Here is a 114557-nt window from a genome sequence, read left to right on the forward strand (position 1 = left end):
CGAAGCCGGAGGCCATCGGATCCAGGGCGTTCCTCCGACGGAAAGGCGAGGCCGGGTGCACACCAGCACGGTGACCGTCGCGGTCGTCGATCCCGAGAGTGCCCGGGAAGTTTCGATTTCCGACCATGAACTGAAGATCACCTGGTTTTCAGGGACCGGCAAGGGCGGGCAGCACCGGAACAAGCATCAGAACTCCTGCCGCGTTGTCCATATCCTCACCGGGTTTTCAGAAACACGCCAGAGCCGCGAGAAGGACGCAAACCTTCGCGATGCGGTCGGGGCGCTGAAGAAGCGCGTTGCCGCCGCGCTCGAAGCCCAGGATCACGACGTCCGATCAGCCCTCAGGCGTGAACAGATCGGCAGCGGCATGCGTGGCGACAAGACGGTGACCATCCGCTTCCAGGACGACACGGCCAAGCATCACGTCACCGGTAAATCGATCTCGGCTTCCCGCTATATGCGGGGCGAGATGGACGAACTCTGGTCCTGATCATCGTTGATCAAGGCCTGTCCCGAATCGGTGCAGCCGTCCAAACGAAAACCGCTCGCCGAGATGGCTCGGCGAGCGGCAAAATGCAGATGACCCTCGCGGCCGTGCCGAAGCCTTACATCTGTTCCAGCAGAGCCTCGGCGCTCGACTTGTCGGCCTGGCCGGGCGATTCCTCGATGTTGAGCTGCTTCACCACGCCGTCTTCGACCAGCATGGAATAGCGCTTGGAACGTACACCGAGGCCGGCGACGGACAGGTCGATGTCGAGGCCGAGTGCCTTGGTGAATTCGCCGTTGCCGTCCGACAGGAACAGGATCTTGCCCTCCGCGTCGCTCGACTTTTCCCAAGCGCCCATCACGAAGATGTCGTTCACCGCGACGACGGCGAGCGTGTCTACGCCCTTGGCGCGGAACTCGTCATTATGGGTGATGAAGCCGGGCAGATGGTTCATCGAGCATGTGGGCGTGAACGCGCCGGGCACGCCGAAGAGGACCACGGTCTTGCCGGAAAAGATGTCCTCGGTGGAGAGGTCGGCAGGGCCATCCTCGGTCTTGGTCTTCACGGTTGCGTTGGGGATCTTGTCCCCGATGGCGATGGTCATGGGCCTTCGTTCCCTAAAATCGAATGAAGCGTGACGCGCTTGCGCAAAGCGAGCCCCTGGCGCGTCGTCCCGCGAGCATGACGCGATTTGGCGCCTTGGCGACCATTGTCCAGACGCGGAGCGAGACGGATGGCTCGCGACCAGGGAAAGACGCCACGTACCAAAGCCCTCGCCAGCAGGATTGGACACCTCTGTCTTGGTGCGTGACGGCTAGCGCGGAGTGGAACCTGCCGAGACGGGAACCTCGGTCATTTCGACAGCGGACGCGCCAGCCGTAACGACGACATCCACCGCGGCGGGCGCGCCCTTGGTCTTTCGAGGCCGGCTGACGATCGGCACGTCGAAGATCTGGCGTCCGGCCTCCGTGCGAGGTTCTCCGGGCTCATCGAAATACCAGCCGCCGGGCGCCGTGACGAAGACATCCGTCGCGATGCCGGCGGCTTCGCCGGAGGGAGCGGCGATCGAGACCGTCAGGGCGTCGCCGTCCGGATGCGCGGCGACCGAAAAGGTCTCGGCGTTCGGGACCCGCGTCTCCGGCAGGGCGGCGAAGGCGATCTCGACGGCCTTGGCGCTCTCACCGGTCGTCAGCCCGGCTTCCAGCGAGGCCGACACGGGAATGCAGATTTCCTCGCACACCCCCAGGAAGATCGAGGCTTCGACGGTGCCCAGCGTTTCGCCGTCCTTGGGTTCGAGGGTGAAGGCGAAGGCGACAGGCTCCTTGTAGCCGTTGGCGCGGGTCAGGTCCTCGCCGAAGCGATGGGGGGCCGGATAGCGGATGCGCGCTTGCTCAAGCCCGGATGTGGGCGACAGATCGATCGTCGGCGGGATGCCGGATGCGCCCGGATCGATCCAGTAGGTCTTCCAGCCGGGGGCGAGATCGACAAGCAGCGCGCCGCGCACCGAGCCGTCGGCTTTCGCCGGCTCGCGCAGAAGGCGCAGGGTCACTTCGTCCGAGGAATAGACGGTGCCCGCCGTTTCGGCGAGGCTTTCGTCCGGACAAAGCACAGCCAGGGCGAAGGCCGCAGCCATCAGCGCCGGCGACGTTGCCATGGAGAGGTTACGGCGCGCCATACACAATGATCTCCGCTATTTCCATCCTGCGAATTGGATTCGCAGGGATATTTCCCAGCGACGTGACAATTCTGCTCTGGTCATTGCACGATGTCGATGCCACCTTCTCGTGAGCAGTGACGATGAATGTGGTGTGCATGCAGATTGGACGATGGTGCAGACAAGGCGGTGGAGCGACATGAAGCTTGATATCGATCTCGATTCCGTCGAAGGCGACGTGGCCCACTCTCTGGAGGGGCATTTCCTGATCGCGATGCCGGGCATCAGCGACGAACCGTTCGCACGCACGGTCATCTATGTCTGCGCCCACTCGCCGAATGGGGCCATGGGTTTCATCATCAACAAGTCGCAGCCGATGAGCTTCCCGGCGCTTCTGACGCAGCTCGACATCGTCGAAAGCGAGAGCGACATCCGCCTGCCGTCCGGCGGGCGCGAGGTTTCGGTCTGCGTCGGCGGACCGGTAGAGAAGGGCCGGGGCTTCGTCCTGCATTCCGACGATTACGATTCCGAATCGACGGTCCAGGTGGCCGACAACATTTCGCTGACGCCCACCGTGGATATTCTCAGAGCGATTTCAGAGGGTATCGGGCCGCGCACGGCGATCATGGCCCTCGGCTATTCGGGCTGGGCGCCCGGCCAGTTGGAGAGCGAGATCGCCGCCAATGGCTGGCTCACCTGCAAGGCCGATCTGGGCATCGTCTTCGACACCGATCTCGACAACAAATATGATCGCGCTTTGCGCCTTTTGGGGATCGAACCGGCCTTTCTGGCCGGCGAAGCCGGACACGCCTGACATCGCCGTCGCCAGCCGGCGAGCCGCGCCGTGTCTATCTGTCAGGCGGCCGCGCTCGTCAGGAAGGCTTCTTCGGCAAGCGGGATCGCAGGGGGCGTGCCGACCGTGATCCAGATGCCGTCGAGGCGCACGCCGAACAGACGCTCCCGCTCGATCGCACTGTCGAAGATCCGGTTGAGCGAGAATCTCTCCGGCTCCATTCCGGCAAACAGTTCCGGCTTCACGATCGCCGCGCCGGCGTAGATGTAGGGCGACATGTCGCGTTCCTCGACGCGGGTGAGCCGGCCTTCCACATCCATCACGAAGTCGCCGCGCCCGTCATAGCCGGTCGCTTGCCGCATCTCGGCGATGAGGAGGGAGAGGTCCATCCGCTCCGGCCGCCACAGTTCGGCGAGAAGGTCGAGATTGTCCCGATAGCCATCGATCCAGAACGTATCGGAATTGATGACGTAGAACGGGTCGTCACCCAGCATCGGGAGCGCCTTGACGATGCCCCCGCCGGAATCGAGCAGCCCGTCGGTCTCGTCGGAAATGACGATTTCCATGTCCTTGCGCTTGCGCAGGTGGGCCTTCATCAGATCGGCGAGATAGTGGACGTTGACGACGACGGTCTCGACGCCGTTGCGGGCCAGAGCGTCGAGGCCGTAGTCGATCAATGCCTTGCCGCGGATCTCGATCAGCGGCTTGGGAATGGTCGAGGTGATCGGGCGCATGCGCTTGCCGAGGCCGGCGGCGAGCATCATGGCGGTCTTGGGCTTGGACCGCTTGTTGTTGTTCATGGGCGTCATGGTCTGCCTGTCGTTCATGAGGGCCGGTCGAGCCTTCGCTCCTCGACGATCCCCCAACTCGCATAAAGGTGGCGCAACGCCGAGAGCGAGGGGTGGCCGAGGCTGCGGGTCAGATAGCCCTTAATCCGCGGTATGTGACGGAGATATTGCGGCTTGCCGTCCCGTTCGAGAAGTCGGACGAAAATTCCGAGAATTTTCGAAGCCCGCTGGGCAGCCATGATCGCATAGTCACGCTCGAAACCGAAATCGTTGAAGTCGGGGTCTGCTTCGCGGCGGGCGCGAACGTAAGCGGCAGTCAGGGTCGCTTCCAGTTCCGGGGAGACGTCGACCCGGGCGTCCTGGGCGAGCGATGCGACGTCGTAGGCAGAGGGACCCAGCAAGGCGTCCTGAAAATCGATGAGGCCGATCTTGAGCAGGCCGTCGGCCTCGGGACGGAAAATGACGTTCGGCGAATGGAAGTCGCGCAGCACGAGGCTGATTTCTGCGTCTTCCAGCTCGGCGAAGAGCGCCTGCCAGCATTCGTGGAAGAGGGTGCGTTCGTCGGCCGTGGCCTGCCGCTTCAGCGCGTGCGGCAGATACCAGTCGACGAGCAGCGCAACTTCGATCTCCATCGCCTGTCGGTCGTAGTGGGGCAGGCGGTGGATCACGCTGTCCGAAATCGGCAGTTCCGATGGCCAGGCGACGCCGTGGAGATCGGCGATGCAGGCGATCGCGGCTTCGTAGCGATCTGGAATCGGCTGACGGTTCGCATCGATGATCTGACCGTCACCGAGATTCTCGATCAGGAGAAGGCCAGCGTCGAGATCGGCGCGGTGAATCGCCGGTGCCGCAAAACCGGCCTTCGACAGCGCTTGCGCCACGGCGACGAAGGGCGTCACGTCTTCGGCGAGATGGGCAATCCGGCTATAGGGCAGGCCGTCCTTGATCGGCGGCCCGTCCGGCCGTCTGGGGGCGTCCATCAAGACAAGCGTCGTTCCGTCAGCTTCGACCGTTTCATAGCGGCGGGCCGAGGCATCGCCGAAGAAGCGCAGGCGCGGGGCTTCCGCCAGACCGGCATCCGCCAGGAAACTGCGGATGGCAAGCGTGCGTGCGACACGCTCTGCCGCCTCCTCTACGGTCGAGATCGTAACGTGCCGCCCACCCCCGGGCGAGAGGGCGAGTTCCACGGCGATGGTTGCAGCTTCCAGCACCGCCGACGCCCGGTCGGGCCATTCGACGAGCACGGGCCCGGTCTCGCGGGCTTCCGCAAAGCCGATCTCCTCCAGTTCGTCCTCGGAGGCGATGCGATAGAGATCGAAGTGCGCGATGGGCGGCTCGGTCTCGTAAGGCTGAACGAGCGTGTAGGTCGGGGAGGGGACCTCGAGGTCCGTGTCTTTCGCGAGAGTGCGGATCAGAGCGCGGGCGAGGGTGGACTTGCCGGCGCCGAGATCGCCTGAGAGGGCGACGACGTCGCCTGGCTGCAGGATCAGGGAAAGATCGGCACCCAGCCGCTCCGTGGCCGCGCTGTCGGCCAGGTCTTGCTCGGCGACGGTGACCCATCCCGCCTGGCGGGCTCCTGCCCCGATGGAACGGTGGGCTGAGCCTGCTGGCGTGCCTTGTGCTGATCCTCTGCCGGCGCCGCTCATTCGGCGGCGTCCTCATACCGGCCGGCGATGCGTTTCGTCTGCTCCGGCGGCATTGATTCCAGGGGGAAATGGCAGCGCACGGCCGTGCCCTTGCCCGGCATCGAGCTGACTTCCACCGAGCCCTGATGGAGTTCGACGAAACTCTTGACGATCGAGAGGCCGAGACCCGCCCCGGACTGGCGCCCGCCACTGGGATTGGCCTCGAAGCGCTCGAACATGCGGTCGATCTGGTCGCTTGGGATGCCCGGGCCGGCATCGGCGACTTCGAAGGTAAGCATGCCGTCGTGGCGCCAGCCGCGCAGCGAAACCTCGGACCCCGCCGGGGCGAAATTGGCGGCATTGGAAAGAAGGTTGAAGAGGACCTGCGTGAGCCTGTGAGCGTCGGCAAGGAAGCGCTCTCCGGCCTCCCGCACGTCGACCTTCAGATGCACATCCGCGCTTTCCATGCGATCCCGCACCCCATCGACCGCCTGCTCCACGGTCTTGGCGATATCCACTTCGGAGAGGTCGAGCTCCATGATTCCCGCGTCGACCGTGGCGAGATCGAGAATGTCGTTGACGATCGTGAGAAGGGTCGAGGTTGAAGATGAGATGTAGTCGAGATATTCGCTCTGCCGCTCGTTGAGCGGCCCCGTCTCGGCCGAGCGCAGAAGGGCGGAGAATCCGATGATGTTGGTGAGCGGCGAACGCAGTTCGTAGTTCACGTGCTGGACGAAGTCGTTCTTGAGCTGGTTCGCCTGCTCCAGAGCGTCGTTGCGCTCGCGCAGCATGAGTTCGGCGGCGCGCGCTTCGGAGATGTTGGAGAAGGAGAGCATCGTCTGCCCATTGGGCAGCGGGACGATGCCGTAATTGAAGATGCGTCCGTCGGTGAGCGTGATCTCGCCGGTCTGGGTGTCGCGACCGGTGTCCTCGAAAGCCGTGACGGCTTCGCTGAAGAGCTGCCAGCCAGTGCTGCCGCTGCCGTCGTTCGGGCCGGAGAGGCTCTTGGCCTCGGCGATCTCCACATCCGCGGTCTCCGGCAGTGTCTGGATTCGCGGGGAGGTGAAGAGGTAGGCCGGGTCGAAGCCCCACATTTCGGCGAAGGTCGGATTGGAAAGCCGCAGGCGTCCGTCGCTGCCGAACACGGCGACCGCTTCGCTGAGATAGTCGATCGTCTCGCGCTGCAGGCGCACCGTCGCCTTGACCTGGCTTTCGAGCTCCAGCTTCTCGGTGATGTCCTCGAAGACCCAGGTGGCGCCACCGCGGGGCTGGGGCGCGGCAATGACGCGCAGCGTCCGTCCGTCGGCCAGATGCCACATGGATTCGGTGGGCTCGGTGGCGCGGTAGGCGGCGAGATCCTGTTCGAGCATCTCGCTTCGATTGAGCTTCTCGATCGGCAGGATGCCCTTGGTCCTCAGATGATCGAGCAGCGCCACGTGGTCCGGCTCGGTTTCCAGATAGGCGTTGGTCAGATCGAACAGCCGCTGGAAGGCGGCGTTGTAATAGGTGAGGCGGGTCTTCTCGTCGAAGCGGGCGACCGCCGTGGTCAGCTGATCCAGCGTCTCGGACTGGCTCTCGATCGTCTGATGCAGTTCCATACGGACCTGCTCGGTCTCCGTGACGTCGATGGCGAGACCGGCCGAACCAAGCGGCCCCGTCGCCTCGACGACGTCGAAATTGCGCCGATCCGCCTCGACCACGGTGGAGATCTTGTCTTTGAAGGTGTTGCCTGCAGCCAGATCCTTGGCGATGCGCAGTCGGTCCTGTTCGCTCAGGAACTCGGCCTGCTGGTCGATCGTCTCGGCAACCGAAGTCGCATCCACCGAAGCGACATAGGCGCTGTTGACCCAGGCAAGCCGGCCATTCCTGTCGCGCAGCCAGATCGGCAGCGGCGCCTGGTCGAAAAGCGCCTGCATGGTCTCGATCGTCGCCTGGGCGCGGTTGCGTGCGCTCTTCAGGTCGCTCAGCTCCTTGGCGAGCCCTTCGAGCATGGTGAAACGCACGATCGCCAGCCCGCCGAGCGTCTTGCCGCTCACCTCGATGACGCGTTCCTCATCGAGATCGAAGGAGAAGCGGAAAGTCGCCGCGCTCTCACGCAGGAGCCTGATGCTTTGCTCCAGCCGCGCTGCCGCTTCGGCGGGCATCCAGTCGGCGAAGACGAGAAAACGCTCCGCCTCGCCGGGGACGGCGGGCAGGGAGCTGAGACCTCCCAGGAGCTCGGGAACGTCAGAGCCGGAATAGATGAGGAGCCGTTCTTCGCCGGTCAGAAGGAGTGCGGTGCGGGCCTCGGCCTCGACGCGCGCCTTATGGAGTTCTGCGGTGAGTTCCTCGTTCTCGGCGGCCATCGCCGCGCGTTGGCGCAGCATGAAGGTCGCCGCCAGCATGGCCGTGCCGACGACGAACGCCAGCGCCGAGAGATAGAGGATGTCGATCTCGGAAAGGAACACGCCGGGGCTGTCGGCGAGGCCCGTTTCCTGGGCAAGGGCAGACCCCGGCAGCGTTGAAGCGAGAAGGCCTGCAAGCATTGCCCGTGCGGACCGGAAGCGTCCGTCGGCACTGCCTGTGTTTTCACTCCTCGCCTTCGGTTTCCTCGAATCCGTCAGCGCGCCCACGACGCTTTCGCGCCGAGGCCGAATGTCTTTCGACATGTGCGCATGCCCCCGTCTTTGCCGCTTTCGAGACAGAACTCACGCATCTCGATCTGACGCTCGGCCGCATCCGAACGCCACGATTCGGCCATATTAGCGCCTCGGGAGTCGGGCGCAATGCATAAGATTTGACTAAAAGATAAAGAAAAAAAGCTGCCGGGGCTTGTGCCCCGACAGCTTTTGTGTCGGCTCGCTGCTTCGCCTGAGGCTTAGTAGCGGTAATGTTCAGGCTTGTAAGGGCCTTGCGGCGTGACGCCGATATAGGAAGCCTGTTCTTCGGTCAGTTCCGAAAGCCTTGCGCCGAGCTTGCCGAGATGCAGACGAGCAACTTTCTCGTCCAAATGCTTCGGCAGCACATAGACCTTGTTCTCATACTGTTCGCCCTTGGTGAACAGCTCGATCTGGGCCAGCGTCTGGTTGGTGAACGAGGCCGACATCACGAAGCTCGGATGGCCGGTGCCATTGCCGAGATTGAGCAGGCGACCTTCCGAGAGCAGCAGCATGCGATTGCCCTTCGGAAACTCCACCATGTCGACCTGCGGCTTGATGTTCGTCCACTTGAGGTTCTTCAGGGCGTCGACCTGAATCTCGTTGTCGAAGTGGCCGATATTGCCGACGATCGCCATGTCCTTCATCTCGCGCATGTGCTCGATGCGGATGACGTCCTTGTTGCCGGTCGTGGTGATGAAGATGTCGGCCGAGGACACGACGTCTTCGAGCTGGACGACCTCGAAGCCGTCCATCGTCGCCTGGAGGGCGCAGATCGGATCGACCTCGGTGACCTTGACGCGGGCACCTGCACCCTGGAGCGAGGCGGCCGAGCCCTTGCCGACGTCGCCATAGCCGCAGACGACGGCGACCTTGCCGGCCATCATCACGTCGGTGCCGCGGCGGATGCCGTCGACCAGCGATTCCTTGCAGCCATACTTGTTGTCGAACTTGGACTTGGTGACCGAGTCGTTGACGTTGATCGCCGGGAAGGGCAGGAGGCCCTTCTTCTGCAACTGGTAGAGACGGTTGACGCCGGTGGTGGTCTCTTCCGTCACGCCCTTGATGGCATCCCGCTGCTTGGCGAAGAAGCCCGGAGTCTCGTCCATGCGCTTCTTGATCTGGGCGAAGAGGATGCGCTCCTCGTCATTGCCCGGATTCGACAGGACGTCCTCGCCGGCTTCGGCGCGCGCGCCGAGCAGGATGTACATGGTGGCGTCACCACCATCGTCGAGGATCATGTTGGAGGGCTGGCCGTCCGCCCACTGGAAGATCTTGTCGGTGTAGGTCCAGTACTCCTCCAGGGTCTCGCCCTTGACGGCGAAGACCGGCGTGCCGCCGGCAGCGATCGCGGCCGCGGCGTGGTCCTGGGTCGAGAAGATGTTGCAGGACGCCCAGCGGACTTCGGCCCCGAGAGCGACGAGCGTCTCGATCAGGACAGCGGTCTGGATCGTCATGTGGAGCGAGCCGGTGATGCGCGCGCCCTTGAGGGGCTTGTCCGTGCCGAACTCCTCGCGGCAGGCCATCAGGCCCGGCATCTCCGTCTCGGCGATGTCGATTTCCTTGCGGCCGTAATCGGCAAGCGAGATGTCCTTGACGACGTAGTCGTTGTGTTCGCTCATGTGTTCAAAATCCGTTGTCGATACGTGGTGATTGCACGATGCCCACCGGGCGGTGAGCCCGGCTATCCGGCGCCGCTTTAGCAGCCCGAGCCGCGTTGGACAAGAGGACATAAACATTTGCTTATGTCTTGATCGGTTTTTCGACCATTGGTTTCGCCGGATCGCCGGTCTAGTCTTTTCCGTAACGTCACGAGTCGAGGAGGAAGCCGCCAATGTTCAGAAGTTTCGGCGGAAAACCGGTTCTCGGCGCCGTCATGGCCGCTGTCCTGGTCACCGGTGCCCAGGCCCAGCAGGCGGAGCCGTCCAGGGCGCCGATGACCGCGCAGCAGGGCGGCGTTTCCGAACTGATCCTTCCCTATTCTCCCTATGTGTTCGACCTCGCCGTGGCGTCAGCGAGAAGCGTCGCCGAGATCACCTATCGCGGCCGACGCTTCGATCCGGTGACACGTGCGCTCGTCGTGACGGGGCTCGAAGTCCGGCGCGGACCGGTGCATTTCAGAATAGGCCAGATGCGCGTCGGCGCGGAGCGCACGATCCTCGACGACGTGGTCATCGACACGCGCCGGGTGCCGCTCGAGCCCGAGGTGCGGCAGGTTCTTCAGCGTCTCGACCGGGAAATTGTGAACGGGGACGTCGCAATCGGCATCGACGCCAACGGACCTGCGGCCGACTACGTGATTCAGGCGACGGCCAATCTCGAGGGTATCGGTGCACTCGATCTTGATGCCGATCTCCGCGGCTTTCACATTCTTGTGCCGATCGACGAATTCGACGAGGGCATGCGCGACGAGCCGTTTGCCCGCAGGCGCGGTGACGAGCCGGAGGTCGTCGGCCGGATTGCGTCGGCGAGTCTCGGCTTCACCGACGCCGGACTGACTTCGGCGCTCTACGAGGTCCTCGGCGGGGCCCAGGGCTTGAGCCCCGAGGCCGCACGGAACACGGCGTCGGCCTTGGCCGGGATCGCAGTCGCCAGCATCTTCAAGGATATGCCCGGCGGCAGCACGCCGGAACTGAACGAAGCCGCGCGGCGGTGGTCGGCCGGGATTCAGGCCTTTCTGCGCGAGCCGGGCCGCATCGCGGTCTCCCTGCGTCCGGCCGAGCCCTTCGATATCGCCCGTCTCACCGACGGTATCGTCGAGGCGGCGGATATCGTCGCGCTCAATCCCTCGGTGGTCGAAGGCGTTCCGGCGGGTGTGCGGCTGCTCGATCCGGGCGTTCTGATGCCGAAGCCGGACGCACCGCTTTCGCAGCTGCTCGCCATCGCCGATACGCTGATCGCCGGGCGCGGCACGCCCCAGAATGTCGAGCGTGCGGTGGCGCTGGTGATGCCGGCCGCGATCGACGGCAACCGCGCGGCCGTCGGCCTGCTTGCCAAGGCGATCGCCATCGACCCGCATGTCAGCGTGCCGCAGGATCGCCTGCGCGCTGCCTATGTGGCGCTCGATCTCGCCACGGCGGAGGGACTTCCGAATGCCGCCGAAAGCCGCCTGGCGATCGGCCGGCGCCTCAGCCCCAGCGAAATCGTCGGTGCCGAAGACGAAGCCGTGGCGATCTGGCGCAAGACACCGATCGGCACACAGCAGCGCCAGGCCGAAGTGGAGGCGTTTCGCAATCGCGACTGGAAGGTCATCCGGCGTCTCGCCTACGCCTATTATGAAGGCGTGGACATGCCGCGCAACATCATGCGCGCCTATGGCTGGGCCTCGATCGCGGCGGCGGGGGGTGACCAGATCGCAGCGGCGTTCCGGGACGAGCTGACGCGGGCGGCCGGTAGCGGCCGCCTCGTGCTGCCGCTGGACCGGGCGCGGGAGGCCACGAACGATCTCTGGGCGATCATCGTCGAGGAGGGTCCCGACAGGGGGACAGGGAGTTCGGAGGCTCCGGCCGAGGCAGAGCCGGCTGAAGGGAATGCGGCAACGGATGCGCCGGATGCCGCAGCAGCGGGGCCGGCAGCTGGGGTGCCACCCATTCCGGATGCTCCATCATCGGCGGACGCGACCGTGTCGCAACCAGCCGAGGACGAGCGAAGCGCATTGACCGAGGGGCAACCGACCGGCCCGGCGCCGCAGCCCGTTCAGCCGGAGACCGTGCAGTAGGCGCCTGACGGGGCGGGCGCGCTTTCGCAATGGCGGGATCGCCTTGACCCAACGCCATTCCGGCATTATAGCGGGCGCTTCATTGGGCGTGGTTTGTCCGCGCCTCGCGTCGCCCATTCCTGAAACCGACTGAACAAGAAGACGGCCCGCGCCCTCGCGGCACGAGAGCTGGTCTGACGAACGGAGACAAAATGTTCGCAGTCATCAAGACCGGAGGCAAGCAGTACCGCGTTGCCGCCGATGATCAATTCACGATCGAACGCGTTGCTGGCGAAGCCGGCGATCTGGTCACCTTCAACGAAGTGCTGATGGTCGGCTCGACGATCGGCGCGCCCTTCGTCAATGGCGCAAGCGTCGCAGCCGAGATCGTCGAACAGACCCGCGGCAAGAAGGTCATTTCCTTCAAGAAGCGCCGCCGCCAGAACTCGAAGCGCACCCGCGGTCATCGCCAGGACCTGACGCTGATCCGCATTTCGGAGATCCTGACCGACGGCAAGTCGCCTTCCGGCAAGGCGAAGGCCGCCAAGCCGCAGAAGGAAGAGCGCGCCGAGGCGGCGGTTGCTGCGGAATCGGACGCGGACGTGACCGAGGTCGTGGTGAAGCCGATGTTCGAATCCCCGGAAGGGGCCAAGGACAAGCTGACCACGCTCAAGGGTGTCGGTCCGGTTGCCGAGAAGCAGCTGAACGAGCAGGGTATCACCACCTTCGCGCAGATCGCTGCCTTCACCGACGCCGATATCGAGAAGATCGACGCGGCAATGCCGTTCAGCGCCGCCCAGATCACCGACTGGCGCGAACAGTGCAAGGCGCTCGCGAGCAACTGAGACAGGAATTGACGGGCCGGCCCGGCCGGACCCGATGCCTTCAGGCAAGGCAAGGAGATTGAACGATGGCACATAAGAAAGCTGGCGGTTCCTCGCGCAACGGTCGCGATTCGGAGTCGAAACGTCTTGGCGTGAAGAAGTTCGGCGGCGAAGCCGTGATCGCGGGCAACATCCTTGTGCGCCAGCGCGGTACGCGCTGGCATCCGGGCGCCAATGTCGGCCTCGGCAAGGATCATACGCTTTTCGCCAAGGCCGAAGGCACGGTCGCCTTCCAGAAGAAGGCCAATGGCCGAACCTACGTGAACATTATGCCGAAAGCCGAAGCCGCCGAATGACCGGAGCTTCCGAGCGCCGGCGTTCCAAGGACCCGGCGCTCGAAAGTCCAGACGGCATCGCCTGAGGAACGAGCAAAGGGGAGATGGATCGCCGTCTCCCCTTTTCGTTTGCCAAGAGAGGACGATGCCATGACCGAGGATATGACCGAACGGCCGGGACTGACCGCGCCGGCCAAGCGGACCATGGTCGGCCCGCGTGTGAGGCTGAGGCCTCCGTCGATCGACGACGCCCCGACCATCGCCAAGCTCCTCGGCGACTACGACATCGCCCGCATGCTGTCCCGCGTGCCCTGGCCATACACCCTCGCGGACGCCGAATACTTCATCCGCGAGCATGGCGACGAGACCGTCTTTGCCATCTGCCTCAAGAAGAGCGATACGCTCGTGGGCCTCTGCGGTCTGCAGACCTGTGACGGCCCGGGCAAGAAGGGCGAGCTCGGCTTCTGGATCGGCCGGCCCTACTGGGGCAACGGCTATGCGACGGAAGCGGCTCATGCGGCGATCGACTATGGCTTCACCGCGCTCGGACTCGACGAGATCGAGGTGAGCTGCCGGGTGATCAATGAAGCCTCGCGCCGGGTCATCTGGAAATGCGGCTTCCACTTCCGCGGCAATGGCATGACCGACACGGTCGCGGCCGGCCGGGTGGCAAGCGAGCACTTCAGCCTCGACAAGAGCTGCTGGAAGTCGCTGAAGGCCTGGGGTGGGGTATGAGCGACGGCCGAATTGAGCCGTTCTCCCCCCTTGTGGGGGAGATGCCGGCAGGCAGAGGGGGGTGCCGCCGCGGCGCCGGGGGATCGGGGCGAGCGCGGCAGGCGTTTTTTCTGATGGTGTTCCTCGCAGTTTTTCTCGGCGTCCTCCCCGCAAGGGCCGCAGACATCGCTCAATCCACGCGCGCCGCATCGGTAGAGGCAGCGTTCTCCCTTTTCGATTTTTTCGACGGCAAAGCGACGTCCACGGGCACGATCACGACGGCGATCTTCTGGACGGAGGAATTCACCGCCATTTTCCGAGGCCGCGTCGACGGGCGTACCCTATCTCTCGAAGAACGCTTTCATTTCGACGATGGCGATCGTCTGCAGCGTTGGGCCTTGGAGAGAGTCGCGCCGCAACGCTATCGCGGCACCGTCACCACGGAACTCGGTGACGGCCGCATGGCCGGGCCGGTGCCCGTGAAGGGGGAACGCTTTGCACAAGGCGTCGTCCTTGCCTATGACGGTTACGCGCCGGGCGGCGGCGAGACGTTGCTCGGGTTTCGCCATGTCATGCGGTCGCAGGACGATGGCATGGTCGAAAACCGCGTGACGATCTCCAAATTCGGGCTGCCGATCGCGACGTCCGATGTGATCTTCCGAAGACCCGGCGCGGCGGGCCCGCGCTGAGCGGGCCAAGAAATTTTCGTGCCGGGCTGCGGCCAGCGAACGGCACCGCGACAAGAATTGAACGGGAAAGCCATGAAATTCCTCGATCAGGCGAAGGTCTATATCCGCTCCGGCGACGGCGGAGCCGGATCGGTCTCGTTCAGGCGTGAGAAATATATCGAGTTCGGGGGACCCGACGGCGGTGACGGCGGGCGCGGGGGCGACGTCTGGATCGAGGCGGTGGCGGGGCTCAACACGCTGATCGACTATCGCTACCAGCAGCATTTCAAGGCCAAGACCGGCATGCACGGCATGGGCCGCAACCGCAATGGCGCCAAGGGCGCCGACGTGGTGCTGAAGGTTCCCGAGGGGACGCAAGTCTATGCCGAGGACAACGAGACGCTGATCTGCGATCTTACGGAGGTCGGCGAGAAATACAGGATCGCGGCAGGCGGAAATGGCGGCTTCGGCAATGCCTATTTCAAATCCTCGGTCAATCAGGCGCCCCGTCATGCCAATCCTGGCCTTCCGGGCGAGGAGCTGACGATCTGGCTGCGGCTGAAGCTGATCGCCGACGCCGGTCTGGTGGGCCTCCCCAATGCCGGCAAGTCGACCTTTCTCGCGACCGTCACCCGCGCGCGACCGAAGATCGCCGACTATCCCTTCACCACGCTTTATCCCGGCCTCGGCGTTGCCAAGATCGACGAGCGGGAGTTCGTCATCGCGGACATCCCCGGCCTGATCGAGGGTGCCCATGAGGGCGTCGGCATCGGCGACCGCTTCCTCGGCCATGTGGAGCGCACATCGATCCTGCTCCACCTCGTCTCGGCGATGGAAGAGGATGTGGCCCAGGCCTACCGCACCGTGCGCCGCGAGCTCGACGCCTATGGTCATGGCCTCGTCGACAAGCCCGAAATCGTCGCGCTCTCCAAGGTCGACACGCTTACCGGCGAGGACCGCGCGGCGAAACTTGCCGAACTCGCCGAGGCCGCTGGAAAGCAGCCGCTGGAACTTTCGGCCGTCAGCGGCGAGGGGATGACGGAGGCGCTTCGCGGGCTGGCTGCCGAGATCGACCGGCTTGCACCTCGACGAAGCGAAGCTGAAGACGGTGAGGCGGTCAAGGCCGAGGGAGAGGGCCAATGAGCAATTTCCTGAGCGGCCACAATCGGATCGTCATCAAGATCGGCTCCTCGCTTCTCATCGATCGCGAGCGCGGGGTGAAGCGCACCTGGCTGGAATCGCTCGGCGAGGACATCGTCCGGCTGAAGGAGGAGGGGCGTCAGGTCATGATCGTCTCCTCCGGCGCGATCGCCATGGGGCGCAAGCTCCTGAAGATGCCGCGCGGGCCCCTCAAGCTGGAGGACAGCCAGGCCTCGGCCGCCGTTGGCCAGATCGCCCTTTCCCGTATCTATTCGGAAATTTTCGGCCGGCAGGGATACGAGGTGGGTCAGGTGCTCCTGACCATCGGCGATACCGAGGAACGCCGCCGCTATCTCAACGCCCGCGCCACCATCATGACGCTTCTCGATCTCGGCGCCGTGCCGGTGATCAACGAGAACGACACGGTGGCGACCAACGAAATCCGCTATGGCGACAACGACCGACTGGCCGCCCGCGTGGCGACCATGGTCGATGCCGATCTGCTGGTCCTTCTCTCCGACGTCGACGGCCTCTACACCGCACCGCCGCTGGAAGATCCGAACGCCGAGCACGTGCCGCTGGTGGAAACGATCACGCCGGCCATCGAGAAGATGGCCGGCGCGGCAGGCTCGGAACTTTCGCGTGGCGGCATGAAGACCAAGATCGACGCCGGGAAGATCGCGACCGAATCGGGCACCGCGATGATCATCACGGCGGGGCAGCGGCTTTATCCCCTGAGCGCCATCGAAAAGGGCGAACGCGCGACCTTGTTCCAGGCGAGCGGGACGCCCCGCAGCGCGCGCAAGCGCTGGATCGCGGGCCATCTCAATCCTCCCGGCCGGCTCGGAGTCGACGACGGCGCGCTCAAGGCGCTGCGCGAGGGCAAGAGCCTGCTGCCGGCCGGCATCGTCTCGGTCGAAGGGGAATTTTCCCGGGGCGACCCCGTGCTGATCACCCGCTATGACGGCATGGAAGTCGGCCGGGGCATCGTCGCCTATGATTCCGAGGATGCCGTGCGCATTGCCGGATTGCGCTCCTCGGCGGTCAACGAAGCGCTCGGCTACGAGGCGCGCGCGGCCATGGTGCATCGCGACGATCTCGTTCTGGCGGTGGCGCTGGAAGTGGCATGCCAGGAAGCTGACGCCGCCGAGTAGGACATCGCCGATCGCAAGCGCTGCGAAATGCAGGGGCGCGATGGGCAAGGAAATGGAGTTGAACATGGACACGATGGCCACCGAAGACACCGGTTCCCTCGTCGAAGTCATGGCGGAGATCGGCAAACGCGCCCGGGCGGCTTCGCGCCAGTTGGCGCTGGCCTCGACCGAGGCGAAGAACGCTGCGCTGATCGCCATGGCCGATGCGCTGAACGAGGCGATCCCGACGATCCTCGCCGAGAACGAGAAGGACGTGGCGCGAGCCCAGGAACAGGGCATGACCGCAGCTTTCATCGACCGGCTGACGCTGAATGCAGTGCGCATCGTCGCCATGTCCGAGGGCCTGCGGGCGATCGCCGAACTGCCCGATCCCGTCGGACAAACGATCGCCGCCTGGGACCGTCCGAATGGCCTGTCGATCGAGCGCGTGCGCACGCCGCTGGGCGTGATCGGTGTGATCTACGAGAGCCGCCCGAACGTCACCGCCGATGCGGGCGCACTGTGCCTCAAGGCCGGCAATGCCGTGATCCTGCGCGGTGGTTCGGATTCCAAGCATTCCTCCGCCGCGATCCATGCCGCGCTGGTCGAAGGCCTGAAGGCGGCCGGCCTGCCCGAGGATGCGATCCAGATCGTTCCGACGGCCGACCGCGCCGCCGTTGGCGAGATGCTCAAAGGTCTGTCCGGAAATATCGACGTCATCGTGCCGCGCGGGGGGCGCTCCCTGGTGGGGCGCGTGCAGGACGAGGCGCGCGTACCGGTCTTTGCACATCTGGAAGGGATCTGCCACATCTATGTCGACCGCTCGGCCGATCTCGAAATGGCGATCCAGGTGGTCGTGAACTCGAAGATGCGGCGCACCGGCATCTGCGGCGCGGCCGAGACTCTGCTCGTCGATCGAGCGGTGGCCGAGACCCATCTGGTGCCCGTTCTCGAAGCCCTGAAGGCCGCGGGCTGCGCGATCCGGGCGACGGACGAGGTGCGCCGCCTCTACGCGGAGGCCGAGCCGGCCGAGGACAGCGATTTCGACACGGAATATCTCGACGCGATCATCTCGGTCGCGCTAGTCGATGGTGTCGACGGCGCTATCGCGCATGTCGAGCGCCATTCCTCCCACCATACCGAGGCGATCGTCGCCGAGGATCCGGCGGCGGTGGAAGCCTTCTTCGCCGGCATCGATTCGGCGATCCTGTTGCACAATGCCTCGACCCAGTTCGCCGATGGCGGCGAGTTCGGCATGGGCGCGGAGATCGGCATCGCCACCGGCAAGATGCACGCCCGCGGACCGGTCGGCGTCGAGCAGTTGACGAGCTTCAACTATCGTGTCCGCGGCCATGGTCAGACGCGGCCGTGAGTCTCATCCTGACCTGCCGGGCGGGATGAACTGAGAGGTGCACACCCCGCCCTTCGTCATACCCCCCGGCAATGCCGGGATGACCGTCGGCCTTTTGGGTGGATCCTTCAATCCGCCCCATGCTGGCCATCGCCTCGTCGCGGATACGGCGCTGCGGCGGCTCGGCCTTCATCGCGTCTGGTGGGTCGTGACGCCTGGCAATCCGCTCAAGGATCATGGGCCCCTGCGCCCGCTGGAAGAGCGGATCGCGGCAGTTCGCGAACTTGCGCCGCCGGCGCATTTCGACGTGACGGCCTTCGAGGCCGTGCATCAGATCCGCTATACGGCCGACACGCTCGCCCTGGTGCGGCAGCGCCGTCCCGGCTTGAAGATCGTCTGGGTCATGGGCGCGGACAGCATGGCGAGCTTCCACAGATGGCAGCACTGGCGCGAAATCGCCGACACCGTGCCGATCGCGGTGGTCGATCGGCCTGGTGCGACGCTCAAGGCGTTGGCCTCGCCCTTCGCTCGCCGCTATGCCGCCGCGCGGCTTCCGGAGGAGCAGGCAGCGAGGATCGCTCACCGGAGGGCGCCGGCCTGGGTGTTCCTTTTCAGCCAGAAGAACCAGCTTTCTTCCAGCTTGCTGCGCGATACTTGGCCCGTCCCGTCTTGAAACGGACACGGAACACTGCCTACATTCATGGAACCGCGATCATCGTGATGCGCGGCTTGTTGCCCCGAAGAAAGGGAAAACGACACTGAGACCAGCGGCTGAAGCGAAGGGAGTCCCAGAGACATCGCCTTCTGAAGCGCCTGCAACCGAAGCGACGGCTGGCAGGACCGCACTCGACCTCGTCATTCGCAGTCTGGAAGACTCCAAGGGCGAGGACATCGTCTCCATCGACATGAGCGGCAAATCCGCGCTTGCGGATTACATGGTCGTCGTATCGGGGCGGTCGAACCGCCACGTCATGGCGATCTCCGATCACCTGCTGCGTGACCTCAAGGATGTTGGCATCAAGAACGCCAAGGTCGAGGGTCTGACGCATGGCGATTGGGTGCTGATCGATACTGGCGACGTCATCGTTCATGTCTTCCGCCCGGAAATCCGCAGCTTCTACAATATCGAGAAGATGTGGACGGTGGGCGATATCGGAGACGCGACGGTCCATTGACCGGCGGTTTGCAGGGGAAGGCTGACCACCGGCTTCCGCGGGAGGCCGGAGAGTGAAGCTTGCTGTCGCCGCGGTCGGGCGCATGAAGCAGGGCCCGGAGCGGGATCTTGTCGAGCGCTATCTCGACCGGTTGAAAAGAGCCGGCGCCGGGGTCGGGCTCGACTGGCAGGGCCTTCGCGAGACGGTGGAATCGCGGTTCGATTCGGTGGCTGCACGGCGGCGTGACGAAGCTGGGCGGCTTCTCGACGGGACGCCCGATGGCGCCGTTCGCATCGTCTTCGACGAGCGCGGCAAGACCATATCATCCGAAGACTTCGCCGGCCTGGTTGGCCGCTATCGCGACGACGGCCGCGACCTCGTCTGTTTCATCGGCGGGCCCGATGGCCATGATCCCGCCTTCACGGACGCAGCCGATCACGTCCTCTCATTCGGCAAGATGACCTTTCCCCACCAGCTTGCCCGCCTGATCCTCGCCGAACAGCTCTATCGTGCCGCGACGATCCTCGCCGGCCATCCCTATCATCGCAGCTGAAGAACCGTCTCGCCTGTCGGTGAGGCGCCGCACGTTGCGATTTCTGCGGCCTCGATGCGCCGGCAATCCCAGCGCGCGAGGAAAGCCGCGGCCGCCCAGGCGGCGAGGGTGACGGCCATGCCGAGGAGCGCGTCGGCGAAATAGTGCCATCCGAGATGAACCGAGCCGATGACGATGACGCCTGCGAAGAAGGCGAGCGCGTGGCCGAGGCGCCGGTCGATGCGGTATCCGGCCAGCATGAAAAGGAAGGCCGAGGCGACATGCATGCTGGGCATCGCCGAAATTCCGCTGATCGCGCCCGCGCCATTCGAATAGGCGGACCACAGCGCTTCCTGCGTGTCGAGCGCCCAGATCGGCCAGGTCTCGGCAATGGCGTTGAGCGCCGTCATCTGCGGCTCGAAGTCCGGACCGAGGCCTAGTCTCGCGAAATAGACGGGCCCGGCCGAGGAGAAGACCGCGGCGAGCAGGTTGCCACCGACGGCCCAGACCAGAAAATAGGCATAGAGAAACTGCAGCCGAAATCGTCTGTCATTGGCGACGAAGGCGATCCAGAGCACCAGGATGTAGAGGACGAAGAACCAGGCATTGTAGAAGAGGTTCAGGACGAAGGTCGCAAATCCGCTACCGAAAACGGCGAAGCTGAGCTTCCAGGGCGGAACGCCGAAGAACATCCAGTTGTCCAGGTCGCGAAAGGCAATGTCCCAGGAAAAGGGATTGAGGCTGGGGATCGCGTCCTTCAATGTGCTGAAGGACAGCATGAAGACCGTGAAGATCGCGAGGAAGACGAGGCCGCCGGCGAGGCGCCTGGCCTCCGTGACATAGGCGATCGACTGGTTGAGAAGATGCCGCGTCGGACTTGTCCGGGGTGCGGTTCGCCGTAGCCGGACAAGCTGCAGAGCGACCATGGCCGGCACGAATACGGCCAGGACCATCGTGGCCAGGAGACCTGCCTTCGCGGCCATGGTGAAATTCACCGACCGGCCGACGGCCTCTGCGACGATGGCGGCCGTGGCGGCATAAATCGCGACGAAGAGCGCCAGCCCCAGATGCTCGCGCAGCGCACCGCCCAGCAAGGCACCAAGCCGCCTCGGCTTCGATCCGTTGGATCGTTCTGCCATCGTGGTCCTCGATGGTTGACTGTCGTGCGACGATCCTGGTGCAAAAACGTGTGGTTTGTGTTGACGGAAAAGTGGTCTCCTGCCCACCTAGATGGTTCAAGGGGACAAAGCGATCGTCATCGGTGGCGGCGGGCTCGAATGGTTGATGGATTGTTAACGGGCTGATTCTATCCTGCAGGGAGCCGAGAGCGGACAGAACCAAAACGGGGCAGGGATATCGTGGGGCGAGAGGCCGGCCACATCAGCAGGAAAGAGGCGAGGGCGGAGAGATCCGGTCACTGCTTCGGCTTGCGGGGCATGATGGCGTGGCTCGCGATTTTCTCGATCGTCTTCGGCGCATGGCCTGCGACCGCCACATCCGAGATCGCGACTGATCCCATGGCCGTCGGTGCCATCGCGCCTCTGTCTTCGAAGAGCCTGGAGAAGGAGCGCGAGAAGACCTCGCAGGAACTCGCCGATCTGGCCTCCCGCATCGAACTGTCCCAGGAGACCATCCGCGATCTGGAACAGGAGATCGCCGCGATCGCAGCCGACCGCAACGAACTCGACGAGGCGTTGCGTCAGTCCACTGCCGAGCAGCGCAAGATCAGCGACGAACTTGCCTCGACCGAAGACCGGATCGCGGGGCTCGCCAGGGAAGAGAGTGGGATCAAAGATTCGCTGGTCGAGCGGCGCGATCTTCTGGCCGAGGTCCTTGCCGCCCTGGAGCGCATGGGCCGCAAACCGCCACCGGCCTTGCTCGTGCGTCCACGTGACGCGCTCGGTGCGGTGCGCAGCGCCATCCTGCTCGGCGCGGTGGTTCCGAAGATCCGCGAGGAGACAGAGCGGCTCGTGGCGGATCTCGAGCGATTGTCCACGGTTCGCGAGACGATCCTCGCCGAGAAGGAGCGCTTTGCCGAGCAGCTCATGCGCCACCGCCGGGAGGAAGCGCGTCTTGCCCGGCTCTTCGACGAGAAGCAGCGCCTTCAGGCCGAGCGCAGCGAAAGGCGACAGGCGGAGATCGCGCGTGCCGCTGATCTCGCCAAACAGGCGGACGATCTCCAGGAACTGATCGACACGCTGCAGGCCGATGCCGACGCCGCCCGCGAACGCGAGGAGGCCGCGCGACGCGAAGCCGAAAGGCGGGCTGCCGAAGCCCGCGAAGCGGCGGCGAAGCGCCTCGCCGAACAGGCAGCGGCGCGGGAGCGCCTGGCTTTGCGGCGTCTTGAGGAAGGCGAGAGCCGAACGGCGACCGGCCGCTCGGGACGCGTTACACCCGACGCGGCACCGGGCACGGAGGACGGGGAGGCCACCCCGCAGGACGACGGCGACACCCGCATCGCCGAGGTGCCGGAGGAGGCGCCTGACGCAACCGTGCCGAGCGCGCCCGACGCAGCGCCGGCGGTGGCGGAGAGCGAGCCGCAGGGCGGGGCGCCGGCAGCGGATGAGGAGACGGTCGAAATGGCCTCGCTCGAGCCGGATAATTCGCCCGAACCCAGCTACGACATTGCCGCGCTCAGGAACAAGACCGCGTTACTGGCACCTGCTGCCCCATTTTCGACACTCAAGGGACGTTTGTCGAAACCCGTGCTGGGACGACAAATCATTGGATTCGGAGAGACCGACGACATCGGGCGGGTGACGACAGGATCCTCCTTCGCCACGCGCGCCGGGGACGTTGTGGTGGCTCCGGCGGATGGTCGTGTGCTCTATGCGGGGGCATTCCGCTCATATGGTCAACTCTTGATCCTGGACGCCGGGGATGGCTATCATGTCGTATTGGCCGGCATGGAGCGGATCGACGTTGAGAGTGGCCAGTTCGTTTCGGCAGGAGAGCCCGTAGCTCTCATGGGAGCGCGACGTCTGGCGAGCGTTCAGATGGCGGAATTCGGCGCCAGCGAACCTGCTCTCTACGTCGAGTTCCGCAAGGATGGAAAACCGGTTGATCCTCAGCCATGGTGGATGGCCGAACCCTCTGGAAGGACGAGGAATGATTCGTAAGCTTTCGATACTGTTCGCCGGCGCGCTGATGGGGGCCACGGCGATGACCGTGGTCAGTCAGAACCCCGGCGTGGCAAACGCGGCCGGCTCGGAAACCTATCGACAGCTTGCGATCTTTGGCGATGTGTTCGAGCGCGTGCGCGCTCAGTATGTCGAGGAGCCCGACGATCAGCAGCTGGTCGAGACGGCGATCAACGGCATGCTGACTTCGCTCGATCCGCATTCGAGCTACATGAATGCCAAGGAAGCGGCAGACATGCGGACGGAGACCCGCGGTCAGTTCGGCGGCCTCGGCATCGAAGTCACGATGGAAGACGAACTCGTCAAGGTGGTCTCGCCTTTCGAAGGCACCCCGGCCGACAAGGCGGGCGTCTTGGCCGGTGACCTGATCGCCGAAATCGATGGCGAGCAGGTTCGCGGCTTGACCCTCGGCGAAGCGGTCGAGCGCATGAAGGGCGACATCGGCACCGATGTGGAGCTGACGATCATCCGCGAAGGCGCCAAGAAGCCGATCCGGCTGACGCTGACGCGTGACGAGATCCGCGTGCCGTCCGTGCGCCATACGGTCGAGGAAGACGTCGGCTATCTCAAGGTGCTCAAGTTCAACGAGCAGACGACGGTCGGCCTCGAGGACGCGATCGAGGACATCAAGGAACAGGTCGGCGAAGAGAATCTGAAGGGCTACGTCCTGGATCTGCGCCGCAACCCTGGCGGTCTCCTCGACGAGGCGGTGTCGGTTTCCGACGCCTTCCTCGAGAGCGGCGAGATCGTTTCGACGCGCGGTCGCAACTCCGACGAGACCCGGCGCTACAACGCCCGCGCCGGCGACGACATCGACGGCAAGCCGCTGGTGGTCCTCGTCAATGGCGGCTCGGCCTCGGCTTCCGAGATCGTGGCCGGTGCGCTGCAGGATCAGCGCCGCGCCACGGTGGTCGGATCTCGGTCCTTCGGCAAGGGTTCGGTGCAGACCATCATCCCGCTCGGCCAGAACGGCGCGCTTCGCCTCACCACGGCGCTCTACTACACGCCGTCGGGCCGCTCGATCCAGGGCCGTGGCATCGATCCGGACATCGCGGTCGAGCAGCCGCTGCCGCAGGAAATCCGCGAGCAGATGGGCCTCGACGAGGATGACGATCTGGTGCGCGGCGAGTCGTCACTGCGCGGCCATATCACCGGCCAGGAAGAGACCGACGAGGGCTCCGGCTCGCTGGACTACGTGCCGTCGGAGAAGGCGGAGGATCTGCAGCTCCAGTACGCTCTCGATCTCCTGCGCGGCGTGAAGACCAACGCCATGTTCCCGCCGAAGCGCGAGGCGAACGCCGCGAACTGATCGATCGGCCGGCCTATCCGGTCGCTCAAACCGAAATCGAAGCCCGGTCGCATCGCGCGGCCGGGCTTTTTTGCTGGGAGCCGCCATCTGGCGAGCCACAGGAAAGCTTGTCCGGCTAACTCTGAGGCATGTCACTCCAAGGCGAACTCCACCGTCCCCTCGGGCTCGATCTCCCCGCCCGGCCCAGGCGCCGCCCGAAACCGCGGCTCTCCGCGATCGCGCTTGTTGCGGCGGCTGGCGTCGCCGTGAGCGGTTCCCTCGCGCTCTCGCTCTATGGGGAGCCGGAGCGACGCTTTGTCGACATGCTTGCCGCTCCCCCGGAGAAGGTGGAGCCGACGGTCTTCACGACCGCCGCGTCGCCGCACGTCGAGACCAGAGCGCCCGCCAAGGCGCCGGCGCCCACCATCATCACCCCGGGCACGATGTCGTCCGGTCCGGTGACCTTCCGGGTCGAAGAGCCCGTCTCCTTCCGTCAGTCGCCAATGGTCGCCCATCTTCCCGAGAGCGATCTGATCGAAGAGACGGAATACGGACCGCTGCCGGTGCGCGCCGCCGACGGCCGCCGGCCATTCGACGTCTATGCCGGGGCCTGGAGCGGTCGGCCGGCGACGCGCGTCGCCATCGTCGTTGGCGGAATGGGCATCAGCCAGACGAGCAGCATGGAGGCGGTGGAACGGCTTCCGGCGGGTGTCACGCTCGGTTTCTCGCCACAGGGCAACAGTCTGTCACGATGGATGGAGGCGGCTCGCCGCGGCGGCCACGAACTGCTGCTGCAGGTTCCGCTGGAGCCAACCGGCTATCCCTCGGTCGATCCCGGCGAGAATACGGTGACGGTCGCGGAAGCCGCTGCCGGTGATTTCTCGAAGCTCTATGCCTCGCTCAGCGCGATCACCAACTATGTCGGTGTCATGAACTATATGGGCGGCCGGTTCACCGGCGACGCCGCCGCGATGGAGCGCCTGATCGCAGAGCTCTCGCAGCGCGGGCTGATGTATCTCGACGACGGTTCCTCGGCGCGCTCCGTCGCCAACGACGCAGCGACGCTCGGCGGCGTTCCGGGCGCCAAGGCGGATGTCATGCTGGACATGAACCGCGACGCAGCTTCGATCGCCAGCGCGCTCGACACGTTGGAGAAGGTCGCCCGAGCACAGGGCTCGGCGATCGGCGTCGCCTCGGCCTTCGACCAGTCCATCGAATCGATTGCCGCCTGGATTCCGGAGGCGGAACGGCGTGGCATCGAGATCGTGCCGGTTTCGGCCGTCGCCTATGATCCGGAGGCCCGCTGAGGGCTTCAGGGGAGAGGGTCAGATGCTGGACGGCGATGCTCAGAAGGGCAGGCCGACATAGTTCTCGGCCAGTGCCGTCTGGGCCGCGCGGGAACTTGCCAGGAAATCGAACTCCGCTTCCTGGATCCGCTGGCCGAAACCGCCGTCATCCTCGAAGCGGTGGATCATCGACGTAAACCACCAGGAAAAGCGCTCCGCTTTCCACACCCTGGCGAGCGCGTCCTCGGAATAGCGGTCGAGCAGCCCGGAATCGCGCTCCTGATAGTGGGCGACAAGGCCTCGCGACAGATAGTGGATGTCGGAGACCGCAAGGTTCAGACCCTTGGCTCCCGTGGGCGGTACGATATGCGCGGCATCGCCGGCAAGGAACAGGCGGCCGTAGCGCATTGGCTCGGCGACGAAGGAACGCAACGGTGCGATCGATTTCTCGATGGAGGGGCCGCGCTGGAGATTGGCCGCGATCGAATCGGGCAGACGGGTCTGGAGTTCGTCGAAGAAGGCCTCGTCCGTCCAGTTCTTCACATCATCGCCGTTGCGGCACTGGATGTAGTAACGCGAGAGCTGCGGACTGCGCAGGGAGCACAGGGCGAAGCCGCGGGCATGATGCGCGTAGACGAGTTCCTCCTGGATCGGCGGCTTGCGCACCAGGACGCCCAGCCAGCCGAACGGATATTCCCGTTCGAAGGTCTCGATCCTGTCCTTCGGGATCGTCTGCCGGCAGACCCCGTGGTAGCCATCGCAACCGGCGATGAAGTCGCATTCGATCCGCTGTTCGCCGCCCGATCGGGTGCGAAAGCTCACCGACGGGGTGTCGCTCTCAATGGCCTCGGGCGTGGCGTCTTCGGCCTCGTGGATGACGGGCACTCCGGCGGCATCCAGCGCGTCGTAGAGATCGTGGGTCACCTCGGTCTGGCCATAGACCATGACGGTCTTGCCGCCCGAGAGCTCCCGAAGATCGATGTGCAGCACCTCGCCGCGCCAAGCAATGTCGAAGCCGTCATGGATGAGGCCTTCGCGGTCCATCCGCGCGCCGACGCCGGCGAGTCTCAGAAGATCGGTCGTTCCTTGTTCGAGCACGCCCGCACGAATGCGCGAGAGCACGTATTCGCGGCTGCGACGTTCCAGAACCACACAGTCGACGCCAGCGCGATTGAGGATGAGCGCAAGCAACAGGCCGGCAGGACCGCCTCCGATAATGGCGACCTGGGTGCGCCGTGGTGTCTCGCTCATGATCGCTTCGTCATTGTCGCACGCCGCCTCGAACTCAGATGTCGAAGAAGATTGTCTCCCGGTCGCCCTGGAGGTAGATGTCGTGGCGGTAGGTCGGGCGGCCGTCCTCCGTTGTCATCGGCGCGATCAGAGTCGGCGCGCGGCTGCGGTGTTCGATGCGCGAGAGAATCGGGTCGGCCTCGTTGGCTTCTGTCTCGTCGCCGAAATACAGCCGCGTATGCAGGCCGAGATTGATCCCGCGCGCCACGATCCAGAGGGTCAGATGCGGCGCCTGCAGACGCCCGTCCTTGAACGGCACAGGACCGGGCTTGATCGTATCGAAGACGAACTCGCCGGTTTCCATGTCGCCAGGCGAGCGGCCGAAACCGCTGAAATGCGGGTCGGCTTGACCGCGGGTCTCCTGGGGCGAGGGGTAGAGGCCGGCGGCATCCGCCTGCCAGACCTCGACCAGCGCATCCTTCAAAGGGGTGCCGACGCCGTCGAAAACGCGGCCGATCACACGGATGCGCTCGCCCTTCGTCTCGGGCGACAGCATGCGGTTGCCGAGGTCTTCCTCATAGACGCCGGTGATACCGCTGAAATTTGGCGTGCAGCCGATATGGACGTAAGGGCCGGCGGTTTGGGAGGCGCTTTCCTTGAGCCGATCGAGCGACTGCACCATCAATTGCCCTCCATCCGGTTCTCGAACAGCGTGGACCGACGGCCGCGCAGCACGATGTCGAACTTGTAGGCGCGGGCGTCCATCGGGACGGTGTTCGCCATGTCGAGCGGTGCGATCAGCCTTTCGATCGCCGCCTTGTCGGGAATGGTCGCGACGATCGGGCAGAGCCAGATCAGCGGATCGCCCTCGAAATACATCTGGGTGATCAGCCGCTGGGCAAAGCCATGGCCGAAGATCGACAGGTGGATGTGGGCCGGGCGCCAGTCGTTCGGGCCGTTCGGCCAGGGGTAGGGGCCCGGCTTGATCGTGCGGAAGCGGTAGGAACCGTCTTCCGCGGTGATCGTGCGGCCGCAACCGCCGAAATTCGGATCGAGCGGGGCCAGATAGGTTTCCTTCTTGTGGCGATAGCGCCCGCCGGCATTGGCCTGCCAAACCTCGATCAGGGCGCCGGGCACCGGCCGGCCGTCCTCGTCGAGCACACGCCCGTGGACGATGATGCGCTGGCCGATCGGGTCCCCGTCCTTGGCGAAGTTGCGGATGAGGTCATTGTCGAGGGGGCCGAGCATGTCGTGTCCGAAGACTGGCCCGGTCATCTCCGAGAGCGTGTTGTCGAGTGCGATCAGCGCCTTCTGCGGCGAACGCGTGATACTGGTCTTGTAGCCGGGCGAATAGGCCGGGGGATGCCACCGGCGGTCGCGCTGGTAAAAGGAGCCGCCGCTCATGGCCTGTCCTTTCCGTTCGCGGTCTCGGTTTCGGCGAAGACCTGCTTGGCGAGCTTGATGGCATTGTTGGCCGCGGGAACGCCGGCATAGACCGCCACGTGGAGGAGGGTTTCGAGCACGTCATCGGCACTCGCGCCGGTCTGCGCCGTCGCCCTGACATGCATGGCAAACTCCTCCTCATGGCCGAGCGCGGCCAGCAAGGCCAGCGTCACGATCGAGCGCTCCCGTTTGGAAAAATGTGGCCGCGACCAGACCGAACCCCAGGCCGCCTCGGTGATGAAGGTCTGGAAGTCCTGATCGAACGCCGTCGTGTTCGCCTGCGCGCGATCGACATGCGCATCGCCGAGGACGGCGCGGCGCGTCGCCATGCCACGCGTCAAGCGCTCGTTCGGTTCGTTCGCCGCCATGGTCTGCTGTCCTCCCGGCCGAGAAGTATGAAAGGGGGGAAAATTCATGTAAAGTGAAATCGGGCGCCGGTTATCATGCAAATCCGGTTATGGAAATCGATCAGCGTATCAAGTTTCGCCACCTGCGAACCTTCGTCGAGGTGGCGCGTCTCGGCAGCGTCGGGCGAGCGGGCGAGGCATTGCACATTTCGCAGCCGGCGGTGTCCAAGACGCTGGCCGAACTGGAAGCCGTTCTGGGCGCGCGGCTGATGGACCGCAGCCGCTCCGGCGTCGCGCTCACCCCTGTCGGCCAGATGTTTCACGCCTATGCGAATGCCAGCCTGGCAGCGCTTCGCCAAGGGATTGACGGCATTGCGGAGACCCTTGCCGCCGGCGACCTCCGGCTGTCGATCGGGGCCTTGCCGTCGGTTGCCGCCCGTATCGTGCCCGACGCGGCGATCGAGATGGGCCAGGTGGCGCCAGAGGCGGGGCTCGCTATCGTGACCGGCCCGAACGGTTATCTTTTGTCGGAGCTTGCAAGCGGCGCGCTCGATCTGGTCATCGGCCGGTTGGGCAATCCCGAGGCGATGGCGGGGCTGAGCTTTTCGCAGCTTTATTCGGAGCGCGTCAGCCTGGTGGTCAGACCGGGACATCCTCTGGTCGGGAGCGCCGACATTGCGGCGATCGCCGGCTATCCGATCATCTTTCCAAACCGCGACGCGGCCATCCGGACGATCGCCGAACAATACTTCATCGCCTATGGCATTGGTCGTGGCAGGCACCGCATCGAGACGGTCGCGGAGACCTTTGGACGCGCTTACGTTCGCAAGACCGATGCGGTCTGGGTCATTTCGTCCGGCGTCGTCGCCGTCGATGTCGCGGAGGGGATGCTGGTGGAGCTTCCCTTGCCGATGCGCGAGACGCTGGGGCCGGTGGGCCTGACCATGCGCGGCGAGGGCGACCCGTCGCCGGCGCTGCGCCTGTTCATCGAGGCGGTGCGACGCACCGTGGCGCGGCTCGGCCTGTCGAACTGACGCGAGGCTGGCCTGGAGGCTGCCATAGGGCGCGAGTTCGCCCATGATTAACCACGGATTAACCATGACAGCAGATCGTCGCCGCGAGGAGGCCCTCGATGGCGGCACGTTCAATCTTTCTTCAGCTCCTGGTGCTGGGCGGACTCGGATTTGCGGGGTGCGCCACCAAGCCGTCGACCTGCTACGTCACATTGAGCCCGATCGGTGCGCCAACGGCCGAGGCCTGCGAGAGCGGTTCCGTGCTGATGGTGCGCCCGATCACCGAAACGAACGCGGCCTATTACGTGCCCCCCTATGTCATCGGCGCCCTGTCCTACGAAGGCTTTCTCGAGCCATACAACGCGGCTGAGGACGGCGGGCTGGGCGAAGAAGACAATACATCATATCAGGCGGCGGAGGATCTGAGCACGGTGCCCATGACTGGCGAGAGCTTGGATGATCGCTTCGATGTCACGAGCAAGCTTCCGGGCGCGGTGATGACCGGCAAGGTTTCGACGAATCCTCAGTCGGCAATGACCGAACAGTATCTGCAGCAAAGCCCGGAAACGCGAGAGAACGAGGCCACATCCGCCTTCACGGCAGTGATGACGCAGCCGACGCCTCCGGACAGCAGCAATATCGCTGAACCGGCTGCGGTTGCTCCGCTCGTCCGCGGACCGGCGCCGGCCAACCGGCTCGTCTCACCGCATCCCACGATCGACGGCGAGGTTCGCTATCTCCGGCCGTTCGAGGGCTATGAGAGCTTTCCTATCGCGCCCGACTTGCTTCTATGAGCAACGGCATGCCGTTGATCATGGCGTGGCCCGCTTCCAGTTTCTGGATGATGGCAGGGCGGCCGCCGGTGCTCGCATCGACGACGATTTCTCCCTGGCGGACATCGAAGCTGTAGTCGACGCCGTTGCAGACGACCGGCGTACCGAACAGGCCTTCCTCGAAGGAATTGATGTTGATGGTGCGGCAGTCGCCGATGGCGACGGAACGATGGTTGCCCGTGGCCAGATCGACGACGACGGCATTCAGGCGATAACCACCATCCGATTCCGCGAATTCGAACATGGTCTCGTAACGGGCGATGTCAGCCGGTGCGCTGTTGCCGCCGGGCGCGGGGGCGTCGGAGAACGGGATTGCGATCGCTCCGGCCAGAAGAATGCTGGAAAGCAACATGGCGCCTGGTCTCCTCTCCGTCGTTTCGTCCGGCCGATGGTTCGGCCCGATCCTTGGCGGGACAGACCGGCCGGTCTCGCCAAGTCTCGCTGGGGCAGGCAGGTCTTCTTCGCCTGTCATTCGAGAGCTGCACCACCTCCCTTGGAAGCCGTCCCGCTCCACAAGAGGCCCGCCACCCGATTGCACACACCAGGCTCTCGCGCTGGTGGTATTCTTTAGTCGAGGGTCTTAAGGACGCCTTAACGGCAGCTGCGGTGCGTCCCTGTCTTCCACGCGAAGTCGGCTGTCACCATCGCCATCGATGGCAGTCCTTCAACGCATCCTTGCAAGGGGCAGAACGGGCGGGGAGAGATCGCTGTTCTCTCCCCGATCGACAATACTCGGCTTAGCAGGGCACGAGAGTATAGTGGTCTTTCTCGACCAGCTTCTTGGTCGTGATATAGACGGCCGGATTGCGACGATGGTAGATCTTGCCTCCGTCGACGATGTCGCCATCCCACGACGTGCTTTCATGCGTGACGAGCTTGCCCCGCGTGTTGTATTTGTACGTGGATGGAACGTATTCGACGAGGTAGCATTTGCCGCCCCGTTCATCGACATGCTTCTTGTACCATTTCGCGTCTGCAGTCGCCGAGAAGGAGACTGCGCCGGCAGTGGCGATCAGCGTGAGCAGCACTTTGCGCATGAGAAAAAACGCCTCCGTGTTTGATGTTGCGCAAGGGAAGCATGAATTGGGTCTTTTCAAATAGCAATAGAAGAAAACAGCGGCCTTACGAAAAAGCCAACATTTTCCGGAAGTTGTTCCATTTTGAGACATAATCTGTGCGGAAATGATGCATTGGGCTGTCCAGTTTTGGCTCGATCGCAGAAAGCTGAAGAATTTTGCAATGCAACAAAAGAATGTTGCCGAGCAGACCAGCAAGACTGGATAAATGTACTACAGACGTATCAAATCCGCTGGGGAAGGCCTTGTTCGAGGCCCGAAGATCGGCGCCGGCGGCATCCGGCCAATGCGATCCAGACGACTGAGCCTCAGGGTTGTGGGCGTCTCAAGCGGCTTGTTTTATGAAGCTGAGCGCAGCGCACGTGCGCCCTGCAACCCATGGAGGCGGCCGCGCTCGCAGTCCCGTGGGGCCTGACCCGGTATCGTCGGGCTCGCGGAGGCGGGCATGTCTGCTTGACGCCTTTGCCGTCACTTCTCAGGAGAACACAACGCGTGCTTCGAGAGCGATCCCGAGGGGACCGCGGCGATGGCGTCCCGCGTCCCTCATGCGGGTCCGGACAGGCGTGGGCGCACGTCTGAGTGCCGGCGCCTTGCAGACGCCGGGGTGGATCCTGGGCAAATTCCTGTTGCGTGCTTGCGCTCAGCCCTCGACGAGGATCGTCTCGCGAACCTTGATGCCGAAGCCCGTCAAGCCGACATAGGCCCGCTCATGGGTGGCAATGACGGAGATGGAGTTGACCGCGATATCGCGCAGGATCTGCGCGCCGATGCCGACTTCGCGCCAGCGCTGGCGGCGGATCCGGGCGCTGCCGTGATATTCGCCCTCGCCAGCTTCCGTGTGCGGCTCGTCTGGCTCGAAATCGTCGACCTGTGCCGTGCGCAGGAGGACGATCACGCCGTGGCCCGCCTCCTTGAGCTTCTCGGCGGCGATTTCCACCCAGCCGCGGCTGGTGCCGCCGCGGCCCTTGAGTTCCTGAACCGGTTGTTCCCGGTGGATGCGCGTGGGGACGTTCTCGCGGCCGTGGACGTCGCCATAGATGAAGACCACGTGCTGGATCTCGTCGAACGGGGTCTCGTAGATCTGGATCTGCCCCCTGAGCCCGGCCAGCGTGAAGGGCTCCTCGCGGATGCAGCGAACGAAGGATTCCCGGCGGATGCGATAGGAGATCAGGTCTTCGATCGAGACGATCTTCAGTCCGTGCTCGCGTGCGAAGGGGACGAGTTCGGGAAGCCGCTTGACGGTTCCGTCGTCATTGACAACCTCGGCCAGGATGCCGGCGGATTCGAGGCCTGCGAGCCGGGCAAGATCGGTGCCGGCTTCGGTGTGGCCCGAGCGCGTCAGGACGCCGCCCGGCCGCGAGATCAGCGGAAAGATGTGGCCGGGGCGCAGAAAATCGCCGGCGGCGCAATTGGGATTGGCCAGCGCGCGGGCGGTGTTCGCCCGTTCCTCGGCGGCGATGCCGGTGGTCATGCCGACGCGGTAGTCGACGGAGACGGTGAAGGCGGTGCGCATCGGGTCGAGATTGTTCGCCACCATTGGCGGCAGGTTCAGGGCATCGGCCCTCTCGCTGGTCATCGGCACGCAGATGATGCCGCTGGTATGGCGGATCATGAAGGCCATCTTTTCCGGCGTCGCCTTCGAGGCGGCCATGATCAGGTCGCCCTCGTTCTCCCGGTCGGTGTCGTCGACCACGACCACGAGTTCTCCCTCGGCAATGGCCGCGATGGCGTCTTCGATCTTGTCGAGGGTGAGGTCGGGGCTGGTCATGGTCGGTCCTGTTCGTGGCGGGCGACGCGCTCTGGGCGGTGACCGCCCCATGCGCTCGAAAAAATCGCGTCGCACGGCTTTTAAGAGGAGAAGGCCCGCGCAATCAATCATGATCGTCGGGCATGGCCTGCGATGCGCGCCGAGCTTTTCTCAGCCGCGCCCGCGATAGGGAGGGACACCCTGATCGGGCAGGAACACGCCCTCCGGCGGCGACCCGCTTTGCCAGAACACGTCGATGGGGATGCCGCCGCGCGGATACCAGTAACCGCCGATCCGAAGCCAGAGAGGCTTCGTCGCCTCCATGACGCGCCGGGCGATCATCACCGTGCAGTCCTCGTGGAAGGCGCCATGATTGCGAAAGCTCGTGAGAAACAGCTTCAGCGACTTCGATTCCACCAGGCGTGCATCGGGCGCATAGTCGATCACGATGTGGGCGAAGTCCGGCTGGCCGGTGACCGGGCAGAGCGAAGTGAATTCCGGGCAGGTGAAGCGCACGATCGCAGGCGGACCGTCGCTCCTTGTATAGGGAACGGTCTCGAGCATCGCCTCGCCGGGGGAGGCCGGTGCGCTGCTCGCCCGACCGAGTTGCGAAAGTTCGTCATATGACATCGAATGAAGCCTCGGTCGGTCCCTGATCTGCTTGCCGTTCTCGCATCGGCCCGGGAAACGGCGTATCCCGACACGAACTCTACGCCGCGGACTCGATCGAGTCGGCGCCATTGCACTGCGAGTGTGACGGGAGCAAGTCTTGGCCGCGCTGGCATCAAGAAGAACAAGGTTGGCCAGAGGGAATGATCGACAAGCTGGAATATCTCATCGCGCTTGCAAGCGAGAAGCATTTTGGCCGCGCGGCCGAGCGTTTGGGCATCACCCAGCCGACGCTGTCGGCCGGCATCCGGCAGTTGGAGGAGCGGCTCGGGACCACGCTGGTCAATCGCGGCTCGCGCTTTCGCGGGCTCACGGAAGAGGGCGAGCGGGCGCTTGCCTGGGCCCGGCGCATTACCGACGATGTTCGCACCATGCGCGAAGAGGTCCAGACCGTGAAGCGCGGCCTGTCCGGCCATCTTCGCATCGGCGCGATCCCGACGAGCCTTGCCATCGTCGCCCGTCTGACGACGCCCTTTCACGACCGGCACGACAATGTCACGTTCGACGTGTCCTCGCACACGGCATCCGAGATCCTGGCGGGCATCGAGAATTTCGAACTCGATGTCGGCCTCACCTATCTCGACGACGACCGCCTGAAACGGCTCGACAGCTATCCGCTCTATGACGAGCGCTATTGTCTCGTGACCCGAAAGGGGGAGACCTTCTCTGGCCAGGCGGAGGTGAGTTGGGAGGAGGTGGCGTCGCTGAAACTCGGCCTTCTCAGTCCCACCATGCAGAACCGGCAGATCCTCAACCGCCATCTCGGCCATGGCGGGCGGCATGTGGAGACGGTGACCGAATCGAACTCCATGATCGCGCTTTTGTCCCAGACTCGGCTGGCCGGCATCGCCACGGTGATGCCTTACCGTTCGGCGGCCGTGCTCGGACTGGCCGACCCGCTGGTGGCCATTCCGATCACCGGTCCCGACGTGAGCTACAAGATCGGGCTCGTCACCGCCCGCCGCGAACTGCGTCCGCCCATCGTCGCGGCCTTCTGGGAGGAAAGCCGGCTCGTTCGCGATCTCTGAGGCCGACGCGACTCTGCCCGAACCGTCCATCACCGGCTCGACGATAGAAGCGCTCTATCGCAAGACGGGGATGTTCTCTTGATTATCAGCGCTTTAGCGTGTTGGCTCCCTGGAAAGATTCAAACTTTGCTGTGGGAGGCGATCGCTTGGCGGCTCACGCGATCTATGATGCCGATGAAGCGGCTGAGATCATTGGAAGTCTGAAGGGGCTGGAAGGGCCTCTCCTTCCCATCCTGCACGCCCTGCAGGAACGTTTCGGGCATATCAGCGACGAGGCGGTTCGCCAGATTGCCGGAGAACTCAATCTCACGCGCGCCGAAGTTTACGGCGTGGTCACCTTCTATCACGATTTTCACAAGGAGCCGCATGGCCGGCACGTGCTGAAGGTCTGTCGAGCCGAGGCCTGCCAGGCGGCCGGCAGCGACGCCGTGGCAGACGCCCTGGAGAAGGCTCTGGGCATCAAGTTCGGCGAGACGACCGGCGACGGCCAGGTGACCCTCGAGGCGGTCTACTGCCTCGGGCTCTGCGCCACGGCGCCGTCCGCCATGCTGGACCGCCGGATCGTCGGGCGCCTGAACGAGGCGAAGATCGGCAAGCTGGTCGAGGAGACGCGGCTGTGACGCGAGTTTTCATCCCTCTCGATTCCTTTGCCGTTGCCTGCGGCGCGGATGAGATCGCCGAAGAGTTCGAACTCCTGAACACCGAGCGCGGCCTCTCGCTCGACATCGTGCGCAACGGCTCGCGCGGCATGGCTTGGCTCGAACCTTTGATCGAGGTCGAAACCAACGATGGACGGATCGCCTACGGACCGATCGAGCCGGGGGAGGTCGCTTCGCTGATCGATGCCGGCATCCTGTCCGGCGGCGAACATGCAAAGCGCATCGGCAGGGTCGAGGAGCATCCCTTCTTCGCCCGCCAGATCCGCATGACCTTCAAGCGCTGCGGCGTCATCGACCCCCTGTCGCTCGACGACTACAAGGCCCATGGCGGACTGAAGGGGCTCGAACGCGCCATCGCCATCGGCCCGGAAGCCGTCATCGCAGAAGTGACCGAATCCGGCCTTCGCGGTCGCGGCGGTGCGGGCTTCCCGACTGGCATCAAGTGGAAGACGGTGGCAGGCGCCGATGGCGCGCGCAAATACATCGTCGCCAATGCCGACGAGGGCGATTCCGGCACCTTCGCCGACCGGATGATCATGGAGGGCGATCCCTACTGCCTGATCGAGGGCATGGCGATCGCCGGTGTCGCCACTGGGGCGACCAAGGGATACATCTATCTGCGCTCGGAATACCCGGTCGCCATCGATGTGATGAACGAGGCGATCCGGCGCGCTCGCGAGGCCGGCGTTCTCGGGGCCGCGATGCTCGGCTCCGCCCATGCCTTCGACATCGAAGTCCGCGTCGGGGCCGGCGCCTATGTCTGCGGCGAAGAGACCTCGCTGCTCGACAGCCTCGAAGGCAAGCGCGGCCAGGTGCGCTTCAAGCCGCCGCTGCCGGCGATCCAGGGCCTGTTCGGCATGCCGACGGTGATCAACAACGTGATCTCGCTGGCCTCGACGCCGGAAATCCTCGCCCAGGGCGCCCAGGCCTACAAGGAACTCGGCATGGGCCGGTCGCGGGGCACGATCCCGATCCAGATCGGCGGCAACGTGAAGCATGGCGGCCTGCTGGAGGTTCCTTTCGGGCTGACGCTGGGCGAGATCGTCGAGGATCTGTGCGGCGGCACGGCTTCGGGCCGTCCGGTGCGGGCGGTGCAGGTCGGAGGGCCGCTGGGTGCATATTTCCCGGTCTCCTTGTTCGACACGCCGTTCGACTACGAAGCCTTTGCCGCCAAGGACGGGCTGATCGGCCATGCCGGCGTGGTCATCTTCGACGACACGGTCGACATGATGAGCCAGGCCCGCTTCGCCTTCGAGTTCTGCGCCATCGAATCCTGCGGCAAGTGCACGCCGTGCCGCGTCGGCGCCGTGCGCGGCTACGAGACGATGAAGAAGATCATGGATGGCGAGCGGCCGGCGGAAAACCTCGCCGTCATTGAGGATCTCTGCAACACGATGAAGTTCGGCTCGCTTTGCGCGCTGGGTGGGTTCACGCCCTATCCGGTGGTCAGCGCAATGCGCCACTTCCCCGAAGATTTTCACGGAACGCCGATGAGCGTGGCGGCGGAATGACGCCGCTCGCCTGCTCGGCTCAATCTGTTCCAGGGAGGACCATCCCATGAGCCTCATTCAAGAAATCGACTACGGCACGCCGGCCTCGACGGCCGAAAAGACGGTGACGCTCACCATCGACGGCAACGAGGTGACGGTGCCCGAAGGCACCTCGCTGATGCGCGCCGCGATGGACGCCGGCATTCAGGTGCCGAAGCTCTGCGCCACGGACATGATGGACGCCTTCGGCTCCTGCCGCCTCTGCGTGGTCGAGATCGAAGGCCGCAACGGCACGCCGGCCTCCTGCACGACGCCGGTGGCCGAAGGCATGAAGGTCTCGACCCAGAACGAGCGCCTGAAGAAGATCCGAAAAGGGGTGATGGAGCTCTACATCTCCGACCACCCGCTCGACTGCCTGACCTGTGCGGCGAACGGCGACTGCGAGCTGCAGGACATGGCGGGTGCCGTGGGCCTGCGCGAAGTGCGTTACGGCTATGAGGGCGAGAACCATCTCGGCAAGGAGAAGGATCTCTCCAACCCCTATTTCCAGTTCGATCCGTCGAAATGCATCGTCTGCTCGCGCTGCGTGCGCGCCTGTAACGAGGTGCAGGGCACCTTCGCTCTCACGGTCTCGGGCCGCGGCTTCGATTCCCTGATTTCGGCCGGCACCGACTACGACAATTTCTTCTCTTCCGAATGCGTCTCCTGCGGCGCCTGCGTGCAGGCTTGCCCGACGGCGACGCTGGAGGAAAAGGCTGTCGTGGAGATCGGCACGCCGGAACATTCGGTGGTCACCACCTGCGCCTATTGCGGCGTCGGCTGCTCCTTCAAGGCCGAGATGCGCGGCGAGGAACTCGTGCGCATGGTGCCCTACAAGGACGGCAAGGCCAATCGCGGCCATAGCTGCGTCAAGGGCCGCTTCGCACTCGGCTACGCGACCCACAAGGATCGCATCCTCAACCCGATGATCCGCGATCACTATTCGCAGCCCTGGCGCGAAGTGTCCTGGGACGAGGCGATCGGTTTCGCCGCCAAGAAGATCAAGGACATCCAGGCGAAATACGGCCGGGGTTCGGTCGGCGGCATCTCCTCCTCGCGCTGCACCAACGAGGAAGTCTACGTCGTCCAGAAGATGGTCCGCGCCGGCTTCGGCAACAACAATATCGACACCTGCGCCCGCGTCTGCCATTCGCCGACGGGTTATGGTCTCAACTCGACCTATGGAACGTCGGCCGGCACCCAGGATTTCGACTCGGTCGAAGACACGGACGTCATCCTCGTCATCGGCGCCAACCCCACCGATGGTCATCCGGTCTTCGCCTCGCGCATGAAGAAGCGCCTGCGCGGCAAGCCGGGCGAAGAGGGCGCCAAGCTGATCGTCATCGATCCGCGCCGGATCGACCTGGTCAAGACGCCGCATATCGAGGCCGACCACCATCTGGCGCTGAAGCCCGGCACCAACGTCGCGATGCTGACGGCGCTCGCCCATGTCATCGTGACCGAAGGCCTCGTCAACGAGGAATTCGTGCGCGAGCGCTGCGAATGGGACGAGTTCCAGGACTGGGCGGCCTTTGTCGCTGACGAGCGTCATTCGCCGGAAGCCGTCGAAAGCGTCACCGGCGTTCCGGCCGAAGAGGTGCGCAAGGCCGCGCGTCTCTACGCCACCGGCGGCAACGCCGCGATCTACTACGGTCTCGGCGTCACGGAGCACAGCCAGGGCTCGACCTCGGTCATCGCCATCGCCAACCTCGCCATGGCGACCGGCAATATCGGCCGCAGGGGCGTCGGCGTGAATCCTCTGCGCGGGCAGAACAACGTCCAGGGCTCCTGTGACATGGGCTCGTTCCCGCACGAGCTGCCGGGCTATCGCCACATCTCCAACGATGCCGTCCGCGAGACCTTCGAGGAACTGTGGGGCGTCAAGCTCGACAACGAGCCGGGGCTGCGCATTCCGAACATGTTCGACGCCGCCGTCGAAGGCACCTTCAAGGGGCTCTACTGCCAAGGCGAGGACATCCTGCAGTCCGATCCCGACACCAAGCACGTCTCGGCCGGTCTGGAAGCGCTTGAACTCCTCATCGTTCACGATCTCTTCCTGAACGAGACGGCGAACTACGCCAATGTCTTCCTGCCGGGATCGAGCTTCCTCGAGAAGAACGGCACCTTCACCAATGCCGAGCGGCGCATCAACCGCGTGCGCAAGGTGATGGCCCCGAAGAACGGCTATGAGGACTGGGAAGTCACCCAGTTGCTCGCCCAAGCGATCGGGATGGACATGAACTATGCCCATCCGTCCGAGATCATGGCCGAGATCGCCGCGACGACGCCGTCCTTCGCCAACGTCACCTACGACCTCCTCGACGAGAAGGGTTCGGTGCAGTGGCCGTGCAACGATCAGTTCCCGGAAGGGGCGCCGATCATGCATGTCGATGGCTTCATGCGCGGCCGGGGCAAGTTCATCCGGACCGAATACGTCGCCACCGACGAGCGCACCGGCCCGCGCTTCCCGCTCCTGCTCACCACGGGTCGCATCCTCTCCCAGTACAATGTCGGCGCCCAGACCCGGCGTACCGGCAATGTGGTGTGGCACGATCAGGATCTTCTGGAGATCCATCCGCATGACGCCGAACAGCGCGGTGTCCGCGACGGCGACTGGGTGAAGCTGCAGAGCCGCGCCGGTGAGACGTCGATCAAGGCGAAGATCACCGATCGCGTGGCGCCGGGCGTCGTCTACACGACGTTCCACCATCCGATGACCCAGGCGAATGTCATCACCACCGACTTCTCCGACTGGGCGACGAACTGCCCGGAATACAAGGTGACGGCGGTGCAGATCTCGCCCTCCAACGGTCCGACGGACTGGCAGGAGGATTATCGCGAACTCACCATGGAAAGCCGGCGCATCATGCCGGCCGAAGCGGCGGAGTAACTTGGACGAGATTCCGCCAACGGTCGGCAGGTTGGTCTTGTGACGGACGAAACCTCGATAAGCAGAGAAAGCCTCGTCTTCCGCGACGGGGCTTTTTCGCCTGGTTGTCGCGTAGTGCCCGCCGAGACGGCCGTCGCAATTTCCGTCGGCGGCTCGACCCATGCAGTCATGATGGCGACCCCGGACGATCTGGAAGACATGGCCATCGGCCTCGTCCTCAACGAGCGGATCGTCGATCGGCTGGACGAAATCGAATCGGTCGAGATTGTCGACACCGAAGCCGGTATCGATTGCCAGATACGGCTGGTCGACGAACGGGCGCGTACCTATGTGGCGCGGCGCCGTCAGATGACAGGCCCGGTCGGTTGCGGCCTCTGTGGCGTCGAGTCTCTGGAACTTGCAACTCCGAAGCTGCCGAGTGTTGCCGGATCCGGGGGAATCTGCATCACGCCGCAAGCGCTGACGGATGCCGTCGCGGCGATGGCCCGCGAGCAGAGGCTCAGTCGTCTGACCCGCGCCGTGCACGCCGCCGCCTTCCATCAGCCGGGGAGGGGACCGCTCGTCACCCGCGAGGATGTCGGCCGGCATAACGCCCTCGACAAGGTCGCAGGGCATCTGGCGCGGCACGGCATCGATCCGGCGACAGGTTTCCTGACGATCACCAGCCGCGTCTCCGTCGAACTGATCCAGAAGGCCGCCGTCATGGGCTGCGGGCTGATCGCGGCGGTGTCCGCGCCGACGGCGTTGGCGATCGCCGAGGCCGAAGCGGCGGGTGTGACCCTCGTGGCCGTGGTTCGAGGCACCGAATTCGAAGTGTTTACGCATCCGCAGCGAATTGCCGGAGCCGAGCGCGCCCGGGCATCGCATGAAGCGGATGATCATCAGACAGCTCAGGGGAGAACCGTCCATGGAGCGTGACAAGCTCGTCTACATGGCGAACCAGATCGCCAAGTTCTTCGAATCCGCGCCCGAGGGCGCGCGCTCGCAGGGCGTCGCCGATCACATCAACAAGTTCTGGGAACCGCGCATGCGCACCCAGCTCTTCGAGCGGGTCGACAGCGGCCGGACGGAGGATCTCAGCCCCATCGTGCTCGGCGCAATGCCCTCGATCCGGCGGCCCGCCGCACCGTTGGAAGAGCGGGCGTCCAAACAGGCGGACGAGCACGCTTCCTGAGGGTACGGACGGGAGGGTCACGGTGCGTGCCCCGCTCGCGGCTCTGCGCCTGTAGCCGGCAACCGAACATTAACCCTAACGCTTTACCAACGACCGGGTCAGCAATCGATCCGGACCCGGTCCCATGCTTGGAAAGCGCGTGTTCTTCGCCGTGATGGCGGTCTCTCTTCTCGCCGGCTGCGCCAAGAACGACCGGTTCAGCATGGTCCAGTCGCCGGCGACCAATATCGCGGCGGCTGATGGAGCCAATTCGGCCCTCGGCTATCAACCCGCCGAAGACGATCAGCGATTTCCTCACTTCCAGTCCTTCGATCCGGTCCTGCCTTCCGGTCTCGCCGGGCGGACGATCGCGGTATCGCGCTACACTGACATTGCCCTGCAGCCGAAGGAAGTTGTGCTGACCTTCGACGACGGCCCCATGCCAGGCAAGACCCACAAGATCCTGAAGGCGCTGCGCCAGTATGGGGTCAGCGCGACCTTCCTGATGGTGGGGCAGATGGCACGTGCCTATCCGCAGATTGCGCGAGACGTGGCGGCCGCGGGACACGCGGTCGGCACCCATACCGAACGCCACGCCAATCTGAGGACGATGAGCGACGCAGCCGCGATGGCTGAAATCCGAAAGGGTGCGATGAGCGTCGCCGACGCCCTGCGCCCGATTGGCATGCGCCCGGCTCCCTTCTTCCGCTTTCCCTACCTTGCCGACACCTCCAGCCTGCGCACCCGCCTGTCGCATGAGGGGATCGTCGCCATCGACGTCGACATCGATTCCAAGGACTATTTCCGCGACGCCCCGTCGACCGTTCGCGCCCGCACCATGCGCACGCTGGAGAAGCATGGCCGCGGCATCGTCCTCTTCCACGATATCCAGGCGCGAACGGCTGCGATGCTCCCCGGCTTCCTGGCCGATCTGAAGGCGCGCGGCTTCAAGGTGGTTCGGCTCGCCCCGGCCAATCAGCCGGCACCGCTGGTGGCAAGCGCGAACTGAGCGGGCGAGTTGTTCGCTCCCGGCAAGATCAGTGATGATCCTGCCGAACCAATCGGCACGACGTGAGTTCCGTTCAAGACCCCACGTCGTGATCTTCGCCGATTGGAGCCGTCTTGCGCCTGTTTCGTCTTATTTACTTACTTGTTTTAGTCCTTCCCATTTCGAGCGTCTCCACTTTCGCTCAGGATTCGTCCGCGGCCGGCAAGTTCTATCAGGCCGAGTCGGTCCATTCCGGTCTGCCGGATCCTGAAGGGTTTGTCTCCCTGGACACGCCGCAGGCGACGATGGAGACCTTCATCTTCGCATCCCGCGGGGAGGACTGGCTGACGGCCGCCTATGCCCTCGACCTGTCCGGTATCGATCCTGCCATGCAGGAAACCATGGGGCCGATCCTCGCCAAAAGGCTCTATGAGGTCACGGAGCGGGCGATGTGGCTCGACTGGACCGAATTGCCCGATCGTCCCGATGCACTTCTCGCCAGCGCCTCGAGCAAGAATCCGCTGGCCGGCGAAGCGCGGCGCAACCTGCGACTCTCGATCCTCGAACTGGGCGATCGTCCGGTCTCGATCCGCATGGCGCGGGTGAAACCGGGAGACGACGACCCGGTCTGGGTCTTCTCCCGCCAGACGGTGGGCAACATCATGGCCATGCACCAGGTCTTCGGCCCCACGGCGTTCGAGCGCGCCTTGCCGGAATTCCTGCAGAAGCGGGCCTTCTGGACCCTTGCCTATTGGGAAGTGATCGCCCTGCCTCTCATTCTCATCGGCGCGCTGGTTGCGGCGCTGTTGGCCTATCGCGGCCTGGAGCAGGTGGAGAAGCGCCAGCCGACGCGCATCGGCTCGCGGATCATCGACATGATCAAGATGCCGGTCGCGCTGTTGATCTGTGTCGGTACCTTTTCGCTGGTGAAAACACTGCTCTTCACCTTCTCCGGGGCCGTCAACGCTTTTTTGACGCCGCTGCAATCGACGCTCTTCGTGATCGCCCTGGCCCTGATCGCGGTCCGGATTGTCGATGCGATCCTCGATCGCGTGGTCCGACGGAACATGGACGAGCTGATCGAATCGGGGGCGGCCACCGAGCGCGACATGTACACCAACATTTCCGCCGCCCGGCGCATTGCCATCACGCTCGCCTTCGTCCTGGGCGCAGCGTTGATCCTCATCCAGATCAACGCCTTTCAGACACTTGGCTTCTCGCTTCTGGCCTCGGCGGGCGTGATCGGTCTGATCTTCGCCTTCGCCGCCCGGTCCATGCTCGCGAACATCATGGCGAGCCTGCAGATCGCGTTGGCGAAGACCGCGCGTATCGGCGACGCGGTGCTGTACAAGGGCAGCTGGTGCTACGTCGAAAAGATCAATTTCACCTACGTCCAGCTCCAGAGTTGGGACAATCGCCGTCTGATCGTGCCCGTCATCGACCTCGTCTCGAACACGTTCGAAAACTGGACGAAGCAGGATTCGAACCTGATGAAGCCCGTGACGCTGCGGCTCGACCACCGGGCCGATGTCGATCGCCTTCGCGAAGCGTTCCAACGGTTCGTCGAAGAGGCGGATGACGTGATCGACAAGGATTCCGCCAAGGTCGAGGTGATCGATCACGATGCGGCCGGGATGAGCGTCTGGTTCCTGGTGACGGCCGAGGACCCCGGCGCGGCGTGGTCGATGCATTGCCGCCTGCGCGAGGCGATGCTGAAGGAGGCGGCGCGTCTCGATGCCGAGTTCGGCGAACAGGACCCCGACAAGCCCTCATATCTCCCGCGCGAGCGCGAGGTGCTTCTGGGGGAATTCGGCACGCGGCAGCAGGCTTGAGACGCAGCAGCGCTATTTCGCGATATAGCGGTCCGTCCGGTGGTTGATGGCGAGAAAGCCATTCAGCACGACGGCGCCTGCAAGGGAGTAGAGGACCGCGACCCCGTCAACGACCGTGAAAGCTAGACCCAGGATTGTCAGGTCGATCGCCAATTGGGTGAGCCCCGCGCGCCAGCCGAACTTGTCCTGCAGATAGATCGCAAGAATGCCGGCCCCGCCGAGGCTGGCACGATGGCGAAACAGCGCCAGCAGGGCAAAGCCGATCAGAAGCCCCGCCACAACTGCGCCGATCAGCGGATGGATGTCGCCGAATGTGAAGACCTGCGGCTGGACGGCGGTCATCACCGACAGCATCGCAATCGCGGTAAAGGTCTTGAGCGTGAAGGCCGCGCCCATGCGGGTCGCGGCGAGCGCGTAGAAGGGCAGGTTGATCAGGAAAAAGGCGAGGCCGACATTGATCCCGAAGGCGTAGGAGACGATGAGGGCGAGGCCGGCGACGCCGCTGGTCAGGAAGCCGAGATGCGACAGGATCGCGATACCGAGCGTGGCGAGGACCGTCCCGGTCACGATCGCCTGAGCGTCTTCGAGCGGCGTGTGATGGGTGGCAGTCGCCTCCCAGTCGCCAAAGCGCCAGCGAATGGGCTTCAGCTTTTCGAGCGCCTCGACCGCATGGGTTGCGGTTCCATCCTTCGGCTCGCCTGTCCCCATCGCCCTCGATCCGGATGTTGCATCGCAAAAGAGCAAGTTAGACCGGACGTCCGACTTTGCCAATTGGGGCTCTGCGAAGACTGGCCGTATGCGGTGGAATGGCTTGCGCCCTATCTGGATCGCCATGGTGAGACCCGAAGACCTCCTCCGCCCAACGCCTCAGGGGCTGTATTGCCCGCCAGGTGACTTCTTCATCGATCCGGTCAGACCCGTCGACCGGGCGCTGGTGACCCATGGCCATGCCGACCATGCCCGGCCGGGCAATGCGAGGGTCATGGCGACGCGTCAGACGCTCGACATCATGGCGCTGCGCTATGGCGAAGATTTCGCCGGCGAGCGCCAGACGGCCCGCTTTGGTGAGGCGACCCGCATCGGCGATGTTGCCGTGAGCTTTCATCCGGCGGGCCACGTCCTGGGCTCCGCCCAGATCAAGGTCGAGTGGCAGGGACTCCGGATCGTGGCCTCGGGCGACTACAAGCGCCGCCACGACCCGACCTGCGAGGGCTTCGAACCGGTCCCCTGCGACGTCTTCATCACCGAGGCCACCTTTGCCCTGCCGGTCTTTCGCCATCCCGACACGGCCGGCGAGATCGACAAGCTGCTGCAATCGGTGCGCCGTTTTCCCGAGCGGGCGCATCTGGTCGGGGCCTATGCGCTCGGGAAGGCGCAACGGGTGATCCGCCATCTGCGCGAGGCGGGCTACGACCGTCCGATCTACATTCACGGCGCGCTCAAGAAGCTCTGCGACTTCTATCAGGAGGAGGAGATCGATCTCGGCGAATTGCGTCCCGCCACCGTGGAGGGCGGCAAGAAAGGCGATTTCGCCGGCGCGATCATCATCGGCACGCCCTCGGCCTTCGCCGACAAATGGGCGCGGCGCTTTCCGGATCCGGTGGCGAGTTTCGCTTCGGGCTGGATGCGTGTGCGTCAACGCGCCCGCCAGCGCGGCGTCGAACTGCCGCTGATCCTGTCCGACCACGCCGATTGGGACGAGCTGACGCAGACGATTACCGAAATCGCGCCGCAGGAAGTCTGGGTGACCCATGGGCGTGAGGAGGCGCTGGTGCGCTGGTGCGAACTGCGCCAGCTCCGTGCCCGGCCGTTGCATCTCGTCGGCTACGAGGACGAGGCGGAGTAGGGCGGTGGCTGCGGCCATCCCGCTGCTGCGGTGGATGGGTCATCGGTTTGGTAGCCGGCCAAATACACTGGAACGCCGGCTACGGATCGCACGTTTTTGTCCCGAAACAGAAACCGAACGAGCGGACGGGAAGCCGGCTGGGCGCCCGTTCTGCGGAAAGGACATCCGATGAATTGGGACCAGATCGAAGGTCAGTGGAAGCAGTTCAAGGGCAATGCCCGCATGCAGTGGGGCAAGCTCACCGACGACGACATGGACCGCATTCAGGGCAACCGTGAAATCCTCGCCGGCCGCATTCAGGAAGAGTACGGCGTGACCAAGGAAGAGGCGCACCGCCAGATCGAGGAATGGGCGAAGGGCCAGCAGAGCATGTAAGTGGCCTGACAACGCCGAAGCCAACGAAAAGCCTCGCGGGCGCGACCCGCGGGGCTTTTTCATGTCGGCAGGGGCTCTCGAGCATGGCTGAGGCTGCTGTGCAATCCTGACTCGATGCCAGGATGAAGCGCAGCTCTCTATTCCTTCAGTTCGCTCAGGCTTTGCGCCGGGACCCATTCGGGCGTTCCGCCCTTCCAGATCAGGGTGTCCGATGCGATCTGGCCATCGTCGAGGGCTCGTCTGAGAGCATCGAGAGCCATCGGGCCGACCGGGGTCTTGCCGTCGGCATACCAGTACTGCGCCGCGGGATCGGAAGGCTCGGCGGAGGCCGTCTCCGTCCTGGTCTCGGAGGCCTGGTCGTTCGATTGCGCTGTAAGCTTCTCCAGATCGTCGGAGGCCGCATCGCTCCCCAGCGCCGCGGCCTTTTCGAGAAGCTTGCGCGCCTTCTCGACGTTCTTTTCCACACCGCCGCCGTTCAGATAGCGGATGGCGAGATTGCGGGTGGCCAGCGGGTGTTCGCGCTCGACGCCGAGTTCGAAATAGCGGATGGCTTCGGCCATGTCCTTCGCCACGCCCAGCCCGTCGAGATGCATCACGCCGAGATAGTTGGCGGCGTTGCCATTGCCGGCCGCTGCGGCCAGCTTGAACCAGCGCGCCGCCGCGTCGTAATCCTGCGCAATGCTTTCGCCTTCAAAGCGGATTTCGCCCAGATGCTGGATGGCGGCGACATAGCCGCCCTCCGCCGCCTTGCGGAACCAGTCGATCGCGGCGTTGCGGTCCTGCGCGACCCCCGTGCCGTACCAAAGGTCGAAGCCGTAGTTCGACTGGGCGACGGGAAGTCCCTGTTCGGCGGCGAGCCTGTGGAGTTCGGCCGCGCGCTCGGGATCCGCCTTCACGCCGTGCCCACGCTTGTAGAGATTGGCGAGGTTGTTGCGCGCAATCGCATCCTCGTTGCTCGCGGCCGCCTCATACCAGCGCAAGGCCGCGCGCTGGTCGCGCGCCACTCCACGTCCGATCTCGTAAGAGATCGCGAGCATGCGCTGGGCGACGGCGTCCTCCTGTTCGGCCGCCTTCCGGAACCACGCGGCTGCTGCGGCTTCGTCCTGTGCGACGCCTTCGCCGTAGAGAAGCCGGAAGCCGTAATTGCGCTGGCCGACGGGCAGACCCGCTTCTGCAGCCACACGATATAGTTCGGCGGCCCGGCCCATGTCGGGTTCGACCCCGTTGCCGGTGGCGTAGCGCACGGCGAGATTGTTCTTCGCGACCGAATTCCCCTTGGCGGCGGCCTTCTTCAACCCCTCGATTTCGCTGATCTCGGCGACGGGCCGGTCGTCGACGAAGATTGTCAGACCCCAGCCGGAATTGTCGATGACGACCTCGGAGGCGTGGCCTCGGATCGGGTGCGCCTCGCCGTTCAGCGACACCGTTCTTTGGGTCACGACGATCTTGTCGTCGCCGGCCGTGATCAAGGCCGCCTCATCGGTGGAACTGATGCTCTGCCGGCCACCGCCAATTGTCGTGATTGTCAGCCCGTTGAGGGTGATCGACGAGCGCGTCTGTGCAGAGGCCAACTCCGCGGCAATCCCCAGCGAAAGAAGCGCCGCGATCAGCGCTGCGGCCGGGCGAGACCATCCGGCAAAGCGAGACGACATGGACATCGACCGTTCCTCCCCGAACTTCGCCCGACCCGTCTCGCGATCGAAGCGGGAGACGGATCGGAACGCAAATCAAATCGAACGGCGAAAGAATGGGCAGACGGCGGCGCAGATTGCGTTAATATCGCCCACGGCACCGCAATTCGGAGAAGAGCAGCAATGACCAAGATCGTCTTCCTCGACCGCGAGACCTTCGGGCCCGAGGTCGAGCTCACGCGGCCCGATCATCCCCATGACTGGGTCGAGCATCAGGCGACGCGGCCGGAAGACGTGGTGGAGCGGCTGGCCGGAGCGACGATCGCGGTGACCAACAAGGTGCCGATCCGCCGCGAATCCCTCGACCAGTTGCCGGATCTGAAATTCGTCACCGTCGCCGCCACCGGCTACGACGTCATCGACATCGAGGCTTGCAAGGAGCGCGGCATCCATGTCTCGAACGTGCGCGGCTACGCGGTCAACACGGTGCCGGACCACGCCATGGCGATGATCCTGGCGCTCAGCCGCTCGCTGCCCGGCTACCGCCAGGACGTGATCGACGGGAAATGGCAGGAGGCCGGCCAGTTCTGCTTCTTCACCCATCCGATCTTCGATCTCGCCGATCGCAAGCTCGGGATCATCGGCGAGGGTGTCATCGGCCAGGGCGTCGCGCGCCGGGCCGAAGCCTTCGGCATGAAGGTGATGTACGCCGCGCACAAGGGCGTCGAGGGGCTGGGGCCGCTCTACACGCCCTTCGACGAGGTGATCGAGACCGCCGACGTCATCACGCTCCACGCCCCGCTGACCCCGAAGACGCGCGACGTGATCGCCATGCCGGAATTTCGGCGCATGAAGAAGAAGCCGCTGATCGTCAACACCTCGCGCGGCGGTCTGGTGAACGAGGCCGATCTCGTGACTGCGCTCGATGAAGGTCTGATCGCGGGCATCGGCTTCGACGTCCTCACCAAGGAGCCGCCGGCCCCCGACAACCCGCTCCTGAAAGTGCTCGGCCGGCCCAACGTCATCGTGACCCCGCACGTCGCCTGGGCGAGCAACGAGGCCCAGGGCGAAGTCTGGCGCCAGGTGATCGAGAGCATCGACGCGTTCATGGATGGGAAGCCGGTGCGAACGGTGGTGTAGAGCCAAAATGAGTGGCCGCGGGGGTGAGCTCCGCGGCTACACCGCGCCAATGCGTGTTTCTCCCGCGCCAGAGCGTCACACGCACCACGACACTTCGTAGGTCAAATATACCTGGGTGGCCAATGAAGACGGCGCCATCTCACGCTTCGTCATCCTCGGGCGCCGTCCCGAGGATCCAGAAAGCCTTTAAACTCAGATGCTTGCGAGGCATCCCTGGATGCTCGGGACGGAGCCTGAGCATGACGGCCATTTCTGTTTCGCTGCCATTTTCTGCGTTCCGTGAACTTGACCTACCCCGCCCGAAACCCGCGATAGGTCGCCGGACCCGGCTCGGCCACCGCCGACTCCATCGTCGCCATCTCGCCGACCTTGTCGTGCAGCGGTGACTTGATGCAGACGGGGTCGGTGTTGGCGGCGTCGCCGGTGAGCGCCAGGGCCTGGCAGCGGCAGCCGCCATAGTCGATGTGCTTGCGCTCGCAGGAGCGGCAGGGCTCCTTCATCCAGTCGGTGCCGCGATAGGCCTCGAAGGCGGGGCCCTCGTACCAGGTCTCCGAGAGGGAGTGGTCGCGCACGTTCCAGAATTCCAGATGCTCGATCGTCTCGGCGGCGTGGCAGGGCAGGACCTTGCCGGCCGGCGTGACGCTTAAGGTCCGCGTGCCCCAGCCACCATTGCAGAGCTTCGGATAGCGGGCGTAATAGTCCGGGAAGACCGCGTCGATGACGAGCGTGCCCTTGAGCTTCTCGCGGGCGGTCTCGACCTCCTCGATGGTCCGGTCGACATCCTCGCGGTTGGGCATGAGTTGCGCCCTGTTCTTCAACGCCCAGCCGTAATATTGGGTGTGGGCGATCTCCAGCCGCTTGGCGCCGAATTCGACCGCCTTTTCGATCATGTCCGGCACCTGATGGATGTTCATCCGGTGGATGACCGCGTTGAGCGTCAGCGGCACGCCGCGTGTCACGACGGCGCGGGCGAAGGCCTGCTTCTTGTCGAAGGCACCCCTGGTGCCGCCCACGAGTTCGGTGATGCCGGAGTCGGCACCCTGCATGGAAAGCTGGATATGGTCGCAGCCCGCCTCGATCAGCGCGTCGAGCTTCTCTTCATTGACGCCGAGGCCCGAGGTGATGAGGTTGGTGTAGAGCCCGACCTCGGCCGCATGGCGCATCAGCTCGACGATGTCGCGGCGTGCCGTCGGTTCGCCGCCCGACATGTGCAGATGGATGACGCCGAGTTCGGCGGCTTCGGTGAACACCCGCTTCCACGTCTCGGTGTCGAGTTCGACGGATTTCGGGTCGAGCTGCAGCGGGTTCGAGCAATAGGTGCAGCGCAAGGGGCAGCGATGCGTCACCTCGGCGAGAAGGCCGAGGGGCGGCTGGGGAACCGGCTTGGCCTGGGCGGCCGGACGATCTTCGAGAAGGGTCTCGCTCATAGTGATCCGACTCCGAAATTGATGCCCGGGACCGCCGCTGCTCCATCAAAGGGAGCACGGTCGGCCGCGGGCCCCGTGTTTTCCTGTTCGGCGGAGTCGTCTGCGCTAGCATTCGGGCGCCTGGGCGCTGCCTGGCCCGAAATGTCGCGATCACTCCGCGATGGTCATCATCTGCTTGTCGCTGAGATCCAGGAGGAAGCTTTCCACATCCGGCCGGATCGTCGCTTCGTCAGCAGTGAAGATCTCGGTCAGTTGACCGAGTACGTCCTTGAACGTCGTCTTGCCGTCGACGCGCTTCAAGATCTCCGTCGAGACCTGATCGGCTTCGAAGATCCGTTCGGGCCCCAGAAGCACGAAGCGGCCGCGGGCCTTGTCCTCGCGAAACTTCACGCCGCGCGGCAGGCTCGGAACCGCATCGTCGGCGATCCGGCTCATGCCGCCTCGCGACCGGTTTCCGCGACGCCGGGCCGCCAGACATCCGGCGGCGTCAGCGCCGGGTCGACGTAGGAAAAGTGCAGCGCGTCGAGCTGTGCCCAGAGCACCTGACACTTGAACCGCAGCGCGTTCAGGACGGCCTGCTGCTGTTCGGGCGTGCGGGCGTTCTCGAGGCAGTATTCCAGGGCGAAGTCGCTGTCGCGCTTGGCCTGCACCGGTCGCTTGTCGAAATAGGCGAGCGTCTCCTTCGAGATGAAGGGATAGTGCTCCAGCATGCCCTTGGTGCGGATGCCGATGACGTTCGGCGAGAACAGTTCCGTCAGCGAGGAGGCCACGGCCTCGAGCAGCGTGCGCTCGCGCACGAAGTGGACATAAGCGTCCACGGCAAAGCGCGTGCCGGGCAGGATGCCCTCACCGGATTCCACATAGGCGCGATCGAGCCCGACGCCGTCCGTCAGCGCGATCCACTTCTCGATGCCGCCGCGCTCGGTCTCCGAGCCGTCATGGTCGATGATGCGCTGGCGCCATTCGCGGCGAAGCTCGACCGTGCCGAGACGGGCGAGGATGAAGGAATCCTTCACCGGGATGTTGGCCTGATAGTAGTAGCGGTTCAGCGCCCAGGCCTGGACCTGTGCCTTGTTCAGCTTGCCGTCCTGCAGGAGCTTCTGGAACGGATGCAAATGGTGATAGCGCTCCGCGCCGATCTTCCTCAGACCCGCTTCCAGTTCCTCTTTCGTCATCATCTCCGTCATAGCGCAATTTCCATCCCGTCATGGGTCACCGCCCAGCCGGCGGCTTCCACCGTTTTTCGTTCATCCGAACCCTCGATGAGAATGGGGTTCGTGTTGTTGATGTGGATATAGGCACGCTGGCCGATATCCAGGCCGTCGAAGGCGTCGAGACTGCCGCCTTCTCCGGAAATCGGCATGTGTCCCATGCGCCGCCCTGTCTTCGCCCCGACACCGGCTCGGCTCATCTCGTCATCCTCGAATACGGTGCCGTCGAAGAGGAGGGCATCGGCGCCGCGGACGCGTTCCTTCAGAGGGGCCGGAACATGGGCGCAGCCGGGAATGTAATAGGCGGTCTTGCCGTGGGCCGAGAGCCGGACCCCCACAGTCATTTCGCTCTCTTCTCCGACATCGACCTCGCCCTTTTCCATGAAGAGCGGGACCTTGCCGGGAACGGAGAAGATCTCGACGTCGAGACCCGGCAGCGGCGAAAAGGATGTGCCGATCGCGACCGGTTTCTTTTCCACGAACTCGGGGTCGAGCACCTGAAAGACCGGGCTTTCGGAGATCATGCCGAGCACGCCGGCTGTCCCGTAGAGCGGAAAGGCCTGCTTCTCGCGAAGCGTCAGGAGGCCGGCGATATGATCGACATCGCCATTGGTGACCAGCACGGCCGAGATCGGAGAAGCGCGACGGGTGTCGTCGGCGGCAACGGCGCCGGGCGAAAGGCGAGGCGAGCGCAGGATCTGGTCACGCAGATCGGGCGAGGCATTGAGAAGCAGCCAGTTGCGGCCATCGGCCGAAGCCGCGATCGAGGATTGCGAGCGTGCCTGGACCCGGTCGTCGCCGGACCAGTAGAGCCGGCAAACATCGCACAAGCAATTCCACTGAGGATAACCGCCGCCGGCGGCAGAGCCCAAAACAAAAAGCCGCAGGCGGTTGTCCCGCCCGCGGCCATTTTCATGCATCGTCAATTAGAACTCGACGGGCATGTAGCCGTTGATTTCCATCGCGACGCAAACTTCCGTAACAACCGGCTTGTTCCAGGCCATAGTGTTTCTCCTTGGTGCGTGCCGAGCGTAGAATCGACCTCATGTCGATGTTTTTCTCGGCTCTTACGATTTTCACTAGATAGCAGATCAACCCGGTCGCGAAAACCGAAGAACGCCCAGATCGGGAAGATCGGGAAGACTTCCCATCCCTATGGAAAAAGTTCCCGGTTCACTGCGGCGGAAGTCCCGCAGCGGCGCCTTCCTTCAGGGCGAAACGTGCACCGAGGCCGCCGATATCTGCGCGTCGGCTAGCAAAAAAAGCCTCGATCCCCGCTTTGGTTTCGACTGATTTCATTTCCGGCCATTATTCCGCCGCGGATATTCGTGTATAACCGTCAGGCCATCAAGGAGGACGAGGACATGATGGAATTTCCTGCGATCAGAATGCACCTGCCGCAGTCGCTCGGCGTGCTTGCGGCTTCGAAGCCCCGGCAGCCGCGGCTGACGGACGATTGCATGACCGGCGAGCCGAGCCTGGAGGAGTTGCTCGAGGAGCCGATCGTGCAGATGCTCATGGCGCGCGACCGCGTCGATCCCACAGTCCTTGAAGAGCTTCTGACCGAGCGGTTCGCCTAGGCATCGTCGACGAACCGGCTTCACAAATCGGGCGGACCTGATTCAGGGCCGCCTTTCAAGGCCGTTCGGACACCGGGCGATCCGACCGATCAAAGATGCCCGGTGTGAGACGCGCCAACCGAGCCGCTGGTCGGGCCGGGTCTCTGCAGACCACTGGCAGTACATGATCGCCTCGCCAACCGTTCCAGCCGTCTCCGACTGAATGCTCTGATGCGGTAGCTAGCCGCAAAAGCTCGGTCAAAGGCGCGGCAACTTTCCTATCAAGGTCTACCCCCGACCGGACCATTGATCCCCTCCGGCTATAGCCTGGCAAGGGGCGCTTGCGGCACCGCAAATACGCCGCAAAAAATCAGCCGATCTGAGGGGCCAACCCTCCAAACGAGCACGTCGACGAATATGTCAGATGCCTTGGAGACGGGCAGGGAGGTCGGGCGTTGCGGTCGCCATCTCCACAAGCCGGGCGAATTCGTACAATTCGTCGGACCGCTTTCGGTGACGGTCTCGCACTGACAAAGGACGTCTCAGGTTCGAAACCAAGCTCGAGGTGCAGAACTTCATGAAGGTCGCAGTATTCAGCTCCAAGCCATACGACAGACGCTATCTTCTGGCTGCGAATGAGGGCGCTCACGAACTGGTCTTCTTCGAAATGCGTCTTTCCTTGGAAACCGCTGCGCTCGCGAAGGACTGCGAAGGGGTGTGCTCCTTCGTCAACGACGACCTCAACGCGGATGTGGTGGCAGAGCTGTCGCGTCAGGGCGTGCGGTTTATCGCACTCCGTTCGGCCGGCTTCAACCACGTCGACCTTCGGGCGGCCGCCTCCGCCGGCATTGCCGTCGCACGGGTCCCGGCCTACTCGCCCCACGCCGTGGCCGAGCACACGGTCGCCCTGATCCTGACGCTCAACAGGAAATTGCATCGGGCCTATAATCGCGTGCGTGAGGGAAACTTCGCGCTCGACGGGCTGCTGGGGTTCGATCTCAACGGAAAGACGATCGGAATCGTCGGCACCGGCAAGATCGGTGAGATCGTGGCGCGCATCCTGCACGGCTTCGGCTGCACGTTGCTGGCGTTCGATCCGAACGAGAACCCCACCTGCAGGGAACTGGGCGTGCGCTATGTGGAACTCGACACGCTGCTGGGCGAAAGCGACGTGATCACGCTGCAATGTCCGTTGACGCCGCGGACCCACCATCTGATCGACCGGGCGGCCATCGGCAGGATGAAGCCGGGTGTCATGCTGATCAACACCAGCCGTGGTGCCGTCGTCGACACGTCTGCGCTGATCGCCGGGCTCAAGTCCGGTACGATCGGCAGCGTCGGGCTCGATGTCTACACGGAAGAAGCGGATCTGTTCTTCGAGGATCTGTCGCAGACCTTCATCCAGGACGACGTCTTTGCCCGGCTCCTGACCTTTCCAAACGTGCTCATCACCGGTCACCAGGCATTCTTCACGCATGAGGCACTGACGGCGATCGCCAGGACCACCCTTGCCAATATCTCGGCCTTCGAGCGTGACGGCGCTCCGGTCCATTCCGTACCGATGCCCGGCGGGAGCTGAGCCGTGACCGCTCTGTTGGCGTCCGCGCCGCTGGGTGCCATCCTGCTTGGCATGGTCGTCCTGCGGCGCTCGGCCGTGGTGTCGGGAACCGTCGGCCTCGCGCTCGCACTCGTTCTGGCGTTGACCGTATTCCGGCCCACGAACAGCGCCGTCGCCTCCCTGCTTGGCGGTGTGGGCGCCGAGGCGGTGCACGCGACCGCGACCATTCTTTGGATCATCTTCCCCGCCCTGGCTCTCTACGAGTTCCAGAAGGCCTCCGGAGCGATCCTGCGCATCCGCGACATGCTCGCCTCGTTGACGGACAATCGCCGTCTTCAGGCGATCCTGATTGCCTGGTTCTTCGGACTTTTCATGGAAGGGGCGGCAGGTTTCGGAACGCCAGTGGCCTTGGCGGCGCCGCTTCTCGTCGGGTTGGGATACACGCCCGTCCGCGCGGTGGTGCTGGCGCTGCTCGGCCATGCGGCGGGCGTATCCTTCGGCGCGGTCGGGACACCGGCGCTGGCGCAGGTGGAGTTGTCCGGGCTGGACGGGCAGGCGATCGCTCTCAGGACCGCGGCGCTTCATGCCGTTTGCGGCCCCGTCTTGCTGTTTTCCATGGTGCGGCTGGCAGCCGATGCGCCGTTTACCAGGGGCGATGTCGTCTGGACGCTATCTGCGGCCGCTTGCTTTCTGCTTCCCTCGCTGCTGTTGGCAGGCTTCATCGGTCCGGAATTGCCAACGCTCGGCGGGGCGCTCATTGGCGCGGCGCTCTTCATCGCCCTCCTGCGCCCGGGAAAGCGCTTTGCGGGAGGCGCCTGGGACAAGCTGCTGGCGGATCTCGCGCCCTACATCCTGATCCTGGCTTTCGTTCTTGTGACACGCCTGGTCCCGCCCGTTCAGGACGCCCTGCAAGGCGTGAGGGTGGGCTGGGAAATGGACGGCGGCTTCTCGGGCTGGTTTCAGCCGCTGTATCACCCGGGAACGCTGCTCCTTCTCGGCCTTGTCTTGGGATCCGTCTTGACCGGCCGCGCTGCGCTGCTGCGGGAGGCGATCGGGGCCGCGTTGCGTCGTCTGTCTCCGGTCGCGTTGGCTCTTCTCGTCATGCTGGCGCTGTCCCGGCTCATGGTCCATGCCGGCATGATCAACCTCCTCGCCACGGCCGCCTCCGGGGCGGGCACCGCATGGCCCTTCGTCGCCCCGCTGGTGGGTGTTCTGGGAACGTTCATCACCGGATCCGCAACCGCGTCGAACATCTTGTTCACCCAGCTACAGACAACCACGGCCAGCAGCCTCGCTCTGCCGCCAACCCTTTTAGTCGCTGCGCAGGGCTTCGGCGCGGCCATCGGCAACGTCGTGGCCCCGCACAACATCATCGCCGGAAGCGCCACTGTCGGTCTTTCGGGACGGGAGGGGGAGATCCTGACACGCACCGTGTTGCCGTGCCTGATCTATACGGTTTGCGGAGGGGCTGCCGTATTTCTCGCCCTTCGCCTCATCTAGTCCGCCTGGACCGCGCAGACCCTTGATCGGGTCAGGAAGCGCCTCTCCCGCCCGTTGTCGAGGGAGAACATCCCGCCGCGGCCGGGCACCACGTCGATGATGAGATCGGTGTGCTTCCAGGCTTCGAATTGCGACGCGCCGATATAGACGGGCGTGTCGCCCAGACGGCCAAGCAGGACGTCGCTGTCGCCGACGAGGAAATCCCCGCGCGGATAGCACATGGGCGAGGAGCCGTCGCAACAGCCGCCGGACTGGTGGAAGAGGACGGGGCCATGGTCGGCGATGATTTCGTCCAGGAGCTTCAGCGCTTCGGCGGTTGCCGAGACCTTTCCGAGACCCGGATTATCACTCATGGCGCTCCCTCTGCCATCAGATACCCCGAGGGGCGCGACGGGGGCCGCCGCGCCGCTCTTGAGACCCGATCAGGTCAATTGATGGGCCACGGCGATCGGGGCCGATCGCCGCAATCCGTTCGTCCGATCAGAAGAAGCCGAGCTTCTTCGGGCTGTAGCTGACCAGCATGTTCTTGGTCTGCTGGTAGTGGTCGAGCATCTGCTTGTGGTTCTCGCGGCCGATGCCGGACTGCTTGTAGCCGCCGAAGGCCGCGTGGGCCGGATAGGCGTGGTAGCAGTTGGTCCAGACGCGCCCAGCCTGGATGCCCCGGCCGAAGCGATAGGCGCGCATGCCGTCGCGGGTCCACACGCCGGCGCCGAGGCCGTAGAGTGTGTCGTTGGCGATCGACAGCGCCTCCTCGTCGTCCTTGAAGGTGGTGACGGAGACGACCGGGCCGAAGATCTCCTCCTGGAAGATCCGCATCTTGTTGTGACCCTTGAAAACCGTCGGCTTGACGTAGTAGCCGCCGGCGAGCTCGCCGGAGAGTTCCGCCCGACCGCCGCCGGTGAGGCATTCGGCCCCCTCCTGCTTGCCGATGTCGATATAGGAGAGGATCTTCTCCAACTGCTCGGACGAGGCCTGCGCGCCGATCATCGTCGCGGGATCGAGCGGGTCGCCCTGGCCGATCTCTTCGACGCGCTTCAGCGCCTTTTCCATGAAGCGGTCGTAGATAGACTCATGGATCAGCGCGCGGCTCGGGCAGGTGCAGACCTCGCCCTGATTCAGCGCGAACATGACGAAGCCCTCGATCGCCTTGTCGAAGAAGTCGTCGTCCTCGGCCGCGACGTCGGCAAAGAAGATGTTCGGCGACTTGCCGCCGAGCTCCAGCGTGACCGGGATCAGGTTCTGGCTGGCATATTGCATGATCAGCCGGCCCGTCGTCGTCTCGCCGGTGAAGGCGATCTTGGCGATGCGCGGGCTGGAAGCCAGCGGCTTGCCGGCCTCGACCCCGAAGCCGTTGACCACGTTCACGACGCCCGCCGGCAGGATGTCGGCGATGAGGTCGATCAGCACGTGGATCGAGGCGGGGGTCTGTTCGGCCGGCTTCAGGACGACGCAATTGCCGGCGGCGAGCGCCGGAGCAAGCTTCCAGACCGCCATCAGGATCGGGAAGTTCCACGGGATGATCTGGCCGACGACGCCGAGCGGCTCGTGGAAGTGATAAGCGACCGTGTCGTGGTCGATCTCCGAGATCGAGCCTTCCTGGGCGCGGATGACGCCGGCGAAATATCGGAAATGGTCGATGGCGAGCGGAATGTCGGCGGCCGTCGTCTCGCGGATCGGCTTGCCGTTGTCCCAGGTCTCGGCAAGCGCCAGCGTCTGGAGGTTCTCCTCCATGCGATCGGCGATCCGGTTCAGAAGAAGCGCGCGTTCGGCCGGCGAGGTGCGGCCCCAGGCGTCCTTGGCCTTGTGGGCGGCGTCGAGCGCCAGTTCGACATCGGCGGCTTCCGAGCGCGCGATCTCGCAAAGCACCCGGCCGTTCACCGGCGAGGTGTTTTCGAAATACCGGCCCGATTTCGACGCGACCCGCTCGCCGCCAATGAAATTGTCATAGCGCGGCGCGAAGGGCACGTTCGCCGAGCGGAAAAACTCAACCTTGTTCATGACTGCCTCCCGAGATCACCACCGCGTCATGCGGTGTGTCGATCCTTGATGGCGATCGGGACCGGGCGTGTCATCGGGGGGCGGGGGAGGGCGGTTCCGCCCTGTCTCAGAACTGCGACGTTCGCGGCGATGAAACCGTCATCGCGCCGCCTTGATGCCGTATCGGGCGAGCTTGCGATAGAGCGTCGCGCGGGAGACACCGAGGTCGCGGGCGGCGGCGGTGACGTTGCCGTCGGCCCTGACCAGGGCGCGTTCGAGGACCGAGCGTTCGGCCTCCTTGAGGTCGAGGGAGGGGTCGGAATGCTGGCCGAAGAGATCGGCGGCCGGCAGCGGCCGCGTGAAGGGCTCGGCCCCCAGGCCGAAGATCTGCCGGGCCGAGCGGGTGGCGCCGATCACGAGGTCGTCCTTGTCGATGGCAAACAGGGCGCAGGGCGCCTTGTTGTTCGTCGGTGCGACGACGATGCGGGCCTTGGGATAAGCGAGACGGAAATGCTCGGCCTCGATCTTGCGGGCCGCGTCACCGACGGCCATGGCGATCAGATTGACGAAGCCTTCGGTCAGGTCGGCGCGGCAGGAGGAGACGTCGAGCGCCGCGGCGAGCCGGCCCTCATGGTCGAAAATCGGCGCGGTCGTGCAGGAAAGCGCCGTGTTGCGGGTGTGGAAATGCTGGTCGCGATGGATGGTCAGCGAGCGCCGTTCGACGAGACACGTCCCGATGCCGTTCGTGCCTTCGCTCTCCTCGCTCCAGACCGTCCCGAGCCACAGCCCCCAGTCCCGGAACGTTTCGTCGTCGGCGTCGGCCCCGCGGCGCTCGACGGGAACGCCATCGCGATCGGCCAGCAGGACGCAGCAGCCGATGCCGCCGACCGCCAGATAGAGCCTGTCGAGGCTCGCCTGGGCGGCGTGGATCAGCGCGCCAGAGCGCTCGCGCGCCAGACTGAGCTCCATGTCGCTCAGACGATGTGGCGGCTTGTGTTCGGCCGGGTCGAGATGGTGCAGGGCCGCCGACCGCTGCCAAGAGGCCACGAGGGCGGATTTCGCCGCGCCATGCGATTCGATGGCCGACTGAATCCTGTCGGCATGCTCGGCCACGACATTTGTGCTCAATTTCCGCCTCCCGAACCATCGACCGCACGCTCCCGAGGCGTCTTCTGCGCCTTCCGTGCGGTTGGGGATGGCCGGGGCCGGCATCGATCGCGGGGCGGCTGGAAGCCGCACGTGACGGATCGCATATGGACTGCGACCACCCGACGCTACGATAGCGCAACTTCGCAGCCGGGAAAATGATCGAGATCATGCCATATAAGAAGACCTCGGGCGATCGGCAGACAGGCCCGCTCTCGAAATGCCGGGGAGGGCATGCACGGCGTTGCCGCAGGCCGTTGCCGATCTCTCAACCGTGATGGCGGAATCGATCCGACAGTCCGAAGTCATTTTGACGTTTACGTAAAAGTCCGATATTATTTCGGACAAATGGCAACCGGCAGGGCGGCGTCCTCATTGCCCCCATGCCAGCGCGAGACGGAGCTCCCATGTCTTTCCGCAAGAACAAGCTCACCCGCCCGATCTTCAAATGGGCCAAGGGCGTCATGCCCGCGATCTCGAAGACGGAAGAAGAGGCGATCAGCGCCGGCACCGTCTGGTGGGACGGCGAATTGTTCTCCGGCGACCCGGACTGGAACAAGCTGCTGGCGACGCCCCCGGCGCGGCTCTCTCCGGAAGAGCAGGCCTTCATGGACGGGCCGGTCAACGAATTGTGCGGCATGATCGACGAATGGAAGATCATGTCCCAGGATCGCGACCTGCCGCCGGAAGTCTGGCAGTTCCTGCGCGAGAAGAAGTTCTTCGGCATGATCATCCCGAAGGAGTTCGGCGGGCTCGGCTTCTCCAACACGGCCCATTCGGAAATCGTGCGCAAGGTCTCGTCGACCTCGGTCGTGGCGGGCGTGACCGTCATGGTGCCGAACTCGCTCGGGCCGGGCGAACTCATGCTGCATTTCGGCACGAAGGAGCAGCAGGACTACTGGCTGCCGCGCCTCGCCGACGGGCGCGAAATTCCCTGCTTCGGCCTGACCTCGCCGGATGCGGGCTCGGACGCCGCTGCAATGACCGATACCGGTGTCGTCGAGTATGGCGAGCATGAGGGCAAGCGCGTTCTCGGCATCAGACTGAACTTCCACAAGCGCTACATCACGCTCGGCCCGGTCGCGACCGTCATGGGCCTCGCTTTCAAGATGTTCGATCCCGAGAACCATCTCGGCAAGGGCGAGAATCTCGGCATCACCGTTGCGCTCCTGCCGACCTCGACGCCGGGCGTGAGCCACGGGGAGCGGCACATCCCGCTCAACACCTATTTCATGAACGGTCCGCTGACCGGCGAGGACGTCTTCATCCCGCTCGAATGGATTCTCGGCGGGCCCGAGCAGATCGGCCAGGGCTGGACCATGCTGATGACGGCGCTAGCCGCGGGCCGTTCCATCTCGCTGCCGTCCCAGTCGGCCGCGGCTGCGGCCTACTGTGCCCGCACCACCGGCGCCTATGCTCGGGTCCGCACGCAGTTCGGCGTGCCGATCGGCATGTTCGAGGGCATCCAGCAGCCGCTCGCGGACATCGCGGCCAACGCCTATCTGATCGACGCCGCGCGACGGCTGACCGTGGCGGCCCTTGATCAGGGTCACAAGCCCTCCGTCCTCTCCGCCATCATGAAGGCGCACGCCACCTACCGGATGCGTGAAAGCGTCGAGCGCGCCATGGACATCCACGGCGGCAAGGCGATCATCGAGGGCGAGAAGAACTACATGGCGCATATGTACCGCTCGGTGCCGATCGGCATCACGGTGGAAGGCGCCAATATCCTGACCCGCAATCTGATGATCTTCGGCCAGGGCGCGATCCGGGCCCATCCCTTCATGCTGAAGGAGATGCTGGCCCTGTCCGACGAGGACAAGGAGCGCGGACTGGCCGATTTCGACAAGCACTTCTGGGCCCATGTCGGCCATTCCATGAAGAATGCCTGGCGCACCTTCGCGCGCGGCTGGACAGGTGGTCTTGCGGCGCCCGCGCCGAAGGATGCCGCCTTTACCGGTCACTGGCGCCAGCTGTCGCGCTATGCGGCCGCCTTCGCGCTGCTTGCCGACCTGTCGCTCCTGACGCTCGGCGGTGCGCTGAAGCGCAAGGAGATGCTCTCGGCGCGTCTCGGCGACATCCTGTCCGAGCTCTATCTTCTCGGCGCTGTCCTCAAGCGCTTCGAAGTGGAAGGTCGGCCCGAGGCCGATCGGCCGCTGATCGAGTTCATCATGGAGAAGGGCTATTGCCGGCTCGGCATCGCTTTCAACGGCGTGCTCGACAATCTGCCGGCCCGCTGGGCGGCGGTGCTGGTGCGCTTCCTCGCCTTCCCGCTCGGCGTGCCCTATGAGGAGCCGTCGGACGAACTGACCAGCGAAGTCGCGGCGATCATGATGCGCCCGTCCTCGCAGCGCGACCGGATCACGCCGGACATCTATCTGGGCGACCGTCACGCCGAGCATCCGGTCAAGGATCTGGAGCACGCGTTCGAACTCGTCTGCGACGCGGCGCCCATCGAGAAGAAGATGCGCGAGGCGAAAATCAAGGACCCTATCGCCGCCCGCGAGAAGGGCGTGATTTCCGAAGCCGAGTTCGATCGCCTCGAAAAGGTGAAGGCGGCCGTCGCCAAGGTGGTTGCCGTCGACGCCTATGCGGCCGATATCGTCTCCCCGATCGCCGGGCAGCATGACCAGCCCTATGAGCCCGGCGGACAACCCATGCATTCGCGCGAGGCTGCCGAGTGACTTCAGCAAGACCCGTCTATCTCGTCGACGGCGCCCGCACGCCTTTCATCAAGGCGCGCGGGCGGCCCGGACCTTTCACACCAGTGGATCTGGCGGTCCAGTGCGGGCGTCCGCTGCTTCTGCGGCAGGACTTCCCGACCGAGGCGATCGATCTCGTCGTGCTTGGCTGCGTCAACGTCATCGCCGACGAGATGAACCCCGCCCGGGTCGCAGCGCTGCGGCTTGGGATCTCCGATGAGGTTCCGGCCTTTACGGTGCAGATCAATTGCGGCTCCGGCATGCAGTCTCTCGATACAGCGTTCCGCTACATCGAGCGCGGCACGCATGAGATCGTTCTTGCCGGCGGGGCCGAGGCGCTCAGCCACTCGCCGCTGGTGCTGCGGCGGGGCGCCGTCGAATGGTTCGCGCGCCTGGCGCGGGCCAAGACGGCGGGTGACCGGGCCAAGGCCTTCACCCAGCTGAAGCCGAACTACTTCAAGCCAGTGATCGGCCTGGAACGTGGTCTCACCGACCCGATCACCGACCTCAACATGGGCCAGACGGCGGAAATCCTCGCCCATCTCTTCGACGTCTCCCGGCGCGACGCTGATGCCTACGCCGTCGAGAGCCATCGACGCCTCGGCGAGGCGACCGAGAAGGGCTGGCTGAAGAACGAGATGCCGCCGGCAGTCGCCCGCGACGGTCGCGCCTATGATCACGACGACGGCATCCGGCCGGGCACCACGGTCAAGGATCTCGCCAAGCTGAGGCCCGTCTTCGAACGGCCCTATGGCAAGGTGACGCCCGGCAACGCTTCGCAGATCACCGACGGCGCCTGCTGGAACGTTCTCGCTTCGGAAGAGGCGGTCGAGAAATACGGCCTGAAGCCGCTCGCACGCATCGTCGATTCCGACTGGGGCGGTCTTGACCCGTCGATCATGGGTCTCGGACCCGTGGCGTCGGTCGCGCCGATCCTGAAGCGCCAGGACATGGCGGTGGCGGATGTCGATCTCTGGGAGCTGAACGAGGCCTTTGCCGCGCAGGTGCTTTCCTGCGTCGCCGCGCTCGACCAGCCCGACGTCGCAGACGGTGTGCTCGGCCTTGAAGGCCGCGGCGGGCGGATCGACCACGACAAGCTGAACGTCGATGGCGGGGCGATCGCGCTCGGTCATCCGGTCGGCACATCCGGCAACCGCATCACGCTGCATCTCGCCAATACGCTGAAGCGTCTCGGCAAGACGCGTGGCATCGCCACTCAGTGTATCGGCGGCGGTCAGGGCGGCGCGATGCTGCTGGAAGCGGCCTGAGGCGCGGCCACTTTCGACGAACAAAACCACGGAACGCGAAAAGCGACGGACCAAGAACATGGGCAGGATGCTGAACGCGCTCTCCTCGCGCGCTCTCGAACTGGGGCCGGCACGCTCCGCCGAGACGACGGGCCATTTTCGGTCCGCGACCGACGACAACAACGTCGCTTGGCTGATCCTCGATCGGCAGGACAAATCGGTGAATACCGTCGATCGCAGCGTGCTGGAGGAACTCGCCAGCCATATCGAGCGTCTGGAGCGCGAGAAGCCGGCGGCGATCGTCATCCGCTCCGGCAAGAAGGCGGGGTTCGCGGCCGGCGCGGACATCAACCAGTTCGTCGGTGCCTCGAAGGAGGAGATCCGCTCGTCCCTTAAGGACGCACACCAGGTTCTTGACCGGCTCGCGGCGCTGAAGACGCGGACCGTTGCCGTCATCCACGGTCACTGCCTTGGCGCAGGACTGGAACTCGCACTCGCCTGTGATCGCCGGATTGCGGTCTCCGACGCGACGCTCGGCTTTCCCGAGGTCATGCTTGGCCTTCATCCAGGTCTTGGCGGCACGTTCCGCGCGCCCGCCGTCGCCGATCCGATCGAGGCGATGACGATGATGCTGACCGGCCGTTCGATGCCGGCAAAGCGTGCGAAGTCCATCGGTCTCGTCGACGCGGTTGTCGAGGAGCGGCATGTGGCGTCCGCCGTCGAAGCGGCGTTCTATGGCGACATCCGCCCGAAGTCCCATTCCATGGCCGGCAAGGCCATGGGGTTCAAGCCGGCGAGGCAGGTTGCCGCGCGCACCATGCGCAAAAAGACCGCCGAGAAGGCCGCGCCTGAAAACTACCCGGCTCCCTACAAGCTGATCGACCTCTGGGAAGCCCATGGCGGCGACGAAAAGGCGATGCAGGCGGCCGAGATCGACAGTTTCGCCGAACTGATCGAGACGCCCACCTCGAAGAATCTGGTCCGGGTCTTCTTCCTGCGCGAGAAGATGAAGGGCCTGAAGGACGGTTCGTCCGGCGTGAAGCACCTGCATGTGGTCGGTGCCGGCGCCATGGGCGGTGAAATCGCCGCCTGGGCGGCCGGCCAGGGCTTCCGGGTAACCCTCGGCGATATCCAGCTTGCGCCGATCGGCAAGGCGATTGCGAGCGCCTCTAAGATGTTGGAACGGGCCTTGAAGGACCCCTTGAAGGTTCGCGACGCTCTCGACCGCCTGATCCCTGACCCGGACGGGAACGGCATTGCCCACGCCGACCTCGTCATCGAGGCCGCGCCTGAGAAGATCGACCTCAAGCACAAGATCTATGCGGACATCGAGCCGAAGCTGAAGGAAGGGGCGCTGCTGGCGACGAACACGTCGGCCCTGCCGCTCGCTGATCTGGCGTCCGGGTTGAAGGACCCGTCGCGCTTCGTCGGGCTGCACTTCTTCAATCCCGTCTCGCGCATGCAGCTCGTCGAGATCGTCCGGCACGACCGGATCAGTTCCGAGACCGAGCGCCGTGCCACGGCGTTTGCGGCCGAAATCTCCCGGCTTCCCGCGCCGCTCAATTCCGCGCCCGGCTTCCTCGTCAATCGCGCTTTGACGCCGTACATGGCCGAGGCGCTGAAGCTCGTCGACGAGGGCATTCCGAAGGAGCGGATCGACAAGCGGGCCGAGGATTTTGGCATGCCCATGGGCCCGATCGAGCTTTCCGATCAGGTCGGGCTCGACATCGCCCTCGACGTCGCAACCTCGCTACGAGAGCGGCTGGGAACCGACACACTGCCCGAGGCGCCGGCCTGGCTGACGCGCATGGTCGAGGAGAAGCGTCTGGGTCGCAAGACCGGGGCGGGGCTCTACGATTATGACGACGACGGCAAGCCGAAGAAGCGGGACGTCAAGGCGCTGCCGGACGATTCCAAGGACGATCCGGACCTGCTCGACCGGCTGATCCTGCCCATGCTCAATGCCGTCGTTGCCTGCCTCGCCGAAGGCGTGATCGAGGACCAAGAGGTCACCGACGGCGCGATGATCTTCGGCACCGGCTTCGCGCCCTTCCGCGGCGGCCCGGTGCACTATGCTCGCGAGCGCGGTGTGGACGGCATCGTCGCGCGCATGAACGAGCTCGCCAAGAAGCATGGGCCCCGCTTCCGGCCCCACGAAGGCTGGTCGCGGCTCAAGGGTTGATGACGCGCCGTTTCGAGGATGCCGACGCGGTCGCACAGGCGATCGTCGAGCGAGTGGGGCACAAGATCGTCCTTGCTCTGCCGTTGGGGCTGGGCAAGGGCAATCACGTCGCCAACGCGCTGTTCCGCCTTGCGAAGGCGAACACCGACATCGACCTCAAGATCTTCACCGCCCTGTCGCTCGATCCGCCCTCGGGCGGCGACAATCTGGCCGGGCGCTTCGCCGGGCCGCTTGCCGAACGCCTCTATGACGGCGTCACCCGGCTCGACTATGTCGAGGCTCGCAAGCGCAATGCCCTGCCGCCCAATGTTCGGGTCGTAGAGTTCTTCCTGCAGGCCGGCGCGCTGATCGGCAATCGCACGGCGCAAATGGATTACATCTCGGCGAACTATACCCACGCTGCCCGCTATCTTCTGGAGAGCGGGGTCAACGTGATCGCCCAGATGGTCTCGCCTTCGTCCGATCGCTCTGAGTTCTCGCTCGCCTCCAACACCGACATGACGCTGGATCTGTTGTCCGAAATCGCGGCGCGGCGGCAGACGGCGGAGCCGGCTCTCCTCGTCGGTGAAGCCAACGTCAATCTGCCCTTCATGACCGGCGCTGCGGCACTGCCCGCCGACCATTTCGATATGATCCTGGAAGGGGAGAGCGTCGAGCATTCCCGGCTGTTCTCGATTCCCAAGCAGCCGATTTCCACCACCGAACATGCGATCGGCCTCCATTGCGCCGGCCTGGTCAAGGATGGCGGAACCATCCAGATCGGCATCGGCGGACTGGGCAATGCGATCGCCAATGCGCTCATCCTGCGCCACCGTGATCCGGAGACGTTTCGCGCGTGCCTCGGGGCGCTTGGCAACTGGCCGGGGACGATCGCGCCGCAGACCGGGTCCTTCGAGGAAGGCCTCTACGGCCTGTCGGAAATGTTCGTCGACCCGCTTTTGCAGCTCTTCGAGGCCGGCATCCTGAAGCGCCCCGCCTCCGACGGGAAGATCCTGCATGGCGGTTTCTTCATCGGGCCGGAATCCTTCTATGAGCGGCTGCGGGAGATGGACGAGGCCGAGCGCGATCGCTTGTCCATGCGCGAGATATCCTTCATCAACGATCTGCCCAAGGCCGATGCGCTGCGCCATGCCGCCGACCGGCGCGACGCCCGCTTCTTCAATTCCGCGATGATCGCCACCGCGCTCGGCACCATCTGCTCCGATCAACTCGACAGCGGCCAGGTCGTCTCCGGCGTCGGCGGTCAGTACAATTTCGTGGCCCAGGCTTTCGAACTCGACGGCGCGCGCTCGGTCCTGTCGCTCCCGGCGACGCGCAATGGCGGCGCGCAGTCGAACATTCGCTGGTCCTACGGCCACACGACGGTGCCACGCCATCTGAAGGACCTCGTCGTCACCGAATATGGCATCGCCGATCTGCGGGGACGCACGGATCGCGACACGGTGGCCGCAATGATCGGCATTGCCGACCGCTCCGCCCAGGGCGGTCTGATCGACAAGGCGGTCGCCGCTGGTAAGCTCGAGAAGGGTTTCGCGCCGCAAGGAGACAATCGCCCCGAACGGCTCAAGCAAGCGCTCGCGCCCTTCGCCGAACGGCTTCCCGCCTATCCGTTCGGGACTGATCTGACCGAGGAGGAACAGATCCTCGCGCCGGCGCTCGGAAAGCTGAAAACGGTCCGGAACGACCGCTTGGCGCTGGCGAAGCTCGCCGCGAAGGGACTGTTTGCCACACCGACGGATCGTGAAGAGCGCGCCCTGCGCCGCATGCGCCTGATGGAGCCGAAATCGCTGAAGGAGCGGGGATTGCGGGCGATCCTGCTCCAGGCACTGCGGGCGACGGGATGAAAGCGATGCCGGGCCCCGTCATCATCACTGCCGATACGATCTCACGAACCGACCGCCGGTCAGAGCGAAACGCAGGTGCTTTCCTGCTCGCCGAGCATGGTGCCGCCCAGGCGGATACGATCGCCGGGTTTCAGGAAGCGCGGCGGATCGTAGGAGAGGCCGACACCGGCGGGCGTGCCGGTGAGGATCACGTCGCCGGGCTCGAGCCGCATGAAGCGCGAGATGTAGGAGATCAGATAGGGCACCTTGAAGATCATGTCCCTTGTGGTCCCGATCTGCTGGCGCGTGCGGTTGACGTCGAGCCACAACTCGATGGAGTCGAGGTCGGGCAATTCGTCCGGCGTGACCAGATAGGGGCCGAGCGGACAGAAGGTGTCGTGGGACTTGCCCTTGGTCCACTGGCCGCCACGCTGAAGCTGGAAGCTGCGCTCGGAGATGTCGTTGGCGAGGCAGTAGCCAGCGACGGACCGCTCAGCCTCCTCGATGCTGATATATTTTGCGACGCGACCGATGACGACGGCGAGTTCCACGCCCCAGTCGACGCGCCCGGCAAGCCTCGGGATCTCGATCGGGTCGTTCGGCCCACAGACGGCGGTGGATGCCTTCAGGAAGATGGTGGGCTCGGGATTGACGCGGAAGCCGGCGAGCTTGGCGCTGTCATGGTAGTTGGGGCCGACGCCGACCACCTTGCCGATGCGGTCGACCGGTTTGCACAGGCGCGTCCCTTCGGCCACCACGGGCAGGCCCGCGGGGTCGATCGCGGCCAACGCGGCCAGACGGTCCGGGTCGAGTGCGGCGCCTTCGAGGGCCGTTACGTGGTCGGAGAGATCCCTTATCCTACCCTCGGCATCGACGAGCCCGGGTTTCTCCCTGCCCCGATCGCCGTACCGAACAAGCCGCATCGAAATCTCCTTCAGCGTTTTGGGCTGGAATGGCGAAACGGCCCGCCCGGTTCCTCGCCTTTGCCCGACTATCGGATAAAGCTCGGCCAAAACGCGCCGCCAAGAACGTTCCCATCCATGGAGGAAACCCCATGCCGCAACCGCCGGTGAAGGACATTGCATTCACCCTGAAGACGATAGCCGGTCTGGACGCGGCGATCGACGAGGGCTTGTTTCCCGAACTGACACCCGACCTCGTGGATGCCGTCCTCGAGGAGGCGGCGCGCTTTGCGAGCGAGCGCATGGCGCCACTCGACGCGATCGGTGATGCAGAGGGCGCGCGGATCGAAAACGGCGTGGTCACGACGCCCACGGGCTGGCGGGACCTCTACCAGGACTGGATCGCTGGCGGCTGGAACGCCCTCGCCGGCCCGGCGGACCACGGAGGTCAGGAACTGCCGACGGCGTTGTCCGCTGCCGTCTTCGAGATGTGGAACCACGCCTCCATCGCCTTCACCCTGGCGCCGCTGCTGACGGTGGGTGCCGTCGAGGCGCTGACGGTGCACGGATCCGAGCAACTGAAGGCAGCCTATCTCGAAAAGCTTGTGACCGGCGAGTGGACGGGCACGATGAATCTGACCGAGCCGCAGGCCGGATCCGACCTCGCGGCACTTCGCACCCGCGCCGAACGAGCCGGTGACGGCAGCTACCGCATCTTCGGCCAGAAGATCTACATCACTTATGGCGAGCACGACATGGCCGATAACATCGTCCATCTCGTCCTCGCCAGGCTTCCCGATGCGCCGGCCGGGGTGAAGGGGATCTCGCTCTTCCTCGTGCCGAAATTCCTGCCCGAGGAGAGCGGCGCGCCCGGCCGCCGCAACGACGTCGTTTGCCATTCGATCGAACACAAGCTCGGCATTCACGGCTCTCCCACCTGCACGATGCTTTTCGGCGAGGGAGTGGGCGAGACCGGCGAGGCCGGCGCTGTCGGCTATCTGGTGGGCGAGGAAAACCGCGGTCTCGCCTGCATGTTCACGATGATGAACAATGCCCGCCTTCTGGTCGGTATCGAAGGCGTCGGCGTTGCCGATGCGGCCTATGAGAAGGCGCTCGCCTATGCCCGTGAGCGCCGCCAGGGCCGCGCGACGCGGCTCGCACCATCCGCCGAGAAGTCGGGGAGCATGAGCCCGATCGTCGCGCATCCGGACGTGGCGCGCATGCTCTTGACGATGAAGGGCATGACTGACGCCGCCCGTGCCATCGCCTATAGCTGCGCCATCGCCATCGATCGGGCGAAGGCCTATGCCGGCAGGGATGCGGACAAGGCTCGGACGTGGCAGGAGCGGGCGAACCTCCTGACGCCCGTCGCCAAGGCGTTTTCGAGCGATATGGCGGTGGAGGTCGCGTCCATCGGAATCCAGGTCCATGGCGGCATGGGCTTCGTCGAGGAGACCGGGGCGGCGAAGCTGCTGCGCGATGCGCGCATCACGCCGATCTACGAAGGCACCAACGGCATCCAGGCGATCGATCTCGTGGTCCGAAAGATCACCCAGTCTGGCGGCGAAACGACCCGCGCGCTGTTCGCGGAATGGGATGAGACGGTCGCGGAACTTTCCCGCCGCAACGCTCCGGAATTTGGCGATGCAGCCCCGCAATTGCAGGCCGCCATGGCCGATCTGCGCGAGGCGACCGAGCATCTGCTGTCGGAACTGCGGGAGGGCCGGAACGAAGCGGCCCTTTCGGGCGCGACGCCCTATCTCAAGCTCTTTGGCCTCGCTGCCGGAGGTGCGCTCCTTGCCAAGGGCGCGTTGGCGGATGGCGCCGGCCACGAGCGGATCGCGCTGATGCGGTATTTCGCAGAGAACCTTACCGTCGAGACCGGCGGTTTGAAGCGCAAGGTGATGTCGGGCGCGGCGAGCCTTGCCGCTGCTCACGACATCCTGCTGTCGGAGATGGCGCGATGAGTGGCCTGGTTGCGGTGACCGCCGAGGGCGGTGTCGTCACGATCCGGATGAACCGTCCCGAGAAGAAGAACGCGATCAATCGGGCGATGTATCGCGAGATGAAGGAAGCGCTCGAAGCCGCGGCGCAGGATGACGCAGTCCGCGCCATCGTGTTCGCGGGCGTTCCGGGCGCGTTCTGTGCCGGCAACGACATCGCCGATTTCATGGCGATCGCCGAGGGTGGTTCGCTGCCTGGCGAGGTGCGCGACTTTCTCCTCCTCGTGGCGCAATATCCCAAGCCACTCGTCGCGGCGCTGGACGGGCTTGCGATCGGCATCGGCACGACCCTCCTCATGCATTGCGATCTGGCTTATGCCACCCCGAATTCGGTGTTTCGCACGCCTTTCCTTGATCTCGGCGTGACGCCTGAGGCTGCTTCCAGCCTGATCGCGCCGCGGATGATGGGCGACCAGCGCGCCTTCGCGCTGCTGGTTCTGGGCGAGGCTTTCGACGCGCAGAGCGCGCGCGAAGCCGGACTGATCTACAAGGTGAGCGAGGATTGCGAGGCGGCGGCAATGGAGGCGGCGCGCGCCCTTGCCAAGAAGCCGCCCGAGGCCCTGAGCATTGCTCGCGAACTGGTTCGTGGACCGCGTACCGACGTTGTGGCGACGATCGACCGGGAGCTCGAGATCTTCTCAGAGCGTCTGCGCTCGAAAGAGGCACGCGCCGCATTCGCGGCTTTTCTCTCCCGGTAGACGTCTCGTCATCACCGTTGAAAAGGGCAGGACGTCCGCTGGAGCGGACGCCCGCGGGATCGGCCGGACGGGAGGAGCCTTGGACCGATCCTATTCGGCAGCAAGGCGGCCGTCCGCCTCGTGCGCTTCGCGATAATAGGTCTGAGCCGCCGCGACACCCGCGCCCGGAGTGATCTTCGCGCCGGCGTCGAGGAGCGAAATCTCCGCCGATGCGAGCGCTCCGAGGCACATCACTTCGTTGAGATCGCCGAGATGGCCGATCCGGAACACCCTGCCGCCGAGCCTTGCCAGGCCGCCGCCGAAAGAGGTGTTGTAGCGGTGATAGGCGATCTTCATCACCTGATTGGCGTCGATGCCATCGGGCACGGTGATCGCGGAAACCGTGTCGGAATACCATTTCCGCTCGACCGCCACGAGGTTTAGCCCCAGTCCCGCAATGCCGCGTCGAACGCCCTCGGCGAGCCTGTAGTGCCGCGCGAAGACGTTCTCCAGCCCTTCCTCGAACAAGAGATCGAGCGAGGCCCGCAGCCCGTGGAAAAACTGCGTCGGCGGCGTGTAGGGAAAATAGCCCTGATCGTTCATGGCGATCATGTCGGTGAAGCCGAAATAGCTGCGCGGCAGCTTCTCGCGATTGTCGCGGTTTGCCGCGAGGGCCTTCTCCGACACCGACAGGAAGGACATGCCGGCTGGCAGCATGAAGCCCTTCTGCGACCCGGCGACGGCGAGATCGACACCCCATTCCTCCTGGCGGAAGTCGATCGAGGCAATCGAGGAGACGCCGTCGACGAAGAGGAGGGCTGGGTGCGAATGGCTGTCGAGCAGCTTGCGCACGCCCGCGACGTCCGAGGTGACGCCGGTGGCCGTCTCGTTGTGGGTGACGAAGACGGCGCGGATCTCGTGGCTCGTATCGGCGGCGATCGCCGCCTCATAAGCGTCGAGCGGCACGCCGGCGCCCCATTCGACATCGATGGCGTTGACGTCGAGCCCGAGCCGTTTCGCCATTTCCACCCAGAGATGGGAGAACTGGCCGAAGCGCGACATCAGGACCTTGTCGCCCGGCGCCAGCGTGTTCTGGATCGCGGCCTCCCAGGCGCCGGTGCCGGAGGAAGGGAACATGAAGACCCGGCCGGTCTCGTTCTTGAAGGCGCGCTTCAAGTCCCGAAACAGCGAGAGCGTGAGGTCCGGCATGTCCGGCGCGCGCTGGTCCTCCATCGGGACGTTCATCGCCCGACGGACCTTGTCCGGCACGTTGGTCGGGCCGGGTATGAATAGCTGTCTGATTCCGTGTTTCAAAACGACCTCCGCAGCGGGCCGGCGCAGCGCCGATCCGCCGGGGCGCATGACAGCGCCCCCTATTAACGACCACGATACCCATCCGCGAAAGCCAAATGGAACTTTCATTTTCTGATCAAGCGGCGCAGGAAAATTAAGCGGAGGCGGAATTCGGCGCGCCGAATAACCATTTATTCTGCAGGAAGCGGTCGCGGCCGTGACCGAGGGAAGAGCGGAGGAAGCAATGGGCCTCTTGTCGGGACTGATGGGGCTGACGAGTGACGTGGACGTCGAGAGCGTGCGCGACGATCTGGAACCGATCCTCATCGAGAACGAGACGATCGTTCTCGCCTTCATGGTCGTGCGCGACATGCTGGTGTTCACCGATCTTCGGCTGATCCTCGTGGACAAGCAGGGCATGACCGGGCGCAAGCGCACGATCCAGTCGATCCCCTACCGCGCCATCACCACCTTCTCGGTCGAGACGGCAGGCAGCTTCGACGCGGACTCGGAGATGACGATCTGGGTCAGCGGCCAGCCGCCGCTCAAACGCGAGCTGTCACGGCGCTCCAATATCGCGGGAATCCAGAAGTCCCTGGCAGAGGGGGTGCTGGGACGACGGTAGCGCGAAAGAGCGAAACCTTTCGTAAACCTTGCCCACGACCGAATAATTTTTCATTTCGATGGATCGATTTGCGGCGTCGCGAGTTAACGGGCGATGCCTACGATCACCGCCGAGATCCGATTTGCCGACCCGAAAGACGCGAGCGCGCTTGCCAGCGTGCACGAGTCGGCCTGGCGGGGCGCCTATTCCGGCATCATCCCCCATCGCTGTCTCAACGGCATGATCGAGCGCCGTCATTCGTCGTGGTGGACGCGCGCGGTGAACAGCGGGGCAGGGATCCTCGTTGTCGACTATGGCGGCGAGATCGTCGGCTACGCGACGATGGGGCGCAATCGCACCAACGCTTTGGCGGTCCGTGGCGAGATCTACGAGCTTTACCTCAAGCCTGCTTATCAGGGCGTCGGTTTCGGCCGGCGCCTTTTCAATGCGTCGCAACGGCTCCTGAAGGAGCGGGGCTTTTCGAGCGTGGCCGTCTGGGCGCTGGTGGACAACGCGATGGCTACCCAGTTCTACGAAGGCATGGGCGGTGTCGCGGTGGCCGACGGCGAAGAATGCTTCGACGGCAAGAAACTCCGCAAGGTCGCCTATGTCTGGCCGAAGGCCGAGTAGCGGCGCGCGATGTCGGCAAAGGGAGGCGATCTTTTTGATCCCGTAGCCGCCGCATTGCTCATGCAGTCCGCTCCGTCGGCGGCCGAAGTCATTCCTGCTCGACCATGATCGCCCGGTGGCCGATATCGGAGCGGAAGAAGCCCTGATCCCATTCCACGTCCGAGACGGCGTCATAGGCGCGCTTGGCGGCTTCCCGGACACTGTCGCCTGTGGCCGTGACGTTCAGAACCCGGCCGCCCGTGGCGAGAAGCTTCTCGCCGTCGAGGCTGGTTCCAGCGTGAAAGACACGCATGGTCTCGCTGGAGGCGGGCAGTCGGGCGATCTCGGTGCCCTTGCGATATGATCCGGGATAGCCGTCGGCGGCAATGACGACCGTCAGCGCGCGCCGCGCAGACCACTTCACCTCGACGTCGGAAATGTCGCCCCTCGCCGCGGCCAGGAAAGCCGGGAGGATGTCGCTGTCGAGGCGCATCATCAGAACCTGGCATTCCGGATCGCCGAAGCGGACATTGTATTCGATCAGCTTGGGGCCGGTTTCCGTCAGCATAAGACCGGCATAGAGGATGCCGCGGAAGGGCGAACCGATTTCGCGCATGCCTTCGAGCGTCGGGCGGATGATCTCGCGCATCGTGCGCTCCACCATGCGCTCGCTCATGCAAAGTGCCGGCGAATAGGCGCCCATGCCGCCGGTGTTCGGACCGCGGTCGCGGTCGAAGGCACGTTTATGGTCCTGGGCGGTGCCGAAGACGAGGGCGCGTTCGCCGTCGCAAAGGCAGAACAGGCTCGCTTCCTCGCCCTCCAGGAATTCCTCGATCACGATCTCGGCTCCCGGCCCGCCGAAATCACCCTCGAAACAGCGGTCGACGGCGGCGAGCGCCTCGGCCTTGGTGGTTGCTATCGTCACGCCCTTGCCGGCGGCGAGGCCATCCGCCTTGATCACCTGGGGCAGTCCGGTGTCCTCGAGATAGCTCTTCGCCGCCGCGGCATCGGTGAACCGCTTGTACCGCGCGGTCGGAATGTCGTGCCGCGTGCAGAGGTCCTTGGTGAAGCCCTTGGAGCCCTCCAGCCGCGCCGCTGCGGCCGTGGGGCCGAAGACGGGAACCTGAGCGTCCGTCAGCGCATCGGCGAGGCCGGCGACGAGCGGCGCTTCCGGACCGATGACCACCAGGCCGATGCCATGTGCGCGGCAGAAGTCGACGACCGCTTCGTTCGAGGCGGTGTCGAGCGCAACGATCTCGGAACATTCGGCTATGCCGGGGTTGCCCGGGGCAGCATAAAGGCGTCCGAGACTCCGTGACTGCGCGAGTTTCCATGCCAGGGCATGCTCGCGCCCGCCCGAGCCGATCAAAAGGACGTCGAGGCTCATATGACGGGCTCCGTGGTCTTTCGTGATGACAGTCCGCAGGGATTAGTGTTGCAGGCGGTCCATGGTCAAGCACGAGCAGTGGCCGGAATGGGGCGGAAATCCGGTCGCGGGCGGACTTTTTTACTTGACTGCGGCCGTCTTGCATCCACTCTGTGGGCCATGACGAATCTGAAGACCGGACTGGCTGAAGGCGCAGAGCGTGTTTCCGACGCGCCCGTCTACAATTGGGTCTATCGTCTCCTGCCCCGGGCGATCTGGCCATATGCGCAACTGGCCCGCTGGGATCGGCCGATCGGGTGGCAGCTTCTGCTCTGGCCGTGCTGGTGGTCGGCGGCGCTCGCGCCGCAGGCGATCGCGCCGAGCGCGGTGCACACCGGCCTTCCGAGCCTTTGGCATTTGACCCTGTTCTTCATCGGTGCGATCGCCATGCGCGGCGCCGGCTGCACCTATAACGATCTGGTGGATCAGGAGATCGACGACAAGGTGGCGCGAACCCGCTCGCGCCCGTTGCCTTCGGGCCGTGTCAGCCGGCTTCAAGCCAAGCTTTTCATGGTGGTGCAGGCGCTGGTCGGTTTCCTCGTGCTGATCCAGTTCAACATCTTCGCCGTCTTCCTCGGCATCGCCTCGCTGGCGACCGTCGCGGTCTATCCCTTCCTGAAGCGCTATACAGACTGGCCGCAGCTCGGCCTTGGCCTTGCCTTTTCCTGGGGCGCGCTCATGGGGTGGGCCGCCCATTGGGGCGAACTGACGCTGGCTCCGGTCCTGCTCTATGCCGGCGCGATCCTCTGGACGATCGGTTACGACACGATCTACGCCCATCAGGACAAGGAGGACGACGCCCTGGTCGGCGTTCGGTCCACTGCGCGCCTCTTCGGAAGCTGGACGCGACATGCGTTGACTGTGCTTTATCTCGGAGCGGTGGGCCTGTTTCTCGCGGCGTTCCTTCTGACTGGAACCTCTTCCGCCGGGGGACCGGCCTGGCCCGCCTATGCAGCGCTGGCGATCGGCGGGGTGCAGATGATCTGGCAGATCGGCACGCTCGACATCGACGATGCCGATCAGTGCCTGGCGCTGTTCAAGTCGAACACCGTTTTCGGCTGGATCATCTTCTTCGGACTGATTTTCTCGGCGCTCTGGTCGCTGTCCTTCCCGGTTCCGGCGTCCTGACGTTTTCAAAGGGTGCGACCGGCTCGAAGTCGCCGGTCAGTCCCGTCGCTGGCTCAGGCGACCCAGCGGCGGCCGGTCGTCTCGAGGCCGAAGAAGCGTGGTGTCCGGGCGAAGGTTGCAAGCCCGACCAGTGCCGCGAGCGGTTCCGTCACGACATAAAGCGGGATCTCCTTCATCAGCGCGCTGTGCGGCGCCTTGTCCTCGAACGCGCTGCGAACCTCTTCCTTCTTGATGACCGGAATCAGCCGTTGGAAGATGCCGCCGGCGATGAAGACACCGCCACGTGCCATGAAGATGAGAGCGATGTCACCGGCCATGCGCCCGAGATAGGTGGCGAAGAGATTGATGGCCTCCTCGGCTTCAGCGTCGCCCTTCTTGATCGCGGCATCGGTGACCGAGGCCGGCGTGGAATAGGCGGGCTCCACATTCTTCGTGGTGCAGATGGCGCGGTAGATGTTGACCAGGCCCCGGCCGCACAGGACCTGTTCCCCCGAAATCCGGCCCTCGATGGGGGTCAGATGCGGCCATATCTCCATATCCCGCGAGGTGCGGGGGCCAATGTCGATATGACCGCCTTCACCGGCGACCGGGATCCACATGTTGCGCGCCCTGACGAGGCCCGCCACGCCAAGGCCCGTGCCCGGCCCGAGCACGGCGCGGCTCGCGCCCTCTCGCACGATCCCGCCACCGATTTCGGTGCGGGACTCCTCCTTCAGCGCGGAAATTGCAAGGGCCTGAGCCTCGAAGTCGTTCATCACGACGATCTCGGAAATACCAAGCGTTTCGATCATCACCTTCGGCCGCACGACCCAGGGGCAGTTGGTGAGATCGATCTCGTCGCCGTCGATCGGCCCCGCGACGGCAAGAACCGCCGACTGCGGACGCAACGACGTCTTGTCGAGAACGCTCACCTGGATGGCTTCGTCGATATTCTCGAAATCCGCCGTCTGGACGATCGGAAAATGCTTCGGCTCGGCATAGGCGTCGACCAGAATGGCGAAACGCGCATTGGTGCCGCCAATGTCGCCGATGAGAATAGGGAAGTTTAACGCATCGCCGCTGCGTCTCAGTGCCATGGCGCGCCCACTTTCAATCGATTTGCATGGAATGCTGACATAGGCCATCGCGATGACGATGGCAAAACAATCAGCCGAAACAGTCTTGTCTTCGACGCAAGGTGAGGAGGCCGAGTGCGTATCTGCGGCAGGGGGGTGATACGCTCAGCGTGCCGGGCGTGGCGTCGGCAGCGGCACGCGCGCCGGGGCAGGCGCGTAGGAATTGGCGAGGCCCCCGGTGCCGCCCGCCGAAATCGCTGCCATCGCCGCAGTCGGGTCGCCAGCCGGCGCGTTCAACACGACGCGGCACTGACCGGGCAGACCCGAAAGCATCAGCGGCGGCTTCGGCTTGGCCGGTTTCGCGGGCTTCGGTGCCGGCTTCAGCGCAACATTGAACCACCATCCGAGTTCGGAGCAGCCATCGCCGCCGCCGACCGCTCTCTGGGGTTTGCAGTTTTCCGATCCCGGCTGGCAGAACAGCCGGACGTGAAAATGCTCGTGATGGCCATAATAGGGCCGCACCTTGGAGAGCCAGGCCCGGTCGCGGCCGGCGGTCTCGCAGAGCTTCTTCTTGATGCCGGGATGGACGAAGATGCGCTGCACCTGCGGCTCTTCGGCGGCGAGCTTGATCAGGTCGCGATAGTTCGAGGTCCAGATCCGGTCGTCGACGGTGAGCGCGCCCTTCTTCAGGACCGAGCGGAACGGGAAATCCTCGCGCTCTTTCGCGGTGAGGCGGTCCGCCGGCATTTCCTGAAGCCAGATGTCGGCATCGAGCCCCACCTGGTGCGAGCTGTGGCCGAAGGCCATCGGTCCGCCGCGCGCCTGGGAGATGTCGCCGACCAGGAGTCCGCGCCAGATCCCCGCGGACTTCGCTCGGGCGGCGAGGTGCTCCAGAAACGCCACGGTGACGGGATGTCCGTAGCGGCGGTCGCGCGACAGGCGCATCGCCTGCCAGGCCGGCCCGTCGGCCGGAAGCTGCGCTGCGCCGGCGAGGCAGCCTTTAGAATAGAAGCCGATGCTCTGCGGCTGGCCGGCCGCCGGCTCGTGCTTGGCGGAGAAGAGCTTCTTGGCGGCCGGTTCCGCACTCGCGGGTGCTGCCATCGCCATGAGGCCGGCGAGGCCAAGCGCAGCGAAAGTCCGAAGTGTCTTCATCGTCGTCATGGCGGATTCTTTCGCGCAGCCTGATGGTCGAACTGAGGCAAGCCTAAACCCCACGATTGTCGCCAGGCTTGCGGAGAGGCCCGCGACGCTTGGCAAGCCGCCGGCCAGCGCCCACATGGGTGCTGACCAGGCCGCCCGACCGTTTCGTTCTGCGGGCGGCGGCAGACAAGGAAGACCCATGGATTTCGAAAAGCACGATCCGGCGACGATCTACGGCACGACCATCGTCACCGTCCGCAAGGGCGGCAAGGTGGTCATCGCCGGTGACGGACAGGTCTCGCTGGGCAACACCGTGATCAAGGGCAACGCCCGCAAGGTCCGTAGGCTCGGCAAGAACGGCCAGGTGATCGCGGGCTTCGCCGGTGCGACGGCTGACGCCTTCACGCTTCTGGAGCGGCTGGAAGGCAAGCTCGAACAATATCCCGACCAGCTCATGCGGGCGGCGGTGGAACTCGCCAAGGACTGGCGCACCGACCGCTACCTGCGCCGGCTGGAAGCGATGATGATCGTCGCCGACCGCAACGTCACCCTGACGCTGACCGGGACGGGCGACGTGCTGGAGCCCGAAGGCGGTCTGATGGCCATCGGTTCGGGCGGCAACTACGCGCTCGCCGCCGCCCGCGCACTCACCGAGACCGAGATGGGGGCCGAGGACATCGCCCGCCGGGCGATGAAGATCGCGTCCGAGATCTGCATCTACACCAATGACAATCTGGTGGTCGAGCAACTGGACGAGGCGGAATCGGCAATGTGACAAGTCGGGGGAGGGCCGACCTATCGGCGCCGTCGCTCCTGCCCGCGCATCTCCCGCCGTCCCCGGAGACTTAAGTGCGATCCGGATTGGGCTGGAGTTCACGCCGGTTGTCGCGGCGCTCCTCGCCGTCGAGTTCCTTGACGATGTCGGCAAAGCCCTTGAACAGCTTCTGCATCTGCTCGATGGCAATGTCGGCGTCTTCGCCTCGCGGGCGGGCACGCCTGAGTTCGGCGACGGCCCTTTCCAAGGCTGCGACGCGCCGTTCGAGACGGCGCAAGCGTCGGTTCTCGCCTTGGGGCGCCGCAGCGGTCGCGGCGCCGCACCGAATTTCGTCACGCCGTACGCGGCAGGGCTCGATCCTGCCGGTGGCCGTGTCGAGCCGGGCGATCTGACCCTCCAAGCTCACGATCGCGAAGCGACCGGGCAGGGAATCGGCTTCTTCGGGCGTCGAAGAGGGCATCGTCTGGGCAGCGCCAAGTGTCGGCCAGGCGAGAAGGCCGGTCGCCGCAAGCGCCATGAGCGAGCGTTTCATCGAGATCTCCCTTGTTGCTCGGTTTTGGTGGATACGGGCGCAAGCGCGCACCAACATCGTCTCAAGCTCTATCGACCGGCGGTGACGGCCTTGTGGCGCCGTCAATTCGATTGACCTTTCGCCATGAGTTTGGCACCGATCTTTCCATGGACCAGACGATCTACAAAATTCTTCCCCGACAGATCTGGGACGAGGCGAAAGCGGCCGGCCGCTTCGATGGGGCTGGGGTCGATCTGAAGGATGGCTACATCCATTTTTCGACCAGTGCCCAGGTTCGCGAGACCGCAAAGCTGCATTTTGGCGGACAGCAGGATCTGGTGCTTGTCGCCGTGGATCCCGCGCCGCTTGGCGACGCCTTGAAGTATGAGCGCTCGCGCGGCGGCGCCCTGTTTCCGCATCTCTATGGGAGCCTGCCGATCGAGGCGGTCCTTTGGGAGCAGGATCTGCCGATCGGGCCGGACGGTCATCATCTCTTTCCCGGCGCCATGCGATGAGCCTGTCGTGAACGCTGACTGCGCTGTTCCATGAGCTTGATCTACCGGCTGGGGCGACCGGCTCTGTTCCGCTTCGAGCCCGAGCGCGCCCATGCCTTGTCGATCGGGGCGCTCAAACGCGGCCTCGTGCGCAACATGGACATTCCCGTCGATGGGCGGCTGCACGTCAATGTGGCCGGCATCGCCTTTCCCAACCCGCTCGGCCTTGCCGCCGGTTACGACAAGAACGCCGAGGTGCCGGATGAGGCTCTCAGGCTTGGCTTCGGATTCGTCGAGGTCGGCACGCTGACCCCGCGACCCCAGGAGGGCAATCCTCGTCCGCGCCTGTTCCGCCTGCCGAAGGAAAAGGCGGTGATCAACCGGATGGGCTTCAACAATGAAGGCCATGCCGACGCCGCCGAGCGTCTGGCTGCGCGGGTGAGAAAGCCCGGGATCGTCGGGGTGAATATCGGCGCGAACAAGGATTCAGCCGATCGCGTCGCCGACTATGTCGAGGGCGTCAATGTCTTCGAGAGCTTTGCGAGCTATCTGACCATCAACATCTCATCACCCAACACGCCGGGGCTCAGAGCTTTCCAGTCGGGCAGCGAGCTCGACCGGTTGCTGAAGGCCGTGATCGCGGCGCGAAACGGCTATGCCGCCATGATGGGGACGCCGCGAAAACCGGTCTTCGTCAAGGTCGCGCCCGATCTGACCGAAGACCAGATCGAGGAGATCGCCGAGGCCGCCGCCAAGCGCAAGGTCGACGGCCTGATCGTTTCCAACACGACGATCTCGCGCGACGGCATCGAAAGCCATCCACTGGCAAAGGAAGCCGGCGGCCTCTCCGGCCGGCCTCTGATGCGGCGCTCGACCTGGGTTCTTGCGCGGTTTCGCCGGGCCGTCGGCCCCGACTTTCCGCTGATCGGCGTCGGCGGCGTCGAGGACGCCCGCACCGCAATCATCAAGATCGAGGCGGGCGCCGATCTGGTCCAGCTCTATTCGGGTCTCGTCTTCGACGGGCCGCATCTGCCGGTGCGCATTCTGAAGGGGATGCTCCGGGTTCTCGATATCGGCGATATCGACAGGATCTCCGATCTGCGCGACAGCCGCGTCGACGATATTCTGGCCGGACCCAAGCCGGACTGAGCCGGCGAGGCCATTCAGAACGACGCGTTCCGCCGCGCAGGCAGCGCCGCAAGCAGGGTGAAACCCCGCAGGCCAAGGAAGATCTGGAGCGCGATCCAAAGGCCGAGATTGTCGAAAGCCCCGGACAGGCCGTAGGCGGCGGGGACGAAAATGACGAGCGACAGCACCATCATGTCCCGCATGGTGCGCGACCATGTGGCGCCGATGTAGATCCCGTCCATGATGAAGGCGAGCGCTCCGGCAACGGGCGTCATGGCGGCGAAGACGAGAAAGAGCTTTGCGGAACCCCGGACGTTTTCATCAGTGGTGAGAAAATCGACGAGCGCCGGTCCGAAGGCGAGGACCATTGCGCCGAGTCCCATTCCGATCGCGATACCCCAGAGGCTCGTCAGCCTCACGACCCGGTCGAAGGCCGGGCGGTATTTCGCACCGACCGCACGGCCGGCCAACTGCTCGCTGGCGGTCGCCATCCCGTCGAGGAAATAGGATCCGGTCATGAAGATGTTCATGAGGATGCCGTTGGCGGCCAGGACGACCGTCCCGAACCCGGCGCCCAGTCGCGTGAACAGTAAGAAGGCCGCAAGCAGGCAGATGGTGCGGATCATGATGTCGCGATTGACGTCGAGCATCTGGCGATAGGCAGCCCGGTCGAAGATTTCGGACCAGGAGGGCAGCTTGGCCCGATCGAAGCCGCGCGCGATGACGAAGAGGCCAGCGAAGCAGCCAAGAGCCTCGCCGCAGATGGTGCCGAGGGCCACGCCCGTGATGCCCCACTCGAGGACGAGGCCGAACAGGACGGACAGGGCGATATTCGTGCCATTGATGACAATCTGAAGCCCGAGCGTGACGACGCTGCGCCCCTGTCCCAGAAGATTGCCGAGAATGACGTAGTTCGTTAGCGCGAAGGGGGCCGAGAACATCCGGATGAAGACGTAGGTCGAGGCGGTTGCCACGACTTCCGGGTCCGGAGAGACGGCGAGAAGGCCGAGCCATCGCACCAGCGGCTCGGCGAGGATGAGGCCGAGACCAATGCCGATCGACAGGACCGCCGCCCGCAGAAAGACCGTCTCGATCTCGCGAGGCTTGCCGGCGCCGAAGGCCTGGGCCGTCAAACCCGTGGTTCCCGCGCGCAGGAAATTGCACACCGCGAAGACGAAGTCGAAGATCAGTGCGCCGACGACGAGCCCCCCGAGTGCGGCGGCATCGCCGACGCGGCCGATCACGGCCGTGTCGGTCAGGCCGAGAAGCGGCGTCGTGGCGTAAGCGAGCGTCATGGGCAGCGTGATCGCCCAGATGGTACGATTGGTGACGGAAAAGGCGCGGACGCCAGGCCGCCGGGGGTCGATGGCGTCGCCGCCGGAAATCGGTTCGTCCGTTTGCATGGGTTTCCGGTGGCATCTGGTCGACCCGCTTGCAAGCCAAATCGCCGCGCTGCGCTCGGTCGCGATCCGCGCTATCTCTCCGCCGCAATGACCCTACCGATCATCCATCATCCGGCATTCGACGCGAATTTCGACGCGCATCACCGGTTCCCCATGTCGAAATTTACCCGGCTCGCCCGGATCCTCGTTGAGGACGGCGTGGTTGGTGCCAGCGGCTTCCACATTCCGGCTCCGGCGCTGCCGGGTTGGCTGAGGCTCGCCCATGATGCGCGCTATGTCGATCAGGTGCTGTTCCAGGCGGTGCCGCCGGCGATGGAAAAGGCGATCGGCTTTCAGGTCGACGAGCGGGTCGCCATGCGCTCGCGTTGCGCCACCGGTGGGACGGTGCTCACCGCCCGGCTTGCCCTTGCCGAAGGGATTGCCTGCAACACGGCGGGTGGCAGCCACCACGCGCGGCGGGAAGGCGGGGCCGGGTTTTCGGTCTTCAACGACGTGGCCGTGGCGGCTTCGGTGCTGATTGCCGATGGCGATGTCGATCGGGTCCTGGTCGTCGACTGCGATGTCCATCAGGGGGACGGGACGGCGCGAATCTTCGCCGGCGAGCCGCGGGTCTTCACGCTATCGCTTCACGCGGAGCACAATTATCCGGCCGAAAAGGCGGTGTCGGACATGGACGTCGGTCTGCCGGACCGGACGGATGATGGCGGCTATCACGCGGTTCTCAGTGACGCGCTGGAGGCCGCTTTCGACCGCTCGTCGCCCGATCTCGTCTTCTTCAACGCCGGGGTCGATCCCCACAGAGACGACCGTCTCGGTCGCCTGTCGCTGAGCGATTCCGGTCTGGCCGAGCGGGACCGACAGGTCTTCGGCTTCTTCCGAGAGCGCGACATCCCGGTCGCGGCGGTCATCGGTGGGGGATACTCCCGCGATATCGATGCCCTGGCGCGCAGACACAGCATCGTGCATCGCGTTGCGACCGAATTCGTCTAAAGGGCGGGGTGCGCAAAAAGAAGCCGACCCGCTTACGCGGACCGGCCCTGTCAACGAGACGTCTAAAACATGGGACGTCTGGATCCTGTCCTTACTCCGGGGTCTGACCCGGAATGAGGCCGCCGGACGGCGTGCCCTGCTCTTCGGGGCTCGCGCCCGCCTGACCGGTTACCGCCGTCGACGAGTTCAGGGTGTTCTCGTCGCCGATCATCTGACCTCCGGCATTTTCCATCGCGGGATCGGCCATGGTGCTGGATGTTGTCATTCCTGCATCATTCATGGCCGGGACAGCGAAGGCGACGCCAACGACCTGACCGCCATCCATGACCGGCGTGTCCACATCGGTCATGCCTTCAGCGAAGTCATAGGTGCCGTTGCCGTTCGTCTCCTGGTGCAGCATGGCGAAGTAGTTTTCGCCCGCCACGAATGGCTGATCCACGGTGACGGCGACATTGGCGCTTTCGCCCGCCGGGACCATGGTGTGGCCGATCGACTGCGGCACCGCGGGCTCGCCGTCGACCATGCGATGGATGACGACATAGCCGTCGGCGTCTGCCATGACGGCTGGAAGCGTCACGGTGTCGCCCTGAATGGCCGCGCCACTGACATCGATCATCGATGCGCCGAAGGCGGCGGAACCGAGCGCAAAGGTGGCGGCGGTGGTCGTGAGAAGTAGGCGTTTCATGCGAAACCTCCTGTTTTTCCATTGGCAGCCGGCTCATCGGCTGGCTTCGGCGACACAACGGGAGGGGGACCGCGGCGTTCCGGATTCGAACCAGCGATTGAAGTGACAAATGATTGATAAATTGAGAGAAATCTTTTTCGGCGCTCGATCGTACACGCGCGAAGTTTCTGAACTCGCAAGTCGTTCGGATGGCTGCGGTTGCCGAGGCGACCTCCCGCGCTTAGCTTGATGAGGATTGGCTGTTCGATCGATGGAGGTCGCCGGTGTGGACGAAAATGGGCCGGCTTGTGCTCGTCCTTGGCGGAGCGATTGTCGGGACGGCATGGGGACTTGGGAAGTCCGGACGGCGTCCGGCCCTTGCGCCCGACGCGCCGGATGGTGAGACTGAAACCAAGGCTGCGTCTCCCATGCCCGCCCATGGGACCGGCGAAAGCGAGGCAGGCGATCGTGCGGCGGCTGGGTCGGCGACGCCAAACACAGACGGGACCAGGACCATGAGTGCAAAGACCTCCGGCAAGGCGCCGGCGCCGGAATCGTTCGAGGAAGACCATCCCGTCGCCGTCCACAAGGAAACCAGCAAGCGGCTCGAAGCCGGCCGTTCGGCGCTGCCGCCGGAGGAGAATGGCGACGATCCGCTGGAGGCCAAGCACCGCGCCGGCGCCTTCGATCGCGATTTCAGGACGCTCGATTATTCGCATCTGTCCGACGACGAAGCTTCACGGCAACGCGAACGCTTGCGTCGAAAGCGCCAGCATTCGAGCTGGCAGCCGGCGAAAGCGGAAAGGAGGGGCGATCCCGCTCCGGTCCAGAATGCGCAATTCGCCAATTTCGGTGGCAGCGTCGTCTCGGCGGACGTGATCCGCGGGCGCAGCGACGAACGGGTTCCCGATCTCATGCCGACCCTGCCGGGAGAAGGCAACGGCGCATCCCAATCAGAGGCCGAGAAGGCCAAATCCGTTCATGCCGAGCGCCGCCGCAAGCTGGCATTCTCCAATCCGGATGGCCCGACGCCTCAGAAGGATCAACGTCGATTGCCGCCTGACCCGCTGGCCGAGAAACACAAGGCCGAAAAGTTCGACAAGGACTTTCGAACGGTGGACTACCGCCATTTGCGCAATACGAGCAACGCTGCAGCTTCAATGAGCGCCGAGCCGCGCGCTGGCATTGTCGAGCCTGCGGTATCCGATCCGGCCGGTGCCGGAGGCGAAGCCGCCTTCCGGACGAGCGGCGCGCAGGCTCCTTTGCACACCCTCACAGCCGGTGGCGATCCGGCAGATGGGCTCAAGCCGGGTGAGGCGACAGCGCCCGCCGGTCTGCCCGGCCCCCGCCAAGGCAATCCGGATGACCTCACCCGGATCGATGGCATCGGCCCAGCGATCGAGAAGCTGCTGTTCGAACGCGGACTCTATCATTTCGACCAGATCGCGGCTTTGCGTCCCGAAGAGGCGATCTGGATCGAACAGGAACTGGGCTTCCCCGGTCGTATCCGCGAGGAAGCCTGGATCGATCAGGCGCGCCGCCTCGTGGAAGGTTGAGCCAGGTCCACCCGAAACGATGCAGCTGAAACCGGTCAGTCCTTGAAGAAGCGATAGTGCGTTTCCTGGCGGAAGGTCTCGCCGGGACGCAATACGGCTCGCGGAAAATCGGGATGGTTCGGGCTGTCCGGCCAGACTTGCGCCTCCAGGCAAAGGCCTGCGTGGGGGCCGTAACTGATACCGTCGAGCCCGGGATGCTGCCGTGCGACTCGCGCGCCGTCGTAGAACTGCAATCCCGGCTCCGTGGTCAGGACCTGCATCCTGACGCCCGAGCGGGGCGCGGCAACTTCCGCCACCTGGCGAAGCGGCCCGCGATGGGCGGCAAGGCAGAAATTGTGGTCGAAACCGCCCGGCGTCTCTCCGATCGTGCGTTCGGCCCGAAAGTCCAGCGGTGTATTTTCGACCGGCTCGATGTTCCCCGTCGGAATGAGTTCCTCGTCGACTGGAAGGTAGGAATCGGCCGCAATGGAAAGACGGTGATCGGCGATGGAGCTGCGGCCGCCATCTTCGAGGTTGAAATAGCTGTGATGGGCAAAATTGCAGACCGTCGGCGCGTCGGCGGTCGCTTCGATCAGGATCGCCAGCGTCCCTTCCGCCTTGAGCCTGTAGGTGCAGGATACATCGAGATTGCCGGGAAAACCCATTTCCCCGTCGGGCAAATGGAGTCCGAAACGGGCGAAATCCACACCGCTCTCCAACAAAGTCCAGATGCGTTTGCCGGTTCCTCGCGATCCGCCATGCAGGGTGTGGCGGCCGAGAAAGTTCGTTTCGGTCAGATGGGTTTCGCCGTCGAGTTCGAAACGCCCATTGGCGATGCGATTGGCAAAGCGGCCGGGAGTGGCGCCAAAATAAGGTGAGTGTTCAGGATAAAGAGCGGGATCCTCGAAGCCCAGCACCAGCGGAGCTTCGTGACCATCGAGCCTGAGATCCTGCAGCGCCGCACCGAAGGTCAGAAGCCGCGCCCTCAGGCCTCCGCCCGTGATCGTCACGCTTTCGATAGGGCCGGTCTCGCCCGCTCCGCCTTCATTGACCTGTTGTGGCGCCATGCTCTTGTTTTTTCCTTATCTTCCATGCGCGAGGGCGGCCTTTCCCTCAAGGTGCACTCGCAAGTCGCCCGCTGCGGCCGCGGGTTCGGGTCGCGGCCGCAGAAGCCGGTGTCTTGCGACCGGTCTTAGTCGGGCAGGGCGTAGGTGACGATCTGGTCGGAGACCTTTGGCAGCAGGATCGTGTTTCCACCCGCCACGAAGGTCACGTACTGCTTGCCCTTGTAGGTGTAGACCGCGGGCATGGAGACTGCCGGCGCGTCGACCAGCGCCTTCCACAGGACTTCACCCGAGCCGAGATCAAGCGCTCGGACACGGCTGTCCATGGAAGCTCCGATGAAAATCAGCCCGCTCTTGGTGACCACCGGCGCTCCGATCGTCACCGAACCCCAGGATTCCGGCATGTAGAAGCCGTATTTCTGGACCTGGCCAAACGGATTTTGCCACAGCCGCTCGCCGGTCTTCAGATCGTAGGCGGCGATGGTGCCATAGGGGCCGTTCCAGCAGGGCATGCCGGCCCAGTTGAGGAAGGTCTGCAGGCGGAACCCGTAAGGCACATCGCCCTGCGCGTAATAGCCGGAAGTCTCGCCCTCCTGGCTCTTCTGCTGAAACTCGTCGCGCGGGATCAGCGTGTAGATCTGCACGACGGAATTGGAGTTGACCACATAGACGCCGGTTTCCGGATCGACCGCGCCGCCGCCCCATTGCGAGCCGCCGGTCGTCGGCGGATAGGCGATGGTGCCTTCGAGGCTCGGCGGGGTGAAGCGGCCCTCCCAGCGATAGCTCTCCGCGCGCCGGGAGCACTCGCCGAAGCTGACGAGGTCGGCGAGCGGCGAGATGCCGGGCCAGTCTTCGCCGACCACCGGTTCCGGCTTGTCGACGAATGGCTGGGTCGGCGCGGCCTCTTCGCCCGGAATGTCGGAGGCAGGAACCGGGCGCTCCTCGATCGGATAGATCGGTTCGCCGGTCTCCCTGTTCAGCACGTAGATGAAACCCTGCTTGGAGATCTGGACAAGGGCAGGGACGGTCTCGCCATCCTTCTCGATATCCACCAGCGTGGGCGGGGCGACGGTGTCATAGTCCCAGATGTCGTGATGAATCAGTTGCCGGCTCCAGACGACCTGTCCGCTCTCGGTGTCCAGCGCGGTGACCGACGTCGCGAGCGGCAGTTCCTCCAGGCGGTTGCCGCCGTAATAGTTCGGGCTCGGCGAGGAGATCGGAATGTAGAGAAGCCCGCGTTCCGGGTCGATCGACATGGAGGCCCAGACATTGGCCGTGCCGGTGCGCTCGATCACCTCGTTGGGCAGCGCGTGAAACATCCATTTCAATTCGCCGGTGCGCGCGTCGAGGGCGAAGACCGTGCCCGGAGGGGCCGCACTGTCGGTCCAGTCCTTGCCGGCCCAGCCGAGGAACAGCGTGTCCTGATAGACTGTCGGCGGCTGGAGCAGCGACAGCGGCCATTTGTCATTGACCGTGTTCCACTGGTTCACGTCCAGCATGCCGTCCTGACCGAACTCGGCGCAGGGCTCTCCGCTGTCGGCGTCGACCGCATAGAGCTTGGCGTCCATGGTGCCGACATAGACGATCTTCTGGCAGGCTTCGCCCTCCTGCGGCTCATCCGCCTGCCAGTAGGCGACGCCGCGATTCTTCATCGCCGGCTGGGTCAGCGCTTCCAGGCGCGCGTCGGGATCGAAGGTCCACTTCTCCTTGCCGGTATCGGGCTCGAGCGCGATGATCCGGTAGAAGGGCGTACCGAAATAGAGCGTGTCGTTGACGAAGAGGGGCGTGGCCGACCACACGGTCGTCGGAATGTCGCCGGAGCCGTCGGAGACATCGCCGGTGTGATACTCCCAGACCTTCTCGAGGTCTTTGACGTTGTCGGGCGTGATCTGGTCAGCCGAGGAATATTTCTGGGCTCTCAGGTCGCCATTGAACGTGGCCCAGCTGTCGGACGACTCCATCCAGGCGTCCGGCTGCTTGTCCGCGGTGGGCTCGACCGGGCCAGAGTCTGCCGAAGCTGCATCGGCGGGACGTTGGACGCTACCGCCGCCCTGGGTCTCCTCGGTGGTCAGCTCCGGTGTTGTCGCTTCGCCTCCATCTTCGGACTGTGTGGGCTGGACTTCGCCGCCGGAGGTGTTCTCGTCGGGCGCCCCGTATCGTGAAGGTGCGGGGGTTTCCCCGCCGTCCTGCTCCTGTGCGCGGGAATTGGCGGCGGCGCCGAGAAGAAGGGCGAGGGCGGCCGAGACGGCGAATGTCCTGGCGTGTGTCATCATGGAAGAAATCCCGAAGTGAGGTCCAGGCGGATCAGTCGAGGGGCGCGGGATCCGCGACCACATGGATGAGCCAGCCGATCAGGGCGACGACCATGGCCGCGAGAAGCACATAGGCCAGCAGGAAATAGGCGGCGGCGCCGGTGCCGAGGATCCCGAGAAGGATGAGAAAGGCGAAGAGGCCCCGCTGCCAGCTCGGGACCGCGAGGTGCAGGGCGAGGATGCCGCCGGCCAGACAGACCAGGAGGCTCGACACGAAGACCAGCCACGCACCGAAGGTGAAGGCGATGCCATTGCCCTCGTTCACCAGGTTGAAGGCGGCGATCAACGCGCCGATCAGGCTGCTGGCAACGATGAGCCAGGCCCCGTTGGCGGTTTTCGGCTCGGTGATTTCGGACATGGTCGCGCTTCCTCGTCGATCCGGTCGGCTTTCTCCGTCGGCTCCCGGGCGAGGAGAACGACGGGTGTCGTGACGTCGCAGCTAGAGCCGAAATCCCGTCCTGGGAGGGGCAAAGCGCCAAGTCCGCGAAGAAGCGTGACACGAAGGCCGCGAACCGCCTCAGCTTCGGGCGGTTTCGGCGAGGATCGAGCGGTTGAGAATGGCGACCGGCAGCATGCCGACCAGCACGATCAGAAGCGCCGCGACGGCGCCTTCCTCGAAGGCCGAGCGCGAGGTCTGCTGGTAGACGAAGGTGGCGAGCGTCTCGAAGTCGAAGGGCCTGAGCAGGATCGTCGCCGAAAGCTCCTTCGTCGCGTCGACGAAGACGATGAGGAAGGCGGTGAGGAGGGCCGGCCGCATGAGCGGCAGAAGCACTTCGATCATCGTCGCCCCCGGCGTGCGGCCAAGGGTGCGTGCGGCCATGTCGAGATGCGGCGAGACCTTGCCGAAGCCGCTTTCAAGCGAGCCGTGGCCCATCGCCATGAAGCGCACGAAACAGGCATAGACGATGGCAAAGCCCGAGCCCGAGAGCAGCAGGCCGGTCGAAACGTTGAAGGTCGCACGCATATGGGCGTCGACCCAATTGTCGAAGCCGGCGAGCGGAATGAGGATGCCGATGGCGAGCACCGTGCCGGGAACGGCGTAGCCCAGCACCGCAAAGCGCGTCAGCAGGATCAGGCGCCGAGAGCCGGTGAGCCGCACGCCATAGGCCAGGAAGAAGCTGGCGACGATGGTGACGAGACCGGTCGTGCCTGCGAGAACGACGGTATGCTCCAGGGCCCGCCAGAGCTGGGGATCGGCGAGCTGGTCCAGCCGCTCCACCGCGTAATCGGCCAGAACCGCGAAGGGGATGCCGAAGCCGAGCAGAATGGGCATCAGACAGGCGAGCCAGGCAAGCGCTGCCTTGCCGCCGCCAAGCCGCTCAGAACCGGGGACTGGCCGGTCGGCCCGGCCGAGCGTGAAACGCTGCCGGCGCCTTGCGAAACGCTCGACGGCGACGAGGAACACGATCACCACGAGCATCAACAGGGCGATCTGGGTCGCGCCGTAGAGGTCACCGCGATTGAGCCAGGTAGAATAGACCGCGAAGGTCAGGGTGCGCACGCCGAGGAATTCCACCGCGCCGATGTCGTTCACTGCCTCCATCAGGGCGAGCGTCACGCCGATGGCAATGGCCGGACGCGCAAGTGGCAACAGGATGCGCAGGAAGATCGAGGCCTGCGAGGCGCCGAGCGTGCGGGCGACGTCGCCGGCCTTTCGGCCTTGCATCAGGAAGACCATCCGCACGGTCAGGAAGACGTACGGGTAAAGAACGGAAGACAGGATGAGGACCGCGCCCCAGAGCGAGCGTATGTCGGGAAACCAGTATTCCCGGCTGGTCTGGTAGCCGAATAATGCGCGGATCGTGCCCTGGACGGGACCTGCGAAATGCAGGAATTCGACGAAGCAATAGGCCGCGATATAGGTCGGCACGGCGAGTGGCAGCACCAGGGCCCAGGAGAAGACCCGGCGGCCCGGAAACTCGAAGGTTGCCACCAGCCAGGCCGTGACCACCCCCATCGAGCCGGCCGTGACGGCAATCCCGGCCATGAGGAGAAGCGTCGTCCAACTGGCCTCCGGCAAGATCGTGCCGGCGAGATGGGCCCAGTTCTCCGAAGTGCCGGAGAGCGCGAGCCAAACAAGCGCCATCAGCGGCATCGTCACCACCAGCCCGACGAAGACCGCCGCCGCGACGAAGGGCGTATCGGAGGAGCGGCGCAGCCGAATACGGGCAGGCAGCGGCACCTTTTCGGGATGCGTGGCGGACATCAGGACGGTTTCTGGGCGAGGTCGGGAGGAGGCAAAGGGATGTCTGCAATCGCCGATCAAGTTATTCGGCAGCCGCAGACCCACCTCTGCCCTGCCGGGTGTCTCCCCCGCAAGGGGGGAGACTGGATTTGTGCGACGGCGGTCAAGCGCCTTCGACCTTATTGGCCGGATCGGAACGGTGTCCCGGTGTCCTCAGCTCTGGGGACCGTTGTCGTAGCCAATTTCGTCGACGATCCGCGAGGCTTCGGCGCGATGCCTGGCGATTTCGTCGAGCGAGATCGTGTCGGGCTTCAACTCACCGAAGGACTTCACGAGTTCCGACGTCTCGATGCCCGGCTCCACAGGATATTCGTAATTGAGCTCGGCATAGATCTTCTGCGCCTCGTCGCTCGACAGGAATTCCATCAGCTTGACGGCGTTGTCCTTGTGCGGTGCGTTCTTGGCCAGCGACACACCCGAAATGTTCACATGGGTGAGGCCATTGTCGAAGGTCGGCATGATCACCTTGATGGCGTCCGCCCATTCCTTCTGCTCCGGCTCCTTCTCGTTCGTCGCCATCTTGCCGACGTAGTAGGTGTTGCCGATGGCGATGTCGCACTCGCCGGCGAAGATCGCCTTGGCCTGATCGCGGTCGCCGCCCTCAGGCCGGCGGGCGAGATTGTCGCGCAGTCCCTCGACCCAGTCGCGCGCGGCATCCTCGCCATAGTGGGCGATGTAGGCGGCGATCAGCGCGATATTGTACTGGTGCTGGCCGGAGCGGGTGCAGAGGCGGCCCTTCCACTTCGGATCGGCGAGATCCTCATAGGAGATCTGGTCGACATCCACCCGGTCTTTTGACGCGTAAACCACCCGGCCCCTGGCGGTGAGGGCGAACCACTCCTTCTCGCCGTCCCGGAAGTTCTCGGGAATATTCGCTTCCAGAGTGTCGTTTTCGACGGGCTGGACCACACCGGCCTGCTTGGCGGCGTCGAGCCGACCGATGTCGACCGTCATGATCAGATCGGCGGGCGAATTGGCACCCTCGGCTGCGATGCGTTCTTCCAGACCCTTGTCGATGAAGATCGTGGCGGTGGTAAGCCCCGTCTCCTCCGTGAAGGCGTCGAGCAGCGGCTGGATGAGCTCCGGCTGACGGGACGTGTAGATGTTCACATCCGCAGCGTTGGCGGCCGTGGTCGTTCCGGCGAGCGCCAGGGTCGACAGGGACGCTGCAAAACCGGCGGCGAGGTTCCTGGGCGAAAAGGGTCGCATCCGCATTCCTTTCAAATCGGGTCTCAATGGCACCAGACACCCTGACGATCGTCAGGGCGAAATGTCAGGGAGAAGCCCTTAGCACCGAAGAAATCATCAGTAAAATCAATAGGTTAGAAGTATTCTAAATTGGAACGCTTCCAAGGTGGTCGAACGTCCAGCAGTTTCAGCTTGTTAGGGCCCACCCCGACCGATGCGCATCGAGAGATAACGCGACCGTTCACGTCAATTTTTACCGGCGGGGAATGCCGATCGGATTGGGGGAAGTTCCCATCGACATTGTGCGCTGCACGCCCAAAGCTGATGAAATGTGTTTCACGGTCAATCGTGAAATCGTTTGAATATCATGGGCTAAGAAAAAAGTTTCAGCAAAAACAGCTGTCAAGCCTCGATATAGGGGTTTCTGCACATAACTCGTAAGGGCACTTTCATTTTCAACGAGACAGGAGAGGACGAGCCTTGTCTGCATCGGACAACACCATTCATGCCTCGCACGAACTAGCCGGCGATTCCGAAAAACTCGAAAAGTACTATGCGGATTGGGCGGCGAAGTACGACGACGACGTTCGCAACGAGGAGTATGGTGGCCCAAGGGCCATCGCCAGCATCGCCCTGATGGTGGCCGACAGCTTCCTCGGCAAGCCGGCCAAGTCCATCCGCGTCCTTGACGCGGGCTGCGGAACGGGACTGGCGGGCATCGAACTGAAGATGAAGGGTTTCGACGTCATCGACGGTTTCGACCTGTCGCAGGAAATGTGCGACATCGCCGAAAAGACCGAGGCCTATGCCGAACTCGCGGGCAATGTGGACCTCAACCGGGACGACAAGCCGGTCTTCAACCGGACCTATGATCTGATCGTCTGCTGCGGCGTGTTCACGCTCGGCCATGTGGAGCCGGAAGCGCTGACCCGTCTGGCGGAATATCTCTCGGACGACGGTTACATGGTCGTCTCGACGCGCAACAGCTACCTCGAAGACACCGATTACGAGGATGTCGGCAAGCTGATCGAGAAGCAGGGCACGCTGCATCTCGTGACCAAGCTTCCGGACGCACGCTACATCGCCGAGGAAGACGCGCATTACTGGGTCTATGGCAAGGGCCGCAAGGCCTCCTGAGCCGGCGGCGCCGTGTCGGTCGGACCGGTACGGTACACGCGGAATAGCTCCGTGATGAAGAAATGGCCGCTCCGGAAGGGGCGGCCCTTTCTCCGTTCAGCTTGCGGAGTTTGTCCGTCTGCCGGGTTTCGTCAGTCTGCAAGCACTCGCGAAAGCGCGAAGCGGACCTCCACCAATGTTCCTTCCCCGGGCGTTGAACTGATCGAGAGCTCGGCCCGGTTGGCCTCCACCAGAGCCTTGGTGAGAGGCAGTCCGAGGCGGCCGCTTTCCGACGACGCTGTCCGATGATGGGGTGCGCCTCCGGGGGCGGAGTCCGCGCTACCGGGCGTATGAAGTACCGCTTCGATTTCCTCTTCCCGCATGCCGACGCCACTGTCGCGGAAGCGCAGGCTGACGCCGGAATTCGGATCGAATTTCGTCGAAACGATCAATTGTCCGCCGGCCGGCGTCGAGCGGATCGAGTCGGCGATGAGGTTCGTTGCGATCTGACGAATCGTATCGCGGTCGCCCACGATGGGGGGAACCGACGAGGGGAGGTGAGTTCTCACGATCACGCGCTGGCGGTTGGCCTGTGGCGAGATCACCTGGACCACTTCGCTGACGATCTCCGACAGCGAAACCGCCTCGAAGGCCAGCTGCAACCGGCCCGATTCGACCCTGCCGAGATCGTGCAGGATCTTGACCAGATCGAGAACCTGGTATCCCGAACGCTTGATGTCGCCGAGATATTCCAGGTAGCGCTCGTTGCCGAGGGGGCCGTGGGTTTCCGATGCAATGACATCGGCGAAGCCGATGATGGTTTCCACGGGACTGCGAATGTCTTCCGTGACCTCGGAGAGGAACGTGCTCTTCTGCAGGCTTGATGCTTCGGCGTTCGCCCGCGCCCTTTCGAGCTGATCCTGATCCTCCTTCCAGCGGCGGATGTCGCGAATGACGGCGCACCAGCCTTCCCGCCCGGGCAGCCGCCCGATCGAGACCGACAATGTCAGGAAAGCGCCGCCCGCCCCGCGCCCGATGACCTCCCGGTCGACCAATGGTGCCCCGGCGACGGGCTCTGGCGCGTCGTCTTCTTCGGATGCGGATTTCAGCGCAGTCTTCAGCCCCTTCTGGCTCTCATGTGCAAAAAGGGAGAGGAAGGGACGACCATCCTCGTCGCCGGGTTCGATGCCGAAGAGCGAATGCGCTGTCCCGCTCATCGCGGCAATGGTGCCCTCGTCATCGAACAGAACGACCGCATCGGCGGCGAGATCGATGATCGCACTTTCGAGCTCGTCGGTCGCCGCCGGAAGCGTCTCCTCCGGCCCCGCATCCGGCATCTGCGGACGCTCGGCAGCATCCAGCATGTCGGCGCAGAGGGCGCAAAGGCGAGGCGAGGCGAAGAAGGCGATCAGTAGATACGACGCACCGACGGCGCTCTGGCGCTGCATGCGCGCGCGAACCGATACGATTCGGCCGTTGGCGCGCTCGATCCGCAGCAGTCCGCTTTCGTCGTCCTCGGCCCGATCCTGGATCAGATGGTCGAGCCCGCCTGCGGCGACGAGCTTGTCCAACTCCTCATAGCCGGTCAGATCGAAGAATTCGCGGTTGCCGTAGATCAGCGCGTCGCCGGCCTGCACAAGGATGGGCATGGGAATCGCGCCATAGACACGATCCAGTTCGGCGATCAGACGGGCGCGCGCCTCGGGGGCGGAAGCCTCCTCGCTCGCATCTTCGGTTGCGGGTCCCACCTCACTCGTCGGCACGGGGAGCGGCGCACCTTTCTCCTCGACCTCTTCGCTCGACCGATCCGAAGCCGGTTCCGCGTCCGGGCCGTCGGAAAAGCGCTTCCACTCGATCTCGTCGATCCGCTCTGAGGCCGCTCGCACGGCCTCGACCAGGTCGTTCGGATCGCCGCCTCGCGCAAGCGTCTCGCCGATCGCCCGAAAGGCAGCTTCCTCGGTCTGGCTGAGGGCCGCATCGCGGGGACGACGACGTTCTTCGAGGTGGATCACCTTGCCGCCATCCGCCGATACGTCGTCCTCCGCCGGCGGCGTTTCCGGCTCCGCGGGGCGGTCGGCCGGATCGCGTCGCCCGAAGCTCGGCGGGCGTGGTCGATCCGCGCTGATGGTCCGCATGAGCGAAGCGACATCCTCCGCCGATGCCTCGGAGCGGGTCTCGGCGACCAGGTCCGCCGCACTGAGTCGCTCGAACGCTTCCGGGAGATGGAGGCCGATCGCTTCGGCGTCCGCCATGGCGTCCGCCAGGCGCACGACGCCGAATCCGCGAAAACCGTCGAAGGAACGGTCCCGCGCATAGATCGGCAGGGCGGCGAGATCGACGGGCACTTTCTTGTCGCTGTTTTCCAGCGGCCAAAGAACGGTGCGGCCCGACCACGTGTCGCGCCGCGCGAGCAGTTTGCCGATAGCGCCATCGGGATCGAGCCCATAGGCCCGCGCCACGTCCTCGAAGCTGCGGTCGATCACGTCGGCCGAGGCGGGCCCGACGGCATCGGCGAATTCGGGCGACAGCGAACGGAACCGCCCCTCGCTGTCGATCCGCCAGACGAAGCGAACCGGCTCGCGGTCCGTGGCGGGGATGAACGAGCCGACCGGCCCGTCCCAGGATGTCCGGCCTGCGTCGACCGAGCCGAAATCGTCCACAGTAACCTGTCTGACGGGCGACATCGCCGGCTCCTCAACAGTCGTCGGCTGAACGCCAGCCCCTCCGTCCTCAACAGGCTCGTCATCCGGCTCGCGGGCCTCCACCGAAGCGGTCTCTGCGGGCGTCGACGCCTGATCTTCGGGCTGCAGGAACTCCGCGCTCGGGGCAATCGGCGGAGCGCCCCAGGCGGAATGGATCCGTGGTGCTGCCGAAGACGCGGGCACATCCTCGGAACCGGCCGCATCCTCGGGGCCGGTTTCCTGCGGGGTGTTGGCGAAATCCGGGGCAGGGAACTGATCGGGTTCCTCACCGGCGGGCGCGTCGTCCGTATCGCCCGAGTTGGCGGCGGACGCCTCCCGGATTTCCTCGTACGCATCGCCCTGTTCGGGAGGCGCCGCATCGGCGTGCGTATCGACACTCTGGGGCGATGGAGCATGCCACGTCGAACGCAGGGGCCTCCGCCGAGACGGGGCGAGTTCCGCAGCGGGGCTTACGTCTTCGGGCGTTTCCTGAGTGCTCTCGTCCACTGCGTCGGACTGCTGACCGTCTTCCGAGTGTTCGGGACCGAATTCGGCTTGCGGCTCGTCTGCCGGCTCTGACGGTGCGAGGTGCGAACCGTCCGACCAGGCGAGGATACGGTTGTCGCCCACGCGGGCGAGCACGACCCGAAGGCCGTCATGGCCGGCGATCTCGGTGATGTCGCGATCTCCCTGGGCGAAGGTGGCGACCGCCTCGGCCGGGACCGGTGACCCGGCGGCGTCCGGCGCGAGAATCGCCTCGCCGTCCGGCTGGAAGAGGCCGAGCGTTCCGCCGCCGGCTTCGGCGAGAAGCGCTGCATCCTGCGTATCCGGGGCGCGGGCCGGTCTGGCCAGCGGCACGGTGAGGACGGCGAAGCTCTCCGCGTTCTCACCAAGGAGAGGAAAGCTCTCCCGTCGCAGTTCGGACGGCGTCGCGCCGGCGCCGAGCCCCTTCGCGGCGCGCAGGAGCAGCGTCGTTCGTCCGGTCCGCGAGAATACGCCCGCCGAACTCCGGACTTGGCGCAGGATCTCCTGGGGCGCGGCGTCCCCATCCTGCAGGCCGGCGGTCAGGCCGAAGGAGCGGGCGGCGGCGCTGTTGGCCCAGACCAGTCGGGCCAGGTCGCCGGACAGAACAAGGATGGCGGTCGTCGCATCATTTGCGGCGCGAATGCTCGGCTCGGCCATGATGGCGACCGCATCCGACGTCGTCAGTATCGCCATGGATTACGCTTTCACTTTCGCCACATGCCCGCCGCGCATGGGCCCTTCATCGCGTGTTCGCTTAAGGGTTCATTCATAGTGTCGTGCGGGGTGCGAATAAAGAAGCGGGCCGCAAAGCGCCCGTTTGACTGAAGAAACGGTTAACGACTGAGCAATTGCAAAAAAATTGAGCCAATTATGTTGCGATGCAATATGGTTCTTGCTATGTGTAGGCGGATAGGAAAAGCGACGCGCTTGTCCATCCCATAAGAAATCGTCCCAACGAGAATCGAGGAGATAGCCAGATGGCCGAAGCCAAGAGCGATCCGTTCGCCATGCCGAATGCACAGTCGATGCTGGGCATGGATCCGAGCCAGCTCAATGAGACGTTCCGTTCCATGACGCAGAAGTCGATGGAGCAGTCGAAGGAAGCTTACGGCCGGATGAAGTCCGCCTCCGACGAGGCGACCAAGGCGCTCGAGGCGACGATGGAAAACGCCCATCAGGGTTCGCTTCAGCTCTCCAAGAAGGCGATCGACGCGATGCGCACGAATGCCGAGCTCGGCTTCCAGCATCTGGACGCGATGATGTCGGCGAAGTCCTTTGCGGAAGTCATCGAAATGCAGAGCGCCTATGTGCGCAAGCAGGTCGAGATGGCGACCGATCAGGCCAAGGAAATGCAGACGCTGACCCAGGCCGTGGCGCAGGACATGATGAAGCCGGGTCGCGAAGCCTTCCAGAAGGCCAGCAAGACCAAGTAGTCCCGCGGCAGGTTCCCTGGCATCGACCGGGGAATCTCTCGAACGGTTTGCGATGACGGGCCATGCGCGAGCATCGTCCGTCATTTCCGTATGTTGGGAGAAGCGGCCGAGCGCGATGGGCGCCCGGCGCCGGCTTTTCTTGGTCTTTCCAGTCCTTCGGCAAACAGGTGCCATCCGTCCTGATCGCGATCCTGAAAACTGTCGGGATCATCGGGCTTGCATCGAAGGACGAAAATCACTATCCGGTCGGGTGATCGCGAGATCGGGCATGCGGTTGTAGCTCAGCTGGTCAGAGCGTCGGATTGTGGCTCCGAAGGTCGGTGGTTCGAACCCACCCAACCGTACCATTTCTTTCTTTTGAAATTTTGGCGGCCGGTTCTGCTGGGCCAGCATCATGTAGCGGGCGGCGACTTCCGGTTTTCAGACCTTGCCGTTTTTCCGATCCTGGCCCTTGACGCGGATGCGATCGTGCGAGGACAGCTGGCACCGCTGTTCACGAGGATACGCCAATGCTCGGTTGATCCGGGTTCGATGCACCCAACATCGAACTAAGCCCGCCCCTACGGCCTGACAGCCGTTCTCCGGGCTCTATTCGTCGAATTTGTACTCGATCTCGCGGAATGACGCGTTGGGAAACACATAGAGGATTCGCAGCGGCGCATCGCCGGTGTTCAGGGTGACGTGCGATGCGTTGGAGGGAATATAGACCGTCGCACCGGCTCGCAGCGGATGGGGTTCCTGATTGATCTCGACCTTGCCGTCGCCCGAGACGACGAAATAGATCTCGATCGGGTCGTGATGGTGCATGGGAAGCTCGGCGCCCGGTTCGATCTCGAACAGCCCCATGCCGGGCGCCTCGCGCTCGGAGAAAATGCTGCCCCATTGCACCCCCGGGAACTCACCGCGAATGTGGTCCGACCACGCGTTCCACTGGATGTTCTCTTCCTGGATCGATCGACCGGATTCCTGCTGCGACATGAATGCCTCCTTCGATGATCGGTGATGCACGAAAGCGGAGAGACGTGCGAGACGCCGGGACGGTTCCTTGCCGGTAGCCATCTCGCGAATGGGGCACTTCTTCCAGCGGGCTTTGATCGTGACGAGGACGGCGCAGATCATCCGGATCGGACGAAAACGTGGGACGCCCACATCGCAGACTCCTCCCTCACCATCTTCTGCGTTTCCGTGCCGCAGCTCTTCGTGAGGGCGAGAATGCTATGCTGGGATGTCGCAACTCTTCGGCGCGCCCGATGTCTTGGAGGAAGTCTACGATGAGAAAACTGTTCACGGCAGCACTCGCACTCGCTCCGTTCTTCGCCGCGCCGGCCTTCTCACAGGAAACCAGCACTGTGACCTTCAGGCCGGGTGATTACGGCACCATGGTCAGCGGACAGATCACAGGCGACGCCTATCGTGACTACGTTCTCGGCGCAAATGCCGGCCAGGAGTTGTTCGCCGAACTGACGGTCGCTGGGGGGAATGGAAGCGGGACGGCCTATTTCAATATCCTGCCGCCCGGGAGCGCTGCCGAAGCGATCTTCAACGGCTCGATGACCGACGGAAAATCGACGCGACTCGAACTGCCCGAGAGCGGCGATTACACCATTCGCGTCTACCTGCTGGGCAATGACAAGGATGCGGGCAAGACCGTCGCCTACAACCTTGATTTGTCGATCCAATAGACAACGATCGTCAATGCGCACAGTCCGGTGGCGCTTCGATAAAGGTTCGAAGGGTACGCAAGAAGTTGCTCGTCATTTTTGCATGAGAGCGGTGCCGCTCCACCGCAGGCCCAGAAGAGGCTTGCGCTGGCATATTGGTGGAGCGCTTCGTGTTGCAGGAGGGGGGCAACATCCCGCCCCACGCCCCACAGACCGCGCACGATTGCGAGAAGCTGCACATTCGCGACGTTGGGTGGGACAGCATGGCCGTCCGAAAGGGCTTACTGGGTGACCCTATCCGAGAGGTACGAGGCAGCCACGAGGGCTGAGAACAGGATCGTGGCAACCGCGAATCCGAGAGTGATGTAAAGAGGAAGCTTCACATCATTGGCATAGCTGACGTTCGGTTGCGACACCCAGTCGGAAGCACCGGAGGATGCTTGCCGACGCTCCGCATAGCGGTTGCGATGTGCTGCCTCGAAGGCGCCGTTCTTTGCATCGATCATACCTCACCTCGCCCTTCTCTCGGTGGTCGTATCGACAGCGATTGAGGGATAAGGTTGAGGAGCCGGCTAAGTTCCTTTTGCAGGGTCATGTTTTTTTGATCGATGGCAATGGCGTGTCTCATGGGCTTTGTGTGATCTCACGCCAGCCGGATGAAATTTGCACTAACCTATTGAATCCAAATATTGTGTTTGCAGCAGATTCCGCGCGTGGCTTCGGCTGATGATTTCCCAAAACTTTCGCGCGAACGCACCCCGGGTCTGAATTCTCGGGCCGGGTGGCATCGGAGGGGCGGGGCTGTTGGGCGAAGCGAGGTTTCCCGGTAAGCGCCGGTGCAGGATCGCCAGCGGGTCCATCGCTTTCGTCCGCCCAAGGATCTCAACCTCGCGGAGCGGCTTCCCTTCTAAGGCTTCCACTGACTTGAGCAATCGACCAAGCTTCAAGGATCAAGCCCATGGCCCCGCTCGTTCAGATCGCCATTGCCAAGCGTTTCCTCATCACCAACCTGCCAAAGCCCAAGCGCTGAGGGGTCGACCCGCAGCACCCAAGAAAAGCGTCGCCGTTCACTTCCGGCCCCGCCTTCAGGCCCGAGGGCGGGGTGGCCTCACGAACTCTGGCTCGCCTTGCGTGTTTCGGCGGCCTTCTTGGCCGATGCCGAACGTTCGGAGGCGGGTCGTTTAGCCGAAGCCTCGCCGCCGATCTTGCCGCCCTTGCGGGAGGCTTCGTGGGTGTCGTCCTGACCGCGCCCCGAGCCGGATTTGTTGCCACCGCCTGATTCCTTGTTGACGGTCGCCCAGGCCCGGCGCTCCGCCTCCTCCTCGGACACGCCGCGTTCCTCGTACCCCTCGGCGATATGCTCTGCCTTGCGTTCCTGCTTGTCGGTGTACTTGTCCTTGTCGCCGCGAGGCATGGCTCCCTCCTTGAGACTGGGACTTCCGCGATATTGGCAACAGAACCGCTACCGGAACCGGTGGTTCCAGCGTTGATGAAACAAGGTGTTAGCTGTCTCCGAAGAGGGAGCCCTGGTCATCTGCCGCGGCCTTTGCCCGGGCGGCCTTGCGGGGGCGTCTGGTCCGTGAACCAGCCGATGCCGCGCCGTCCGTGACGATCGCGCCACGCTTTTGCCGGCCCGCGAATTCCAGGCTGACGGCCATGCCGGCTTCGAGATCGGCCGCGCGCGTCAGCGGGTTGTCCTTCTCGTCGCGCACGATCGCATAGCCGCGGTCCAGCACGTTGAGGGGGCTCAGGCTGGAGGCGAGCCGCCAGGCATTGTCCAGCCGCTCGCGCCGGCGCGTCCGCTCCGCTTCCTCGCTGCGTGCCAGCCGCTCGCCCAGTTGCTGTAGCGACAGGCGCGCCGCCTCGCTGCGCGCCCGCAACATATGCGGCTTCAGATCGGCGGCCGCGCGGTCGAAACGCCGCCGCGCCTCGTCGAGCCTCAAACGCATGCCGTGATCGGCATGGACGGCGTGGTGGCGCAAGGTCGCTCGCTTATCGCGCAGCGACGCCTGCAACAGGCCCGGCGAGAGACGCGCGGCCTTGGTGGCGAAGTCCTGGCGCTTTTCGCCGATCGCGAGCCTCAGATTGCCGGCGAGAGCGCTGGTCGCCTCGTCCAGCCGCCGGCGCGGCAGTTCCAGAAGCGTATCGATGCCCGGTAGCGCCCGGGCGAGCGCAAAGAGGCCCTTGCGTTCCTGGCCGAGCCGACGCGAGATCGCCCCCGAGAGCCGGGCATTGTGGCTCGCCAGATCGGCGGCCAGTTCCGCCCGCACCGGCACCGCGATTTCGGCCGCGCCGGTCGGTGTGGGCGCGCGCCGGTCCGCGGCATGGTCGATCAGCGTCCAGTCGGTCTCGTGGCCCACGGCCGAAATCAACGGGATCTGCGACGCGGCGGCCGCCCGTACGACCGCTTCGTCATTGAAACCCCACAGATCTTCCAGGCTGCCGCCGCCGCGGGCGACGATGATGAGATCCGGTCGGGGCAGCTTGCTACTGGCTTCGATGGCGTTGAAGCCTTCGATCGCGCTGGCGACCTCGGATCCGGAAGTCTCGCCCTGAACACGTACGGGCCAGACCACGAGGTGCACCGGGAAGCGATCGGCGATGCGATGGGCGATGTCGCGGATCACCGCACCCGTCGGCGAGGTGACGATCCCGATCGTCTTCGGCAGGAAGGGCAGGGGGCGCTTGCGCTCGGCCGCGAACAGCCCCTCCGCTTCGAGCTTCAGCCGCCGCTCGTTCAGAAGCGCCATCAGCGCCCCGGCCCCGGCCGGCTCGATCGCCTCGATCACGACCTGGTATTTGGAGGAATTGGGATAGGTGGTGAGGCGGCCGGTGGCGATTACCTCGAGCCCTTCCTCCGGCTTGAAGGCGAGCTTCGAAAACGTCGTCCGCCAGACCACGGCGTCGATCCGCGCGCGCTCGTCCTTCAGGCAGAAATAGGCGTGGCCGGACGAATGTGGGCCGCGATAGCCCGAGACTTCGCCACGAATGCGCACATGGCCGAAGGCGTCTTCGACGGTACGTTTCAGGGCGCCGGAAATCTCCGAGACGGTGAACTCGGCGACATTGCTCGTGACGGGCGATTCGGATGGCGGGCTCATGGAGCCGAGTCTGAACCATGGGCGCATGCGACAGCAAGGCTGTCACGGTCCACGGCCTGGCAATGGCGACCGATCAAGCCGAAGCGTTTTGACCCATTCGTGCGGATGCGCGTAACAATTGCCCCAGCGGAAACGAAGATCAGTGGGCGCATCAAGAATTCCGGACCACGCCGATGGGCCGCGCGGGAGCGAAGCATGGCAGGCGTCGGATGCCGCGCGGTCGCATCGTCGGTCCCCGGTTCGGAAGAACGATCGAAGGGAGACGATCATGAAACGCGCCATGCTGATGCTGGCCGGTCTCGTTCTGGCGACGAGCGTCGCGGCCGGTTCCGCCGGGGCTCAGGGCATGTTGAGCGGGCTCGACATGACTTCCGAGCGGATGACCGAAGCCGAACTCACCCGAGAGGAGGTCGCGGGGATTCTGAGGCGCGCGACCGACGACGCGCCCGCCGATCTGTCCCGCAAGTCACTGAACGGGCTTGATCTGTCCGGTCTCGACTTTTCGAACGCAAGGCTCACGGCAGCCTATCTCAACGGCACGAACTTCTCGGGCGCGAGGCTCGAAGGGGCGAAGCTCGATCAGTCCTGGGGGATGAAGGCGAACTTCGTTGGCGCCGATCTGTCGGGCGCGAGCCTGTTTCAGGCACAGTTGATGGATGCGGACTTCACCGGCGCCGATCTATCCGGCGCACGTCTCGCTGCCGACCTTTCGCGGGCGACGCTCGTGGATGCAGATCTTTCCAGGGCCGATCTGTCGGCCGACATGCGTAACCAGTCCATGGGGCTCATGCGCGGCGTGTTGAACTCGGCCGATCTGTCGGGCGCCGATCTTTCCGAGGCCAATCTGTCGCGCGCGGCGGCCGAATTCGCCGACTTCTCCGGCGCTTCGCTGGAGGGTGCGGACCTCACGCGGCTGGAGGCGGCGGGGGCACAATTCGGCGGCGCGACGGTGGAAGGGGCGAACTTCGCTGATGCGGATCTGCGCTCGGCGAAGCTCGATGGCATGGTGGGCAAGCCGAAGAACCTGTAGCGGCCCCGGCCGGAGCCACCGCCGCCTTGATCAGAACTCTTCCCATCCGGCGTCAGGATCGGCCTCGGCCTTGAGAGCGGTATTGCCGGAGACCGCAGCGCGTGTCGGCCGTGGGGCGGGCCTCGGCTTCGACGGAGTGCCGGTCGAAGGCGCGGTCGTCGTGGCGGACTTCGCAGCGCCATTGGCGAGCGTGAAGCGCGCGATGAGTTTCGACAGCTCGTTCGTTTCCGTCAGCAGATGCTGGGATGCCGCCGTCGATTCCTCGACCATGGCCGCATTCTGCTGCGTCATCTGATCCATGTGGCCGATGGCGGTGTCGATCTGCGTCAGGCTCGCCGCCTGCTGGGCGGCGGAGCCGGAGATCTCGTGGACGGCGGTCGTGATCGAGCCGACATGGGCGACGATCGCCTTCAGAACGTCGCCGGCGCGGCCAACGAGTTCCACGCCCTCGTCGACCTGTGAGGTAGAGGTTGCGATCAGTTCCTTGATCTCCTTCGCGGCCTCCGCCGAACGCTGCGCCAGCGCCCGCACTTCCTGCGCCACCACGGCGAAACCCTTGCCGGCCTCGCCGGCGCGGGCGGCTTCGACACCGGCGTTCAGGGCCAGCAGGTTCGTCTGGAAGGCGATCTCGTCGATGACGCCGATGATCTGCGAAATCTGATGGGAGGAGTTCTGGATCTCGCTCATGGCTGAGATCGCTCCATCAACCACGGTCTCCGAGGCTTCGGCCTCGTGAGTGGCGGTGTCGACGATACCGCGGGCGCTGGTGGCACCGGCTGCCGCGCGCTTGACGGCCTCAGTCACGTCGCTGATCGCTGCTGCGGTCTGTTCGAGACTGGCCGCCTGCTGTTCCGTTCGGCGTGACAGGTCGTCGCTGGCCGTCGACATCTCACGGGCGCCGGTGCGGATGCTCTCGCCTGCGCCGGCGATCGTTGCCATCGTCTGGGCGAGGGTGGAGATCGCCGAATTGAAGTCGGTCCTGAGCTTCTCGTAGGATTCGGGGAAGCGGGCATCGATCCGGTGGGTCAGATTGCCTCGGGAAAGCTCGGAAAGCGCGGTTCCGATCTCGTCGACGACGAGCTTCTGCTCGCGGGCCGTCGCCGTCTGGAACGCGCTGTTGCGATCGCGCTCCGCGTCGGCCTCGTCGCGGCGGGCTTGTGCTTCGGCCTCCATCTGCTGCTTGTCGTCCGCTGCCCGCTTGAAGGTGCGGAACGCACGCGCGAGATCCCCCACCTCGTCGTTGCGGTCGACCTCCTCGAGGTCAACGACGCTATCGCCCCGGGCAAGACGGTTGAGTGCGCCGGTGACATGACCCAGCGGACGGAGCAGGCGCAGATTGATGAAAAACGCCAGCGCGATCCCCAGAACGAGCGTGACGAGCGTCACGATGACCACCATGGTGAGGGCGCGTGTCTCGCTCGAGGTGATCGCGGCCTCCTTGATGCCGTGCTCTCCATCAAGACGCGAGAGCAGAGCTTCGATGCTCTGTTGGGTGTCACCCACGGCGGAACTGATCCGCTGGGCCGCTGCGTCGAATTCTCCCATGAGGCGATTGCCGGCCGCAGGTCCTTCGGCGACGTAGGCTTTGGCCATCCTTATCCCGAGAGCGTAATAGGCCGGAAACGCCTCCCCCACGGCGTCGAGTGCGGCGACCGTCTCTGTGGAGTTCAAGGTCTCGGCGATCGCGCGTGCAGCCTGAAGGTTCTTCTCGAAAGATGCGGCATGTTCGGCGGCGACTTCGAAACCGTCGTCCAGACCGTCAAGGCCACGCGTGGCGGAAATGTCGGTCAGAAACTGCTGCACCTGGACGACGTCGAGCTGAACGGCCTTCTCCAGAGTGGCGAGATTGACGGTTTGCCGGGCGGTGTTGAAGTCCTTGTTCGATTCCTGATGGAGCGTCCAGAGATTCGACAGGAGGGTTGTGCTCACCCATGCCTGACCGCCCAGCACGACCGCTACCAGGAGGATGAGCGCACCTGTGACGAGGCTCTGCAGCCGATTGGATCGTGTTTTCACGGAGTTCCTCCAGCGGGACAGTCTGTTTGGGCTTGGCCACGCCAAACCGCGCCGCGCACGCGGCCACGCCACCGGCTTCCCGGGCGCTGCGTTTGCTCTGGGAAAGCTGCCACGCAATGGTTAACGATCGGTTCGGATCGTAACCTTTCGTAAATCAAGCTTATGAGTGCAGCGGCGGCTGTGACGCGGCGGGTCCGGGCGAGGGCGCGGCCGACTGGCCGGTCGCATGTCAGTTCGTCTATCCGCCGCTGGCGATGCGCACGCGCTGCGGCCGGACGAGCCGCGTTTCCGGCAGGTGGGAGGGTTTGGCAGCCTTCTCGTTCGGCGGGAGGTTCGCGAGACTGTCGCGGATATGGTCGACGAGCGCCGTCACGACGGCGCCGTCGGCATTGCGGGCGCGAATGATGCCGATTTCGTTGTCGCGCAGCTTCGGAAAGCCGTCATGCTCGCCGAGGACACGCATGCCGGGGCGGAGCGCGCATTCCGGCAACACGCCGACCGCCAGGCCCGACAGGATCGCCGAGGCAACGATCTGGGCCGACCAGGAGGAGAACAGGACCTTGTAGCGCCGCCCCGACTCGTCGAGGGCCTGCAGACCCTCTGCCCGCCAGGCGCAGTCGAGCCGCCCGAGAGCGAGTGGCAGCACTTCCTCGTTGTGGACGTCGTGGGCGGCCGAGGTCATGAAGTGCAGCGGCTCGCGCCGGACGATCTCCGGCATCACCGTTCCCACGGTGCAGTCGGCGACAAGGGCGACGTCGAGCCGCCCCTTGTCGATGTGATCGGCTAGATTGGATGACGGCTCGCAGGCGATCTGCAGTTCGACGAGCGGGTTCGAACGGGAAAACCGGGCGAGAATCTCGGGCAGGAAGCGCTCGGCGTAGTCGTCCGGCAGGCCGATCCGCACCTGACCCTGCATGGCGTCGTGGTCGAAGGCGGACAGGGTTTCCTGATTGAGGCTCAGCATGCGCCTGGCATAGGCGAGAAGCCGGGAGCCGCTGTCGGTGACCTGGATCGTCCGGCCGGTCCGCTCGAACAGGGAGACGCCGAGCCTCTCTTCCAACCGACGGATCTGCATAGAGACGGCAGACTGCGTCTTGAACACGTCTTCGGCCGCCTTGGTGAAGCTGCCCGTGTCGACGATTGCGACGAAGGTGCGCAGCTGTTCGAGATCGAGAGGATTGGCCATGACGTCTATCCATCAGCGGAGGTGATGCCAGACATTAAAAACATTCGTTGGCGTGATCAATAGGGGCGTCATATGTTCGCAGCGTCAGGAACATTCGGGAGCCGCTTCCACCCCTCGCTTCGGCGAAGGGGAGAGCGCTCCCGCTTTTTCCGGACGTCAGATGGCTGTGAAAGGAGACAAGGCCATGACGATCACTGCGAGACATTCGACCCCCACGGCGACCCGTTCCCCCGCGGCGCGCCTCATCGCCGGCATGCGCGTTTTCGCCTATGCCGCACGCGCGATCGTCAAGACCATGATCAACCGGCGATACGTAAAGTCGCTTGCGGACATGCCGGACTATCTCCTGAAGGATATCGGCATTCGGCGCGACGACATCTGGACGGCACTCAACGCCGACTGGCGCGAGGACCCTACCTACAAGCTCGCCGTCACGGCTGCCCGGCGACGTCGGGACGAGCTCTGCTGACCGCCCAGTAAGGTCACCGACGATGAGAAAGGGGCGCATCCCGATGGGTGCGCTCCTTTTCCTTGTCGCCAGAGCCTCAGTCGACCGTATCCTCGTCGGCTTCTGTCTCCGGTTCGTCGCTCTTCAGCCGCGAGAAGATCAGCTTGTCGATGCGATGGCCGTCGAGATCCACGATCTCGATTTCGAACAGGCTCCATTGGAAGCGTTCGCCGGGATCGGGAATGTGACCGAGTTGTTCGAGCGCGAAGCCGGCGACGGTCTCGTAGTCGCGCTCGGCGGGAAACTCGATCTCTTCGATCTGCCGGGGAAGTTGTTCGACCAGCAAGGCTCCGTCGACGAGCCAAGAGCCATCCTGGCGCCGGAGCACCTGGGGTTCGTCCTCGTAGCCTTCCGGCAGCGAGCCGGCGATCGCCGATAGAATGTCCTGCGGCGTGGCGATGCCTTCGAAGGAGCCGTACTCGTCCAGCACGATCGCCATGTGGATCTCGTGGGCGCGAAAGCGCTCCAGGAGTTTCAGAATGGGCATGCCTTCGTTGACGTAGAGCGGCTCGCGCATGATCTTGGAAAGCGCGACGCCGCCGTTCCGGTGTTCCTGTTCCAGAATGTCCTTGGTCTGCACGATGCCGACGACGGCGTCCTCGTCCGTGTCGATCACCGGAAAGCGCGAATGCCCGGCGGCGATGATCTCCTCGATCGATTCCTCCGGCGGGTCGGTCGGATCCAGCCAGTCGACATCCGGGCGCGGCACCATGATCGAGCGGACGGTGCGGTCGGCGATGCTAATCACACCCTCCAGCATCTCACGCTCCTTCTGCTTGAAGACGCCGAGCTGGGTGCCCTCGGCGATCATCGCCTTGACGTCGTCCTCCGTCACGTTGTCGTTCTCGTTTTCCCGAAGGCCGAAGAGCTTGGTCACCGCCCGGGTCGAGATCTCCAGCAGAAACACGATGGGCGCGCCGAGCTTGGCAATGATCCGCATGATCGGCGCGACGAAGCAGGCAATTCCTTCGGGTCGCGACAGGGCGAAGCGCTTGGGGACGAGTTCGCCGATGACCAGCGAGAAATAGGTGATGACGATCACCACGAGAACGAAGGCGGCGTCCTCCGCAACGGCACCGACCACGGGCCAGTCGGCCATGACTTCGCTCAAGGGTTCGGAAAAGGCCGAACCGCCGAAAGCACCGGCGAAGATACCGACCAGCGTGATCCCGATCTGGACGCTGGACAGGAAGGTGGTTGGGTTTTCGGCGAGCCGGAGCGCCGCCTTTGCGCCCTTTCGGCGCTGCTTCGCCATCTGTTCGAGACGGCTCTTCTTGGCCGAGACGACTGCGAGCTCCGACATGGCGAAGAAGCCGTTGAGGAGAATGAGGGCGAAGACGATCGCGGCATTGATGATGAGCAAGAATGAGCCTCGGGGGTGAGGGAAGGGGTTTTGCTCAAGATAGGCGGTGCCGGTCGATCGGCGACAGCCCGGCGCCGAGTTGGCCGGCCTAGTCCTTGTCGTCCGCGCGCCGGCCTTCCAGCTTGCCGGGCGCGTTTGCGGCGGAATGCGCGAAGAGCGCCATCATGCGCCGGGCATATTCCTCTTGAAACGCCAGACCCGCCCGGGCCAGATCGTCGGCTTCGCTGGGACGATCCCGTGACTGGCCTGTGCGGTCTTCGGACTTGCCTGCGGCGCCATCCTCGCTGATTGAGCCCGCCGTGTCGCCGGTGAGACCGGCGGTAAATTGGTGCATCATCGCTTCGAAGGGCGAGGTGAAGGCCACACCGTTTCCGCCGACAGCGCCGTCTCCTGAAGCGTTGGGCGAGCGGGCAGCCCCGTTGGCCTCCGGTGGCAGCCAGGGCACGCTTCCGTTGAGCGCCTCGGAAAACAGTTTCGCCAGATAGTCCGAGCCCGGAACCGGCTCCGCGCGGTCGGTAGCGCGCTGCGGCTCACCCGAGGGCCGCCCCATCGCCTCGATCGCGTTGGCGCTGCGGCGGAGCATCTCGGCCATTGCGCCGGCCGGATCGCCGTCGGCCAGTCCTTGTGACTGGTTGCGCGAGCGATTGGTGGCCATCATCTGCAGCATGTTCTCGATGGTCATTACCGAGAGCGAACGCATCATCATCGCGATCGTATCGGGTGCGATGCCCGTGGCGACCGAGACCTGACGGGCGACGGACGCGACCATTTCCGGCGATCCGAACAATGCGTCGGTGAGGGCGCGCGCCTGCCGGCTGGCGGCCGGATCCGGGGTGGCGCTGCTGGCGCCGCTTTCCATGAAGGGCTTGTAGTGCCGGGCGATGTCTTCCCAGACGCCGGGCATGAGCATGGCCCGCTGCAGGGCCAGCGCAAAGGCTGGCGCCAGGGCGACCGTGGTCTTGCGCATCTCCTTCTGGCTCAGCTTGAACGCATCGGCGAGCCGGTCCGCACCGAGCCCGGAGTCACATGCGGTGAGCCAGTCGAAAAAATCCGTCATGCGTGGCCCTGTCGGCTGGGTGCCCGATCCCATCGAAGTTTGCGAAAGCCAAGTCTGGATAGTTGGCGCGATTTGCCCAGCTGCCAAGCAGGATTCTGCGAGTATTGCCGATTTTTTTGGCGAAGTTGATGGTGAGCTAGCCTGTCACGCGTTCCCCGTTCCTGAGAAGGAGCAGTGTCGTAAAGGACGAGCGCCGGCGGATCTTCACGATCCGGAAGTTCGCGGCTCCGGACCAGCGGCCGATTGGTCGATGTCAGCTCTTGTTGCGTGAGGGGCAGCGAAACGTCCTCGCTGCGCGGAGAAGAAGCATAGGAAATCGGAGCCGAGCATGATCAGTCATGGTGCGCGCTACCCAGAAGCGCCAGCGCAGCGTCTTCTTCCAAAACGACGTCGTTGACGGTCCAACCGGGGACCATACGCATGCGATCCAGGCCGGCGAAAGCGCTTGAAATCTTGTCGGCGTCCGCCGGATCGTCTTGCATGGCGGCCGCAAACTCCCGGCCAAACCCGCCAAAGCCCTCCGCTTCCAGCTCGCACAGGTGGATCTGGTTCCACTGCATCTTCAGTTCCGGGGCCTGGTGGAGGACAACGGCTGTCTCCATCGCCCTGAACGTCCCGAATTTGCCTGCCTGAACAAGCTTCGTGGCGGCGGGACCACAATATTCTCGCATGATCTCACGGTATTCGCCGAGATGTGCCGGCTTTACATCAATGAATTCCAGCGACGCTTGCCGTTCGGGTCGGGCGGTCGAGCCCTGCCAGTCACGCGGCAGGACGAAGGACGCCGGGGTGGTCAGAAGAATCTCCGCGCGCAGCAGGCCGATACTCTGCGGTTGCTCCCCAATCACGAGATCACGGATGACTTCTGAAGGCACCATGCGGCGGAAATAGCTGAACTCGAGATGGCTCCATAGAGGCGCTTCGCAGGTGTTCTGGAAGACGCTGCCATGCCGATAGACTGCCCGCCCGAGGCAGGTCTCCTCGAAACGCGACCCGTCGATGGCGCTGGACTTCAGCGCCATTTCTGCTCCCGGGTCCGACGCCCTTATCGTCCGAGCGAGCACCACAATGCGGTCATCAGCCTCGATCTGAGCCAGATTCGCGTCGTGAACGGCATCGCGCTTCTCGGCCATCGGATAACCTTCGAACGGGGTGCGGTCTGAGTGAGCCGTGCTCGAAACGGCCTTCGCCGCCAGCTTGGCCTATGACTACAAGGAGCCGGCTACGGCGCCAATCGACCTCGGCTGCGACGTGGCCTCTGATCGCCCCTGCACGCCTCTCAGAACGGGAGCGTTCTCATTCTACCTCTCGACCGATCGATCAGCAGTTTCGAAAGCGCGAACAGCCAGGCGACGCAGACGAAGCCGACGGCGCGTTCGATCAGGCCGTCGATCGAAGTCGGCGAAAACCAGAAGATCGTGGCGCCGCCGACCCAGAGCACGGCGCAGACGATATTGAACCAGAACCAGCGGCGCTCGTATCGGTAGAAACCGTGCGCCGTGAGGAGAGCCGTCGCGGTGAACGCCAGGGCCATGGTGACGACAAGGGGGAAGTGGATGACCAGCCCGCCAGTGTCGTTGTCGCCGTATTCGTTATAGGCCCCAATGACGATGATCAGGAGCGCGACCAGCACCATCACCCAGGACCCGATGCTCCACGACAGATGACCGTAATGCAGCCGCCGCAAACCGATCGAGCCAGCCGCCATTCCAACTGCGAAGGCGTAGAGACCATAGTCCATGATCCAGGCCATGCGGCCTGCGGCCGTGTCGCTGATCGTGCCTTCGAGAAGGCCGACATTCGGCAGGGCGATCACGGCCGCGAAATTGGCGATCACGACGATGACGCAGCCGAGAATGCCGATGACCCCGCACCAGTAGAACAGTTTCGGATGGCTCGGGTCGTCATGCGCGGATTTCCCGTGCGAGGCCGTATCGCTGGCGCGTGAGGCAGGTTCGGGTTTCATGCCTTCGAGCTTTTCCCTCTTCTGGATTCGCGAGAACCGGTCGCGGACCTTGGATGCTCAAATTCGACCGCTCGTAGCGGCGAAGCTAGGGCTGCCCATCCGATCTTCAGCCCCGCACCACGCACTGGAAACGGCTTCTTTGCTCACGGGGCTCTGAATTCCGAGCCTTGGCAGCCAGTCGGGCGACTGTGGGAAAACCCTCCGCCGCGCTGCAATCGTCGACGGAACCGCTCCTGAATACCCATTCCTTGCCATCGGATGCCTTGCAGACACCGCCCGCGCAGGCTCAGTGCGGCTTTCGCGTCGGCAATCTCTGTTGGGCTGCCCGGTATCGGGACGGTGTCATTCCCGCCCAGCGTTGAAAGGCGCGGGAAAAATGCGCGACGTCGCTGTATCCCAGTTGAAGCGCGATGTCGGTGATCTTCTGATCTGTCATGCCGAGCAGGTCTGTCGCCCGCGTTTTGAGAAGACCATCCAGAACGGTCGAGAAACTGCCGCCCTCTCGGTCGAGGGCGCGCTGCAGGGAGCGGCGGCTGACGTGCAGTTTGGAAGCCACCCAGTCGATCCTGGGTGGTCCTTCCAGCAGCGCGATCGCGCAAAACGCCGAGACCTCCTCACGGTAGCTGGTCGGCGGCGGCAGAGACGGCTCCGGTCTGACGTCAGACCCAGTCCCGCACGCTCTTGTCGCCGCAAGAAGGTCCATATCGAAGTCGATCGCCGACACTGCGGCGCCGGGCTGAACCGGCGCTTCGAAAATTCTCTCGAGCGCCGCGGCCTGTTCTGCCCCCCTGCAGGTCGACATGATCAAAAGCGGCGACCACGAGCGTCCGGCATAGTGTCGCACGCCGTCGATGAGGTAGCTCACTCCCAGCAATTCGTTCTGGAACTTGCCGTCTCCTCCCGGATCGAGAAATTCGATCGACCAACGGGCGCGCGTCTCGAAGAACTCGAGGCGCAGTGCCGTCGCCGTCTGCAGGAAGCGGTTCAGCCCCCAATTGGACCGGTCAATGGCGCCTGCGAGGGTCGGGGCGCGGGAGACCCACGCGCCGAATGCGCTCAATCTCTCCATTCTGACAAGTCGGCCAAGGGCTGCCCCGACGAACGGATCGCCAACCTCACGCCCGGCTTCGCTGAGGACCTTGAACTGTTCCTCGAGAGGCAAGGGCAGGTCGGGATTGTCGAGCAGGCCGATCGGCAGGTCGACCCGAGCGAAAACGCGCTGGATGGATCCGTCCCTCTGATCGACGAAATCGAGGATCGGACCGAGTGCGCTGACCCGCGTATAGCCCTTCATGCCGCCGCCTCCTTGCGCCAAGAATGGCACCAAATGGCAAGAACCGAAATGCGCAAAGTGCGATCAGTCAGGTTGGGCAGATCCATCAGGCCCGGCTCTTGAGGGAGGTATCAATGCAAGAGGAAACACTGACGCATGGGGAAGGACTGGCCAGGGTCGGCTCCGATCGAGCGGCGGCGATCGACGCGCACGCTGATGCAGCCACACCCGCTGCAGCCGGTTTTGATCAGTCCAACATCAAGTGGAACAGCCTCGAGGGGATCGATCACGTCTGGTATCACGTGCTGAAGGTCGACCCGGAAGCGAAGATCGTCGATCTGATCCTGAAGTTCGCGGCGAATGAGCGGATCCTTCTGCATCGGCACCACGCGGACTACAGCACCTTCATCATCCAGGGCGAGCTGAGGCTCTATGATTCGGAAGGCGAACTCACCGAGATCCGCCCGACCGGCAGCTTCGTGGAAAAGCCGGCTGGCGGCCCACCGCATTCCGAAGGCGGCGGCGATGTGGATTGCATCGGCTGGTTCAGGAATCGCGGCACCGACGGGATGATCTACGAGATTCTCGGGCCTAATATGGAGACCCTCGCAACCTTGGGGCTGCACGACTTCAATGGGCTCTTGGAAGCTCAGGAACCGCCCGTGAAGCCGGTCACCTTCGAATAGGGTCCGTCGTCGAGGCCGCGCACCCGCGGCCTCAATAGCTCAGATGCTTGAACACCCGCGGCATCGAGCGGTCCCACTGCTCCTCATAGAGCCGCACGAGCTCTTCGGCCGAGGTCGTGCCGCGGGCGGCGACCTCTTCAAGCGGGGCAAGGAAGAAGCTCTCGTCATTGCCCTCGTCGTTGATCCGGCCGCGATTGATGAGGCCTTTTCGGGCAAGCTTCAGGGTCTCGCGGGCGAGGTCGAGCACTTCGCCGTCGCGGAATTTGGCGCGGAAGCCCTCGCGCGGCACGGCGGCGCGCATGGACGACACTTCCTCGAAGGTCCAGTCGCGGGTCAGATCATCGACGGCCGAGAGCGTCGCCTCGTCGTAGAGGAGGCCGACCCAATAGGCGGGCAGGGCGCAGATGCGTCGCCAGGGCCCGCCATCGGCGCCGCGCATCTCTATGAAGCGCTTGAGCCTCACGTCCGGGAACAGCGTAGAAAGATGGTTGGTCCAGTCGCCCAGCTGCGGCTCGGGGTCCGAGATCTCGCCCTTCAGCGCGCCGTCCATGAACTGGCGGAAGGTGACGTGTGTCGCGTCGTGATAGCGCCCGTCGCGCGTGACGAAATACATCGGCACGTCGAGCGCCCATTCGGCATAATGGCGATAGGTGAAGTCCGGCTCGAAGACGAAGGGCAGAAGCCCCGAGCGCTGGTTGTCCACGTCGCTCCAGACGTCGGAGCGCCAGGAGACGAGTCCGTTCGGCTTTCCTTCGGTGAAGGGTGAATGAGCGAACAGCGCCGAGGCGACCGGCTGCAGCTTC

103 protein-coding genes, 1 tRNA gene and 1 pseudogene (3 of these 105 cut by a window edge) are annotated in these 114557 nt (G+C 64.5%); 53 read left to right on the top strand and 52 right to left on the bottom strand.

Annotated elements, in window-relative coordinates:
* A protein-coding gene (locus MF134_RS08920) for a hypothetical protein (RefSeq protein WP_255339094.1) crosses the window boundary here: on the bottom strand, window positions 1-16 show its 5' portion. Its footprint begins 287 nt before the window's first position; 16 of the gene's 303 nt are visible here — the first part of the coding sequence; the start codon lies at window positions 14-16; the stop codon falls past the left edge of the window.
* Between MF134_RS08920 and MF134_RS08925 the strand changes: the two genes are divergently transcribed.
* Window positions 1-490, top strand: the 3' portion of a protein-coding gene (locus MF134_RS08925; RefSeq protein WP_369695415.1) for a peptide chain release factor-like protein. The gene continues 32 nt to the left of window position 1, outside the view; only the last 490 of its 522 coding nucleotides appear in the window; its start codon lies beyond the left edge, outside the window; its stop codon occupies window positions 488-490. The two genes, MF134_RS08920 and MF134_RS08925, sit on opposite strands and share 48 nt — an antisense overlap.
* A gap of 115 nt (window positions 491-605) precedes the next feature.
* Here the strand turns inward: MF134_RS08925 and MF134_RS08930 are convergent, their stop codons facing one another.
* Together MF134_RS08930 and MF134_RS08935 are read right to left on the bottom strand one after the other, a co-directional pair.
* The gene (locus tag MF134_RS08930; RefSeq protein ID WP_255339096.1) at window positions 606-1091 is read right to left on the bottom strand and encodes a peroxiredoxin; all 486 of its coding nucleotides are present in this window, start codon (window positions 1089-1091) and stop codon (window positions 606-608) included.
* Window positions 1092-1301: 210 nt separating this feature from the next.
* Window positions 1302-2162, bottom strand: a complete 861-nt coding sequence (locus MF134_RS08935; RefSeq protein ID WP_255339097.1) for a protein-disulfide reductase DsbD domain-containing protein — start codon at window positions 2160-2162, stop codon at window positions 1302-1304.
* A gap of 178 nt (window positions 2163-2340) precedes the next feature.
* Between MF134_RS08935 and MF134_RS08940 the strand changes: the two genes are divergently transcribed.
* Window positions 2341-2955, top strand: a complete 615-nt coding sequence (locus tag MF134_RS08940; protein ID WP_255339098.1) for a YqgE/AlgH family protein — start codon at window positions 2341-2343, stop codon at window positions 2953-2955.
* 41 nt (window positions 2956-2996) lie between these two features.
* On the opposite strand, the gene MF134_RS08945 is transcribed toward MF134_RS08940, so the two are convergent.
* The 4 genes from MF134_RS08945 to ahcY form a co-directional block, all read right to left on the bottom strand.
* Entirely contained in the window at window positions 2997-3743 is a 747-nt protein-coding gene (locus MF134_RS08945; protein WP_255339099.1) for a nucleotidyltransferase family protein, read from the bottom strand.
* 14 nt (window positions 3744-3757) lie between these two features.
* The gene (gene tsaE / locus MF134_RS08950; protein ID WP_255339100.1) at window positions 3758-5368 is read right to left on the bottom strand and encodes a tRNA (adenosine(37)-N6)-threonylcarbamoyltransferase complex ATPase subunit type 1 TsaE; all 1611 of its coding nucleotides are present in this window, start codon (window positions 5366-5368) and stop codon (window positions 3758-3760) included.
* Complete coding sequence (locus tag MF134_RS08955) at window positions 5365-7872, bottom strand: PAS domain-containing sensor histidine kinase (protein WP_255339101.1); 2508 nt, start codon at window positions 7870-7872, stop codon at window positions 5365-5367. Before MF134_RS08955 ends, tsaE begins: the two co-directional genes overlap by 4 nt.
* Window positions 7873-8204: 332 nt before the next feature.
* A complete protein-coding gene (gene ahcY, locus MF134_RS08960; protein ID WP_255339102.1) occupies window positions 8205-9605 on the bottom strand; it encodes an adenosylhomocysteinase in 1401 nt (466 codons plus the stop codon).
* 212 nt (window positions 9606-9817) lie between these two features.
* On the opposite strand from ahcY, the gene MF134_RS08965 reads away from it, so the two are divergent.
* The 11 genes from MF134_RS08965 to rlmH all read left to right on the top strand — a co-directional run bounded on the left by MF134_RS08965 (window position 9818) and on the right by rlmH (window position 19552).
* The gene (locus tag MF134_RS08965; RefSeq protein ID WP_255339103.1) at window positions 9818-11701 is read left to right on the top strand and encodes a hypothetical protein; all 1884 of its coding nucleotides are present in this window, start codon (window positions 9818-9820) and stop codon (window positions 11699-11701) included.
* A 191-nt stretch (window positions 11702-11892) separates the two neighbouring features.
* Complete coding sequence (locus MF134_RS08970; protein WP_255339104.1) at window positions 11893-12525, top strand: 50S ribosomal protein L21; 633 nt, start codon at window positions 11893-11895, stop codon at window positions 12523-12525.
* Window positions 12526-12590: 65 nt separating this feature from the next.
* The gene (rpmA, locus tag MF134_RS08975) at window positions 12591-12860 is read left to right on the top strand and encodes a 50S ribosomal protein L27 (protein ID WP_255339105.1); all 270 of its coding nucleotides are present in this window, start codon (window positions 12591-12593) and stop codon (window positions 12858-12860) included.
* Between the two features lie 129 nt (window positions 12861-12989).
* The gene (locus MF134_RS08980; protein WP_255339106.1) at window positions 12990-13574 is read left to right on the top strand and encodes a GNAT family N-acetyltransferase; all 585 of its coding nucleotides are present in this window, start codon (window positions 12990-12992) and stop codon (window positions 13572-13574) included.
* Between the two features lie 113 nt (window positions 13575-13687).
* Window positions 13688-14242, top strand: a complete 555-nt coding sequence (locus MF134_RS08985) for a DUF3833 family protein (protein WP_255339107.1) — start codon at window positions 13688-13690, stop codon at window positions 14240-14242.
* Window positions 14243-14314: 72 nt separating this feature from the next.
* Entirely contained in the window at window positions 14315-15364 is a 1050-nt protein-coding gene (gene obgE, locus MF134_RS08990) for a GTPase ObgE (RefSeq protein ID WP_255339108.1), read from the top strand.
* A complete protein-coding gene (gene proB, locus MF134_RS08995) occupies window positions 15361-16515 on the top strand; it encodes a glutamate 5-kinase (RefSeq protein ID WP_255339109.1) in 1155 nt (384 codons plus the stop codon). Before obgE ends, proB begins: the two co-directional genes overlap by 4 nt.
* A 73-nt stretch (window positions 16516-16588) precedes the next feature.
* On the top strand, window positions 16589-17866 hold the full coding sequence (locus MF134_RS09000) for a glutamate-5-semialdehyde dehydrogenase (protein WP_255339334.1): 1278 nt from the start codon (window positions 16589-16591) through the stop codon (window positions 17864-17866).
* Window positions 17867-17903: 37 nt separating this feature from the next.
* Complete coding sequence (locus MF134_RS09005) at window positions 17904-18518, top strand: nicotinate-nucleotide adenylyltransferase (protein WP_255339110.1); 615 nt, start codon at window positions 17904-17906, stop codon at window positions 18516-18518.
* An 85-nt stretch (window positions 18519-18603) separates the two neighbouring features.
* Window positions 18604-19020: a ribosome silencing factor gene (gene rsfS / locus MF134_RS09010; protein ID WP_255339335.1), complete on the top strand. Its 417-nt coding sequence runs from the start codon at window positions 18604-18606 to the stop codon at window positions 19018-19020.
* A 52-nt stretch (window positions 19021-19072) separates the two neighbouring features.
* Window positions 19073-19552 (top strand): 23S rRNA (pseudouridine(1915)-N(3))-methyltransferase RlmH, encoded by a 480-nt coding sequence (rlmH, locus tag MF134_RS09015; protein ID WP_255339111.1) that lies wholly within the window; start codon window positions 19073-19075, stop codon window positions 19550-19552.
* Here the strand turns inward: rlmH and MF134_RS09020 are convergent.
* Window positions 19540-20670 (bottom strand): phosphatase PAP2 family protein, encoded by a 1131-nt coding sequence (locus MF134_RS09020; RefSeq protein WP_255339112.1) that lies wholly within the window; start codon window positions 20668-20670, stop codon window positions 19540-19542. The genes rlmH and MF134_RS09020 overlap by 13 nt on opposite strands.
* A gap of 378 nt (window positions 20671-21048) precedes the next feature.
* Here MF134_RS09020 and MF134_RS09025 point away from each other — a divergent pair, with 378 nt between their 5' ends.
* The 3 genes from MF134_RS09025 to MF134_RS09035 all read left to right on the top strand — a co-directional run bounded on the left by MF134_RS09025 (window position 21049) and on the right by MF134_RS09035 (window position 25266).
* The gene (locus MF134_RS09025; RefSeq protein ID WP_255339113.1) at window positions 21049-22650 is read left to right on the top strand and encodes a murein hydrolase activator EnvC family protein; all 1602 of its coding nucleotides are present in this window, start codon (window positions 21049-21051) and stop codon (window positions 22648-22650) included.
* Complete coding sequence (locus MF134_RS09030) at window positions 22640-23980, top strand: S41 family peptidase (protein WP_255339114.1); 1341 nt, start codon at window positions 22640-22642, stop codon at window positions 23978-23980. Before MF134_RS09025 ends, MF134_RS09030 begins: the two co-directional genes overlap by 11 nt.
* Window positions 23981-24225: 245 nt before the next feature.
* Window positions 24226-25266 (top strand): divergent polysaccharide deacetylase family protein, encoded by a 1041-nt coding sequence (locus tag MF134_RS09035; protein WP_255339115.1) that lies wholly within the window; start codon window positions 24226-24228, stop codon window positions 25264-25266.
* A 39-nt stretch (window positions 25267-25305) separates the two neighbouring features.
* Here the strand turns inward: MF134_RS09035 and pobA are convergent, their stop codons facing one another.
* The 4 genes from pobA to pcaC are packed head-to-tail and all read right to left on the bottom strand — an operon-like array spanning window position 25306 to window position 28286.
* The gene (gene pobA / locus MF134_RS09040) at window positions 25306-26496 is read right to left on the bottom strand and encodes a 4-hydroxybenzoate 3-monooxygenase (RefSeq protein ID WP_255339116.1); all 1191 of its coding nucleotides are present in this window, start codon (window positions 26494-26496) and stop codon (window positions 25306-25308) included.
* 34 nt (window positions 26497-26530) lie between these two features.
* Window positions 26531-27157: a protocatechuate 3,4-dioxygenase subunit alpha gene (gene pcaG, locus MF134_RS09045; protein WP_255339117.1), complete on the bottom strand. Its 627-nt coding sequence runs from the start codon at window positions 27155-27157 to the stop codon at window positions 26531-26533.
* Window positions 27157-27879 carry a protocatechuate 3,4-dioxygenase subunit beta gene (gene pcaH, locus MF134_RS09050; RefSeq protein WP_255339118.1) on the bottom strand — a complete coding sequence of 241 codons (723 nt, stop codon included), beginning with the start codon at window positions 27877-27879 and terminating at the stop codon, window positions 27157-27159. The genes pcaG and pcaH overlap by 1 nt, the downstream gene beginning before the upstream one ends.
* Window positions 27876-28286, bottom strand: coding sequence for a 4-carboxymuconolactone decarboxylase (gene pcaC / locus MF134_RS09055; RefSeq protein WP_255339119.1), 411 nt, complete (start codon window positions 28284-28286; stop codon window positions 27876-27878). The genes pcaH and pcaC overlap by 4 nt, the downstream gene beginning before the upstream one ends.
* 89 nt (window positions 28287-28375) lie before the next feature.
* Here pcaC and pcaQ point away from each other — a divergent pair, with 89 nt between their 5' ends.
* Both pcaQ and MF134_RS09065 read left to right on the top strand, forming a co-directional pair.
* The gene (gene pcaQ, locus MF134_RS09060; RefSeq protein WP_255339120.1) at window positions 28376-29299 is read left to right on the top strand and encodes a pca operon transcription factor PcaQ; all 924 of its coding nucleotides are present in this window, start codon (window positions 28376-28378) and stop codon (window positions 29297-29299) included.
* A gap of 239 nt (window positions 29300-29538) precedes the next feature.
* Window positions 29539-30072: a hypothetical protein gene (locus MF134_RS09065; protein WP_255339121.1), complete on the top strand. Its 534-nt coding sequence runs from the start codon at window positions 29539-29541 to the stop codon at window positions 30070-30072.
* Here MF134_RS09065 and MF134_RS09070 read toward each other — a convergent pair.
* The 4 genes from MF134_RS09070 to queF form a co-directional block, all read right to left on the bottom strand.
* Window positions 30047-30463, bottom strand: coding sequence for a hypothetical protein (locus MF134_RS09070; protein ID WP_255339122.1), 417 nt, complete (start codon window positions 30461-30463; stop codon window positions 30047-30049). The two genes, MF134_RS09065 and MF134_RS09070, sit on opposite strands and share 26 nt — an antisense overlap.
* 385 nt (window positions 30464-30848) lie before the next feature.
* A complete protein-coding gene (locus MF134_RS09075) occupies window positions 30849-31148 on the bottom strand; it encodes a hypothetical protein (RefSeq protein WP_255339123.1) in 300 nt (99 codons plus the stop codon).
* Window positions 31149-31827: 679 nt separating this feature from the next.
* Complete coding sequence (ribB, locus tag MF134_RS09080) at window positions 31828-32955, bottom strand: 3,4-dihydroxy-2-butanone-4-phosphate synthase (protein ID WP_255339124.1); 1128 nt, start codon at window positions 32953-32955, stop codon at window positions 31828-31830.
* Between the two features lie 150 nt (window positions 32956-33105).
* Window positions 33106-33564, bottom strand: a complete 459-nt coding sequence (gene queF, locus MF134_RS09085; RefSeq protein WP_255339125.1) for a preQ(1) synthase — start codon at window positions 33562-33564, stop codon at window positions 33106-33108.
* Window positions 33565-33746: 182 nt separating this feature from the next.
* On the opposite strand from queF, the gene MF134_RS09090 reads away from it, so the two are divergent.
* The 8 genes from MF134_RS09090 (at window position 33747) to MF134_RS09125 (ending at window position 43682) form a co-directional block, all read left to right on the top strand.
* The gene (locus tag MF134_RS09090) at window positions 33747-34631 is read left to right on the top strand and encodes a LysR family transcriptional regulator (protein ID WP_255339126.1); all 885 of its coding nucleotides are present in this window, start codon (window positions 33747-33749) and stop codon (window positions 34629-34631) included.
* A gap of 146 nt (window positions 34632-34777) precedes the next feature.
* On the top strand, window positions 34778-35251 hold the full coding sequence (locus MF134_RS09095; RefSeq protein ID WP_304363690.1) for a formate dehydrogenase subunit gamma: 474 nt from the start codon (window positions 34778-34780) through the stop codon (window positions 35249-35251).
* On the top strand, window positions 35248-36801 hold the full coding sequence (locus MF134_RS09100) for a formate dehydrogenase beta subunit (protein ID WP_255339127.1): 1554 nt from the start codon (window positions 35248-35250) through the stop codon (window positions 36799-36801). The genes MF134_RS09095 and MF134_RS09100 overlap by 4 nt, the downstream gene beginning before the upstream one ends.
* 46 nt (window positions 36802-36847) lie before the next feature.
* Window positions 36848-39709 (top strand): formate dehydrogenase subunit alpha, encoded by a 2862-nt coding sequence (gene fdhF, locus MF134_RS09105; protein WP_255339128.1) that lies wholly within the window; start codon window positions 36848-36850, stop codon window positions 39707-39709.
* A gap of 39 nt (window positions 39710-39748) precedes the next feature.
* Window positions 39749-40627 carry a formate dehydrogenase accessory sulfurtransferase FdhD gene (gene fdhD / locus MF134_RS09110; RefSeq protein WP_457589963.1) on the top strand — a complete coding sequence of 293 codons (879 nt, stop codon included), beginning with the start codon at window positions 39749-39751 and terminating at the stop codon, window positions 40625-40627.
* Window positions 40617-40883, top strand: coding sequence for a formate dehydrogenase subunit delta (locus MF134_RS09115; protein ID WP_255339130.1), 267 nt, complete (start codon window positions 40617-40619; stop codon window positions 40881-40883). Before fdhD ends, MF134_RS09115 begins: the two co-directional genes overlap by 11 nt.
* 124 nt (window positions 40884-41007) lie before the next feature.
* Window positions 41008-41871 carry a polysaccharide deacetylase family protein gene (locus MF134_RS09120; RefSeq protein WP_255339131.1) on the top strand — a complete coding sequence of 288 codons (864 nt, stop codon included), beginning with the start codon at window positions 41008-41010 and terminating at the stop codon, window positions 41869-41871.
* A gap of 284 nt (window positions 41872-42155) precedes the next feature.
* Window positions 42156-43682, top strand: a complete 1527-nt coding sequence (locus tag MF134_RS09125) for a mechanosensitive ion channel family protein (RefSeq protein WP_255339132.1) — start codon at window positions 42156-42158, stop codon at window positions 43680-43682.
* Between the two features lie 12 nt (window positions 43683-43694).
* On the opposite strand, the gene MF134_RS09130 is transcribed toward MF134_RS09125, so the two are convergent.
* A complete protein-coding gene (locus MF134_RS09130) occupies window positions 43695-44390 on the bottom strand; it encodes a YitT family protein (RefSeq protein ID WP_255339133.1) in 696 nt (231 codons plus the stop codon).
* Between the two features lie 124 nt (window positions 44391-44514).
* Here MF134_RS09130 and MF134_RS09135 point away from each other — a divergent pair, with 124 nt between their 5' ends.
* Together MF134_RS09135 and MF134_RS09140 are read left to right on the top strand one after the other, a co-directional pair.
* The gene (locus MF134_RS09135) at window positions 44515-45528 is read left to right on the top strand and encodes a ligase-associated DNA damage response exonuclease (RefSeq protein WP_255339134.1); all 1014 of its coding nucleotides are present in this window, start codon (window positions 44515-44517) and stop codon (window positions 45526-45528) included.
* A 168-nt stretch (window positions 45529-45696) separates the two neighbouring features.
* The gene (locus MF134_RS09140) at window positions 45697-45903 is read left to right on the top strand and encodes a CsbD family protein (RefSeq protein WP_255339135.1); all 207 of its coding nucleotides are present in this window, start codon (window positions 45697-45699) and stop codon (window positions 45901-45903) included.
* Window positions 45904-46040: 137 nt separating this feature from the next.
* On the opposite strand, the gene MF134_RS09145 is transcribed toward MF134_RS09140, so the two are convergent.
* The gene (locus MF134_RS09145) at window positions 46041-47561 is read right to left on the bottom strand and encodes a GYF domain-containing protein (protein WP_255339136.1); all 1521 of its coding nucleotides are present in this window, start codon (window positions 47559-47561) and stop codon (window positions 46041-46043) included.
* A gap of 156 nt (window positions 47562-47717) precedes the next feature.
* Between MF134_RS09145 and MF134_RS09150 the strand changes: the two genes are divergently transcribed.
* The gene (locus tag MF134_RS09150; RefSeq protein ID WP_255339137.1) at window positions 47718-48674 is read left to right on the top strand and encodes a D-2-hydroxyacid dehydrogenase; all 957 of its coding nucleotides are present in this window, start codon (window positions 47718-47720) and stop codon (window positions 48672-48674) included.
* A gap of 290 nt (window positions 48675-48964) precedes the next feature.
* Here MF134_RS09150 and pqqE read toward each other — a convergent pair whose 3' ends face one another.
* The 5 genes and pseudogenes from pqqE to MF134_RS09175 all read right to left on the bottom strand — a co-directional run bounded on the left by pqqE (window position 48965) and on the right by MF134_RS09175 (window position 52611).
* Window positions 48965-50101 (bottom strand): pyrroloquinoline quinone biosynthesis protein PqqE, encoded by a 1137-nt coding sequence (pqqE, locus tag MF134_RS09155; protein ID WP_255339138.1) that lies wholly within the window; start codon window positions 50099-50101, stop codon window positions 48965-48967.
* Between the two features lie 150 nt (window positions 50102-50251).
* Window positions 50252-51288 (bottom strand): annotated as a pseudogene (gene pqqC / locus MF134_RS09165) (pyrroloquinoline-quinone synthase PqqC).
* Window positions 51285-52199 (bottom strand): pyrroloquinoline quinone biosynthesis protein PqqB, encoded by a 915-nt coding sequence (gene pqqB, locus MF134_RS09170; RefSeq protein ID WP_255339337.1) that lies wholly within the window; start codon window positions 52197-52199, stop codon window positions 51285-51287. The pseudogene pqqC and the gene pqqB overlap by 4 nt, the downstream one beginning before the upstream one ends.
* Window positions 52200-52238: 39 nt before the next feature.
* Window positions 52239-52316: a pyrroloquinoline quinone precursor peptide PqqA gene (pqqA, locus tag MF134_RS24005; RefSeq protein WP_369695419.1), complete on the bottom strand. Its 78-nt coding sequence runs from the start codon at window positions 52314-52316 to the stop codon at window positions 52239-52241.
* A 169-nt stretch (window positions 52317-52485) separates the two neighbouring features.
* Window positions 52486-52611, bottom strand: a complete 126-nt coding sequence (locus MF134_RS09175; RefSeq protein WP_255339141.1) for a hypothetical protein — start codon at window positions 52609-52611, stop codon at window positions 52486-52488.
* Window positions 52612-52676: 65 nt separating this feature from the next.
* Between MF134_RS09175 and MF134_RS09180 the strand changes: the two genes are divergently transcribed.
* The 3 genes from MF134_RS09180 to MF134_RS09190 all read left to right on the top strand — a co-directional run bounded on the left by MF134_RS09180 (window position 52677) and on the right by MF134_RS09190 (window position 55929).
* On the top strand, window positions 52677-52892 hold the full coding sequence (locus MF134_RS09180) for a hypothetical protein (RefSeq protein WP_255339142.1): 216 nt from the start codon (window positions 52677-52679) through the stop codon (window positions 52890-52892).
* Window positions 52893-53448: 556 nt separating this feature from the next.
* Entirely contained in the window at window positions 53449-54450 is a 1002-nt protein-coding gene (locus MF134_RS09185) for a 2-hydroxyacid dehydrogenase (protein WP_255339143.1), read from the top strand.
* A 3-nt stretch (window positions 54451-54453) separates the two neighbouring features.
* Window positions 54454-55929 carry an L-lactate permease gene (locus MF134_RS09190; protein ID WP_255339144.1) on the top strand — a complete coding sequence of 492 codons (1476 nt, stop codon included), beginning with the start codon at window positions 54454-54456 and terminating at the stop codon, window positions 55927-55929.
* Here the strand turns inward: MF134_RS09190 and MF134_RS09195 are convergent.
* The 3 genes from MF134_RS09195 to MF134_RS09205 form a co-directional block, all read right to left on the bottom strand.
* Window positions 55926-56282: a DUF779 domain-containing protein gene (locus MF134_RS09195; RefSeq protein ID WP_255339145.1), complete on the bottom strand. Its 357-nt coding sequence runs from the start codon at window positions 56280-56282 to the stop codon at window positions 55926-55928. The genes MF134_RS09190 and MF134_RS09195 overlap by 4 nt on opposite strands.
* Window positions 56283-56409: 127 nt before the next feature.
* The gene (gene adh / locus MF134_RS09200) at window positions 56410-57927 is read right to left on the bottom strand and encodes an aldehyde dehydrogenase (RefSeq protein ID WP_255339146.1); all 1518 of its coding nucleotides are present in this window, start codon (window positions 57925-57927) and stop codon (window positions 56410-56412) included.
* A gap of 138 nt (window positions 57928-58065) precedes the next feature.
* On the bottom strand, window positions 58066-59034 hold the full coding sequence (locus MF134_RS09205; protein ID WP_255339147.1) for a helix-turn-helix domain-containing protein: 969 nt from the start codon (window positions 59032-59034) through the stop codon (window positions 58066-58068).
* Between the two features lie 425 nt (window positions 59035-59459).
* Here MF134_RS09205 and MF134_RS09210 point away from each other — a divergent pair, with 425 nt between their 5' ends.
* From MF134_RS09210 to MF134_RS09225, 4 genes are read left to right on the top strand one after another with little or no spacing between them, the layout of a single operon-like run.
* Entirely contained in the window at window positions 59460-61736 is a 2277-nt protein-coding gene (locus tag MF134_RS09210; protein WP_255339148.1) for an acyl-CoA dehydrogenase, read from the top strand.
* Window positions 61733-63022: an acetyl-CoA C-acetyltransferase gene (locus MF134_RS09215; RefSeq protein WP_255339149.1), complete on the top strand. Its 1290-nt coding sequence runs from the start codon at window positions 61733-61735 to the stop codon at window positions 63020-63022. Before MF134_RS09210 ends, MF134_RS09215 begins: the two co-directional genes overlap by 4 nt.
* A gap of 58 nt (window positions 63023-63080) precedes the next feature.
* Window positions 63081-65183, top strand: a complete 2103-nt coding sequence (locus MF134_RS09220; protein ID WP_255339150.1) for a 3-hydroxyacyl-CoA dehydrogenase NAD-binding domain-containing protein — start codon at window positions 63081-63083, stop codon at window positions 65181-65183.
* Window positions 65183-67027: an acetyl-CoA hydrolase/transferase C-terminal domain-containing protein gene (locus MF134_RS09225; protein WP_255339151.1), complete on the top strand. Its 1845-nt coding sequence runs from the start codon at window positions 65183-65185 to the stop codon at window positions 67025-67027. Before MF134_RS09220 ends, MF134_RS09225 begins: the two co-directional genes overlap by 1 nt.
* A 59-nt stretch (window positions 67028-67086) precedes the next feature.
* On the opposite strand, the gene MF134_RS09230 is transcribed toward MF134_RS09225, so the two are convergent.
* A complete protein-coding gene (locus tag MF134_RS09230) occupies window positions 67087-67929 on the bottom strand; it encodes a fumarylacetoacetate hydrolase family protein (protein ID WP_255339152.1) in 843 nt (280 codons plus the stop codon).
* Window positions 67930-68060: 131 nt separating this feature from the next.
* On the opposite strand from MF134_RS09230, the gene MF134_RS09235 reads away from it, so the two are divergent.
* Window positions 68061-69875: an acyl-CoA dehydrogenase gene (locus tag MF134_RS09235; protein WP_255339153.1), complete on the top strand. Its 1815-nt coding sequence runs from the start codon at window positions 68061-68063 to the stop codon at window positions 69873-69875.
* Complete coding sequence (locus MF134_RS09240; protein WP_255339154.1) at window positions 69872-70609, top strand: crotonase/enoyl-CoA hydratase family protein; 738 nt, start codon at window positions 69872-69874, stop codon at window positions 70607-70609. The genes MF134_RS09235 and MF134_RS09240 overlap by 4 nt, the downstream gene beginning before the upstream one ends.
* Before the next feature lie 90 nt (window positions 70610-70699).
* On the opposite strand, the gene MF134_RS09245 is transcribed toward MF134_RS09240, so the two are convergent.
* On the bottom strand, window positions 70700-71902 hold the full coding sequence (locus MF134_RS09245) for an aminotransferase class V-fold PLP-dependent enzyme (protein ID WP_255339155.1): 1203 nt from the start codon (window positions 71900-71902) through the stop codon (window positions 70700-70702).
* Between the two features lie 223 nt (window positions 71903-72125).
* Between MF134_RS09245 and MF134_RS09250 the strand changes: the two genes are divergently transcribed.
* Together MF134_RS09250 and MF134_RS09255 are read left to right on the top strand one after the other, a co-directional pair.
* Window positions 72126-72506 carry a PH domain-containing protein gene (locus MF134_RS09250; RefSeq protein ID WP_255339338.1) on the top strand — a complete coding sequence of 127 codons (381 nt, stop codon included), beginning with the start codon at window positions 72126-72128 and terminating at the stop codon, window positions 72504-72506.
* A 93-nt stretch (window positions 72507-72599) separates the two neighbouring features.
* Window positions 72600-73115, top strand: coding sequence for a GNAT family N-acetyltransferase (locus tag MF134_RS09255; RefSeq protein ID WP_255339156.1), 516 nt, complete (start codon window positions 72600-72602; stop codon window positions 73113-73115).
* A gap of 88 nt (window positions 73116-73203) precedes the next feature.
* Here the strand turns inward: MF134_RS09255 and purD are convergent, their stop codons facing one another.
* The gene (purD, locus tag MF134_RS09260) at window positions 73204-74481 is read right to left on the bottom strand and encodes a phosphoribosylamine--glycine ligase (RefSeq protein WP_255339157.1); all 1278 of its coding nucleotides are present in this window, start codon (window positions 74479-74481) and stop codon (window positions 73204-73206) included.
* A 159-nt stretch (window positions 74482-74640) separates the two neighbouring features.
* Between purD and ubiA the strand changes: the two genes are divergently transcribed.
* Window positions 74641-75648 carry a 4-hydroxybenzoate octaprenyltransferase gene (gene ubiA, locus MF134_RS09265; protein WP_255339158.1) on the top strand — a complete coding sequence of 336 codons (1008 nt, stop codon included), beginning with the start codon at window positions 74641-74643 and terminating at the stop codon, window positions 75646-75648.
* A gap of 53 nt (window positions 75649-75701) precedes the next feature.
* Here the strand turns inward: ubiA and MF134_RS09270 are convergent, their stop codons facing one another.
* The gene (locus MF134_RS09270) at window positions 75702-76724 is read right to left on the bottom strand and encodes a glucokinase (RefSeq protein ID WP_255339159.1); all 1023 of its coding nucleotides are present in this window, start codon (window positions 76722-76724) and stop codon (window positions 75702-75704) included.
* A 144-nt stretch (window positions 76725-76868) separates the two neighbouring features.
* Entirely contained in the window at window positions 76869-77864 is a 996-nt protein-coding gene (mepA, locus tag MF134_RS09275; protein ID WP_255339160.1) for a penicillin-insensitive murein endopeptidase, read from the bottom strand.
* A 178-nt stretch (window positions 77865-78042) separates the two neighbouring features.
* Here mepA and hslV point away from each other — a divergent pair, with 178 nt between their 5' ends.
* Entirely contained in the window at window positions 78043-78618 is a 576-nt protein-coding gene (hslV, locus tag MF134_RS09280; RefSeq protein ID WP_255339161.1) for an ATP-dependent protease subunit HslV, read from the top strand.
* A gap of 70 nt (window positions 78619-78688) precedes the next feature.
* Here the strand turns inward: hslV and MF134_RS09285 are convergent, their stop codons facing one another.
* Window positions 78689-79150: a hypothetical protein gene (locus tag MF134_RS09285; RefSeq protein WP_255339162.1), complete on the bottom strand. Its 462-nt coding sequence runs from the start codon at window positions 79148-79150 to the stop codon at window positions 78689-78691.
* A gap of 146 nt (window positions 79151-79296) precedes the next feature.
* On the opposite strand from MF134_RS09285, the gene MF134_RS09290 reads away from it, so the two are divergent.
* Window positions 79297-79644 (top strand): DUF952 domain-containing protein, encoded by a 348-nt coding sequence (locus MF134_RS09290; RefSeq protein ID WP_255339163.1) that lies wholly within the window; start codon window positions 79297-79299, stop codon window positions 79642-79644.
* A gap of 30 nt (window positions 79645-79674) precedes the next feature.
* Window positions 79675-80772 (top strand): quinone-dependent dihydroorotate dehydrogenase, encoded by a 1098-nt coding sequence (locus MF134_RS09295; RefSeq protein ID WP_255339164.1) that lies wholly within the window; start codon window positions 79675-79677, stop codon window positions 80770-80772.
* Window positions 80773-80786: 14 nt separating this feature from the next.
* Here MF134_RS09295 and MF134_RS09300 read toward each other — a convergent pair whose 3' ends face one another.
* The gene (locus MF134_RS09300) at window positions 80787-82154 is read right to left on the bottom strand and encodes an MATE family efflux transporter (protein WP_457589964.1); all 1368 of its coding nucleotides are present in this window, start codon (window positions 82152-82154) and stop codon (window positions 80787-80789) included.
* Window positions 82155-82241: 87 nt separating this feature from the next.
* On the opposite strand from MF134_RS09300, the gene MF134_RS09305 reads away from it, so the two are divergent.
* Window positions 82242-83144, top strand: coding sequence for a histone deacetylase family protein (locus MF134_RS09305; RefSeq protein ID WP_255339165.1), 903 nt, complete (start codon window positions 82242-82244; stop codon window positions 83142-83144).
* A gap of 91 nt (window positions 83145-83235) precedes the next feature.
* Here the strand turns inward: MF134_RS09305 and MF134_RS09310 are convergent, their stop codons facing one another.
* A complete protein-coding gene (locus MF134_RS09310) occupies window positions 83236-83829 on the bottom strand; it encodes a DUF7282 domain-containing protein (RefSeq protein WP_255339166.1) in 594 nt (197 codons plus the stop codon).
* Between the two features lie 494 nt (window positions 83830-84323).
* Between MF134_RS09310 and MF134_RS09315 the strand changes: the two genes are divergently transcribed.
* A complete protein-coding gene (locus MF134_RS09315; RefSeq protein WP_255339167.1) occupies window positions 84324-85364 on the top strand; it encodes a hypothetical protein in 1041 nt (346 codons plus the stop codon).
* 35 nt (window positions 85365-85399) lie between these two features.
* On the opposite strand, the gene MF134_RS09320 is transcribed toward MF134_RS09315, so the two are convergent.
* From MF134_RS09320 to MF134_RS09340, 5 genes are all read right to left on the bottom strand, one after another.
* On the bottom strand, window positions 85400-86410 hold the full coding sequence (locus MF134_RS09320) for an aldose epimerase family protein (protein ID WP_255339168.1): 1011 nt from the start codon (window positions 86408-86410) through the stop codon (window positions 85400-85402).
* A 125-nt stretch (window positions 86411-86535) separates the two neighbouring features.
* Entirely contained in the window at window positions 86536-88680 is a 2145-nt protein-coding gene (locus tag MF134_RS09325; protein WP_255339169.1) for a pyrroloquinoline quinone-dependent dehydrogenase, read from the bottom strand.
* Between the two features lie 31 nt (window positions 88681-88711).
* Entirely contained in the window at window positions 88712-89077 is a 366-nt protein-coding gene (locus MF134_RS09330; RefSeq protein ID WP_255339170.1) for a hypothetical protein, read from the bottom strand.
* A gap of 159 nt (window positions 89078-89236) precedes the next feature.
* Complete coding sequence (locus tag MF134_RS09335) at window positions 89237-90925, bottom strand: ABC transporter permease (protein WP_255339171.1); 1689 nt, start codon at window positions 90923-90925, stop codon at window positions 89237-89239.
* Window positions 90926-91117: 192 nt separating this feature from the next.
* Window positions 91118-92173 carry a Fe(3+) ABC transporter substrate-binding protein gene (locus MF134_RS09340; RefSeq protein ID WP_255339172.1) on the bottom strand — a complete coding sequence of 352 codons (1056 nt, stop codon included), beginning with the start codon at window positions 92171-92173 and terminating at the stop codon, window positions 91118-91120.
* Between the two features lie 459 nt (window positions 92174-92632).
* Here MF134_RS09340 and MF134_RS09345 point away from each other — a divergent pair, with 459 nt between their 5' ends.
* Window positions 92633-93289: a class I SAM-dependent DNA methyltransferase gene (locus tag MF134_RS09345; protein ID WP_255339173.1), complete on the top strand. Its 657-nt coding sequence runs from the start codon at window positions 92633-92635 to the stop codon at window positions 93287-93289.
* Between the two features lie 131 nt (window positions 93290-93420).
* Here MF134_RS09345 and MF134_RS09350 read toward each other — a convergent pair whose 3' ends face one another.
* Window positions 93421-97167: an ATP-binding protein gene (locus tag MF134_RS09350; RefSeq protein WP_255339174.1), complete on the bottom strand. Its 3747-nt coding sequence runs from the start codon at window positions 97165-97167 to the stop codon at window positions 93421-93423.
* A gap of 284 nt (window positions 97168-97451) precedes the next feature.
* Here MF134_RS09350 and MF134_RS09355 point away from each other — a divergent pair, with 284 nt between their 5' ends.
* Together MF134_RS09355 and MF134_RS09360 are read left to right on the top strand one after the other, a co-directional pair.
* Window positions 97452-97907 (top strand): phasin, encoded by a 456-nt coding sequence (locus tag MF134_RS09355; protein WP_255339175.1) that lies wholly within the window; start codon window positions 97452-97454, stop codon window positions 97905-97907.
* A gap of 270 nt (window positions 97908-98177) precedes the next feature.
* A tRNA-His gene (locus MF134_RS09360) sits at window positions 98178-98254 on the top strand.
* A gap of 241 nt (window positions 98255-98495) precedes the next feature.
* Here MF134_RS09360 and MF134_RS09365 read toward each other — a convergent pair.
* Window positions 98496-98885 carry a cupin domain-containing protein gene (locus MF134_RS09365; RefSeq protein WP_255339176.1) on the bottom strand — a complete coding sequence of 130 codons (390 nt, stop codon included), beginning with the start codon at window positions 98883-98885 and terminating at the stop codon, window positions 98496-98498.
* 293 nt (window positions 98886-99178) lie between these two features.
* On the opposite strand from MF134_RS09365, the gene MF134_RS09370 reads away from it, so the two are divergent.
* Window positions 99179-99589 carry a hypothetical protein gene (locus tag MF134_RS09370; RefSeq protein ID WP_255339177.1) on the top strand — a complete coding sequence of 137 codons (411 nt, stop codon included), beginning with the start codon at window positions 99179-99181 and terminating at the stop codon, window positions 99587-99589.
* 260 nt (window positions 99590-99849) lie between these two features.
* On the opposite strand, the gene MF134_RS09375 is transcribed toward MF134_RS09370, so the two are convergent.
* From MF134_RS09375 to xseA, 3 genes are all read right to left on the bottom strand, one after another.
* Complete coding sequence (locus tag MF134_RS09375) at window positions 99850-100074, bottom strand: hypothetical protein (RefSeq protein WP_255339178.1); 225 nt, start codon at window positions 100072-100074, stop codon at window positions 99850-99852.
* Between the two features lie 602 nt (window positions 100075-100676).
* Window positions 100677-100982, bottom strand: a complete 306-nt coding sequence (locus MF134_RS09380; RefSeq protein WP_255339179.1) for a plasmid stabilization protein — start codon at window positions 100980-100982, stop codon at window positions 100677-100679.
* Window positions 100983-101070: 88 nt separating this feature from the next.
* The gene (gene xseA, locus MF134_RS09385; protein WP_255339180.1) at window positions 101071-102669 is read right to left on the bottom strand and encodes an exodeoxyribonuclease VII large subunit; all 1599 of its coding nucleotides are present in this window, start codon (window positions 102667-102669) and stop codon (window positions 101071-101073) included.
* A gap of 268 nt (window positions 102670-102937) precedes the next feature.
* On the opposite strand from xseA, the gene MF134_RS09390 reads away from it, so the two are divergent.
* Entirely contained in the window at window positions 102938-103699 is a 762-nt protein-coding gene (locus MF134_RS09390; RefSeq protein WP_255339181.1) for a pentapeptide repeat-containing protein, read from the top strand.
* Between the two features lie 30 nt (window positions 103700-103729).
* Here the strand turns inward: MF134_RS09390 and MF134_RS09395 are convergent, their stop codons facing one another.
* Window positions 103730-105715 carry a methyl-accepting chemotaxis protein gene (locus MF134_RS09395; RefSeq protein ID WP_255339182.1) on the bottom strand — a complete coding sequence of 662 codons (1986 nt, stop codon included), beginning with the start codon at window positions 105713-105715 and terminating at the stop codon, window positions 103730-103732.
* A gap of 238 nt (window positions 105716-105953) precedes the next feature.
* Entirely contained in the window at window positions 105954-106901 is a 948-nt protein-coding gene (locus MF134_RS09400; protein WP_255339183.1) for a LysR family transcriptional regulator, read from the bottom strand.
* A 184-nt stretch (window positions 106902-107085) separates the two neighbouring features.
* Here MF134_RS09400 and MF134_RS09405 point away from each other — a divergent pair, with 184 nt between their 5' ends.
* On the top strand, window positions 107086-107370 hold the full coding sequence (locus MF134_RS09405) for a DUF1127 domain-containing protein (protein WP_255339184.1): 285 nt from the start codon (window positions 107086-107088) through the stop codon (window positions 107368-107370).
* 76 nt (window positions 107371-107446) lie between these two features.
* Here the strand turns inward: MF134_RS09405 and MF134_RS09410 are convergent, their stop codons facing one another.
* The 5 genes from MF134_RS09410 to MF134_RS09430 form a co-directional block, all read right to left on the bottom strand.
* Window positions 107447-108772, bottom strand: a complete 1326-nt coding sequence (locus MF134_RS09410; RefSeq protein ID WP_255339185.1) for a hemolysin family protein — start codon at window positions 108770-108772, stop codon at window positions 107447-107449.
* Between the two features lie 88 nt (window positions 108773-108860).
* On the bottom strand, window positions 108861-109829 hold the full coding sequence (locus tag MF134_RS09415; protein WP_255339186.1) for a hypothetical protein: 969 nt from the start codon (window positions 109827-109829) through the stop codon (window positions 108861-108863).
* A gap of 332 nt (window positions 109830-110161) precedes the next feature.
* A complete protein-coding gene (locus tag MF134_RS09420) occupies window positions 110162-110962 on the bottom strand; it encodes a hypothetical protein (protein ID WP_255339187.1) in 801 nt (266 codons plus the stop codon).
* 146 nt (window positions 110963-111108) lie between these two features.
* The gene (locus tag MF134_RS09425) at window positions 111109-111795 is read right to left on the bottom strand and encodes a DUF998 domain-containing protein (protein ID WP_255339188.1); all 687 of its coding nucleotides are present in this window, start codon (window positions 111793-111795) and stop codon (window positions 111109-111111) included.
* A gap of 286 nt (window positions 111796-112081) precedes the next feature.
* Window positions 112082-113089 carry an AraC family transcriptional regulator gene (locus MF134_RS09430; RefSeq protein ID WP_255339189.1) on the bottom strand — a complete coding sequence of 336 codons (1008 nt, stop codon included), beginning with the start codon at window positions 113087-113089 and terminating at the stop codon, window positions 112082-112084.
* Between the two features lie 113 nt (window positions 113090-113202).
* Between MF134_RS09430 and MF134_RS09435 the strand changes: the two genes are divergently transcribed.
* A complete protein-coding gene (locus tag MF134_RS09435; RefSeq protein WP_255339190.1) occupies window positions 113203-113754 on the top strand; it encodes a DUF4437 domain-containing protein in 552 nt (183 codons plus the stop codon).
* 31 nt (window positions 113755-113785) lie between these two features.
* On the opposite strand, the gene MF134_RS09440 is transcribed toward MF134_RS09435, so the two are convergent.
* A protein-coding gene (locus MF134_RS09440; RefSeq protein WP_255339191.1) for a glutamate--cysteine ligase crosses the window boundary here: on the bottom strand, window positions 113786-114557 show its 3' portion. It continues 602 nt past the right edge of the window; 772 of the gene's 1374 nt are visible here — the last part of the coding sequence; its start codon lies beyond the right edge, outside the window — the gene reads right to left on this strand; its stop codon occupies window positions 113786-113788.

The sequence above is a fragment of the Jiella marina genome (genome assembly GCF_024359545.1).
Lineage (GTDB): Bacteria > Pseudomonadota > Alphaproteobacteria > Rhizobiales > Rhizobiaceae > Jiella.

Coding starts and splice junctions, on each gene's coding strand:
- MF134_RS08930 (WP_255339096.1), bottom strand. CDS start 1,091: ATGACCATCGCCATCGGGGACAAGATCCCCAACGCAACCGTGAAGACC.
- MF134_RS08935 (WP_255339097.1), bottom strand. CDS start 2,162: ATGGCGCGCCGTAACCTCTCCATGGCAACGTCGCCGGCGCTGATGGCT.
- MF134_RS08940 (WP_255339098.1), top strand. CDS start 2,341: ATGAAGCTTGATATCGATCTCGATTCCGTCGAAGGCGACGTGGCCCAC.
- MF134_RS08945 (WP_255339099.1), bottom strand. CDS start 3,743: ATGACGCCCATGAACAACAACAAGCGGTCCAAGCCCAAGACCGCCATG.
- tsaE (WP_255339100.1), bottom strand. CDS start 5,368: ATGAGCGGCGCCGGCAGAGGATCAGCACAAGGCACGCCAGCAGGCTCA.
- MF134_RS08955 (WP_255339101.1), bottom strand. CDS start 7,872: ATGCTTGCAGGCCTTCTCGCTTCAACGCTGCCGGGGTCTGCCCTTGCC.
- ahcY (WP_255339102.1), bottom strand. CDS start 9,605: ATGAGCGAACACAACGACTACGTCGTCAAGGACATCTCGCTTGCCGAT.
- MF134_RS08965 (WP_255339103.1), top strand. CDS start 9,818: ATGTTCAGAAGTTTCGGCGGAAAACCGGTTCTCGGCGCCGTCATGGCC.
- MF134_RS08970 (WP_255339104.1), top strand. CDS start 11,893: ATGTTCGCAGTCATCAAGACCGGAGGCAAGCAGTACCGCGTTGCCGCC.
- rpmA (WP_255339105.1), top strand. CDS start 12,591: ATGGCACATAAGAAAGCTGGCGGTTCCTCGCGCAACGGTCGCGATTCG.
- MF134_RS08980 (WP_255339106.1), top strand. CDS start 12,990: ATGACCGAGGATATGACCGAACGGCCGGGACTGACCGCGCCGGCCAAG.
- MF134_RS08985 (WP_255339107.1), top strand. CDS start 13,688: ATGGTGTTCCTCGCAGTTTTTCTCGGCGTCCTCCCCGCAAGGGCCGCA.
- obgE (WP_255339108.1), top strand. CDS start 14,315: ATGAAATTCCTCGATCAGGCGAAGGTCTATATCCGCTCCGGCGACGGC.
- proB (WP_255339109.1), top strand. CDS start 15,361: ATGAGCAATTTCCTGAGCGGCCACAATCGGATCGTCATCAAGATCGGC.
- MF134_RS09000 (WP_255339334.1), top strand. CDS start 16,589: ATGGCCACCGAAGACACCGGTTCCCTCGTCGAAGTCATGGCGGAGATC.
- MF134_RS09020 (WP_255339112.1), bottom strand. CDS start 20,670: ATGGCAGAACGATCCAACGGATCGAAGCCGAGGCGGCTTGGTGCCTTG.
- MF134_RS09025 (WP_255339113.1), top strand. CDS start 21,049: ATGGCCGTCGGTGCCATCGCGCCTCTGTCTTCGAAGAGCCTGGAGAAG.
- MF134_RS09030 (WP_255339114.1), top strand. CDS start 22,640: ATGATTCGTAAGCTTTCGATACTGTTCGCCGGCGCGCTGATGGGGGCC.
- pobA (WP_255339116.1), bottom strand. CDS start 26,496: ATGAGCGAGACACCACGGCGCACCCAGGTCGCCATTATCGGAGGCGGT.
- pcaG (WP_255339117.1), bottom strand. CDS start 27,157: ATGGTGCAGTCGCTCGATCGGCTCAAGGAAAGCGCCTCCCAAACCGCC.
- pcaH (WP_255339118.1), bottom strand. CDS start 27,879: ATGAGCGGCGGCTCCTTTTACCAGCGCGACCGCCGGTGGCATCCCCCG.
- pcaC (WP_255339119.1), bottom strand. CDS start 28,286: ATGGCGGCGAACGAACCGAACGAGCGCTTGACGCGTGGCATGGCGACG.
- pcaQ (WP_255339120.1), top strand. CDS start 28,376: ATGGAAATCGATCAGCGTATCAAGTTTCGCCACCTGCGAACCTTCGTC.
- MF134_RS09070 (WP_255339122.1), bottom strand. CDS start 30,463: ATGTTGCTTTCCAGCATTCTTCTGGCCGGAGCGATCGCAATCCCGTTC.
- MF134_RS09075 (WP_255339123.1), bottom strand. CDS start 31,148: ATGCGCAAAGTGCTGCTCACGCTGATCGCCACTGCCGGCGCAGTCTCC.
- ribB (WP_255339124.1), bottom strand. CDS start 32,955: ATGACCAGCCCCGACCTCACCCTCGACAAGATCGAAGACGCCATCGCG.
- queF (WP_255339125.1), bottom strand. CDS start 33,564: ATGTCATATGACGAACTTTCGCAACTCGGTCGGGCGAGCAGCGCACCG.
- MF134_RS09090 (WP_255339126.1), top strand. CDS start 33,747: ATGATCGACAAGCTGGAATATCTCATCGCGCTTGCAAGCGAGAAGCAT.
- fdhF (WP_255339128.1), top strand. CDS start 36,848: ATGAGCCTCATTCAAGAAATCGACTACGGCACGCCGGCCTCGACGGCC.
- MF134_RS09115 (WP_255339130.1), top strand. CDS start 40,617: ATGGAGCGTGACAAGCTCGTCTACATGGCGAACCAGATCGCCAAGTTC.
- MF134_RS09120 (WP_255339131.1), top strand. CDS start 41,008: ATGCTTGGAAAGCGCGTGTTCTTCGCCGTGATGGCGGTCTCTCTTCTC.
- MF134_RS09125 (WP_255339132.1), top strand. CDS start 42,156: ATGGAGACCTTCATCTTCGCATCCCGCGGGGAGGACTGGCTGACGGCC.
- MF134_RS09130 (WP_255339133.1), bottom strand. CDS start 44,390: ATGGGGACAGGCGAGCCGAAGGATGGAACCGCAACCCATGCGGTCGAG.
- MF134_RS09135 (WP_255339134.1), top strand. CDS start 44,515: ATGGTGAGACCCGAAGACCTCCTCCGCCCAACGCCTCAGGGGCTGTAT.
- MF134_RS09140 (WP_255339135.1), top strand. CDS start 45,697: ATGAATTGGGACCAGATCGAAGGTCAGTGGAAGCAGTTCAAGGGCAAT.
- MF134_RS09145 (WP_255339136.1), bottom strand. CDS start 47,561: ATGTCCATGTCGTCTCGCTTTGCCGGATGGTCTCGCCCGGCCGCAGCG.
- MF134_RS09150 (WP_255339137.1), top strand. CDS start 47,718: ATGACCAAGATCGTCTTCCTCGACCGCGAGACCTTCGGGCCCGAGGTC.
- pqqE (WP_255339138.1), bottom strand. CDS start 50,101: ATGAGCGAGACCCTTCTCGAAGATCGTCCGGCCGCCCAGGCCAAGCCG.
- pqqA (WP_369695419.1), bottom strand. CDS start 52,316: ATGGCCTGGAACAAGCCGGTTGTTACGGAAGTTTGCGTCGCGATGGAA.
- MF134_RS09175 (WP_255339141.1), bottom strand. CDS start 52,611: ATGAAATCAGTCGAAACCAAAGCGGGGATCGAGGCTTTTTTTGCTAGC.
- MF134_RS09180 (WP_255339142.1), top strand. CDS start 52,677: ATGATGGAATTTCCTGCGATCAGAATGCACCTGCCGCAGTCGCTCGGC.
- MF134_RS09185 (WP_255339143.1), top strand. CDS start 53,449: ATGAAGGTCGCAGTATTCAGCTCCAAGCCATACGACAGACGCTATCTT.
- MF134_RS09195 (WP_255339145.1), bottom strand. CDS start 56,282: ATGAGTGATAATCCGGGTCTCGGAAAGGTCTCGGCAACCGCCGAAGCG.
- adh (WP_255339146.1), bottom strand. CDS start 57,927: ATGAACAAGGTTGAGTTTTTCCGCTCGGCGAACGTGCCCTTCGCGCCG.
- MF134_RS09210 (WP_255339148.1), top strand. CDS start 59,460: ATGTCTTTCCGCAAGAACAAGCTCACCCGCCCGATCTTCAAATGGGCC.
- MF134_RS09220 (WP_255339150.1), top strand. CDS start 63,081: ATGGGCAGGATGCTGAACGCGCTCTCCTCGCGCGCTCTCGAACTGGGG.
- MF134_RS09225 (WP_255339151.1), top strand. CDS start 65,183: ATGACGCGCCGTTTCGAGGATGCCGACGCGGTCGCACAGGCGATCGTC.
- MF134_RS09230 (WP_255339152.1), bottom strand. CDS start 67,929: ATGCGGCTTGTTCGGTACGGCGATCGGGGCAGGGAGAAACCCGGGCTC.
- MF134_RS09235 (WP_255339153.1), top strand. CDS start 68,061: ATGCCGCAACCGCCGGTGAAGGACATTGCATTCACCCTGAAGACGATA.
- MF134_RS09240 (WP_255339154.1), top strand. CDS start 69,872: ATGAGTGGCCTGGTTGCGGTGACCGCCGAGGGCGGTGTCGTCACGATC.
- MF134_RS09250 (WP_255339338.1), top strand. CDS start 72,126: ATGGGCCTCTTGTCGGGACTGATGGGGCTGACGAGTGACGTGGACGTC.
- MF134_RS09255 (WP_255339156.1), top strand. CDS start 72,600: ATGCCTACGATCACCGCCGAGATCCGATTTGCCGACCCGAAAGACGCG.
- purD (WP_255339157.1), bottom strand. CDS start 74,481: ATGAGCCTCGACGTCCTTTTGATCGGCTCGGGCGGGCGCGAGCATGCC.
- ubiA (WP_255339158.1), top strand. CDS start 74,641: ATGACGAATCTGAAGACCGGACTGGCTGAAGGCGCAGAGCGTGTTTCC.
- MF134_RS09270 (WP_255339159.1), bottom strand. CDS start 76,724: ATGGCACTGAGACGCAGCGGCGATGCGTTAAACTTCCCTATTCTCATC.
- mepA (WP_255339160.1), bottom strand. CDS start 77,864: ATGACGACGATGAAGACACTTCGGACTTTCGCTGCGCTTGGCCTCGCC.
- hslV (WP_255339161.1), top strand. CDS start 78,043: ATGGATTTCGAAAAGCACGATCCGGCGACGATCTACGGCACGACCATC.
- MF134_RS09285 (WP_255339162.1), bottom strand. CDS start 79,150: ATGAAACGCTCGCTCATGGCGCTTGCGGCGACCGGCCTTCTCGCCTGG.
- MF134_RS09290 (WP_255339163.1), top strand. CDS start 79,297: ATGGACCAGACGATCTACAAAATTCTTCCCCGACAGATCTGGGACGAG.
- MF134_RS09295 (WP_255339164.1), top strand. CDS start 79,675: ATGAGCTTGATCTACCGGCTGGGGCGACCGGCTCTGTTCCGCTTCGAG.
- MF134_RS09300 (WP_457589964.1), bottom strand. CDS start 82,154: ATGCAAACGGACGAACCGATTTCCGGCGGCGACGCCATCGACCCCCGG.
- MF134_RS09305 (WP_255339165.1), top strand. CDS start 82,242: ATGACCCTACCGATCATCCATCATCCGGCATTCGACGCGAATTTCGAC.
- MF134_RS09310 (WP_255339166.1), bottom strand. CDS start 83,829: ATGAAACGCCTACTTCTCACGACCACCGCCGCCACCTTTGCGCTCGGT.
- MF134_RS09315 (WP_255339167.1), top strand. CDS start 84,324: ATGAGTGCAAAGACCTCCGGCAAGGCGCCGGCGCCGGAATCGTTCGAG.
- MF134_RS09320 (WP_255339168.1), bottom strand. CDS start 86,410: ATGGCGCCACAACAGGTCAATGAAGGCGGAGCGGGCGAGACCGGCCCT.
- MF134_RS09325 (WP_255339169.1), bottom strand. CDS start 88,680: ATGATGACACACGCCAGGACATTCGCCGTCTCGGCCGCCCTCGCCCTT.
- MF134_RS09330 (WP_255339170.1), bottom strand. CDS start 89,077: ATGTCCGAAATCACCGAGCCGAAAACCGCCAACGGGGCCTGGCTCATC.
- MF134_RS09335 (WP_255339171.1), bottom strand. CDS start 90,925: ATGTCCGCCACGCATCCCGAAAAGGTGCCGCTGCCTGCCCGTATTCGG.
- MF134_RS09340 (WP_255339172.1), bottom strand. CDS start 92,173: ATGCGACCCTTTTCGCCCAGGAACCTCGCCGCCGGTTTTGCAGCGTCC.
- MF134_RS09350 (WP_255339174.1), bottom strand. CDS start 97,167: ATGGCGATACTGACGACGTCGGATGCGGTCGCCATCATGGCCGAGCCG.
- MF134_RS09355 (WP_255339175.1), top strand. CDS start 97,452: ATGGCCGAAGCCAAGAGCGATCCGTTCGCCATGCCGAATGCACAGTCG.
- MF134_RS09365 (WP_255339176.1), bottom strand. CDS start 98,885: ATGTCGCAGCAGGAATCCGGTCGATCGATCCAGGAAGAGAACATCCAG.
- MF134_RS09370 (WP_255339177.1), top strand. CDS start 99,179: ATGAGAAAACTGTTCACGGCAGCACTCGCACTCGCTCCGTTCTTCGCC.
- MF134_RS09375 (WP_255339178.1), bottom strand. CDS start 100,074: ATGATCGATGCAAAGAACGGCGCCTTCGAGGCAGCACATCGCAACCGC.
- MF134_RS09380 (WP_255339179.1), bottom strand. CDS start 100,982: ATGCCTCGCGGCGACAAGGACAAGTACACCGACAAGCAGGAACGCAAG.
- xseA (WP_255339180.1), bottom strand. CDS start 102,669: ATGAGCCCGCCATCCGAATCGCCCGTCACGAGCAATGTCGCCGAGTTC.
- MF134_RS09390 (WP_255339181.1), top strand. CDS start 102,938: ATGAAACGCGCCATGCTGATGCTGGCCGGTCTCGTTCTGGCGACGAGC.
- MF134_RS09400 (WP_255339183.1), bottom strand. CDS start 106,901: ATGGCCAATCCTCTCGATCTCGAACAGCTGCGCACCTTCGTCGCAATC.
- MF134_RS09405 (WP_255339184.1), top strand. CDS start 107,086: ATGACGATCACTGCGAGACATTCGACCCCCACGGCGACCCGTTCCCCC.
- MF134_RS09415 (WP_255339186.1), bottom strand. CDS start 109,829: ATGACGGATTTTTTCGACTGGCTCACCGCATGTGACTCCGGGCTCGGT.
- MF134_RS09420 (WP_255339187.1), bottom strand. CDS start 110,962: ATGGCCGAGAAGCGCGATGCCGTTCACGACGCGAATCTGGCTCAGATC.
- MF134_RS09425 (WP_255339188.1), bottom strand. CDS start 111,795: ATGAAACCCGAACCTGCCTCACGCGCCAGCGATACGGCCTCGCACGGG.
- MF134_RS09430 (WP_255339189.1), bottom strand. CDS start 113,089: ATGAAGGGCTATACGCGGGTCAGCGCACTCGGTCCGATCCTCGATTTC.
- MF134_RS09435 (WP_255339190.1), top strand. CDS start 113,203: ATGCAAGAGGAAACACTGACGCATGGGGAAGGACTGGCCAGGGTCGGC.